This window comes from Novosphingobium sp. BL-A-41-Hi4A-0G (assembly GCF_055521735.1).
Genome location: NZ_CM145501.1, coordinates 2,873,044 through 2,982,989 on the forward strand (window position 1 = coordinate 2,873,044; position 109,946 = coordinate 2,982,989).

Annotated in this window: 114 protein-coding genes and 1 tRNA gene (2 of these 115 only partly in view); 66 read left to right on the forward strand and 49 right to left on the reverse strand. The window is 64.1% G+C overall.

Features of this window, described 5'->3' with window-relative positions; all coding sequences use genetic code 11:
• Positions 1–507, forward strand: the 3' portion of a protein-coding gene (gene istB / locus ACZ1JX_RS13860; RefSeq protein WP_086740912.1) for an IS21-like element helper ATPase IstB. The gene continues 273 nt to the left of window position 1, outside the view; only the last 507 of its 780 coding nucleotides appear in the window; the start codon falls outside the window, past its left edge; its stop codon occupies positions 505–507.
• Here istB and ACZ1JX_RS13865 read toward each other — a convergent pair.
• Entirely contained in the window at positions 496–786 is a 291-nt protein-coding gene (locus tag ACZ1JX_RS13865) for a hypothetical protein (RefSeq protein ID WP_465124103.1), read from the reverse strand. The genes istB and ACZ1JX_RS13865 overlap by 12 nt on opposite strands.
• A 342-nt stretch (positions 787–1,128) precedes the next feature.
• Between ACZ1JX_RS13865 and ACZ1JX_RS13870 the strand changes: the two genes are divergently transcribed.
• The 3 genes from ACZ1JX_RS13870 (at position 1,129) to ACZ1JX_RS13880 (ending at position 3,227) form a co-directional block, all read left to right on the forward strand.
• Complete coding sequence (locus ACZ1JX_RS13870; RefSeq protein WP_465124104.1) at positions 1,129–1,284, forward strand: NepR family anti-sigma factor; 156 nt, start codon at positions 1,129–1,131, stop codon at positions 1,282–1,284.
• Positions 1,277–1,912 carry a sigma-70 family RNA polymerase sigma factor gene (locus ACZ1JX_RS13875; RefSeq protein ID WP_465124105.1) on the forward strand — a complete coding sequence of 212 codons (636 nt, stop codon included), beginning with the start codon at positions 1,277–1,279 and terminating at the stop codon, positions 1,910–1,912. Before ACZ1JX_RS13870 ends, ACZ1JX_RS13875 begins: the two co-directional genes overlap by 8 nt.
• Before the next feature lie 151 nt (positions 1,913–2,063).
• A complete protein-coding gene (locus ACZ1JX_RS13880) occupies positions 2,064–3,227 on the forward strand; it encodes an AI-2E family transporter (protein ID WP_465124106.1) in 1,164 nt (387 codons plus the stop codon).
• On the opposite strand, the gene ACZ1JX_RS13885 is transcribed toward ACZ1JX_RS13880, so the two are convergent.
• Positions 3,215–3,829: a superoxide dismutase gene (locus tag ACZ1JX_RS13885; RefSeq protein ID WP_465124107.1), complete on the reverse strand. Its 615-nt coding sequence runs from the start codon at positions 3,827–3,829 to the stop codon at positions 3,215–3,217. The genes ACZ1JX_RS13880 and ACZ1JX_RS13885 overlap by 13 nt on opposite strands.
• A 103-nt stretch (positions 3,830–3,932) precedes the next feature.
• Entirely contained in the window at positions 3,933–5,237 is a 1,305-nt protein-coding gene (locus ACZ1JX_RS13890; protein ID WP_465124108.1) for a dicarboxylate/amino acid:cation symporter, read from the reverse strand.
• Between the two features lie 82 nt (positions 5,238–5,319).
• On the opposite strand from ACZ1JX_RS13890, the gene glmM reads away from it, so the two are divergent.
• The 3 genes from glmM to thiD are packed head-to-tail and all read left to right on the forward strand — an operon-like array spanning position 5,320 to position 7,627.
• Positions 5,320–6,657: a phosphoglucosamine mutase gene (gene glmM / locus ACZ1JX_RS13895; RefSeq protein WP_465124109.1), complete on the forward strand. Its 1,338-nt coding sequence runs from the start codon at positions 5,320–5,322 to the stop codon at positions 6,655–6,657.
• Positions 6,657–6,881 carry a DUF1272 domain-containing protein gene (locus ACZ1JX_RS13900; RefSeq protein WP_465124110.1) on the forward strand — a complete coding sequence of 75 codons (225 nt, stop codon included), beginning with the start codon at positions 6,657–6,659 and terminating at the stop codon, positions 6,879–6,881. The genes glmM and ACZ1JX_RS13900 overlap by 1 nt, the downstream gene beginning before the upstream one ends.
• Positions 6,878–7,627, forward strand: a complete 750-nt coding sequence (gene thiD, locus ACZ1JX_RS13905) for a bifunctional hydroxymethylpyrimidine kinase/phosphomethylpyrimidine kinase (protein WP_465124111.1) — start codon at positions 6,878–6,880, stop codon at positions 7,625–7,627. Before ACZ1JX_RS13900 ends, thiD begins: the two co-directional genes overlap by 4 nt.
• Here the strand turns inward: thiD and ACZ1JX_RS13910 are convergent.
• Genes ACZ1JX_RS13910 through ACZ1JX_RS13930 form a run of 5 tightly spaced genes read right to left on the reverse strand, consistent with a single transcriptional unit; the run spans position 7,612 to position 10,946 of the window.
• Entirely contained in the window at positions 7,612–8,139 is a 528-nt protein-coding gene (locus ACZ1JX_RS13910) for a GNAT family N-acetyltransferase (protein WP_465124112.1), read from the reverse strand. The two genes, thiD and ACZ1JX_RS13910, sit on opposite strands and share 16 nt — an antisense overlap.
• Positions 8,140–8,146: 7 nt before the next feature.
• Positions 8,147–9,025, reverse strand: a complete 879-nt coding sequence (locus ACZ1JX_RS13915) for an LOG family protein (protein WP_465124113.1) — start codon at positions 9,023–9,025, stop codon at positions 8,147–8,149.
• Between the two features lie 50 nt (positions 9,026–9,075).
• Positions 9,076–9,771 carry a VIT1/CCC1 transporter family protein gene (locus ACZ1JX_RS13920; RefSeq protein WP_465124114.1) on the reverse strand — a complete coding sequence of 232 codons (696 nt, stop codon included), beginning with the start codon at positions 9,769–9,771 and terminating at the stop codon, positions 9,076–9,078.
• Complete coding sequence (locus ACZ1JX_RS13925; RefSeq protein ID WP_465124115.1) at positions 9,768–10,292, reverse strand: helix-turn-helix transcriptional regulator; 525 nt, start codon at positions 10,290–10,292, stop codon at positions 9,768–9,770. Before ACZ1JX_RS13925 ends, ACZ1JX_RS13920 begins: the two co-directional genes overlap by 4 nt.
• 9 nt (positions 10,293–10,301) lie before the next feature.
• Entirely contained in the window at positions 10,302–10,946 is a 645-nt protein-coding gene (locus ACZ1JX_RS13930; protein WP_465124116.1) for a cytochrome b/b6 domain-containing protein, read from the reverse strand.
• 788 nt (positions 10,947–11,734) lie between these two features.
• Between ACZ1JX_RS13930 and ACZ1JX_RS13935 the strand changes: the two genes are divergently transcribed.
• The 12 genes from ACZ1JX_RS13935 to ACZ1JX_RS13990 all read left to right on the forward strand — a co-directional run bounded on the left by ACZ1JX_RS13935 (position 11,735) and on the right by ACZ1JX_RS13990 (position 22,180).
• A complete protein-coding gene (locus tag ACZ1JX_RS13935; protein ID WP_465124117.1) occupies positions 11,735–11,893 on the forward strand; it encodes a hypothetical protein in 159 nt (52 codons plus the stop codon).
• A 251-nt stretch (positions 11,894–12,144) separates the two neighbouring features.
• Entirely contained in the window at positions 12,145–13,398 is a 1,254-nt protein-coding gene (locus tag ACZ1JX_RS13940) for a tyrosine-type recombinase/integrase (protein WP_465124118.1), read from the forward strand.
• A gap of 90 nt (positions 13,399–13,488) precedes the next feature.
• The gene (locus ACZ1JX_RS13945; RefSeq protein ID WP_465124119.1) at positions 13,489–13,728 is read left to right on the forward strand and encodes a hypothetical protein; all 240 of its coding nucleotides are present in this window, start codon (positions 13,489–13,491) and stop codon (positions 13,726–13,728) included.
• Positions 13,729–14,009: 281 nt separating this feature from the next.
• Positions 14,010–14,378 carry a hypothetical protein gene (locus ACZ1JX_RS13950; RefSeq protein WP_465124120.1) on the forward strand — a complete coding sequence of 123 codons (369 nt, stop codon included), beginning with the start codon at positions 14,010–14,012 and terminating at the stop codon, positions 14,376–14,378.
• An 86-nt stretch (positions 14,379–14,464) separates the two neighbouring features.
• The gene (locus tag ACZ1JX_RS13955) at positions 14,465–14,647 is read left to right on the forward strand and encodes a helix-turn-helix domain-containing protein (protein ID WP_465124121.1); all 183 of its coding nucleotides are present in this window, start codon (positions 14,465–14,467) and stop codon (positions 14,645–14,647) included.
• A gap of 168 nt (positions 14,648–14,815) precedes the next feature.
• Positions 14,816–15,061 (forward strand): hypothetical protein, encoded by a 246-nt coding sequence (locus ACZ1JX_RS13960; RefSeq protein ID WP_465124122.1) that lies wholly within the window; start codon positions 14,816–14,818, stop codon positions 15,059–15,061.
• Positions 15,062–15,081: 20 nt separating this feature from the next.
• Positions 15,082–15,288 (forward strand): hypothetical protein, encoded by a 207-nt coding sequence (locus ACZ1JX_RS13965; RefSeq protein ID WP_465124123.1) that lies wholly within the window; start codon positions 15,082–15,084, stop codon positions 15,286–15,288.
• 2 nt (positions 15,289–15,290) lie between these two features.
• A complete protein-coding gene (locus ACZ1JX_RS13970; RefSeq protein ID WP_465124124.1) occupies positions 15,291–16,823 on the forward strand; it encodes an AAA family ATPase in 1,533 nt (510 codons plus the stop codon).
• A gap of 176 nt (positions 16,824–16,999) precedes the next feature.
• Positions 17,000–17,749, forward strand: a complete 750-nt coding sequence (locus ACZ1JX_RS13975) for a hypothetical protein (protein ID WP_465124125.1) — start codon at positions 17,000–17,002, stop codon at positions 17,747–17,749.
• 344 nt (positions 17,750–18,093) lie between these two features.
• Positions 18,094–20,988, forward strand: coding sequence for a hypothetical protein (locus ACZ1JX_RS13980; RefSeq protein WP_465124126.1), 2,895 nt, complete (start codon positions 18,094–18,096; stop codon positions 20,986–20,988).
• A complete protein-coding gene (locus tag ACZ1JX_RS13985) occupies positions 20,982–21,434 on the forward strand; it encodes a hypothetical protein (protein ID WP_465124127.1) in 453 nt (150 codons plus the stop codon). Before ACZ1JX_RS13980 ends, ACZ1JX_RS13985 begins: the two co-directional genes overlap by 7 nt.
• A gap of 14 nt (positions 21,435–21,448) precedes the next feature.
• A complete protein-coding gene (locus tag ACZ1JX_RS13990; RefSeq protein WP_465124128.1) occupies positions 21,449–22,180 on the forward strand; it encodes a hypothetical protein in 732 nt (243 codons plus the stop codon).
• Positions 22,181–22,508: 328 nt separating this feature from the next.
• Here ACZ1JX_RS13990 and ACZ1JX_RS13995 read toward each other — a convergent pair whose 3' ends face one another.
• Positions 22,509–22,766 (reverse strand): hypothetical protein, encoded by a 258-nt coding sequence (locus ACZ1JX_RS13995; protein WP_465124129.1) that lies wholly within the window; start codon positions 22,764–22,766, stop codon positions 22,509–22,511.
• Between the two features lie 334 nt (positions 22,767–23,100).
• Positions 23,101–23,174 (reverse strand) — tRNA-Gln (locus tag ACZ1JX_RS14000).
• Between the two features lie 159 nt (positions 23,175–23,333).
• Here ACZ1JX_RS14000 and ACZ1JX_RS14005 point away from each other — a divergent pair.
• The 3 genes from ACZ1JX_RS14005 to ACZ1JX_RS14015 all read left to right on the forward strand — a co-directional run bounded on the left by ACZ1JX_RS14005 (position 23,334) and on the right by ACZ1JX_RS14015 (position 25,865).
• A complete protein-coding gene (locus ACZ1JX_RS14005) occupies positions 23,334–24,614 on the forward strand; it encodes a Ppx/GppA phosphatase family protein (RefSeq protein ID WP_465124130.1) in 1,281 nt (426 codons plus the stop codon).
• On the forward strand, positions 24,611–25,297 hold the full coding sequence (locus ACZ1JX_RS14010; protein WP_465124131.1) for an RlmE family RNA methyltransferase: 687 nt from the start codon (positions 24,611–24,613) through the stop codon (positions 25,295–25,297). Before ACZ1JX_RS14005 ends, ACZ1JX_RS14010 begins: the two co-directional genes overlap by 4 nt.
• Positions 25,298–25,427: 130 nt before the next feature.
• Positions 25,428–25,865: a surface-adhesin E family protein gene (locus ACZ1JX_RS14015; protein WP_465124132.1), complete on the forward strand. Its 438-nt coding sequence runs from the start codon at positions 25,428–25,430 to the stop codon at positions 25,863–25,865.
• Positions 25,866–25,871: 6 nt separating this feature from the next.
• On the opposite strand, the gene ACZ1JX_RS14020 is transcribed toward ACZ1JX_RS14015, so the two are convergent.
• Positions 25,872–26,480: an NAD(P)-dependent oxidoreductase gene (locus ACZ1JX_RS14020; RefSeq protein WP_465124133.1), complete on the reverse strand. Its 609-nt coding sequence runs from the start codon at positions 26,478–26,480 to the stop codon at positions 25,872–25,874.
• A gap of 109 nt (positions 26,481–26,589) precedes the next feature.
• Between ACZ1JX_RS14020 and ACZ1JX_RS14025 the strand changes: the two genes are divergently transcribed.
• A complete protein-coding gene (locus tag ACZ1JX_RS14025; protein ID WP_465124134.1) occupies positions 26,590–26,994 on the forward strand; it encodes a winged helix-turn-helix transcriptional regulator in 405 nt (134 codons plus the stop codon).
• Here ACZ1JX_RS14025 and ACZ1JX_RS14030 read toward each other — a convergent pair.
• Both ACZ1JX_RS14030 and ACZ1JX_RS14035 read right to left on the reverse strand, forming a co-directional pair.
• Entirely contained in the window at positions 26,983–27,363 is a 381-nt protein-coding gene (locus ACZ1JX_RS14030) for a hypothetical protein (protein ID WP_465124135.1), read from the reverse strand. The two genes, ACZ1JX_RS14025 and ACZ1JX_RS14030, sit on opposite strands and share 12 nt — an antisense overlap.
• 125 nt (positions 27,364–27,488) lie before the next feature.
• Positions 27,489–28,391, reverse strand: a complete 903-nt coding sequence (locus ACZ1JX_RS14035; RefSeq protein WP_465124136.1) for a c-type cytochrome — start codon at positions 28,389–28,391, stop codon at positions 27,489–27,491.
• Positions 28,392–28,545: 154 nt separating this feature from the next.
• Between ACZ1JX_RS14035 and ACZ1JX_RS14040 the strand changes: the two genes are divergently transcribed.
• The 7 genes from ACZ1JX_RS14040 to ACZ1JX_RS14070 are packed head-to-tail and all read left to right on the forward strand — an operon-like array spanning position 28,546 to position 35,770.
• Entirely contained in the window at positions 28,546–29,439 is an 894-nt protein-coding gene (locus ACZ1JX_RS14040; protein ID WP_465124137.1) for a prephenate dehydratase, read from the forward strand.
• A 51-nt stretch (positions 29,440–29,490) separates the two neighbouring features.
• Positions 29,491–30,168, forward strand: coding sequence for a hypothetical protein (locus ACZ1JX_RS14045; RefSeq protein WP_465124138.1), 678 nt, complete (start codon positions 29,491–29,493; stop codon positions 30,166–30,168).
• Positions 30,165–31,445: a DUF4350 domain-containing protein gene (locus ACZ1JX_RS14050; protein ID WP_465124139.1), complete on the forward strand. Its 1,281-nt coding sequence runs from the start codon at positions 30,165–30,167 to the stop codon at positions 31,443–31,445. The genes ACZ1JX_RS14045 and ACZ1JX_RS14050 overlap by 4 nt, the downstream gene beginning before the upstream one ends.
• Positions 31,446–31,462: 17 nt before the next feature.
• Complete coding sequence (locus ACZ1JX_RS14055) at positions 31,463–32,419, forward strand: AAA family ATPase (protein WP_465126422.1); 957 nt, start codon at positions 31,463–31,465, stop codon at positions 32,417–32,419.
• The gene (locus tag ACZ1JX_RS14060; RefSeq protein WP_465124140.1) at positions 32,416–33,744 is read left to right on the forward strand and encodes a DUF58 domain-containing protein; all 1,329 of its coding nucleotides are present in this window, start codon (positions 32,416–32,418) and stop codon (positions 33,742–33,744) included. The genes ACZ1JX_RS14055 and ACZ1JX_RS14060 overlap by 4 nt, the downstream gene beginning before the upstream one ends.
• On the forward strand, positions 33,741–34,802 hold the full coding sequence (locus ACZ1JX_RS14065; protein ID WP_465124141.1) for a stage II sporulation protein M: 1,062 nt from the start codon (positions 33,741–33,743) through the stop codon (positions 34,800–34,802). Before ACZ1JX_RS14060 ends, ACZ1JX_RS14065 begins: the two co-directional genes overlap by 4 nt.
• Complete coding sequence (locus ACZ1JX_RS14070; protein ID WP_465124142.1) at positions 34,802–35,770, forward strand: RDD family protein; 969 nt, start codon at positions 34,802–34,804, stop codon at positions 35,768–35,770. Before ACZ1JX_RS14065 ends, ACZ1JX_RS14070 begins: the two co-directional genes overlap by 1 nt.
• Before the next feature lie 40 nt (positions 35,771–35,810).
• Here ACZ1JX_RS14070 and ACZ1JX_RS14075 read toward each other — a convergent pair whose 3' ends face one another.
• Complete coding sequence (locus tag ACZ1JX_RS14075; protein ID WP_465124143.1) at positions 35,811–36,245, reverse strand: hypothetical protein; 435 nt, start codon at positions 36,243–36,245, stop codon at positions 35,811–35,813.
• A gap of 145 nt (positions 36,246–36,390) precedes the next feature.
• Here ACZ1JX_RS14075 and ACZ1JX_RS14080 point away from each other — a divergent pair, with 145 nt between their 5' ends.
• Positions 36,391–36,858 (forward strand): GNAT family N-acetyltransferase, encoded by a 468-nt coding sequence (locus ACZ1JX_RS14080; RefSeq protein WP_465124144.1) that lies wholly within the window; start codon positions 36,391–36,393, stop codon positions 36,856–36,858.
• A gap of 51 nt (positions 36,859–36,909) precedes the next feature.
• Here ACZ1JX_RS14080 and ACZ1JX_RS14085 read toward each other — a convergent pair whose 3' ends face one another.
• Complete coding sequence (locus ACZ1JX_RS14085; protein WP_465124145.1) at positions 36,910–37,842, reverse strand: electron transfer flavoprotein subunit alpha/FixB family protein; 933 nt, start codon at positions 37,840–37,842, stop codon at positions 36,910–36,912.
• Position 37,843: 1 nt separating this feature from the next.
• Positions 37,844–38,596 carry an electron transfer flavoprotein subunit beta/FixA family protein gene (locus tag ACZ1JX_RS14090; protein WP_465124146.1) on the reverse strand — a complete coding sequence of 251 codons (753 nt, stop codon included), beginning with the start codon at positions 38,594–38,596 and terminating at the stop codon, positions 37,844–37,846.
• 223 nt (positions 38,597–38,819) lie between these two features.
• Here ACZ1JX_RS14090 and ACZ1JX_RS14095 point away from each other — a divergent pair, with 223 nt between their 5' ends.
• On the forward strand, positions 38,820–39,431 hold the full coding sequence (locus tag ACZ1JX_RS14095; protein ID WP_465124147.1) for a thioredoxin family protein: 612 nt from the start codon (positions 38,820–38,822) through the stop codon (positions 39,429–39,431).
• 76 nt (positions 39,432–39,507) lie between these two features.
• Here ACZ1JX_RS14095 and ACZ1JX_RS14100 read toward each other — a convergent pair whose 3' ends face one another.
• The 3 genes from ACZ1JX_RS14100 to ACZ1JX_RS14110 all read right to left on the reverse strand — a co-directional run bounded on the left by ACZ1JX_RS14100 (position 39,508) and on the right by ACZ1JX_RS14110 (position 44,463).
• Entirely contained in the window at positions 39,508–41,895 is a 2,388-nt protein-coding gene (locus tag ACZ1JX_RS14100; RefSeq protein ID WP_465124148.1) for a TonB-dependent receptor, read from the reverse strand.
• A gap of 389 nt (positions 41,896–42,284) precedes the next feature.
• Complete coding sequence (locus ACZ1JX_RS14105) at positions 42,285–43,340, reverse strand: sugar phosphate isomerase/epimerase family protein (RefSeq protein ID WP_465124149.1); 1,056 nt, start codon at positions 43,338–43,340, stop codon at positions 42,285–42,287.
• A 13-nt stretch (positions 43,341–43,353) separates the two neighbouring features.
• A complete protein-coding gene (locus ACZ1JX_RS14110; RefSeq protein ID WP_465124150.1) occupies positions 43,354–44,463 on the reverse strand; it encodes a Gfo/Idh/MocA family protein in 1,110 nt (369 codons plus the stop codon).
• A gap of 204 nt (positions 44,464–44,667) precedes the next feature.
• Here ACZ1JX_RS14110 and ACZ1JX_RS14115 point away from each other — a divergent pair, with 204 nt between their 5' ends.
• Positions 44,668–45,318 carry a TetR/AcrR family transcriptional regulator gene (locus tag ACZ1JX_RS14115; RefSeq protein ID WP_465124151.1) on the forward strand — a complete coding sequence of 217 codons (651 nt, stop codon included), beginning with the start codon at positions 44,668–44,670 and terminating at the stop codon, positions 45,316–45,318.
• Between the two features lie 3 nt (positions 45,319–45,321).
• Here the strand turns inward: ACZ1JX_RS14115 and galU are convergent, their stop codons facing one another.
• Positions 45,322–46,209, reverse strand: a complete 888-nt coding sequence (gene galU, locus ACZ1JX_RS14120) for a UTP--glucose-1-phosphate uridylyltransferase GalU (protein WP_465124152.1) — start codon at positions 46,207–46,209, stop codon at positions 45,322–45,324.
• A 136-nt stretch (positions 46,210–46,345) separates the two neighbouring features.
• On the opposite strand from galU, the gene murA reads away from it, so the two are divergent.
• Positions 46,346–47,629 (forward strand): UDP-N-acetylglucosamine 1-carboxyvinyltransferase, encoded by a 1,284-nt coding sequence (gene murA, locus ACZ1JX_RS14125; protein WP_465124153.1) that lies wholly within the window; start codon positions 46,346–46,348, stop codon positions 47,627–47,629.
• On the opposite strand, the gene arfB is transcribed toward murA, so the two are convergent.
• The 4 genes from arfB to pabB are packed head-to-tail and all read right to left on the reverse strand — an operon-like array spanning position 47,626 to position 51,695.
• A complete protein-coding gene (gene arfB / locus ACZ1JX_RS14130; RefSeq protein ID WP_465124154.1) occupies positions 47,626–48,039 on the reverse strand; it encodes an alternative ribosome rescue aminoacyl-tRNA hydrolase ArfB in 414 nt (137 codons plus the stop codon). The genes murA and arfB overlap by 4 nt on opposite strands.
• A 1-nt stretch (position 48,040) precedes the next feature.
• Positions 48,041–48,751 (reverse strand): RluA family pseudouridine synthase, encoded by a 711-nt coding sequence (locus tag ACZ1JX_RS14135; RefSeq protein WP_465126423.1) that lies wholly within the window; start codon positions 48,749–48,751, stop codon positions 48,041–48,043.
• A complete protein-coding gene (locus tag ACZ1JX_RS14140; protein ID WP_465124155.1) occupies positions 48,751–49,920 on the reverse strand; it encodes a pyridoxal phosphate-dependent aminotransferase in 1,170 nt (389 codons plus the stop codon). The genes ACZ1JX_RS14135 and ACZ1JX_RS14140 overlap by 1 nt, the downstream gene beginning before the upstream one ends.
• Positions 49,921–49,925: 5 nt before the next feature.
• The gene (gene pabB / locus ACZ1JX_RS14145; RefSeq protein WP_465124156.1) at positions 49,926–51,695 is read right to left on the reverse strand and encodes an aminodeoxychorismate synthase component I; all 1,770 of its coding nucleotides are present in this window, start codon (positions 51,693–51,695) and stop codon (positions 49,926–49,928) included.
• Between the two features lie 104 nt (positions 51,696–51,799).
• Between pabB and ACZ1JX_RS14150 the strand changes: the two genes are divergently transcribed.
• Together ACZ1JX_RS14150 and ACZ1JX_RS14155 are read left to right on the forward strand one after the other, a co-directional pair.
• Positions 51,800–53,374: a helicase HerA-like domain-containing protein gene (locus tag ACZ1JX_RS14150; protein ID WP_465124157.1), complete on the forward strand. Its 1,575-nt coding sequence runs from the start codon at positions 51,800–51,802 to the stop codon at positions 53,372–53,374.
• A gap of 27 nt (positions 53,375–53,401) precedes the next feature.
• Complete coding sequence (locus tag ACZ1JX_RS14155) at positions 53,402–53,743, forward strand: hypothetical protein (protein ID WP_465124158.1); 342 nt, start codon at positions 53,402–53,404, stop codon at positions 53,741–53,743.
• 291 nt (positions 53,744–54,034) lie between these two features.
• Here the strand turns inward: ACZ1JX_RS14155 and ACZ1JX_RS14160 are convergent, their stop codons facing one another.
• From ACZ1JX_RS14160 to ACZ1JX_RS14185, 6 genes are all read right to left on the reverse strand, one after another.
• Positions 54,035–56,704, reverse strand: a complete 2,670-nt coding sequence (locus ACZ1JX_RS14160) for a M1 family metallopeptidase (RefSeq protein WP_465124159.1) — start codon at positions 56,702–56,704, stop codon at positions 54,035–54,037.
• 136 nt (positions 56,705–56,840) lie between these two features.
• Complete coding sequence (locus tag ACZ1JX_RS14165) at positions 56,841–58,232, reverse strand: sensor histidine kinase (protein ID WP_465124160.1); 1,392 nt, start codon at positions 58,230–58,232, stop codon at positions 56,841–56,843.
• Between the two features lie 7 nt (positions 58,233–58,239).
• Positions 58,240–58,977 (reverse strand): response regulator, encoded by a 738-nt coding sequence (locus ACZ1JX_RS14170; protein WP_465124161.1) that lies wholly within the window; start codon positions 58,975–58,977, stop codon positions 58,240–58,242.
• Between the two features lie 6 nt (positions 58,978–58,983).
• The gene (locus tag ACZ1JX_RS14175; RefSeq protein ID WP_465124162.1) at positions 58,984–59,583 is read right to left on the reverse strand and encodes an EF-hand domain-containing protein; all 600 of its coding nucleotides are present in this window, start codon (positions 59,581–59,583) and stop codon (positions 58,984–58,986) included.
• A gap of 229 nt (positions 59,584–59,812) precedes the next feature.
• Complete coding sequence (locus ACZ1JX_RS14180) at positions 59,813–60,181, reverse strand: VOC family protein (protein ID WP_465124163.1); 369 nt, start codon at positions 60,179–60,181, stop codon at positions 59,813–59,815.
• A gap of 57 nt (positions 60,182–60,238) precedes the next feature.
• Positions 60,239–62,044 carry an aminopeptidase P family protein gene (locus ACZ1JX_RS14185; protein WP_465124164.1) on the reverse strand — a complete coding sequence of 602 codons (1,806 nt, stop codon included), beginning with the start codon at positions 62,042–62,044 and terminating at the stop codon, positions 60,239–60,241.
• Between the two features lie 56 nt (positions 62,045–62,100).
• On the opposite strand from ACZ1JX_RS14185, the gene ACZ1JX_RS14190 reads away from it, so the two are divergent.
• Both ACZ1JX_RS14190 and ACZ1JX_RS14195 read left to right on the forward strand, forming a co-directional pair.
• Positions 62,101–64,176 (forward strand): S9 family peptidase, encoded by a 2,076-nt coding sequence (locus ACZ1JX_RS14190; RefSeq protein ID WP_465124165.1) that lies wholly within the window; start codon positions 62,101–62,103, stop codon positions 64,174–64,176.
• Entirely contained in the window at positions 64,173–64,568 is a 396-nt protein-coding gene (locus ACZ1JX_RS14195; protein ID WP_465124166.1) for an acyl-CoA thioesterase, read from the forward strand. Before ACZ1JX_RS14190 ends, ACZ1JX_RS14195 begins: the two co-directional genes overlap by 4 nt.
• Here the strand turns inward: ACZ1JX_RS14195 and ACZ1JX_RS14200 are convergent.
• From ACZ1JX_RS14200 to ACZ1JX_RS14210, 3 genes are all read right to left on the reverse strand, one after another.
• Positions 64,565–66,271, reverse strand: a complete 1,707-nt coding sequence (locus ACZ1JX_RS14200) for a sensor domain-containing diguanylate cyclase (protein WP_465124167.1) — start codon at positions 66,269–66,271, stop codon at positions 64,565–64,567. The two genes, ACZ1JX_RS14195 and ACZ1JX_RS14200, sit on opposite strands and share 4 nt — an antisense overlap.
• Positions 66,272–66,389: 118 nt before the next feature.
• Complete coding sequence (locus tag ACZ1JX_RS14205; RefSeq protein ID WP_465124168.1) at positions 66,390–68,852, reverse strand: DNA translocase FtsK; 2,463 nt, start codon at positions 68,850–68,852, stop codon at positions 66,390–66,392.
• A gap of 87 nt (positions 68,853–68,939) precedes the next feature.
• Complete coding sequence (locus ACZ1JX_RS14210) at positions 68,940–69,500, reverse strand: thiamine phosphate synthase (protein ID WP_465124169.1); 561 nt, start codon at positions 69,498–69,500, stop codon at positions 68,940–68,942.
• Positions 69,501–69,522: 22 nt separating this feature from the next.
• Between ACZ1JX_RS14210 and ACZ1JX_RS14215 the strand changes: the two genes are divergently transcribed.
• Both ACZ1JX_RS14215 and ACZ1JX_RS14220 read left to right on the forward strand, forming a co-directional pair.
• Positions 69,523–70,188, forward strand: a complete 666-nt coding sequence (locus ACZ1JX_RS14215; RefSeq protein ID WP_465124170.1) for a YggS family pyridoxal phosphate-dependent enzyme — start codon at positions 69,523–69,525, stop codon at positions 70,186–70,188.
• A gap of 215 nt (positions 70,189–70,403) precedes the next feature.
• Positions 70,404–71,648: a GGDEF domain-containing protein gene (locus ACZ1JX_RS14220; RefSeq protein ID WP_465124171.1), complete on the forward strand. Its 1,245-nt coding sequence runs from the start codon at positions 70,404–70,406 to the stop codon at positions 71,646–71,648.
• 54 nt (positions 71,649–71,702) lie between these two features.
• Here the strand turns inward: ACZ1JX_RS14220 and ACZ1JX_RS14225 are convergent, their stop codons facing one another.
• Positions 71,703–74,060, reverse strand: a complete 2,358-nt coding sequence (locus ACZ1JX_RS14225) for a TonB-dependent receptor (protein ID WP_465124172.1) — start codon at positions 74,058–74,060, stop codon at positions 71,703–71,705.
• 114 nt (positions 74,061–74,174) lie between these two features.
• Positions 74,175–75,626, reverse strand: a complete 1,452-nt coding sequence (gene pyk, locus ACZ1JX_RS14230) for a pyruvate kinase (protein WP_465124173.1) — start codon at positions 75,624–75,626, stop codon at positions 74,175–74,177.
• Between the two features lie 65 nt (positions 75,627–75,691).
• On the opposite strand from pyk, the gene ACZ1JX_RS14235 reads away from it, so the two are divergent.
• The 4 genes from ACZ1JX_RS14235 (at position 75,692) to ACZ1JX_RS14250 (ending at position 77,432) form a co-directional block, all read left to right on the forward strand.
• Positions 75,692–76,009 carry a DUF1244 domain-containing protein gene (locus ACZ1JX_RS14235; protein ID WP_465124174.1) on the forward strand — a complete coding sequence of 106 codons (318 nt, stop codon included), beginning with the start codon at positions 75,692–75,694 and terminating at the stop codon, positions 76,007–76,009.
• Between the two features lie 96 nt (positions 76,010–76,105).
• On the forward strand, positions 76,106–76,342 hold the full coding sequence (locus ACZ1JX_RS14240; RefSeq protein ID WP_298282411.1) for a DUF2312 domain-containing protein: 237 nt from the start codon (positions 76,106–76,108) through the stop codon (positions 76,340–76,342).
• A 73-nt stretch (positions 76,343–76,415) separates the two neighbouring features.
• Positions 76,416–76,733, forward strand: coding sequence for a YbjQ family protein (locus ACZ1JX_RS14245; RefSeq protein ID WP_465124175.1), 318 nt, complete (start codon positions 76,416–76,418; stop codon positions 76,731–76,733).
• A 3-nt stretch (positions 76,734–76,736) separates the two neighbouring features.
• Positions 76,737–77,432: a hypothetical protein gene (locus ACZ1JX_RS14250; protein WP_465124176.1), complete on the forward strand. Its 696-nt coding sequence runs from the start codon at positions 76,737–76,739 to the stop codon at positions 77,430–77,432.
• Positions 77,433–77,435: 3 nt separating this feature from the next.
• On the opposite strand, the gene ACZ1JX_RS14255 is transcribed toward ACZ1JX_RS14250, so the two are convergent.
• Positions 77,436–78,125 (reverse strand): CPBP family glutamic-type intramembrane protease, encoded by a 690-nt coding sequence (locus tag ACZ1JX_RS14255; protein ID WP_465124177.1) that lies wholly within the window; start codon positions 78,123–78,125, stop codon positions 77,436–77,438.
• 104 nt (positions 78,126–78,229) lie between these two features.
• On the opposite strand from ACZ1JX_RS14255, the gene ACZ1JX_RS14260 reads away from it, so the two are divergent.
• The 6 genes from ACZ1JX_RS14260 (at position 78,230) to ruvB (ending at position 82,393) form a co-directional block, all read left to right on the forward strand.
• Positions 78,230–78,994 carry a YebC/PmpR family DNA-binding transcriptional regulator gene (locus tag ACZ1JX_RS14260; protein WP_465124178.1) on the forward strand — a complete coding sequence of 255 codons (765 nt, stop codon included), beginning with the start codon at positions 78,230–78,232 and terminating at the stop codon, positions 78,992–78,994.
• Positions 78,994–79,557, forward strand: a complete 564-nt coding sequence (locus tag ACZ1JX_RS14265) for a hypothetical protein (RefSeq protein WP_465124179.1) — start codon at positions 78,994–78,996, stop codon at positions 79,555–79,557. The genes ACZ1JX_RS14260 and ACZ1JX_RS14265 overlap by 1 nt, the downstream gene beginning before the upstream one ends.
• Before the next feature lie 3 nt (positions 79,558–79,560).
• Positions 79,561–79,911, forward strand: coding sequence for a DUF3147 family protein (locus ACZ1JX_RS14270; RefSeq protein WP_465124180.1), 351 nt, complete (start codon positions 79,561–79,563; stop codon positions 79,909–79,911).
• Position 79,912: 1 nt separating this feature from the next.
• Positions 79,913–80,389, forward strand: coding sequence for a crossover junction endodeoxyribonuclease RuvC (gene ruvC, locus ACZ1JX_RS14275; RefSeq protein WP_144904288.1), 477 nt, complete (start codon positions 79,913–79,915; stop codon positions 80,387–80,389).
• Positions 80,390–80,610: 221 nt separating this feature from the next.
• The gene (gene ruvA / locus ACZ1JX_RS14280) at positions 80,611–81,228 is read left to right on the forward strand and encodes a Holliday junction branch migration protein RuvA (RefSeq protein WP_465124181.1); all 618 of its coding nucleotides are present in this window, start codon (positions 80,611–80,613) and stop codon (positions 81,226–81,228) included.
• A gap of 136 nt (positions 81,229–81,364) precedes the next feature.
• The gene (ruvB, locus tag ACZ1JX_RS14285; protein ID WP_465124182.1) at positions 81,365–82,393 is read left to right on the forward strand and encodes a Holliday junction branch migration DNA helicase RuvB; all 1,029 of its coding nucleotides are present in this window, start codon (positions 81,365–81,367) and stop codon (positions 82,391–82,393) included.
• On the opposite strand, the gene ACZ1JX_RS14290 is transcribed toward ruvB, so the two are convergent.
• Together ACZ1JX_RS14290 and ACZ1JX_RS14295 are read right to left on the reverse strand one after the other, a co-directional pair.
• Entirely contained in the window at positions 82,370–82,579 is a 210-nt protein-coding gene (locus ACZ1JX_RS14290) for a helix-turn-helix transcriptional regulator (RefSeq protein WP_465124183.1), read from the reverse strand. The two genes, ruvB and ACZ1JX_RS14290, sit on opposite strands and share 24 nt — an antisense overlap.
• Positions 82,572–83,003, reverse strand: coding sequence for a hypothetical protein (locus ACZ1JX_RS14295; protein WP_465124184.1), 432 nt, complete (start codon positions 83,001–83,003; stop codon positions 82,572–82,574). The genes ACZ1JX_RS14290 and ACZ1JX_RS14295 overlap by 8 nt, the downstream gene beginning before the upstream one ends.
• A 290-nt stretch (positions 83,004–83,293) precedes the next feature.
• On the opposite strand from ACZ1JX_RS14295, the gene ACZ1JX_RS14300 reads away from it, so the two are divergent.
• On the forward strand, positions 83,294–84,298 hold the full coding sequence (locus ACZ1JX_RS14300) for a PEP-CTERM sorting domain-containing protein (RefSeq protein WP_465124185.1): 1,005 nt from the start codon (positions 83,294–83,296) through the stop codon (positions 84,296–84,298).
• A 90-nt stretch (positions 84,299–84,388) separates the two neighbouring features.
• Here ACZ1JX_RS14300 and ACZ1JX_RS14305 read toward each other — a convergent pair whose 3' ends face one another.
• The 3 genes from ACZ1JX_RS14305 to ACZ1JX_RS14315 form a co-directional block, all read right to left on the reverse strand.
• The gene (locus ACZ1JX_RS14305) at positions 84,389–84,580 is read right to left on the reverse strand and encodes a hypothetical protein (protein ID WP_465124186.1); all 192 of its coding nucleotides are present in this window, start codon (positions 84,578–84,580) and stop codon (positions 84,389–84,391) included.
• Between the two features lie 67 nt (positions 84,581–84,647).
• Entirely contained in the window at positions 84,648–84,998 is a 351-nt protein-coding gene (locus tag ACZ1JX_RS14310; protein ID WP_465124187.1) for a DUF1294 domain-containing protein, read from the reverse strand.
• The gene (locus ACZ1JX_RS14315; RefSeq protein WP_465124188.1) at positions 84,946–85,209 is read right to left on the reverse strand and encodes a hypothetical protein; all 264 of its coding nucleotides are present in this window, start codon (positions 85,207–85,209) and stop codon (positions 84,946–84,948) included. The genes ACZ1JX_RS14310 and ACZ1JX_RS14315 overlap by 53 nt, the downstream gene beginning before the upstream one ends.
• A gap of 277 nt (positions 85,210–85,486) precedes the next feature.
• Between ACZ1JX_RS14315 and ACZ1JX_RS14320 the strand changes: the two genes are divergently transcribed.
• Positions 85,487–85,852 carry an endonuclease domain-containing protein gene (locus ACZ1JX_RS14320; protein WP_465124189.1) on the forward strand — a complete coding sequence of 122 codons (366 nt, stop codon included), beginning with the start codon at positions 85,487–85,489 and terminating at the stop codon, positions 85,850–85,852.
• Positions 85,853–86,070: 218 nt separating this feature from the next.
• On the opposite strand, the gene ACZ1JX_RS14325 is transcribed toward ACZ1JX_RS14320, so the two are convergent.
• Together ACZ1JX_RS14325 and ACZ1JX_RS14330 are read right to left on the reverse strand one after the other, a co-directional pair.
• The gene (locus tag ACZ1JX_RS14325) at positions 86,071–87,060 is read right to left on the reverse strand and encodes a hypothetical protein (protein ID WP_465124190.1); all 990 of its coding nucleotides are present in this window, start codon (positions 87,058–87,060) and stop codon (positions 86,071–86,073) included.
• Positions 87,061–87,161: 101 nt separating this feature from the next.
• Positions 87,162–88,217 carry a ribonucleotide-diphosphate reductase subunit beta gene (locus ACZ1JX_RS14330; RefSeq protein WP_465124191.1) on the reverse strand — a complete coding sequence of 352 codons (1,056 nt, stop codon included), beginning with the start codon at positions 88,215–88,217 and terminating at the stop codon, positions 87,162–87,164.
• Between the two features lie 360 nt (positions 88,218–88,577).
• Between ACZ1JX_RS14330 and ACZ1JX_RS14335 the strand changes: the two genes are divergently transcribed.
• Positions 88,578–88,802 carry a DUF2171 domain-containing protein gene (locus tag ACZ1JX_RS14335; protein ID WP_465126424.1) on the forward strand — a complete coding sequence of 75 codons (225 nt, stop codon included), beginning with the start codon at positions 88,578–88,580 and terminating at the stop codon, positions 88,800–88,802.
• Between the two features lie 260 nt (positions 88,803–89,062).
• On the opposite strand, the gene ACZ1JX_RS14340 is transcribed toward ACZ1JX_RS14335, so the two are convergent.
• On the reverse strand, positions 89,063–89,524 hold the full coding sequence (locus tag ACZ1JX_RS14340; RefSeq protein ID WP_465124192.1) for a PepSY domain-containing protein: 462 nt from the start codon (positions 89,522–89,524) through the stop codon (positions 89,063–89,065).
• Positions 89,525–89,684: 160 nt separating this feature from the next.
• A complete protein-coding gene (locus ACZ1JX_RS14345) occupies positions 89,685–91,721 on the reverse strand; it encodes a ribonucleoside-diphosphate reductase subunit alpha (protein WP_465124193.1) in 2,037 nt (678 codons plus the stop codon).
• A gap of 463 nt (positions 91,722–92,184) precedes the next feature.
• Between ACZ1JX_RS14345 and ACZ1JX_RS14350 the strand changes: the two genes are divergently transcribed.
• On the forward strand, positions 92,185–92,433 hold the full coding sequence (locus ACZ1JX_RS14350) for a GlsB/YeaQ/YmgE family stress response membrane protein (protein ID WP_465124194.1): 249 nt from the start codon (positions 92,185–92,187) through the stop codon (positions 92,431–92,433).
• On the opposite strand, the gene ACZ1JX_RS14355 is transcribed toward ACZ1JX_RS14350, so the two are convergent.
• Positions 92,430–93,938, reverse strand: a complete 1,509-nt coding sequence (locus tag ACZ1JX_RS14355) for a YifB family Mg chelatase-like AAA ATPase (protein ID WP_465124195.1) — start codon at positions 93,936–93,938, stop codon at positions 92,430–92,432. The two genes, ACZ1JX_RS14350 and ACZ1JX_RS14355, sit on opposite strands and share 4 nt — an antisense overlap.
• Before the next feature lie 181 nt (positions 93,939–94,119).
• Between ACZ1JX_RS14355 and ACZ1JX_RS14360 the strand changes: the two genes are divergently transcribed.
• Positions 94,120–94,830 carry a hypothetical protein gene (locus tag ACZ1JX_RS14360; protein ID WP_465124196.1) on the forward strand — a complete coding sequence of 237 codons (711 nt, stop codon included), beginning with the start codon at positions 94,120–94,122 and terminating at the stop codon, positions 94,828–94,830.
• A 61-nt stretch (positions 94,831–94,891) separates the two neighbouring features.
• On the opposite strand, the gene polA is transcribed toward ACZ1JX_RS14360, so the two are convergent.
• On the reverse strand, positions 94,892–97,735 hold the full coding sequence (gene polA, locus ACZ1JX_RS14365) for a DNA polymerase I (protein WP_465124197.1): 2,844 nt from the start codon (positions 97,733–97,735) through the stop codon (positions 94,892–94,894).
• A gap of 55 nt (positions 97,736–97,790) precedes the next feature.
• Entirely contained in the window at positions 97,791–98,018 is a 228-nt protein-coding gene (locus ACZ1JX_RS14370; RefSeq protein ID WP_465124198.1) for a hypothetical protein, read from the reverse strand.
• Here ACZ1JX_RS14370 and ACZ1JX_RS14375 point away from each other — a divergent pair.
• The gene (locus ACZ1JX_RS14375; RefSeq protein WP_465124199.1) at positions 98,017–98,205 is read left to right on the forward strand and encodes a hypothetical protein; all 189 of its coding nucleotides are present in this window, start codon (positions 98,017–98,019) and stop codon (positions 98,203–98,205) included. The two genes, ACZ1JX_RS14370 and ACZ1JX_RS14375, sit on opposite strands and share 2 nt — an antisense overlap.
• Before the next feature lie 173 nt (positions 98,206–98,378).
• On the opposite strand, the gene ACZ1JX_RS14380 is transcribed toward ACZ1JX_RS14375, so the two are convergent.
• On the reverse strand, positions 98,379–99,347 hold the full coding sequence (locus tag ACZ1JX_RS14380) for a serine hydrolase (RefSeq protein WP_465124200.1): 969 nt from the start codon (positions 99,345–99,347) through the stop codon (positions 98,379–98,381).
• Positions 99,348–99,580: 233 nt separating this feature from the next.
• Between ACZ1JX_RS14380 and ACZ1JX_RS14385 the strand changes: the two genes are divergently transcribed.
• The 10 genes from ACZ1JX_RS14385 to ACZ1JX_RS14430 form a co-directional block, all read left to right on the forward strand.
• The gene (locus ACZ1JX_RS14385; protein ID WP_465124201.1) at positions 99,581–100,900 is read left to right on the forward strand and encodes a phosphotransferase; all 1,320 of its coding nucleotides are present in this window, start codon (positions 99,581–99,583) and stop codon (positions 100,898–100,900) included.
• Positions 100,900–102,201, forward strand: a complete 1,302-nt coding sequence (locus tag ACZ1JX_RS14390; RefSeq protein WP_465124203.1) for an acyl-CoA dehydrogenase family protein — start codon at positions 100,900–100,902, stop codon at positions 102,199–102,201. Before ACZ1JX_RS14385 ends, ACZ1JX_RS14390 begins: the two co-directional genes overlap by 1 nt.
• A 60-nt stretch (positions 102,202–102,261) precedes the next feature.
• Entirely contained in the window at positions 102,262–102,972 is a 711-nt protein-coding gene (locus ACZ1JX_RS14395) for a sterol desaturase family protein (protein ID WP_465124204.1), read from the forward strand.
• Positions 102,969–103,397 (forward strand): DUF2141 domain-containing protein, encoded by a 429-nt coding sequence (locus tag ACZ1JX_RS14400; protein ID WP_465124205.1) that lies wholly within the window; start codon positions 102,969–102,971, stop codon positions 103,395–103,397. The genes ACZ1JX_RS14395 and ACZ1JX_RS14400 overlap by 4 nt, the downstream gene beginning before the upstream one ends.
• On the forward strand, positions 103,397–104,665 hold the full coding sequence (locus tag ACZ1JX_RS14405) for an MFS transporter (RefSeq protein ID WP_465124206.1): 1,269 nt from the start codon (positions 103,397–103,399) through the stop codon (positions 104,663–104,665). The genes ACZ1JX_RS14400 and ACZ1JX_RS14405 overlap by 1 nt, the downstream gene beginning before the upstream one ends.
• Positions 104,666–104,680: 15 nt before the next feature.
• Positions 104,681–105,553 (forward strand): HpcH/HpaI aldolase/citrate lyase family protein, encoded by an 873-nt coding sequence (locus tag ACZ1JX_RS14410; RefSeq protein WP_465124207.1) that lies wholly within the window; start codon positions 104,681–104,683, stop codon positions 105,551–105,553.
• 89 nt (positions 105,554–105,642) lie between these two features.
• Positions 105,643–106,992 carry a PAS domain-containing protein gene (locus tag ACZ1JX_RS14415; protein ID WP_465126425.1) on the forward strand — a complete coding sequence of 450 codons (1,350 nt, stop codon included), beginning with the start codon at positions 105,643–105,645 and terminating at the stop codon, positions 106,990–106,992.
• Between the two features lie 57 nt (positions 106,993–107,049).
• Positions 107,050–108,006 carry an alpha/beta hydrolase gene (locus ACZ1JX_RS14420; protein WP_465124208.1) on the forward strand — a complete coding sequence of 319 codons (957 nt, stop codon included), beginning with the start codon at positions 107,050–107,052 and terminating at the stop codon, positions 108,004–108,006.
• A gap of 49 nt (positions 108,007–108,055) precedes the next feature.
• On the forward strand, positions 108,056–109,408 hold the full coding sequence (locus ACZ1JX_RS14425; protein ID WP_465126426.1) for a M48 family metalloprotease: 1,353 nt from the start codon (positions 108,056–108,058) through the stop codon (positions 109,406–109,408).
• A gap of 10 nt (positions 109,409–109,418) precedes the next feature.
• Positions 109,419–109,946, forward strand: partial view of a DsbA family protein gene (locus tag ACZ1JX_RS14430; protein WP_465124209.1) — the 5' portion only. Its footprint extends 270 nt past the window's final position; 528 of the gene's 798 nt are visible here — the first part of the coding sequence; the start codon lies at positions 109,419–109,421; its stop codon lies beyond the right edge, outside the window.

The window sequence follows — 109,946 nt, forward strand, 5'->3', positions numbered from 1 at the left end:
CAACTCCATGGTGGCGAGTTCATCGACGGCGCTGACAACGTAGTACTGATTGGCGGGCCCGGAACCGGCAAATCGCACATCGCCACTGCGCTGGGAGTTCAAGCCGTCGAACATCACCGCAGAAAAGTGCGCTTCTTTGCCACGGTCGATCTGGTCAATGCGCTCGAACAGGAAAAAGCAGCCAACAAGGCGGGGCAGATTGCCGAACGTCTGCTCAAGCTCGATCTCATCATCCTTGATGAACTGGGCTATCTGCCGTTCAGCCCATCAGGCGGAGCTTTGCTGTTCCACCTGCTCAGCAAATTGTACGAACGCACCAGCGTCGTGATCACCACTAACCTCAGCTTCAGCGAATGGGCCGAGGTATTCAGCGATGCCAAGATGACCACAGCCCTGCTGGATCGGCTAACCCATCATTGCCACATCATCGAAACTGGCAATGACAGCTTCCGGTTCAGGGCCAGCTCTGCCTCACCAAAACCACGAAAGGAAAAATCACCAGCTTGACCCAAAACCCGCTCTGCGGGACATACCATCACCCGGGTCAATTCTCGATGGAAATACCGGGTCACTTCTCAGCGGAAATCTACACTCAAGACCCGAGGCGACGGCCTGTGCGGTCTGTGCCGTAAGCGCCGCCTGCCTGCGGTCCTCGGCAGTCTCGATCGCGAAGACGCTGAGCAGTGTTACCGCCATGGTCAGCCCGAAGATGCTGACCGGCACCCCACGGGGGAAACGCTCGTACCAGCGCGGGACGAGCTTCTTCTGGGCAAGAAGCTTCTCCATCGCGTCCCAGTATTCCTTTCCCTCGCAGCCAAGCCCGGAACGCCAGGCCCGAACGAACCCGCTCCTACTGTTGCAACCTGTATCCGGCGGAAAATGCTCCGCATGTGCGAAACAGCCATTGCCGGACGACATCTCGGGAACCGACGGCGGACAATATCGTTCCACAACGAAACCACGCACCGATTGCATTTTCCGCCTCGTGAGGAAGGCTGCTCCGCAGGCTCTTCCAGGTGGCGGGACCGGTGCCGTATCAGGTACGCATCTGCCGCGCCCTTGCGGTCGTTTTTGGATTTTTCCCTGGAGGGGGAGGCGTTGTCAGAGCGAATGTCGAAAGAAAAACCGATGAATCCCGGTCAACAACGACGGAAGGGCGGCAAGCCCCGCCCGCCGGAATGGGCAGACGGGCTCAAGCGCCTCTATGATTCCGTGCTGGACGAGCCTCTCCCGGACAGCTTTTCGCAACTGCTCGACAAGCTGGACGATCCGTCCAATGGCTGATCCCGAGCCCACGGCGGCACATGCGCCAGAGGACAAGTCCCCTCGCCCTGCAGCCGATCCCGCAACCTTCAAGCGCGAGCTGACGGGCGTCATCCCTCACTTGCGCGCTTTTGCCCGCGGCCTGTGCGGCCGCCCCGATCTCGCCGATGATCTCGTTCAGGAAACCCTGCTGAAGGCCTGGGCCGCGCAGGAGCGGTTCGAGCCCGGCACGTCGATGCGCGCCTGGACTTTCGTGATCCTGCGCAACGCCTACCTCACCGACATGCGCCGCAATCGCTTCCGTGCGGACTACGACGAAACCGTGGCCGAGCGCATCCTCGTGGCGCCTGCCGCGCAGGAAGGCCCGATGCACCTCTCGGACATGCACCGCGCCCTGCTGACCCTGCCGCCCGAGCGCCGCGAAGCCCTCCTGCTGGTTGGCGCTGGTGGCTTCAGCTACGAGGAAGCCGCGCAGATCTGCGGTTGCGCCGTGGGCACGATCAAGAGCCGCGTCGGCCGCGCCCGCGCCGCACTTTCGCAGATGATCGAGAGCGGCCAGATCCCGCGCCGCAGCACCAAGGACGCGGTTGCGCACTCGGCCATCATGACCGAGCTCGAAGAAACAGTGCAGGCAGGCGGCCAGCACTGACGCAGGCAGGCGATCTTGCGAAAGGATCGTACATGCCACAGTTCCCGCACAAAACGTCGCTTGTCCCATGCCGACCCCTTGATCGGCGCGGGACATGGGTGAATGGAGAAGGGCAACTCCAGCCAGGCGCACGCCGTTGAATCACCAGTCGATGCCCGATCTGCCAAGCCTGCCCGCCGATCCGCCTGAATCGACAGACCAGCGCGCGCGGTTGCAGTCGGCCATCGTGCTGCTGCTTGGCCTCGGCCTGTTCCTGTCGCTGCCTTTCGTCCTGTCGATCGGCTCGGTGGTGTTTCTGCCGCCGGTGACTGCGATGATCTTCACCATCGTACTTTCGCCTTTGGCAGACCGGCTGACCCGCCTCGGCCTGCCGAACATGCTCGCCTCGCTGATCGCGATCCTCGCGCTGGTCGCGGTGGTGCTGCTGGCGCTGCTGCTGATCCTGCAACCGGCGTTCGTGATGGTCGATCAGGTGCCTGCGCTGGCGCGGCAGGTGGCACGACGCTTTGCCGAGTTGCGTGGCAACCTTTCATGGATCGCCGACGTCAACCGCCAGCTTGCCAGGATCACCGGGCACACCGCGCGCGAAGTCGTCGTGGCCAGCCCTTCGGTGATCGAGCAGGTCGCCTTCGCCACGCCCAGCGTGATCCTCGAAACGCTGCTGACCCTGCTAATGACGTTTTTCATGATCGAATCGCGCATCCGCATGAAGCGCCGCATCCTGCTTGACCGACACTCGTTCAACGCCTCGGTCAAGCTCGCCCGAGTGCTGCGCGACGTGCAGGAGCGCGTCGCGAGCTACATCCTGACGGTTGCGCAAGTGAACTTCGGCGTCGGCGTGCTGGTATCGCTCGGCGCATGGGGCTTCGGGATGAGCGCGCCTGTCATGTGGGGCGGCCTTGCCTTCGTGCTGAACTTCCTGCCCTATCTCGGGCCGCTGGTGATGATGGGCCTGCTCGGGCTCGTCGGGCTGGGCACGGCGTCGAGCGTGGCGGTCGGCCTGATCCCGATGCTCGCCTTCCTCGGGCTGCACGCAGTCGAATCGAACGTCGTCACGCCCTCGATTCTCGGCGCGCGCTTCACCGTCAATCCCGTCGCGATCCTGCTTTCGATCAGCTACTTCTCGTGGATCTGGGGCGTGCTCGGCGCGCTGCTATCGGTGCCGATCCTGCTGACGATCTCCGCCCTGCTCGACCATATCGGTCGCCCGAACCTTGTTGGCTTCCTGTTTGGCGAAGCCTTGTTCGAACCGGCCCGCCTGTCCGGCATGGACGAGGACGGGCCGACTGAAGAGGCTTCGACTCAGCCCGGATAAGTCCAGGTTCCATCGCGGCCGAGGTTCTCGGCGGCAAAGCTCCAGTTCAGGTGCTTGTCGATCACCGCCTTGAGATATTCGGGGCGCAGGTTCTTGTGATCGAGGTAATAGGCGTGCTCCCACAGGTCGATCACCAGCAGCGGCTTCGCATCACCCGTGGCGAAAGTCGCCGCGTCGTGTGTCTGCTCGACCGACAGTTTGCCATCGCGCTCGACCAGCCACACCCAGCCCGAGGCAAAGTGCGCCGCGCCCTGTGACGCCAGTTCCTCGCTCAGGCGGTCGAGCGAACCGAACGCACCGTCGATCGCCTCGGCAAGTTCACCAGTCGGCTCGGCTGATTCAGGCGTCAGGCTGTTCCAGTAGAACGCATGGTTCCAGCTCTGCGCGGCATTGTTGAACAGGCCCTTGTCGCCCTTGGCCTGCGCCGCTTTGATGATCTGTTCGAGGCTGGCCTCGGCAAGATCACCGCCGTCGATGGCGGCATTGGTCTTGTCGACATAGGCCTTGTGATGCTTGCCGTGATGGGTCTGCAGCGTCGTCGCCGAGATGGATGGCTCGAGTGCGGTATCGGCATAGGGCAGCGGGGGAAGGGAAATTGCCATGGGTATCAACGTCCTCAGGTAGAGATCTGCGTCGCAGACCAACGCCAAGGGGCCGGATTGGTTGCCGGATTTCCCGTTGATTTTTATGGAGTTGCAGTTGCAATCAGCGCGCGTCTTCGCCGTGCGCGCGATCCACGGCAGCGGTCACCGCAACGTCCATGGTCACGTTGCCGAGCGTGCGCATCAGATCCGGCAGAACCTCGACCGCCACCAGAATCGCCAAAGGTTCCACCGGCAGACCCATCGCAATGGAGATCGGGCCGATCGAGGTCACGAAGCTGATTGCGCCGGGCAGGCTCACCGCGCCAAGCGTGGTCAGCGTCGCCACCACGAAGCCCGCCAGCAGCATCGACGGCGTGACCGGAATGCCGAACCAGTGCGCCACGTAGATTGCAACCGCGAAGTTCATCGCAGGACCCGTGGCGCGGAACAGCGCGACCGCCAACGGCATGACAAGGTCCGAAGTCTGGTCCCGCACGCCAAGGCGGCGGCAAACGGTGAGCATCGCCGGAAGCGTCGCCAGTGAGGATTGCGTCGACAGAGCCAGCGCCTGCGCCGGAAGCACCGCCCGCGCAAACTCGCCCAGCCCCTTGCGCGCGCCGAACACGGCAACGCCATAGGCGGCAAGGAAGATCACGGTGCCCGCCGACGTCACCACCAACACATAATGCGCAAGCGCGCCGATCGCCGAAGTGCCGCTTTGCGCGGCCACCGCAAGGCTCAGGCAGAACACGCCGATGGGCGCTGCCAGCAGGACCCAGCCGATCACCACCAGCATCGCGTTGGCCACGGCCTCGAAGAACGTGGCAAGCGAGCGCCGCTGCGCATCGGCAATCCGGGTGGCGGCAAGGCCGAACACGGCGGTGAACAGGATAACCGGAAGGATCTGATCCGCCGCTGCCGATTGCAGCACGTTGGTCGGCACCAGTGATTGCAGGAACGCGCCAAAGCCGGGAACCGTTGCCTTGTCATGAATCTGCGCGACGCTGGATCGCAGCGCTTCGGCCGCGGCGCGCGGCATCGGAAACACCGACAGGATGGCCGGCACCAGCAGCGCCGCCATCGCGCTGCCGCTGGCAAGGATCGTGAAGAAGAACAGCAGCGCACGCCGCGCCAATGCTCCAGCCCTTGCCGCAGCGACTGTCTGCGCAATGCCGGTGAACAGCAGCGAGACCACCAGCGGCACGATCGTGGCGCGCAGGGCGTTCAGCCAGAGCGTGCCGATCGGCTGCGCCACCAGCAGGACCGGATCGAGCAGCGCAGGCTGGAAAAAGGCCAGCGCAAGGCCAAGGCCCAGTCCACCGACAAGCGCGGCAAAGATCCAGCCGGCGCGGATGGTGGGAATGGGTGAAGCCGCTGCTGCACCTTTGGTTTCAGGCTCTGCGCCCGTATAGTCAGTTTGGTTCATGCGCTGGTGACAATATTGGTGTACGCGGGCAATGCAACGCTGCTGCCAGAATCAAGGCAGCAATATCAACACGGGACGTTTCATGGCACGCAAGTTCTTCGGCACCGACGGTATCCGGGGCCGGACCAATGCCGGCGTTATGACTGCCGCCACCGCAATGAAGGTTGGCCAGGCCGCCGGCACCTATTTCCAGCGCGGTGACCACCGCCATCGCGTGGTGATCGGCAAGGACACCCGCCTTTCCGGCTACATGATGGAAAGCGCGATGGTCGCCGGGTTCACCTCCGTGGGCATGGACGTCGTGCTGCTTGGGCCGATGCCGACGCCTGCCGTCGCCATGCTCACCCGCTCGATGCGCGCCGATCTTGGCGTGATGATCTCGGCCAGCCACAACCCGTTCGAGGACAATGGCATCAAGCTGTTCGGCCCGGACGGCTTCAAGCTCTCGGACGACGCTGAGCTCGCCATCGAGGCCATGCTGGTGCAGGACCTTCCTCTTGCCGATGCCACGCAAGTCGGTCGCGCCCGCCGCATCGAAGATGCACGCGGCCGCTACATCCACGCGGTCAAGGCCAGCCTGCCCGACAATGTGCGCCTCGATGGTCTGCGCATCGTGATCGACTGTGCCAATGGCGCGGCCTACAACGTCACGCCTTCGGCCCTGTGGGAGCTGGGCGCGGAGGTCATCGCCATCGGCGTCGAGCCCAATGGCAAGAACATCAACCTCAATGTCGGTTCGACCCACCTCGACGCAATCAAGGCCAAGGTGCGCGAAACCCGTGCCGACATCGGCATTGCCCTCGATGGCGACGCCGACCGCCTGATCGTCGTCGACGAGAAGAGCCAGACCGTGGACGGCGACCAGATCATGGCCCTGATCGGCACGCAGCTTGCCGCACGCGGGGAACTGCGCGGCGGCGGGGTGGTGGCCACGGTCATGTCCAACCTCGGACTCGAACGCTGCCTCAATGGTCAGGGCCTGACGCTCGAACGCACCTCGGTGGGTGACCGTTATGTGCTCGAACGCATGCGCGAGGGCGGGTTCAATGTCGGCGGAGAGCAGTCGGGCCACATGATCCTGACCGACCATGCCACGACGGGCGACGGGACGGTGGCGGCGCTGCAGGTGCTTGCCGCAATGGTTGCAGGCGGAAAGCCCGCAAGCGAACTGCTGCACCAGTTCGATCCCGTGCCGCAGCTGCTCAAGAATGTCCGGTTCGCAGGTGGCAAGCCGCTCGAGCACAAGACGGTCAAGGAAGCCATCGCCGATGCCGAGGCTCGCCTTGCAGGCAGGGGTCGCCTGGTCATCCGCCCGTCGGGCACCGAGCCGGTAATCCGGGTCATGGCCGAGGGCGACGATGCGGGCGAGGTCGAAGCGGTGGTGGACCAGATCTGCAACGCCGTGTGCAAGGCTGCCTGATGCTGGAAATGCGCCCCGATTGCGAACGCTGCGGCACCGATCTCCCGGCCGAAGCCCCCGGTGCGTTCATCTGCTCGTTCGAATGCACCTTCTGCGCGGAATGTGCAGAGGGGCTGGATGATCGCTGCCCCAACTGCGGCGGCGAACTGATGGACCGGCCGACGCGGGCAAAGGCGCTCCACGCCAAGCATCCGCCCTCAGTCGAGCGCAAGTTCAAGGGATGAACGCCCCGCCGCGTATCCTCTCTATCGCAGGTTCGGACTCCGGCGGCGGCGCAGGCATCCAGGCTGACATCAAGACCATCACCATGCTCGGCGGCTATGCGATGACCGCCATCTGCGCCCTGACCGCGCAGGACACGACTGGCGTCCACGCCGTGGTGCCGGTCGATCCTGCCATGGTCGCAGCACAGATCGATGCCTGCGTGAACGACCTGGGTGTCGATGCTGTGAAGATCGGCATGCTGGGCTCACCGGAAATCGCCGCCGTGGTCGCGGACCGTCTCGAACGCCTGTCAGTGCCGATCGTGTTCGATCCGGTGATGATCGCCACAAGCGGCGCAGCGCTGGCCGATGCGGCGACGGTCGCCGCCTTCGAACGCCTGATGCGGATCGCCACGCTGACCACGCCCAACGTGCCCGAACTCGAAGCTTTGGGCGGCGACTCCGCGATGCAGGCACGCGGCATCGCGTACATCGCCAAGGGCGGCGACGCGCAGGGGCCTGATGTGATCGACCGTCTGGTCGTGCCGGGGCAGCCTGAGCGCGTCTGGACCGCCCCGCGTATCGAGACGCGCCACACTCACGGCACCGGCTGCACCATGTCGAGCGCCATCGCGACGTTCCTCGCCAGCGGCGCATCGCTCGACGAGGCGGTGGAAGACGCGCGCGAGTTCGTCCGCGCCGCCCTCCTTGCCGCGCCCGGCTTCGGCAAGGGCCATGGCCCGCTCGGCCATCAGGCGGTGCGCTGATCCCATTGCTCGCGGGTCAGCGCAAAATAGACGCTGTCACACCACTCCTCACCCACCAGCCAGGTCCGCTCCTGCCGGTGCGTCTCGGCAAAGCCAAGCCGCTCCAGCAGCTTCATCGAGGCCTTGTTGCGCGGGTCGACATCGGCCTGGATGCGCTGCAGGTTGTGAACGGCAAAGCCGCGCTCGACCACAGCGCCAACCGCCTCGCGCGCGAGGCCCTGCCCCCAGACCGCCGGATCGAGCATGTAGCCGATGTCGGGAAAGCGGTAGAAGCCCGCCTTGCCGATCACACGGCCTTCAAGTTCGACGATGAAGTCCTCGCCCTCGCACGGCTGGATTGCGGCCATATTGGTCAGCCATTCGGCCGTCTGCGCCTTGCTGTCATGCGGCGGTGTCGACCAGTACGCCATCGCACGCGGCTGGCACATGATCGCGTGCATCGCCCCGAGGTCCTCCTCGGGGCGCACGGGGCGCAGGATCAGCCGCGCAGTCCGGATCATCTTGTCAGGCACCTGGCCATCAGCAATCGAGATCGTAGAACTTGACGATGTGCGCCCAGGCCTCGTCCGCCGTCTCGACCGGCGTGAACAGCTCGAGGTCCTCGAAGTTGATCACGCCTTCCTCGGCCAGAGCCTTGAAGTTGATCACGCGGTTCCAGTAGTCGCCCCCGAACAGCAGGATCGGGATCGGCTTCATCTTGCCGGTCTGGACCAGCGTCAGCAGTTCGAAGAACTCGTCGAAGGTGCCGAACCCGCCGGGGAACACCGCCACGGCGCGGGCGCGCAGCAGGAAGTGCATCTTCCTCAGCGCAAAGTAGTGGAACTGGAACGACAGGTGCGGCGTGACGTGCGCGTTGGGCGCCTGCTCATGCGGCAGGACGATGTTGAGCCCGATGGATTCGGCGCCCGCCTCCTCAGCGCCGCGATTGGCGGCTTCCATGATCGAAGGCCCGCCGCCCGAGCAGATCACGAACTGCCGCTTGCCGTCCTCGACGATACCGCAACTGCTGGCAAGCCGGGCAAGCTTGCGCGCTTCGTCATAGTATTTCGCCTTGGCGACAAGGCTCTCGATCACCGCCTTGCGCTCGGGCGTGGTGCCTGCCGCGAGCGCTGCTTCAGCCATTTCGGGCGAGGGAATGCGCGCCGAGCCGTAGACCACCAGCGTCGATCCGATCTGCGCTTCATCCAGCAGCATTTCGGGCTTCAGCAGCTCCAACTGGAACCGCACCGGCCGCAGCTCCTCGCGCAGGAGAAAATCCGTATCGCGGAAAGCCAGCCGATAGGCCGGGTCCTGCTGCTGTGGGGTGGTCCTCGGGTGGTTCTCGACGAAACCGGCTTCCTGCTCGGCCTTGTAGAACTTGCGCTTGGTCAGCTCGTGCTGCTTTTCTTCTTCAGTCATGCTCCCTTACGTCGGGCCGGACTGCAAAAAGCGCAAGAGGCTCAGATCCCCTATGCCACCGTGGTCCCGAACAGCCGCCCAATCCCCGCAGTCATCGCCATGGCCAGAGCGCCCCAGAACACCACGCGCAGCACCGGCCTCAGCATGGCCGATCCTCCGGCCCTCGCGCCTATGGCCCCGAGCAGCGCCAGAAACAGGATCGAGCCAACGGCTTCTCCCGCCACGATCAGCGCCATCGGCAGGACCGCCGCCAGCAGCAGCGGCAGGGCAGCGCCCACCGTAAACGTCCCGGCCGAAGTTAGCCCTGCGAGTACCGGGCGGGCCGTGGTGATCTCAGTGATATGGAGCTCGTCGCGCGCATGAGTGCCGATGGCATCGTGCGCCATCATCTGCTGTGCTGCCTTGCGCGCGGTCTCCTCGTCGAGGCCGCGCTCCATGTAGATCTTCGCCAGTTCGTCGAGTTCGGCCTCCGGTCCCGCTTCCAGTTCGCCGCGTTCGCGCGCAAGGTCTGCCTGTTCGGTATCGGACTGCGAGCTGACCGAAACATACTCGCCCGCCGCCATGGACATCGCGCCTGCCACCAGCCCCGCCACGCCTGCGACAAGAATCGCCGCCCGGTCCGCTCCGGATGCGGCAACGCCAAGGATCAGGCTCGCGGTCGAGACGATGCCGTCGTTCGCCCCGAGCACGGCCGCGCGCAGCCAGCCGATCCGGGCAACGAGATGCGATTCGCGATGCGGTCTCATACGTCTGTCTCCGAAGCTTGCGTGGCGTGAAGCGCGGGATCAATCAGGTCTTCGAGGAACGCGCCTAGCAAGGCAGACTGCGAACCAACTCCCGCCTTGGCGTAGACCCGCGCGAGCTGCGCACGAACGGTCCCGCTGGCAGCGCCGCGCAGCGCCGCAATCTCGGCCACGTCGCAACCCTTGAGCGCAAACAAGGCAACGTCAGCTTCCGCAGGCGTCAGTTTCCATTCGGCAAAACGCACCCGCACCAGTTCTGCAGCCACACCACGCGCCATCGCCACCGCAGCCTCGTCCTGCCGGGCCGACAAGACCAGCGTCCGGATCTGGTAGGCTCCGATCAGGACCCCGGCGAGCAGGGCCACGACCGCCGCGCTCTCGGCGGCAAGATGCGCGCCGAAGCCTTCGGCCAGCAAGTCTCCGGCAAGGTCCAGCATGAAGAACAGCGCCGCCACGGCCTGCAGGGCCACCACCATGGTCAGGGCGGCGGCCTTGCGTTGCAATGACAGATGGCGGCGCTGCATGACTGACGATTAGCTCTGACCGGGCAGCATCGCCAGAACAACCTCGCGCCCGCTCCGCCGCGTCTCGAACACGACGCCCGCGATGTGCAGCGCGATCAGCAAGTAGAGCAAATTGACGGCCACTTCATGGATCTCGCCCAGCGGACCTTCTTCCTCGCCGCCTTCGCCACCTTCATCGCCATCATGTTCCTCAGCGTCCTCGCCCCGCTCGATCTCGGCGGACGCGGAAACGACGGTTTCAGAACGCTCATTGCGAACCTGTCCCGGCAGTCCGGCCATAGCGATTCCGCTGGCGATCACTGCGCCGAGGCAAGACCAGATCGCATAGACCATTAGCGCACCAAGCGGGTTGTGCGACCGGTGCTCGACATGTCGGCCCGACCGGATGTCCCGCAAGTGGGCCAACGCACGGCCGGGGCTTGGCGGAAAGGCGGCGAAGCGGGCCTCGGCAGGGCCAATCAACCCCCACAGCAGGCGCAGCGCTAGAATTGCCGCAAGCGCATAGCCGATCCACACATGCGTGCCGGAGCCTTCCTCAGTGAACAGCGCATTGGCAATGATCGCGGCCACCACGGACCAGTGGGTCAGCTTGACGACAGGATCCCAGCGCAGTGCCGGTCGGCTGGTGGCAGGGGTAGATGAAGGCTCGGTCACGGGACATCTCCTAGAAGATCGATGTCCGCAGAATGCTGTCGAAAGTCCCGCCTCACCATTGCCGCACCGCTTATGCAGCCTTGCATAAGCAGGCGCTTATCGCTCGCCGATCGGCATTACTACAGAGCGGCCTTGATTCGATGCACCATCGCCGTCGAGCGACGGCAAACGATCACGCTCTTCGCGGGCCTGCGGTTCGATAAGGGGCGCGGGGCATTTTCAGCGTCATGAGCGAAATCCGGCGTAGTCCATTCGGCTATTGAGAATGTCCTGAGCCTCGTCGGGAGCGATTAGCTTTGATTCCATTGACAATTACGCAAGCGATTAAGCAGGCGCCGTCTTCCGCTGGCGCGACGGCCTAAACCCAAGGAGTTTAGCCATTTTTAATAAAACTCCGGCTGCGAAGACAGCGTTCCGCCATGGGATGCTGCGATTGCCCGACTCCGATTTCCGATCGTCAGAGGGACATTGACCAGCGTCCTGCTGCACGAGCGTTGTCCGGACCCATGGTTGCAATCGTTTATCAACTATGCAGAACGATATCAGAACCGAAATGCCAAAAGCGAAGCCATGTCACTGGATCATAAAGAAAGACCCAAACTTTCGTTAGTATCAGAACTCTTCTCGTACGCTCTTGATAGCGTGCGTAGATACATCCGCTATCAAGGCGGTTGGTTTTACCTTCTGAGGATCATTCGCGCGATCATTATTCTGATCACGCCAGTAATATGCTACGCCTATATTCTCCGATCCTGACCCAGTTCGTGCACCGGACAAGAACTGGCGACATGTCGCCTGAATCGTACCCCCAGGGCGCCGCTGCGAGCAGTTGCTCGCAGCCGGAATACACCACTCGGGTCAAATGCATGATCGTCATCAGTCTGGCGGCGATCTGCTGGGGCATCCCGGTGCTGGCGCTTGTCGCAATCGACATACTGGCAAGCTGACCGCCTGTGGCGGCGTAGATCGCGCCAAACTTCGCGCCCGCGCCAGCCGATTGGCAGACGGACCATGTGAACCGCAAGTTTTCCGGAAAATGGATGCCCCGCGAGGACTATAACTAGTTTCCATCCTCGCCCAAGGGAACTCATCAAACCCCAAGAATACAGGGCCTTTGCGCGCATCTCCTTCCAACTTTCTCCATTGCATTCCATCTGAAACCAATGTTACGTGTGGGAACGAATGAGGGAACATTGGCATGGGCAAGTTGACCGTGGAGAGTGTCAGGAGCGCGAAGCCAGGGCGGCACGCCGATGGCGAAGGGCTCTATTTGCTCGTGAAGCCGACAGGGGCTCGCTCTTGGCTTTTGCGCGTGGTTTCGAACGGGAAGCGCAAGGACATAGGGTTAGGTTCGGTCGACCTCTCCCCAAAGAGCAAGAAGGGCGAGGAAGAGGCGACCAGCGCGATACCGCTCATGCTCTTGCGCTCCCTTTCTCTGAAACAGGCGAGGGAGAAGGCAGCGGCCTTGCGCAAGATTGCTCATGCCGGCCTCGATCCGATTGCAGAGCGCGATAGGGACCGCAGGCAGATCCCGACCTTTGCCGAAGCGATCGACCTCGCCCATGCCGAATTCAAGAAGGGCTGGGTTGATAAGCACGCCGCCGCATTCAAGGCATCATTGGAAACACATGTTGTCCCGCATATCGGCCGCGAGCGTGTCGACGTTATCGATCACGCAATGGTGCGCGATGCCCTCGCCTCCATCTGGACCGACAAGCCGGTCATGGCGCGCAAGGTCCGGGTGCGCATAAATCAGGTGCTCGGCTTCGCGAAGTCTAAGGGCTGGAGGAAGTCCGACCTCCCCGACGCAAAAGAAGTCCGCAAGGGCCTCGCCAAGCATGGGCGTACTGGCCACTTCGCCGCGATGCCGTTCAAGGACGTTCCCGCATTGGTGCAGGGGCTCATGAGCGAGGATGACACACCGGGCCGCCTCGCTCTGATTTTCACGATATTGACCGCCGCGCGATCGGGCGAAGTCCGCAATGCGCGTTGGGAGCAATTCGACCTTGATGCCGCGATTTGGACCCGTCCCGCCTCCATCATGAAAATGAAGGTTGAGCACGCTATTCCGCTCACGCCTGAAGCCGTCGCCGTGCTTGGAAAGGCCAAGGCGCTCGGAGACGGGAAGGGCCTCGTTTTCCCCAGCAAGGGCGGCAACGCACCCCTTTCCGACATGACCCTTACAAAGGCACTCCGAACGGCTGGACAGGCGCAAGTGACGGTGCACGGCTTCCGCTCGAGTTTCCGAGATTGGGCCGCAGAGATCATGCCGACGATTCCTCCCATGGTCGCTGAGATGGCGCTTGCCCACAGTGTCGGGACCGAAACCGAACGCGCCTATCTGAGATCCGACCTTATGGACCTTCGCCGCAAACTCATGACCGCATGGGCGGGATTTGTGACTGGCAAGCCAGCCGCGAACGTGACCCCCATCAAGGCAGCGGCCGCATGAAATCAACGGGCTTGTCCCGATGAAGCGGGAGCACGGGGCGTACCAGTCCCCGCGCTCCCTGATCACGAACCGCCACAGGAGGGCGAATCAATGACCACTCAAGCCACTACCCCGACCGTCGACACGAAAGCCAGACTCGATCGGTTGGAGCAACTCTGTGGTTATCTCGACCACATGCTTTCGGAAGCGTTCGAACGCACGGAAGAGGCTTCTCTCCTTTGCGAAGGTGAGCCCAAAGACACAGTGCAGCGCGCCGGGGCCTCGCTCGTTATCGCAATGGAGTTTCGCGAAGAGATCATCCGGCACGTCGAAGCACTGCAAGCGGCCTGACAACTACGGCGCGGCCGGGAGACCAGCCGCGACACACCTTTGGTGCACCAATGACAGACCGCGAATGGATCGCAGAGGATGATCACCTAAACCGGGAGGCCCTGCGCGCGCTCCGGAATTGGCGGGTAGATCGAGAAAGAGCACTTGCTGACCTGCTAGCGTCAGACGTACCGATACACTGGTTCGTGCGAAAGGCGATGGCGGCCGCCCTAGCTGGGAAACCCCTAATGCAAGGATCGGAATTGGCCTTTCAGGGGACAAATAAGTCTCGCAAGAGCGCCATGGCTTACGAGACGCGAAAGGAACGTTTGCGTATTGCCGATTGGGTTAAGGCGGCTCAAAGGCAATTCGGAAGTTATGAGGCCGCCGTAGAGGCAGCAGCATCAGGCGAATTTCATTGTAGCGTGAACAAGGTTAAGGATGCGATCACCTATTCTAACCATATCGACGCTTGGATAGCTTTAATGCAGACGCCAGGCACAGAATACGGCGAGTGGTCGCGCGAAGACTTGCGGGAACGGTACATTGGATTTGAAGCCACCGGTGAGACTATGCCGCCAAATCGTACATTGAAGCAGGTAGCGGCCGACGCTGCGAGCGATGCAGAACTCCTAGCCAAACTCTTCCGCGCAGCGGGTGACGACTCCTAAATCACTCATAGCGGCTTGGGACTGACTGCCCGGCGATAAGCCCTCACTTTCCATACCGGTTCAAACGCAACCGATAGGAAAGTGCCATGACCCTTGAAGTGCCCAAGCTGGCGTACAGCGTCAAAGAAGCGGTTCACGCGACCAGCCTCAAGAAGTCGACCATCTACAATTACATCAACGCCGGGAAGCTGGAAACGCGCCGCGTTGGCGGTCGCACGATCATCCCAGCCGCAAGCCTGATAAAGCTCCTGCAGGGCGAGGCGGCCTGAGCATGGCCGGCCTCGAACGACCCCGACGCGCGAAAGCCGGGGCCGCCCAACCTTGGAGCCTCGCACCGTCTACGCCTGCAGGATGGCGGGCGCAACTGATCGCCGCACGGTTCGGACTGACACTTGAGGCCGCCGCGATCGTCGCATCCCTCGCCTTGGGGGGCGCACATGGCTGACACCGAACCTTACCTTAAATTTCACACCTCGCCCGCGATCGCAGGCGGAACCGTGGAACTTCACCCGCTCGCCAACGGTACGCGCCTTGATGTTATGGGCAGGGATACAAAGGGCCGACCGCTTCGCCTCCAGACCAGGCACTACGCCACAGCAGAGGAGGCGCGGGAAGTGGCGGCATGGTGCGCCGTGGTGCTTTGCATCCCCTACAAGGACTACACCGCAGAGGCCGCCGCATGAAGGCCTTCGAACTTCCCCCAATGCGTTCCGGCGATTGGCTGGCGGTGACATTGGAGGCGCTGGAAAGCGCGGGCGTAACGGTGTGGAGCGTGACCATACGGGGCCGCTCGGGCTCGCCGTGTCGCCGTTGGTTCGGGGACCAGGCGCACGCCTTGGCATTCGCGCTCGACCAGTCGGAAACCCGCCGCCTCCCGTTCTTCGACATGCGCGAACCTGAGGCCGGCTGATTATGGCGACTATCGCGCAATTCCCGACCAGCCGCGCCGGATCCTTGCCCTCCACCGTGGAGGCCGAGGCGGCATTCCTTGGCGCCTTGCTCATCGATAATCGCACGCTCGCTGCAGCCGGGGACCTGAAGGCCGACCACTTTCAGGCGGCAATTCATGGGAGGATCTTCGAACGAACTGCCGCGCTGATCGGGAGAGGTGGCAAGGTCACACCGGTAACGCTCAAGCCCTATTTCGAAAGCGACGAAGGCCTGAAGGAACTCGGGGGCGTCTCCTACCTCGCTCGCCTCACTGGCGACGGGCAAGGGCTTCTCAATCCGGCAGACCTCGCCTTGCTGATCGTGGAGAGTGCCGAGCGCCGCCGCTTCCAAGCCGAACTGACAGCAGCACTGGAGGCCGCAGCAGATCCTGCAACGTCTCTGGCAGAGATCGCGCTACCCTCGCCGCCTTTGGCCGGTCAGACTTTCAACGCGCTAGACCTAGCGGCGCTTGCCAGCCGGGAAGCGAAGCCGACCGCTTTTGCGATCGAACGGATTGCACCTCTCGGCGAGGTGACCCTTCTTTCCGGGCCAGGCAGCGCAGGGAAGTCTCTTCTCGGGCAGCAATTTGCCACGGCCGCCGCGGCTGGCGTTCGGTGCATCGGTCTCGACGTGATTGCAGGCCCGGCAATCTATCTTTCGTGCGAGGATGACGCAGAGGCGCTGCACTGGCGCCAAGCGCACATTTGCCAGGCCCTCGGGCTCGATATGGCGAAGCTGGCGGGCCGCCTGCACCTTGTCACGCTCAGGGGCGAACTCTCGCCCGAACTCGGCACGTTTCAGCATGACGGTACGATCCGCCCGGCTGAGACTTATCGCCGCCTTGATCGGCTGATGCAGCGCACGGGCGCCCGGCTCGCCTTCCTCGACAACCTCTCGCACCTTTTCACCGGCAACGAGAACGACCGCGGCGAGGTGACGCGCTTCTCGAACTTGCTCAATCGGCTGGCATCGCAGCACGGGGCCGCGATCGTACTTTTCGGTCACACGAGCAAGGGCAACGGCTCCAGCTTCAGCGGCTCGACCGCATGGGCAAATGCAGTACGCTCGCAATGCACCCTCGCCCATGATCCGGAAACGGACTTGCGCACTCTCACAGTCACCAAGGCGAACTATGCCAGGAAGGGCGAAGCAATCACCTTCGCTTGGGCAAACTGGGCATTCGTTCGTGAGGATGACCTCCCCGCCGACAAGCGCAGCGAACATGACGAAACGGTACGCGCCGCGAACGATAACGCCTTGTTCCTCGCTTGCCTGAGGGAGCGCAACAGGCAGCGCCGCGCAGTGTCGGAACGCAGCGGGGCGAACTTCGCGCCCAAGATCTTCGCAGCCATGCCTGAGAGCCGGAAAATCGGGAAGGAACGCCTCGCCGCGGCAATGGACCGCCTCTTTCGGCTGGGCAGGATCGAACGCGCCGAACTCTGGAAAGGTGCAGATCGCAAGTGGATTCCGGGTTTGCGGGAAACGCCGAACGGGGAGTCCGCAGAAAATGGCTAAGTCATTGAAAGTATTGCGGGCAACACTGATGCGGGAAACGCAGACCCTTTGCGGGAAACACTGCCTGAAAACCGCAGAAAACCGTGCGGGAAGCGCGGGAAACGGTGCGGGAAACATATACCCCCACACCCCTATAGAGAGAAAGGGAGATACCTATAGGTCTCCCTTCTCTCTCATTGGGAGGGAATGACATGCCAAGACTCGCAGCAAAATTTGAGAGAGCGAACTTCGCCGGGCCGTACCGCGCGTTCGGGCTGAGCATCGATCGCCGATTGGAGTTGGCCGCATTGACCGCGACCGACCAGGCGGCACGGCAGGCGCTCGGCTCGATCCGCAAAGCGATGCAAGGCGCAGGGCTCGGGCGGCTGGGCAACGGGTTGAGCGCGGCAAGCGACCTAAGCAGTGGGCGCGGCATTCACCGTCGCGAAGCGGGCGGCTGGAGCGCGTCAGGCGCGGTATTCGTGCGCAGCCGCAGCGAGCGGACCCGTGGCGCGATCGAAGCATACACGGGCGGTGCTGAGATCACCCCAAAGCGCGGGCGCTGGCTTTGGATCGCAACACCGGATTTGCAGCGAGTGGCAGGCGCCAAGGGCAAACGGCAGAGAGTGACGCCGGGCAACTGGGATGCGCTCGGGCTTGATCGCCGTATCGGTCCGCTTGTGATGCTCAAATCGATCAATGGCTACCCGCTTTTGGCGGTGCAGGGCGCGGGCGTTTCACTCACCGGGGCGAAAGGCTCGGCTCGCTCCCTCAAGAAGAACGGGCAAGCCAGGCGCGGGCAAGTTCGGCGCGAGTTGCTGATTGCCTTCGTCGCGATCCCAAGAACCAGCCGCGCCGCCCGCGTCGACGTGAACGCAATTCTCAAATCAGCGCAAGCGGACCTCCCCCGCTTGTTCTCCGAAGCTTTCGAAAGGAGCGCCAAATGACGGCCCCCACATTCCCGGCATTCATCCGACTTCAGGCGCAAGGCGCCGACGAAGCCAAGGCGCAGTTTATCAAGTCCGTGAACGACCTCACGGCGGCCAGCACTGATCGCCTCGGCAAGTTCTCCACGGACGCGCAATTCGAGATGGTCAAGGCCTTCACCATGCCATCGGCGGCCAAGAACGCGCTGACTAGCGAAGTCGACCGCGTAACTATGGCGGCACTCGGAAAGCTGGAAACCTTCTCGGCATCTGCCAGGCGCAACCTCGATGCCGCTCTCAGTGGCAGGGCAACGGCAGCGGGCGGAATCGACGTTGACGTTGCAGGCGCTCGACAGGCCGCCGCAGTGGCAGAGCAGCGCGCGGCCGTGGCCCGGCAACTGGCAGACGCTACCAAGGCCGCCGCCCTCGCCGAAAGGGACTTCTCCCAGGCGACCCGCCTCTCGATCGCAGCGGCAAAGGAACTGGCCACCTCCGAGACGGCAGCGGCACAAGCGGCGCGGACCCAGGCAGACGCCGCCGAAAAACTGCAGGCCGCCATGGATCGGGCCGGCATCTCGGCAAAGGGCCTTGCCAACGCGAATGACAACGCGAAGGCGAGCGCAGCGCAATTGCGGGCCGGCAGTCAACAGTTGGGCTACCAAATCTCGGACCTCGGAACGCAGCTTGCCATGGCCGGCGCCTCAGCCAACTCAGGCAAGATGGCGCTGATGGCCTTCAGCCAGCAGACGCCGCAAATCATCCAGGCAATCGGCCTGATGCGAGGCGAGGCAAAGGGCTTTATCGGCTTCATGGGCGGCCCTTGGGGCGCGGCATTGCTCGCGGCAGGATCAATCCTCGGGCAGCTTGCACTTGCGCATTCAGAAGCAGCGGATGCGAGCGACAAGCAGAAGGGCGCAGCCGAGGACCTAACAAAAGCCCTCGATGACCTCCACGATGCCACGGTGCGCGAAAGTCGGTCGACCCAAGCGAGCATTGCCGACGACTTGGACAAAGCAAACGCTATGCGCAAACGGGCGATCGAAACCCGTAAAGCGGCCATTGCTCAACTTGAAGCGACGAAGGCAACCCTTGCGGCGACGCGCGATGGCCTGAACACCGGGCAGGCAGGTCCCGCGGCTGGCCTTGCAATGCAATCCTACATGAACCGCGCGAGCGAACTGGACGCCGAGATCGCCAAGCAAAACGTTGCGATTGCCAACGCTAACGAGATCATTCGTCTGAAGCGTGGCGCGCAGATCCGGCAGAACGTGGCGGAATCCTTCGACCCTACCGCAGCGGCGACCGGGGCATACGAACGGACGCTCGATCGGCTCAATCGGCAGTTGCAGGAAGGTAAGATTTCTGAATCTGAGTACCGAAACGAACTGACCCGCGCGACGGAAACCCGCAACGCCGCGACCGAAGCAGCGCGCAAAAGCAGCAAGGCGACCGGGGATCACACCCGCGCGACGAAAGAACAGAAGGAAGTCACCAACGCTCTGGAGCGCGCTTTCTATTCGGGGATCAAGGCGGCCGAAGCTTTCAACAATGAGATAGGCAAGGCCCTTGGCGCCCAAGTCGACAAGGATACGGGCCGGTATTGGGAGGGCGTTGCAGAGCGCCAGGCCGAAGCGCTGGGCAAGCTTACGGCAGCCGCACAGGCGCAAGCGGACTGGAATACGGAACTGGCCGACACGCTTCGCCTTCTCGACCAGATGGGCGGCGCGGGCTCGACCCTTGGCAATCTCGGCCGCATTCTCGGCACCCTGTCAGGCGGGAACCTCGGCGGGCTTCCCGGCCGGGCGGGCATCCTCGGGCAGGCTTTCGGCAGTGTGACGTGGCACTCGGTCGACAGCAACGGGAACCGCATGGTGCATCAGTTGGGCGACGAATTCTCCCGCGTGCTCGACAAAACGTTCGGCGAAAAGGGGACCTTCGCCAAGATGCTGAAGGGCGCCGGCATCGGTACGGCAGTCGGCGGCATCGCATACGGCAACAACACTGGGGCCATCACCGGGGCAGGCATCGGCGGCGCGCTCGGGGAGGCGACGTTCAAGAAGCTGGCTCCCAAGCTTTTCAAGAAGCTCGGCGACTTCGCGGGCCCGTTGGGCTCGATCATGGGCGGCCTTCTCGGGGGCGCTCTGGGCTCAGTTTTCAGCAAGGTCTCGAAAGGATATGCGGTTGTCACGAACGGGGGCGTAAGCGCAGGCGGAAACAACGGCGACTTAACCGCAAGCTCCCGCACAAGCGGAACCGGCATACAGGCGGCGCTTGCTAACATTGCGGACCAGTTGGGCGGCTCAATCGGGGACTATGCCGTCAGCATCGGCAAGCGCTCGAGCGGCTGGATACGCGTTTCGGCTTCTGGATCGTCGGCAGTTGCGGACAAGTCCTTTGCCAAGCGTGGCGGCTCCGACTTGCTTTACAACGGCAAGGACGAAGCCGAAGCGATGCGCGTTGCCTTGCTCAACGCTCTGCAGGATGGAGCGATCAAAGGCATTCGCGAGGGAGCGCAACGCTTGCTCAAGGCGGGCGGTGACATTGACACGGCACTCCGCAAGGCCCTGTCCTTCGAAGGCGTTTTCCGTAGCCTGAAAGAGATCAAGGACCCGGTGGGCTCGGCGATTGATGCGCTCAATCTCGAGTTTGGCCGCCTCATCGACATCTTCAAGGAAGCGGGCGCCTCCTCCGCCGAGTACGCGGAACTTGAAGAACTCTACGGGATCAAGCGCAAGGACGCCGTGGAACAGGCCAATTCCCGCATTCTCAGCAGCCTCAAGGGCCTCAAGGACTATCTCACTACCGGAAGCGACTTCTACAGCCTCCGCGACCGCCAGGCGCAGGCCCTTGCGATCTACAACCCGTTGGCCGACCGCGTGAAGGCAGGGGATGCAACTGCATTCGACGCGTTCTCGCAGGCCGCGCAGACGCTCCTTGAGATCGAACGGCAGATTTCCGGCTCGACCGGGGCATTCTTCGCACGGGCCGACGAGATCCAAGCCCTGACCGACCAGGCGATTGCAGGCAAGCAGTCCGTGGCCGACGCCGCCGCCGCAAGCGATAGCCCATTTTCTCAATTGGCCTCGCAGCAACAGGCGACCGTTTCCGCGATCGACAGCCAGACCGAAGCGCTCCTTGCGGCCCTCGGAGGGATCAACGCGAACCTTGTGGCCTCGCTCAAGCAGCAAATTGCGGCATCGGGGCAGAGCAATGCCGCCAGCGATTACACCGGGCTCCTTGCCGCGCGTGGCTATTGGTGACGCACCCTCATTCGTGCCCGAACTCCAAGAACGAAGGACAAAATATGTTGAAAGAGCAACTGAAGGCAAAAGGCCTGACCCGGCTGGGCGGTGTCCTGATGACGGTGGCCGAAGCGAAGAAGGCAGGTCCCCTTATGGCCGCCGCGCGCCAGAAGCGGGCAGCAAGGCCGACCACTCGCGCCGCCGTCACGAGCAACAAGCCGCGCAACCGCGTACAGATCGTTGCAGAAGCAGTGCAGCGTGACCGGGCATTGCAGGGAAAGGCCGAGCAGGCCCTTTTCATGCTCGCCGACCCGGCATTCGCGAACGTGACCGGCGCGGGGATCGTGAAGGCCCTCAAGGCAGGTGTGACCGCTTCGCCGCCGACCGTAGCAGCGACAGAACCGGCCGAAAAAGCGCGCGACCCGTGGGCAAGCGTGATTGCTCGAATGCACAACAAGAATTGAAGGAGCTAACCAGCATGACCGCAATCTATGATCGAACCGCAAAGGCCCTCGCCGTGCTCGACTTCTCGGACGAGAACCAGGCGCTCGCCGAATGCACGGCTGAAGGGGACCGCCTCGGCCTCGCCATGCGCAAAGCCGAAGGGCGTATTACCGAACTGGCCGGGCAGCTTTCCGCCCTCCTGCAGGACCGGATGGCCGAGAAGCGGGCCGCCGTGGCCGTCGCCGACGCACTGCTAGGCGAGGCCGACGCCAGCGAGGCAACCGCTAACCTTGTCAGGGAGCGCGACTTGCGCGAGGAACTGGGCGCCCTTCGTGCGGGGCTTCGCGAACTGCAGGAACGGGCGCGGGAAGCCGACGAAGAAGCGGCGAGGCTGAAGAGCGCGGCGCAGGAGAAACTAGGCCCGATTCTTCGTCCTGCCCTTGATGCAATCATGGCCGACGCTCGCGCCGCCGCGGACACGATCGCGCAGGCCTTCGCCGCCTGTAGCGCAATCACCTCGGCATCACGCCTATTCGGCTCGGAGCGACAAGTGACGGGCGATGCACTGGCAAGGCTGATGGCCTCAGGCCTGATCGATCGGCGCAACGTCATCCCGACGCCGGACAGCATCGCGGAAATGCTTTCGCCGCTTCGCGCCATGGGGCCGGCAGTGGCTTGCAGCGTTCCGACCTTTGCCAGTGTGCCCGAAGATACCTCAGCCTATGCGCTGATGGCGGGCATCGCCGCGCGTAAGGCGGTAGGCTGATCGAATAGAGCGCGGGCGGGATTTCCTTTCCCCCGTCATGCGCTCGGGGGGCGACTAGGCCAAAAAGTCGCCCCTCTACCCTCTAGGCTCTCGGACGTGCCCTCCGGGGGCCTTTTTGGTGCCCTGCAAAGTCAAACTTGAAACTGAAGCATTGCCAGAAATCGGGGGGCCGAGCGATTTTTGCGGTTCCCAAGCGCTTTGGGTCCGAAGATCCCGCAGGTAGGACCCGCGTTTTGCCCTCGACCATCCCCGCCGTGCCAGCCACAGGGCCGCACAGAGGCAAGGCTGGGCTTTGACGGAGGCGGATGACCTCGACAGGCTGATGCGCTCAGCGGCTCTCAGGCTCGGCCACGCGATAGGTGCAAGCGCAGAGCGCAGGCCACGGGCAGCCATCGATCGGAGACATGATCGCATCGCCAGGCGCGCACCGACTGCCAAGGTACGGGCGGGCCGCATTGCAGGCCGGGATGAGCGGGCCAATGTTGATGAACTCTGCGACCGCGCCAGCCTTCTCGACCTCGGCAAGGCAGCGCCTCACATGGTCCTGATGGATTCGCACAATCTCTTGCTCGGATAGCTCTCGCATCCTGCCTCCTATCGAATCCCGTCTCAGCAAGCATAGGCCACCATGAGGCAGCGGGGCTAGGCGCAGCACGTTCGCCCCCTCGAACTCAAACTGCAACTGCAGATCGACGCGCGCTTTCGTGTTTTCAGAAACCGCAGATTTGTGCGGGCTACAGCCTGATTTCAGCCGCCGAGACTCCAAGCAGCTAGACCGGAATGTGTGCGCTTCGATTTACGGGCTCGCAGTTCGGGCACGATCCCCCCCGATTGCAGGGCAATGTGGGAGCCAATGAGGGAACGGCACGAGAGGTGTTGCAGGAAAATCCCTGCAAAACATATCGTTAGCGCTGATGTGATGGATGCCCCGCGAGGATTCGAACCTCGATAGACGGAATCAGAATCCGTAGTCTTACCATTAGACGACGGGGCAACGTGAGGCGCGCAACTAGGGGGCGGGCAAGCGTTAGTCAAGCGGGTCTATCGGCATTTTTGGGCGCTGGCCTTGCGGGCAGGGCGCGGCATCGCTAGCATTAGGGGCAAGTACCCGGCAGCATCAGGCAGCGCGGGAAAACATAAGCGAATAAGAGTCATGGCGGGTTCCATTCCGCCGGCAAACGGGCAAGACGCGCGCCAGAACGGCAAGACGGCAGGCAGCAAGAAGGGGCAAAGGAAGAAGCCCCGCAGGCCACGCGGCAAAGCCGGGAACAGTGTCCCGCCCAAGATCGCCGGCACGACCAGTCCGCCCGCAACACGCGGCAGCGGCACGCAGGAGGCAGTCGTCAAGGCGGTGCCGGAAGTGGCACCCGGTCCGGCTGCGCCTCAACTGCACGAACGGTCTTCGGGCTGGCAAAGGCCGCTTCCCCACCATCGTCAGGCCTATGCCGCGATCGACCTTGGCACCAACAACTGCCGACTGCTGATCGCGCGGCCCTCGGGCGAGCACTTCGTGGTGATCGATGCCTTCAGCCGCGTCGTCCGCCTCGGTGAGGGCCTTGCCCAGACAGGGCGTCTTTCGGACGAGGCGATGGACCGCGCACTCGCCGCACTCCACGTCTGCGCCGACAAACTGCGCAAGCGCAACGTCCACCTCGCCCGCTCGGTCGCCACCGAAGCCTGCCGCCGCGCCAGCAACGGCCAGGCCTTCATCGACCGCGTGCGCGACGAGACCGGCATCCGCCTCAACATCATCACCGCGCAGGAAGAGGCACGCCTTGCCGTGCTCGGCTGCCACATCCTGCTCGAACAGGGCACCGGCCCCGCGATGATCTTCGACATCGGCGGCGGATCGACCGAGATGGTGCTGGTCGAAACCGGCGAGACCGTGCCGCGCATACTCGACTGGCAATCGGTGCCCTGGGGCGTCGTCTCGCTGACCGAGAGCATCGGCGCGATTGCCGACGATCCCGATGCGCGCGCAGTCGCCTATGCCGAAATGCGCCGCCGGGTGGACGAAGGCTTTGCCGACTTTGCCGAACGCGTCAGCCCGATGCGCCATATCCGCCGCGAGGAAGGCCACATCCGCCTGCTCGGCACCAGCGGCACGGTAACCACGCTTGCCAGCCTCCACCTCGAACTGCCGCAGTATGACCGTCGCGCGGTCGACGGCCTTGTCGTGCCGGCCGATTCGATGCGCGGCATCAGTCGCCGTCTTTCGACCATGACTCCGGCCGAGCGCATCGCCCTGCCCTGCATCGGGCGAGAGCGCTCCGATCTGGTGGTAGCCGGCTGCGCGATCCTCGAATCGATTCTCGACATCTGGCCGGCCGAACGGCTCGGAATTGCCGATCGCGGCATCCGCGAAGGCATCCTGCGCAGCCTCATGGCCACCGGGCCCGACCCGCGCAGCCCCAAACGAACGGAAGCAGCATGAGCCGCTCAGGAAAGAACCCCAACGAGCGGCTCAAGACCGCCAAGGGCCGCAGCGCCTCGTCGGTGCGCTGGCTCTCGCGCCAGCTCAACGATCCCTACGTCAAGCAGGCCCGGGCCGAAGGCTGGCGCAGCCGCGCGGCGTTCAAGCTGATCGACCTCGACGAGAAGTTCGGACTGCTCAAAGGCGCAAAGCGCGTCGTCGACCTCGGCATTGCGCCGGGCGGCTGGAGTCAGGTGGTGCGCAAGAAGGCGCCCGCAGCCGCCGTGGTCGGGATCGACCTGCTGCCGACCGACCCGATCGAGGGCGTGACCATCTTCGAGATGGACTTCATGGCCGACGAGGCTCCGCAGGCCCTGACCGATGCGCTCGACGGCCCGCCCGATCTCGTCATCTCCGACATGGCCGCCAACACCGTCGGCCACAAGCAGACTGACCACTTGCGCACGATGGGCCTGGTCGAAACAGCCGTGGATTTCGCGATCCAGACGCTGGCACCGGGCGGGGCCTTCGTCGCTAAGGTCTTTGCTGGCGGCACCGATGGCGAACTGCTGACGATCCTCAAGAAGAACTTCACCACCGTGAAGCACGCCAAGCCGCCGTCGAGCCGCAAGGATTCGTCAGAATGGTACGTGATCGCGCAAGGCTTCAAAGCCCGCGCGGACGAGTACGCGCAAGATTCATGAGACGCGCTGAGCCCGCGTTAACCGCCGACTGACGGGCTGTCGCATCGCGGGACTCAGGAAAAACCCCTAACTGGCGCAGTGGCGCGGCGTGGTTATCAGGGCGTTAACCGACGCATCCCGGAGCCACCCGATGACCCCAGTCCGCAACCTGCTGCTCCCGCTCGCGCTCCTCGGCTTCTCCGGCGAGGTGGCCACGGCTGGAGAGGCAAGAGGATGGTCTGCCGACTGGAAGGTCATCGGCGTGGCGCAGGACCGCACGCAAGTGCTGGTCCGCCCCGAATCGGTGCGCGAGCTTGCCCCTGAAAGCGGCCGCGCCTTCCCGGTCCGGCAGGTCTGGGCGGGCTTTGATTTCAGCGATGCCTCGGCTCTCGACAGCGGTCGCAAGGTGATCCTGTTCCGCTACGATTGCGCCCATCGCCGCGTGCTCATCGCTGCCGCCACCGACTATGCGCCCGATGGTACCGTGCTCGCCCGCAATGCCGTTTCAGCGGATCGGGCCGACCAGTATGAGCCGGTCGAGCCCGAAACGCTGAACGCCGCGATCATGGCCGAGGCCTGCCCCGCCTGACCGCAATCAGTACGCTGCGGTAAACCGCGCGCGCGGGTGGCGGTGCTGCTCGAGCTCGTCGACCATCGCGATGGCATAGTCGGCAAAACTGATCCGGCTTTCGCCCTTCTCGTCCACCACCAGCTGATCGGTGCCAAGCCGGAACTTGCCGGTGCGCGGGCCGACCTCGATGAAGGCGGCGGGCGAAAAGAAGGTCCAGTCGATCTCGCTCTCCTCGCGCAGGTCCTTGAGGAAAACGATACCGCCAAGGATCGCGGGCTTCCATTCCTCGGGAAGCTGCATTGCGTCGAAAAGGATCTTGCCGGGAGCGACCTCAAGGCTTGCTGCCCCGCCCGTCACCAGCAGGCGCGGCACGCCAGCGGCCTTGAGCGCCGAGAGCAACGTCGCGGCGCTCACATCGAAGTGCAGCGCGCTGATCACCGCATCGACGCCGCGGATCAGCCCGGCCAGCGCCTGCGGATCGGCAGCATCGCCCGCCACTGCGGTCACGCCGCTCGCTGCCGCAATGGCCTCCGGCTTGCGCGCAATGGCAAGAACCTCATGCCCACGACGGGCAAGTTCGGCAGTGATTTCCGATCCGGCGCGACCGCTGGCTCCAAGCACGGCAACTTTCATCGGCTTACTCCTGTATCGTGATCGATGGGGTGGTTTCCAATGGATACCAGGTGCGCTATCGTCACGACCCATGCAAGAAGGCACGATTTCCATACCAGGTCACCGCGAAGTGACTGCTCCCGGCGAGGGGACTGGTCGCGCCAGGCCACGCGGCGATGTCTATGCCGCCAATTGCCCGACCCGGCAGCTGCTGGACCGAGTTGCCGACAAATGGAGCGCGCTGATCCTGCTGCTGCTTTCGCGCGAGGACTTGCGCTTCAATGCGCTCAAGCGCCGAATCGAAGGCGTGAGCCAGAAGATGCTGAGCCAGACCCTGCGCTCGCTGGAGCGCGATGGCCTCGTCAGCCGAAGCGTCGAGCCCACCGTGCCGGTGACAGTGACATATGCGATCACACCCTTGGGACGCGGCCTCGTCGGCGCGCTTTCGAGTATGATCGAATGGGCCGAGACCTGCATGATCGAGGTTTCGGCTGCGCAACGCGCCTATGACCTCAAGCAGGAATCAACGCGCTGAAGCACCTCGCGTAGCGTTCCAGTTGAACAGGAAGTTGCGCTGCTCGGCCCAGGTCTGGCCTTCCACCCAGTCGCCGACAAGACACGCTGCGGTGTGATAGGGGCCGAGCCCGTCCGTCGTGCGGAAGCTCACGCACGTCCGCCCACGATCGGTCTTCCACCGCCCGGCCAGAATCTCGCTTTCATAGAAGCTGCCTTTGACCGTCCCGTCCACCTGCAGCTCGAGCACCATCGGCTTGAGGTAGGGCTCGTCGGACTTTGCCGAGAGATCGACGATCCACGCCCCCTGAATGGCAGCGGGAGGTTCTGCAGCACTGACAGGCGCGACAGAAAGCATGAGCAACAGGATTGCGGCAACAGAGCGGAGCATCGGCGATCTCCCAAAGTCCGAATCCTGCGCCCGACGGGACACTCCCGCAACCGGCACCAAAGACACGAACAAGGCGCCCGGATCGCTCCGGACGCCCTTTCAGATTCAAGCCGAGATCGAGAAGCTTACTTCTTCGACTTCAGGTAGGCGATCACATCGGCACGCTGCTGGGCGTCCGAGATGCCCGCGAAGGTCATCTTGGTACCCTGCGCGAACTTGGCCGGGCCTGCGAGCCATGCGTCAAGCGTCGCATCGTCCCAGTTTCCGCCCTTGCCCTTGAGCGCGTCGGAGAAGGCATAACCGCCACGGTCACCGGCAACGGCTTCGCCATAGACACCGAACAGGTTCGGGCCGATGCCGTTGGCGCCGCCCTGATCGATGGTGTGGCAAGCCTTGCACTTCGCAAAGATCGCCTCGCCCTTGGCGGCATCGCCGACGAGCGCCACAGTCGCGCCAGCAGCAGGCGCGGCACCGGCAGCCGGGACGGCTTCGGGCGCGGGCAGCGGCAGGTTCGAGCCGAGCGAGTTGAGATAGAGAATGACGTTGGCGCGGTCTTCGCCCTTGGGCAGGCCAGCGAACGACATCTTGGTACCCGCGGCGAAGGCCTTGGGGTTCTTCAGCCACTCATTAAGCGTGGCAAAGTCCCAGTTTCCGCCGTGTCCAGCCAGATCGGCCGAGTAGGCAAAACCTGCCGCATGCTTGCCAACCGGCTTGCCGACGATACCGTAAAGGTTCGGACCAATGCCGTTGGCTCCGCCCTGTTCGGCAGTGTGGCAGGCCTTGCACTTGGCAAAGACAGCCTCGCCCTTGGCGACGTCACCGGCCGCGAGCAGATTCGCCAGCGGAAGTTCGGCAGCGGCGCCACCTTCGGCACCTTCCTCGACGACGCCCTCGATCGCGTAGCCCATCGTTTCCGGACGGTGTTCCTTATCGGCAAGGAAGTAGTGCGCCGAAAGGCTGGAAAGCCCCAGAGCCACGATGCCCCCGAACAAGGTCCACCCGGCGATGGTATTGAAACGATCGTCCATTTACGAGCCCCATTGGCGCACGCCGACACCTTGCCGACACCCGCGCGAGTTGGGGGACCCTCTAGTCAGCGCCATGCCGCAGCGCAAGATGGTTTGACTCGCAAATTCGAACTCGCTTGCCCGAAAGGACAGAGCGGCTTAACGCCCGCGCGTCATGCAAAGCTATCCCGCCCCCGCCCTCGCCCTTGTCGAGCAGATGGCCGCCGCCGCAGCCGCAGATCCGGCGCGCGCGGTTTCGTTCCAGGGCGCACCCGGCGCAAACTCGCATCGCGCAGCGCTCGAGGCCCTGCCAGACTGCCTGCCGCTGCCCTGTTTCTCGTTCGAGGACGCGCTCGATGCGGTCAAGGAAGGCCGTGCAGGACAGGCGATCATCCCGATCGAAAACTCGCAGCACGGGCGCGTGGCGGACATCCACTTTCTCCTGCCCGAAAGCGGGCTGTCGATCGTCGGCGAACATTTCCTCGAGATCCACGCCAGCCTGATGGCGCTGGGCGACGGTCCCTTCACCGCCGCCTACAGCCACCCGCAGGCGCTCGGCCAGTCGCGCTTCTACCTGCGTGACCGGGGCATCGTGCCGATGAGCTATGCAGACACTGCCGGCGCTGCAGCCTATGTCGCAGAACTTGGCGACCCGACCGTGGCCGCGCTCGCCCCGCGCATCGCCGCCGAACTCTATGGCCTCAAGGTCATCGAGGACAACGTCGAGGACGCGCACGACAACACCACCCGATTCGTCATCCTGTCGAAGACCCCGCGCGATCCGGCAACGATCACTGGTCCTGCAATGACCACCTTCGTTTTCGAAGTGCGCAACATCCCTGCCGCGCTCTACAAGGCGCTGGGCGGATTTGCGACGAACGGCGTAAACATGACCAAGCTCGAAAGCTACCAGCGTGGCGCGAGCTTCTCTGCGACCGAGTTCTATGCCGACATCGTCGGGGCCCCCGGAGAGCGCGCGGTCGATCTCGCTTTCGAGGAACTGGGCTTTTTTGCCAAGGACCTGCGCATGCTCGGCACCTACCCGATGGAACGCATCCGCGGCGGCTGATCGGATACAGTTGCGCTTGCCCGTGGGCCAGCGCCGTGCAACGTTCGCCAGGTGACGGCACCCGGGGCGGCAGTATCGGCAAAGAGCGACGCGGCAGCGGCAGAGGCCGCATGGCGAACGGTGCGCGATTCGGCTGACATCCAGTTCGCCCCCGTCCCGCCCGATCCACCCCCTGTCACCCCGGAATGGCTGAAGGCGTTTGGTCGCTTTCTCGAATGGCTGTTTTCGCCGCTTGGACGCCTTCTCGGCAGCGGATGGAGCGTGATCGAGATGGTCATGCTCGTCAGTGCCATCATCGGAGGCATCTGGATCGTATGGGCCCTGCTCTGGCCGCTCTGGCGCGATCGCAAAAGCAAGCCGCGAATCGCAGAGCCGGAATGGACGCCACAGCGCGAGGAAGCGCTGGCCCTTCTCGAAGACGCTGACCGGCTCGCCGCGCAAGGCCTCTTCGGCGAAGCCGCGCACCTCCTGCTCCAGCGCAGCATCGGCCAGATCGCTCGCGTCCGGCCAGACTGGCTCAGCCCGTCGAGCACCGCGCGCGAGATCGGCATGATTCGCGCCCTGCCAACCGAAGCCCGCAGCGCGTTCGGCACGATTTCCGCGCTGGTCGAACGCGCCCGCTATGCGCTCAGCCCCTTGGGCGCCGAAGACTGGTCCACCGCGCGCGAGGCCTATTCACGCTTTGCCCTGCAACAGCTGCCGACCGGGACGGCAGGTGCCGCCGCATGAGCGCGGCCCCGGCTCCCTTCTTGCGCGGCACGATCATCGGCATGCTGCTGACAGGCGCCCTCGCCTTCGTCGCGCTGCTCTGGTTTCTCGGCAACGGCACCGGCGGCAGCGGCAACAACGGCGGCGCGCATGTCGGCGGGCAGGGGCTCAACGGCTATGCCGGGCTCGCCCGCATGCTCGAAGCCGAAGGGCTTGACGTCCAGCGCCAGCGCAATCGCCGCACGCTCGAAACCGCGCCGGGATTGCTGATCCTGACGCCGCCTGCCGATGCGGACGGCAAGGAGATCGCCAAGGTCGTCGAGGCCCATCGCTATCTTGGCCCGACCATCGTCGTCGCGCCCAAATGGTTCGCGATGGGAGCGAGCTCGAACAAGGCCAAGCGCGGCTGGGTGCAGCTGATATCCACGCAAGGCCCCGAATGGCGGGGCTTTGCCGACAATGTCGCCGTCGCCATCGGCAAGGAGGATGGCCCTGCCGCTGGCGGCTGGAAGCTTGGCGAACGACGCGGCCCCCTGCCCGATGACCGGCAGGTCGAATCCGGCTCGGGCAAGGGACTTGTCCCGATCGTCACCGCAGGCGATGGCCGCATCCTTGCCGCATGGCTCGATGACGACGGCTACTACCCCGCACTCAACCAGCTGGCAGGCGTGGACCCGGACTACGGCGGCGAGGACGAAGAGATCTACCCGGTCGTCCTCGTCTTCGAACCAGACCTGCTCGACAACTGGGGCCTTGCCGACAATGCGACGGCTCTTCTCGCGCGCGATCTGGTGAAGGCCGCTGCCGACGACGACAGCATGTCGATAGTCTTCGACATGACTTTCAACGGCTTCGGCGCGAGCCGCAACCTGCTCACCCTCGCGTTCGAACCACCGTTCCTCGCTGCCACGATCTGCCTGCTGCTGGGGGCCCTTGCGGTCGCATGGCGCGCGTTCAACCGCTTCGGCCCGGCGCTGGCGCACGCGCAGGAAATCGCGATGGGCAAGGCCGCACTGGTCGCCAATGCCGCAGGCCTGATCCGCCGCGCCGGTCGCATCCATCTCGCCGCCGCGCCCTATGCCGATGCAACGCGCGATCGCATCGCGCTGGCGCTCGGCCTGCCGCGCGGGCTTTCGCCGCAAGAGATCGAACACCTGATCGACCAGACGCTGCAGCGCCGGGGCATCGAAGGCCCCGCCTTCTCCACCGCTGCACGGCATTTGCGCGATGCCCGCAAGCCGCACGAACTGACCAGGCGGGCACTGGTCCTGCAACAAATAGAAAGGCACCTGAAGTGACCGCTGAGACACCGCACATGACTTTGGCCGATCTCGGCACGCTGGCAGGCGCGATCCGCGCCGAAGTGGGCAAGGCCGTGGTCGGACAGGATGAGGTGCTCGACCATCTCCTCGTCGCGCTCTTTGCCGGTGGCCACGTCCTGCTCGAAGGCCCGCCCGGAACCGCCAAGACCTTCCTCGCGCAAAGCTTCGCAGCTGCCTTGGGCCTCGATTTCGGGCGCATCCAGTTCACGCCCGACCTCATGCCTGGCGACATTCTCGGCTCCAACCTGTTCAACTTCCAGACCAGCCAGTTCACCCTGACGCGCGGGCCGATCTTCCACGAACTGCTGCTGGCCGACGAGATCAACCGCACCCCGCCCAAGACGCAGGCCGCCCTGCTCGAAGCCATGCAGGAACGCCGCGTGACACTGGACGGCGAAGCGCACGCCCTGTCCGACCGGTTCATGGTCGTCGCCACGCAGAACCCGATCGAAAGCCAGGGCGTCTATCCCCTGCCCGAAGCCCAGCTTGACCGCTTCCTGTTCAAGCTGCTGGTGTCCTACCCCTCGGCAGAGGAGGAAACCCGCATCGTCACCCGCTATGGCGAAGGACGCGGCGCGCCAAAGCCCGCCGAGCTTGGTATCGTGGCCGTGGCCGACGAGGTCCAGCTCGAGGCAGCGCAAGTCGCCGTCGCCTCGGTGACCATGGCCGAATCCGTGGTCGACTATGTCGTCCGCCTGATCCGCGCGACGCGGGAAAGCGGCGATCTCGTCGTCGGTGCCAGCCCGCGCGCCGCCGTGCTGCTGGCAGGGTCCGCCCGCGCCCGCGCCGCGCTCGACGGGCGCAACTACGTGATCCCCGACGACGTCAAGGCCCTCGCCACCGCCGTCCTGCGCCACCGCCTGATGCTCAGCCCAGCGGCCGAGATTGAGGGCAAGCAGGTCGAAGCCATCGTCGCCGCTCTGGTCGAAGGCACGGAAGCGCCCCGTTGAGCAGGCCCGCCGCCCTCCTGCCCTCTGGCCGCGCGGTGCTGATCATCGCAGGCCTCGCGCCGCTTGCACTGGTCCTAGCCGCCGCCGCGCCCGGCGCGTGGATCGCAGCCCCGGCGATCGGCGGCGCATTGCTGGTGCTGGTCGTGCTCGACGGGTTGTTCGCCGGATCGCTGGCGGACCTGCGCGTGATCAATCCGGCCGATACCGAAGTCGGCGAACCATCGCAGATCACCGTTCTTGCCGACCTTTCCCGCACCTCTTCACGCGCAAGACCCGAAGCCGCGCTTGAATGCGATCCGCGCCTCGCCCCCGGCGGACGCATCGCGTTGCCCTTGGCTTTCAACGAAGGCGCATGGAGCGGCACCGCCGACATCACCCCGACCCGTCGCGGCACCGGCGCGCTTTCGCGCGTCTGGCTGCGCTGGAACGGCCCGCTCGGCCTCGCCCATCGCCAGGTGACCCGCGCGCTCGATTCCGAAGTGCGGGTCTGGCCGAACATCGCTCCGGTGCGCAGCCCCGCGCTGCAGATCTTCCTGCGCGATGCCCAGTTCGGCCTGATCGCCCGCCGCATCCGGGGTGAAGGCACCGATTTCGAAGCGCTCGCCGAATACGAACCCGGCATGGACCGCCGCCGGATCGACTGGAAAAGCTCCGCCCGCCACGCCCGCCTCTTCGCCAAGGAATACGAGGTCGAGCGCAACAACCAGATCGTCTTCGCGTTCGATTGCGGCCAGTCTATGTGCGAGCCGATCGAGGGCCTGCCACGGATCGACCGCGCGGTCACCGCCGCGCTCACCACCGCCTATGTCGCATTGAAGGCACAGGATCGCGTCGCCCTGTTCGGCTTTGCCGCAAGGCCCGAAGTCGCCACGCCCTTCGTCACCGACAGCCGCGATGTCGCGCGCCTCCAGCGCGCCGCCGCCGGGCTGGACTACCACCCCGGCGAACCCAACTTCACCCTCGCCCTGTCCACCCTCGCCGCCCGCCTGCAGCGCCGCTCGCTGATCGTGCTGTTCTCGGATTTCACCGATCCGACCAGCGCCGAACTCATGGTCGAGAACGTCGGCAGGCTGGTCGAAAAGCACCTCGTCCTCTTCGTGGTGATGACCGATGCCGAACTTGCCGCCATCGCCACCGCACCGGTCACAGACGTGCAGTCCGTCGCCGAAGCCGTCACCGCCACAGGCCTCACCCGACAGCGCGCCCTTGTGCTCCAACGCCTGCGCCATCTCGGCGTGCGCGTGCTCGAGGCGCGGCATGATCAGATCGGCACCCGGCTGCTCGACGCCTACCTTGCGATCAAGCGCGAGGGGAGGATCGGATGAACGCTGTAACCACTGGCATTGCTCAACGCATCGGTGGCTGGTTCACCAAGCCGTCCGAGCAGGCCGTGGCCGCAGAACAGGCTGCCCTGCGCTCCGACCGCTTCCGGCTTGAACGCGAGGGTGATTGGAAGCGCCTCGAATCCACCGTCAAGGCCATGGAAGCAGGCCGCACCCGCCGCGTTTCGGACGAGGACCTGCTTGCGCTTCCCGCGCTCTACCGCACCGCCGCGTCGAGCCTTGCCATCGCGCGCGAAACCTCGCTCGATGCCGCTCTGGTCGCCTATCTCGAAGCGCTGACCCAGCGCGCGTGGTTCCTCGTCTATGGCCCGCGTGCCTCGCTGTGGTCGTGGCTGCGCGGCTTTCTCGGCGGCGGCTGGAGCGCGAGCGTGCGCGGCCTTGGCAGCGACATCCTGATCGCGCTCGCCCTGATGGTCGCGGGCACGGTGGTCGGATGGTTGCTCGTCGCCTCGAACCCCGAATGGTACTATTCGCTCGTCCCCGGCGGCGATGTGCGCGTACCCGGGGCAAGTCGCGAGGTGCTGCACGGCACGCTGTTCGGCAATCAGGACCAGGACGGCATGAGCGTGTTCGCTGCCGAACTGTTCAGCAACAACGCGCAAGTCTCGATCCTGTGCTTCGCGCTGGGCTTCGCCTTCGGCCTGCCGACAATGCTGCTGCTGATCCACAACACCGCACTGCTGGGCGCGATGCTGTGGCTCTATCACGGACAGGGCCTGCTGCTCGATTTCGTCGGCTGGCTGGCGATCCACGGCACGACCGAGCTTTTCGCGATCCTGCTCGCGGGCGCGGCGGGCATTCACATCGGCCGCGCGATGGCCTTCCCTGGCAATGCCTCGGTAGTTGACGCGGCAGCGACCGCGGGGCGGCGCGCGGCGCAAGTGATGACCGGGGTCGTGCTGATGCTGGTCGTCGCGGCGGTGCTCGAAGGCTTTGCCCGCCAGCTCGTCGATTCCACGCCCTCGCGGCTGACGGTGGGCGGGTTCATGCTGGTCCTGTGGACCGGATACTTCTTCGCGTTCCGTCGGGGGCCACGCTGATGGCCTGGAAGCCACCTTGGCGGCGCAAGGACAACGTCAGCCCTGCCAACAGGGCCAAGGCGCATGAAGAGCGCCGCCGGCGCATCGTCATAACCCCTGAAGGCGTGCCCATCCCGTTCACCCTCGCCTCGCGCGGGGCCCGCGCCGGGGCGCTGTTCCTTGACCTTGCGATGATCGTCGGCGCGATGATCGGCGCAACGCTGATCCTGTCGCGCATTGCGCAAGGAGCGGGCATCAATCTCAACGACAGCAACTCGCCCGCAGGCCGCGCGGTGCAGGCATTGTCGGTGCTGTGGATCATCATGCTGTTCCTCTTCCGCAACGCCTGGTTCCTGTTCTTCGAGCTGGGCCCGCGTGGCGCTACGCCGGGCAAGCGCATCACCGGCATCCGCATCGCCGCACGGGCGCGCGGCAAGGATGGCGGCAGGCTCACCACCGAAGCGGTGATCGCCCGCAATCTGATGCGCGACATCGAACTGTTCATGCCGCTGATCTTCATTATCGTCGCCAGCGTCGAGGGCGGCGATGCCGAGTTGGCGGCGTGGGCGGGACTCGTCTGGTTCCTGCTCTTCGCGCTGTTCCCCTTCTTCAACCGCGACCGCCTGCGCTGCGGCGATCTGATCGCCGGAACCTGGGTAGTCGAAGCGCCCAAGCGCAAGCTCGAACAGGCGCTTTCCGTGGGCGACGGTGCGAAAGGTATCTCGGCAGAAACCGGCGCGCAGTACCGCTTCGGCGATGCCGATCTTGCCGTCTATGGCGAGTTCGAACTGCAGGTCCTCGAACGCGTGCTGCGCGAGAACCGGGAAGACGCGTTGCGCGATGTCGCCCGCACGATCTGCGCCAAGATCGGCTGGGACGCGGGCGCGGGCGACGAGCGCGCGTTCCTCGAAGCCTACTACGCCCAACTGCGCGCCCGCCTCGAAACCGGCATGCGCTTCGGCAAGCGCAAGGCCGACAAGCACGCGTGAGCGTAGCCCCCGGCACGAGGCCGGAGGCTCTCGCACCTTTTCAGTTACGCCATTTCCATGACCGCAGCAGCATGGACCCCATGACCTTGCGGTATTTGGCCCGCTCGCCCGAACTGGCCTGCATCTGGGCGGCGGTTGTCGCCATATAGGCGTTGTAGGCCTTTTCGCGCGCCTCTTCCTGCGCCGGATCGGCGAACTTGGCGAATCGGGTGATCAGGAAGAAGTCCGGCTCGCCCGGGCGCTTGTTCTCGTTGCTCTGGATCTCGTAGCCGGTGATCCAGCCCTGCTTCACGGCGAAGTCCTGGCCTTTCCGCCACATTCCGGCGAGGTGATTGGCATATTCGAGATCATGCCCGTCATCGACCGAGATCATTGAAACGGTGACATAATCTCCCGGCACGACAGGATATTCCTGTGCGGCAAGTGGCGTCGCAAAGCCGAGCGCGAGCGCCGGCAGGATCATCAGCTTTTTCATGACATTCTCCCCTGTACCGCTCGCGCCGATGATCGGCGGGAGCGCGTATGCCTGGGCGGGGCGACCCTTTCTCAGCTCGTCTCAAGCCTTGCGAGACTGCGCCCGTTCGTGCTCAGGAGTCAAACGTTCCCTATGGAGGCAGGGCATGGCCGAAATCACGATCATCGAGGACGATCTTTCCGGCGAGGCGATCCGCGGCCTCGTCGCGATCCATCTTGCTGGAATGCATGCCAATTCTCCCGCCTGCAAGGTTCACGCACTGCCCGTGGAGAAGCTGCGCGAGCCCGGCGTGACTTTCTACTCGGCATGGGTTGGCGAGGCGCTGGCAGGGATGGGCGCGATCCGCGAACTTGACGCGACGCATGGCGAGTTGAAGTCCATGCGCGTCGCAAGTGATTGGTTGGGAAAGAAAATCGGCGAAGCCCTGCTGCTTCACCTGATCGGCGTCGCGCGACAACGGGGATATCGCAGGGTCAGCCTCGAAACCGGACAGGGCCCTGCCTTCGAACCCGCGCTAGGCCTCTATCGCAAGCACGGCTTCGTCAACTGCGAAGCCTTCGCCGACTACGTGCTGGACGACTTCAGCCAGTGCCTGACGCTGGAACTTGATTAACCCATATGGAGTGTTTCCCCGGGGAAACACTCCAACATGGCATTGTGCGGATTACAGCTTCCCGGTGAGTTCCGGGACCAGCGTGAACAGGTCGCCGACGAGGCCGATGTCTGCGACCTGGAAGATCGGGGCGTCCTCGTCCTTGTTGATGGCGATGATGGTCTTGGAGTCCTTCATGCCAGCGAGGTGCTGGATCGCGCCCGAGATGCCGACCGCGATGTAGACTTCGGGCGCCACGATCTTGCCGGTCTGGCCGACCTGGTAGTCGTTGGGCACGTAGCCTGCGTCGACCGCGGCGCGTGATGCGCCGATGCCGGCGTTCAGCTTGTCGGCCAGCGGGGTGATGACCTGCTCGAAGGTTGCAGCGTCCTTCAGCGCGCGGCCGCCCGAGACGATGATCTTGGCGCTGGTCAGTTCCGGGCGCTCGCTCTTGGCGATCTCGGCGCTGACGAAAGTGCTGAGGCCGCTGTCGGCGGTGGCTGCGACGGCTTCGACGCTGGCAGAGCCGCCGGTGGGGGCCGCCTTCGCAAAGGCGGTGCCGCGCACGGTGATGACCAGCTTGGCATCGCTCGATTCGACCGTGGCGATGGCGTTGCCGGCGTAGATCGGACGGGTGAAGGTCCTGGGGCCCTCCACCGAGAGGATGTCCGAGATCTGCATCACGTCGAGCAGCGCGGCAACGCGCGGGGCGACGTTCTTGCCGGTGGTCGTGGCGGGCGCGACGAAGGCGTCGAAGTTCGCCATCAGGCCCGCGACGAGCGGGGCGACGTTTTCCGCCAGTGCGTTGGCAAGCGCGGCGTCATCGGCCTTGAGCACCTTGGCGACGCCTGCGATCTGCGCGGCGGCACTTGCGGCACCGTCGCAGTTGGCCCCTGCGACCAGCGCGGTCACTTCGCCCAACTGCGATGCGGCGGTCACCGCGGCAAGGGTGGCGTCCTTGACCGAGGCATTGTCGTGTTCGACGAGAACGAGAACATTGGCCATGTCAGGCTACTCCCATTTCCTTGAGCTTGGCGACCAGCGTGTCGACATCGGGCACCTTGATGCCGGCCGAGCGCACCGGCGGTTCGGAGACCTTGAGCGTCTTGAGGCGCGGGGCGATGTCCACGCCGTAGTCGGCGGGGGTCTTGTTCGCCAGCGGCTTGGACTTGGCCTTCATGATGTTGGGCAAGCTTGCATAGCGCGGCTCGTTCAGGCGCAGGTCGGTGGTGACGACCGCGGGCAGAGCGAGGCGAACGGTCTGCAGACCGCCGTCGATCTCGCGCTTGACGACGACCGCGTCGCCCTCGACCGCAACTTCGTTGGCGAACGTGCCCTGCGGACGGCCGAGCAGCGCGGCGACCATCTGGCCGACCTGATTGCTGTCATCGTCGATCGCCTGCTTGCCGGTGATGATCAGGGCGGGCTGCTCTTCATCGGCAATCCCCTTGATGATCTTGGCGACGGCCAGCGGCTCGACCTCGGTGCCGTCGTCAACCTGCACCAGCACCGCCCGGTCCGCGCCCATGGCCAGCGCCGTGCGCAACGTTTCTTGGCTCTTGGCAACGCCCACCGACACCGCCACGATCTCGGTCACCACGCCCTTTTCCTTCAGGCGAATGGCTTCCTCGACCGCGATCTCGTCGAACGGGTTCATGCTCATCTTCACGTTCGCAAGATCAACACCCGTGCCGTCCGCCTTCACTCGCGGCTTCACGTTGTAGTCAATCACCCGCTTCACGCAGACCAGGGCTTTCATGTCGCTTTGCTCCTGCGATAGTCATTGCCAGATGCATGCCGCACCTATCAGCCGCCGCGATGGCTTGGTTTGGCAGGCCTGTCCACGGTAAATTTGCAAAGGTGCAAAGCTGATCTTTGCAGTTTGGTCCTGTGGTGTGCGCCTGTGAGGTCCGCACAGTAGCGATGGATTTGCGCCGCAGCTTCCTGTAAAAGAATATACATTCTAATAATGGAGGCCGAGGATGCTGAGACTGTCGCGTCAACTGGACTATGGAAAGCCCGCGCCCGCATTCGCGCTGCCGGATGTGACAGGAACGATCCGTCGGCTCGAGGACTTTGCCGACAAACCCGCGCTGCTGGTGGCGTTCATCTGCAACCATTGCCCGTTCGTGCTGCACGTCCTCGACGGCTTCATCGACTTTGCGCGCGAGTACGAGGCGAAGGGGCTGCAAGTAGTGGCGATCTCGTCGAACTGGCCCGACGATTTTCCCGAAGACGACTATCCGCACATGCAGAAACTGGCCACGGAGAAGGCCTTTCCGTTCCCTTATCTGCATGACGAGTCACAGGACGTGGCGCTGGCGTATAACGCGATCTGCACGCCCGACTTCTTCCTCTACGACCAGAGCCGCCTGCTCTATTACGCAGGCCAGTTCGACGCGAGCCGGCCGAAGATCAACCGCCCGCCCGTGCCCGGCCTCCCGCCCTTGCGCACCGACCTTCCGGTTACCGGCGAGGACATGCGCCGCGCGGTGGATGCGCTTCTGGCAGGAGAGCCCGCACCGCAGCCGCAACACCCGAGCGCAGGGTGCAGCATCAAGTGGCGGCCGGGCAAGGACCCTTCGTGGGGCTGAGCCCACAGCGATGGCAGGCAACAAAAAAGGGGAGCGGCAAGCCGCTCCCCTTTCTCTTTTGCGACCCTGCGTGGACTTAGAAGTCTACTGCAAGGCGGACGCCGTAGGTGCGCGGCGCGCCGAACTGCCAGTTGAACACGTCGTCGAACGGTCCGGCAGAGATGAAGCTGCCGTAAGTCAGAGGACGTTCATTCTCGATGTTCTTGGCAAAGGCCGTGATCGAGAAGCGGCCATTCTCGGGCTTATATTCAAGGCTCAGATCGGTCTGAGTGAATGCCTTCTGCTGGCCGTCGCGATAGTTGTAGAAATCGGTGAAGTACGAGCTCTTGAAAGTGGTGTTGGCGCTTGCCCGCAGCGTACCCGATTCGCCGAAGTCGAACGTGTGATCGTAACCTGCAGTAATCACCCATTCAGGCGAGAACGGCGGACGATTGCCTGCAAAGTTCGGCTGCTGCACGCCGGGCGTTACGGGATCGAGATCGCCGATGCCATTGAGAGCACCGGTGGTGTCGAACACGTTGAACTGGGCAAGCAGCTCCTTGTACTCGGCGTTGAGGTAGTTCACCGAAGCATGGAACCGGTCGTTATCGCTCAATGCGAAGTCGGCCGAAGCCTCAAGACCCCAAATTCTGGCCTTGCCGGCGTTGAAGGTCTGGCCGCCAACCGCAGTGTCGAGAAGGACCGAGACCTGAAGGTCCTTGTAGTCGTAGTAGAAGCCACCGAGGTTGAACTGGTGCTGGCCGCGATCACCGAAGCTCTGCTTCCAGCCCAGTTCATAGGCCGTGTTGGATTCAGGCTTGTAATCGCCAACCGAGTCAAAGCCACCGCCCTTGAAGCCCGTTGATGCCTTCGCGAAGATCAGGGTGTCGCTGTTGGGCTTGTAATTCAGCCCTACGAGCCAGGTCACCTTGTCTTCGTTGATCGACAGCGGGAAGACGGTCTTGAAGCGGAGGTCTGCGAAGTTCCTGCGAGCAGGCTGGGCACCGAACAGCAACGGGTCGGGCGGGCCAGCACCGAACGGGCCCGCGTTACGGTAGAGTGCGTCACGCGAGTTTTCGGTATAGCGAAGGCCACCGACAGCGGTCAGCGTTTCGCCAAGCGGCACTTCGACCTGACCGAACGCAGACTTGCTTTCGCTCGTGATATCGCGGCCGAAGTAAGAAAGCGTGACGACGTTGGGACCGAAGGTCGTCGCGAAGCTGCTTTCCGAGTTCACGGTTTCCTTGAAGTAGAAGCCGCCGACCTGATACGTGATTCCGCCGGCAACGCCATTGAAACGAAGCTCGTGGCTCTGCGTGCTCGTCTGCTGATTCCAGCCGAACGAGCGGTAGTTGACGGGCAGCGTGATCACCTGACCTGGCGTGCCCTCGAACTTGCGATAGCCGCCAATGTAGCTGATCGTCAGCGCATCACTGACCTCATAGGCCAGACGGCCGCGCAGTGCGTAAGTGTCCTGCGACAGCTTGCCCAGACCGAAGGCCGGTGCGGCATACTCGCCACGATTGAAAGTGGAGAGGAAGTTCGTCTGGTTCGGGACGCACAGAACCTGGCCAAGTGCGGCGTATGCCGGAGCGACCTGCGAGAAGCCGGGAGCGCTGCTGCAGTTGTTGCCCGTCGGGCCGTTGCCGGGGGCGTTGAGATCCGCAGCAGCGAAGGCCTGCGGGGTGAATTCACGCTTCGCGTACTCGCCAGCGAAGTAAACGGTCAGCCCGTCAGTGGGCTCGAGCTGGATCGAAGCGCGACCACCGTAGGACTTGTTGTCGTCAGACCGGCCACCGGCAAAGGCCGGGAAGTTGAAACCGCGCAAGTTGAACGCACCCCGCGCGGGGTGCTTCACATAGCCGTCGTGCTCGTCATAGAAACCTGCAACGCGGATTCCACCTATGTCGCCCAGCGGCACAGTCACGCCGCCGTCGAGACGAACGGCGTTGTAATTGCCGTAGCTCGCCGAAGCATTGGCCGCGAATTCCTTGCCCGGCTTGCGGGTAATGAAGTTGATCGCACCGCCGGTCGAGTTGCGGCCGTAGAGCGTACCTTGCGGGCCGCGCAGCACTTCTACGCGGTCAAGATCGAACAGCGCGATGCTGAGCGCTTGCGGGCGGTTCATGTACTCGCCGTCGATGTTCACGACAACCGAAGTGTCCTGCGCTTCATCGTTCGAATTGGTGCCGACGCCGCGGACGGTGATCTTGATCGTGCCCTGATCCTGGTTGAGCTGGACGGCAGGTGCGATCTTGCCGATGTCGTTCATGTTCGAGAAGCCGGCCTGCTGCAGCTGCTCCGCAGAGACGACGTTGATGGCAATCGGAACGTCATTGACGTTCTGCGCGCGATTCTGCGCGGTCACGATGATGACGTTGGGATCGGCTTCTTCCGCAGCCCTTTCCTGCGCGTGCGCGGGCAAAGCAAAGGCCAGCGCGCAGGCGCTAGCCAACAGGGTGCGGGTGTAAAGTGTCTTGGGCATGGTCTTCGTTTCCTCCCCAGGTGGCGCCACGTTGGGCGTGCAGGTTCTCTACCAGATTAGAATTTTAAAAACTAGAACCTAAATTCTATTGATTGCGGGCCGGGCTCACTTGGCGACCGCCCGTGTCCAGGTTGCAACGATTGCGTGCGTTCTTGATGCATCCCGTGCATCAAGTAAAATCACAACTATTTCCAGTGCCATAGCCAGAGGCTTTGGATTCCCCGAAGCATTCCGTCATGATCCGGAAATGCTAGCGCCACCCAGCAGATACAGAAAGCAAATTGCTTTCATGGTTTTTGATCAATTTTGTTGATTGAACTTTGGGCCAACAAACAAGGGCGCCAATGGCAGTGCCACTAGCGCCCGTTAGTCTTGCCGGAAGGGAAGCTTCAGCCGATGCCCATCAGCCTTGCATTGAGCGCCCGGTCAGCACCGCCGGCCGCGAAGTCGTCAAACGCGTGCTCGGTCACCCTGATGATGTGACGGTCGATGAACGGGGCGCCTTCGGCCGCACCGACTTCAGGATGCTTGAGGGCGCATTCCCATTCGAGCACGGCCCAACCGGCATAGTCGTTTGCCGCCATCTTGCTGAAGATACCGGGGAAATCGACCTGCCCATCGCCGAGCGAGCGGAACCGGCCGGGGCGATCGACCCACGACTGGTAGCCGCCGTAAACACCCGAGCGACCATTGGGGCGGAACTCGGCATCCTTCACATGGAAGCACTTGATGCGCTCGTGATAGATGTCGATGAAAGTGAGATAGTCGAGCTGCTGCAGCACGAAGTGGCTGGGATCGTAGAGGATGTTGGCGCGCGGGTGATTGCCGACGCGCTCCAGGAACATCTCGAAGGTCACGCCGTCGTGGAGGTCCTCGCCGGGATGGATCTCGTAGGCGACATCGACGCCATTCTCGTCGAACACGTCGAGAATCGGCTTCCAGCGGCGGGCGAGTTCGTCGAAGGCATCTTCCACGAGGCCTGCCGGACGCGCGGGCCAAGGGTAGAAGTAGGGCCAGGCGAAGGCACCGGAGAACGATGCGTGCGCCGTGAGGCCGAAGTTGCTGCTGGCCTTGGCGGCGTACTTCAGCTGCTGCACCGCCCATGCCTGCCGGGCGGCGGGATTGCCGTGGACCGACTCGGGGGCAAAGCCATCAAACTGCGCATCGAAGGCCGGATGCACGGCCACGAGCTGGCCTTGCAGGTGGGTCGAGAGTTCGGTGATCTCCAGCCCCTTGTCGGCGAGCAGGCCCTTGAGCTCGTCGCAATAGGTCTGGCTGGTGGCGGCCTTTTCGAGATCGAACAGGCGTCCGTCCCAGCTGGGGATCTGGATGCCCTTGTAGCCGAGGCCTGCCACCCAGTCGGCGATCGTCTCGAGGCTGTTGAACGGGGCATTGTCGCCAGCGAACTGGGCAAGGAAGATGCCCGGGCCCTTGATGGTCTTCATTGCGCAATGCTCCTCAAAGCTTGACCCAGCCCGCGTTGTCGCGGCTGGCGGAAACGGCGGTGTCGATGAAGGTCATGCCGCGCACGCCCTCGGCAATGCCGGGGAGCAGCGGTGCGGCATCGCCGCGCACCAGCATGGCGAAATCGCGATAGAGATTGGCAAAGGCTTCAAGATAGCCTTCGGGATGGCCGCCCGGCGTGCGCGTGCGCGAGGTGGCGTCGCTGCCGAGCACGCCGGTGCCCGAGCGGACCAGCGTGCAGGTGCCATCGAGCCGGTTGATGGTGAGGGTGTTTGGCTCTTCCTGCTTCCAGGTGACGCCGCCCTTGTCGCCATAGGCGCGGATGCGCAGGCCATTGAGTTCGCCCACTTCGATCTGGCTGGCGAGAAGTACGCCGCGCGCCCCGTTTTCGAAGCGCAGCAGGATCGAGCAGTCATCGTCGAGCAGGCGGCCGGGAACAACTGCGCCCAGATCGGCAAGCAGTTCGGTCACGCGCAGGCCGGTGACGAATTCGGCAAGCTGGAAGGCATGGACGCCAATATCGCCGATGCATCCGCCCAATCCTGCCTTCGCAGGGTCCACGCGCCATTCGGCCTGCTTGCCGACCGCTTCGCCTGCGAGCCAGCCTTGTGGGTACTCGACGACGACCTTGCGCACTGTGCCGATCTCGCCAGCCGCGATCCGGGCACGCGCCTCGCGCACCAGGGGATAGCCGGAATACGTGTAAGTCACGCCAAACGGCTTGCCTGCTGCGGCGACGAGGCCTGCCAGTTCGTGCGCCTCGGCCAACGTTGCCGTGAGCGGCTTGTCGGTGATTACCGGCAGACCGGCGGCGAGGGCGGCGCGCGCCGACGGCAGGTGGTTGTGGTTTGGCGTGACGATCGAGACGAAGTCGATGCCGTCGGCACGGCTCTGCTCGGCAGCGAACATCGCGTCGAGCGAGGGATAGGCGCGGGCCGGATCGATGCGGTAACTTTCGCCTGCCGCTGCGCTGCGGGCGGCGTCGCTTGAGAAGACGCCGGCGACCAGTTCGATTTCGCGATCAAGCTCTGCAGCGAAACGATGCACGGGGCCGATGAACGCTCCGGGGCCTCCGCCGATCATTCCCATCCTCAAGCGTCGCATCCATCTCTCCCTGACGTGTCATCGGGCCAACCTGCCCGGACATCATTAGAAACTTCATTCTATTTTGTAATCTGGCCGGGTCAAGAGAGTGGATCATTTAGCCATCGCGTTCTACCGCAATTCGTGCAAAGTAAGACCCATGCATTCTAGTATTGATGTTTCAAGGATTGACGGCAGATAATGGCTCGAGGCGGCGAAACGCAGGTGGAAGAACCCGGACTCGCGGTGGAAACCGTCAGCCGCAAGCCCCAGCAGGGCCGCAGCAAGGCCTCGCTCGAGCGGATGCTTGTCGCTGCGCGCGAACTGATGCTGGAACGCGGCAGCGAGGATTTCACGCTGCAGGACGTGAACCAGCGCGGCAACGTCTCGATCGGCTCGATCTACCTGCGCTTCCAAAGCAAGGAGAACCTCGTCCGTGCCGTGATTGCACGCGCGCTGGAAGACCTTGCCCAGACCGAAGAGGCGATGGTGCAGGAAGTGCTTTCGCAATCGCCCACGCTTGACGAGTTCATGCCGCGCTATGTGGCAGGCTATGCCGAAGTGCTGCGCGTCAACGCGCCATTGCTGCGCCTCGCAATGGAGCGCGCCTCATTCGATCCGCTGGTATCAAAGCCCGGCAAGGACCACGCCCTGCGCGCCACCGAGCGCGGCATGCAGGCGATGCTGCAATACCGCGCCGACTTTGGCGGGAGCGATCACGAGACCAAGGCCAATTCGGCGTACAAGGTCGTCTTCGCCACGATGGCGCGGCAGCTGAGCCTCGGCTCCTCGGGCGAGGCGGCGCACGACTACGACTGGGAAGTGCTCAAGCGCGAACTTGGCCGGATGTGCCTCGCCTACCTGCGCGCACCCTGACTGTCAGGATTCAAGCAGCCGCTTCATGATCGCGCGGACTTCTTCCGCCATGTCCGGGCGTTCGAGTGCCAGAGACAGCGTCGCCTCGACAAAGCCGGTCTTGCTCCCGCAGTCGAAGCGGCGTCCGGCGAAGGTCACCGCGTGGAACGGCTGCAGGCCGATCATCCGCGCCATCGCATCGGTCAGCTGGATCTCGCCACCTGCACCCTTTTCCTGACTTTCCAGCGTGCGCATCACTTCAGGCTGAAGAATGTAGCGGCCGGAGATGATCAGGTTCGACGGGGCATCCTCGCGCCTGGGCTTCTCGACCAGTCCGGTAACTTCGGTCAGCGTATCGGATACACGCGCGCCCGGTGCGATCACGCCGTAGCTCGACACTTCCTCTTCCGGCACTTCGAGCACTGAGATGAGGTTGCCGCCGACTTCGTTGTAGGCATCGACCATCTGCTTCATGCAGCCGGGAGAGCCGACCATCATCTCGTCGGGCAGAAAGATGGCGAAGGGCTCATCGCCGACCACGGCCCGCGCGCACCAGATCGCATGGCCAAGACCCATCGGCACCTGCTGGCGCACGGTAACGAGGTTGCCCGGGAGAATGCGCGTGGCGTCAAGCACTTCGAGGTGCTTGCCGCGATCTTCCATCGTCCGTTCGAGTTCGTAGGCGGTGTCGAAATGCTCGACGATCGCCGTCTTCCCGCGACCGGTCACGAAGATGAGCTGCTCGATGCCGGCCTCGCGCGCTTCGTCGACCGCATACTGGATCAGCGGGCGGTCGATGATCGGCAACATTTCCTTGGGGATGGCCTTGGTGGCGGGAAGAAAGCGGGTGCCAAGCCCTGCAACCGGGAAAACGGCCTTGCGGATCGGCTTTTGTGCCACGTTCAAACTCATTTGCCTGCGGTATCCGTGATTTGTTGCACCCTCATGATGCACTGCACAATTACTTAGGTTGAATGTCAAGCACGTGGCACAACGTTAACGTATGCCCCAAGCTTGCACAGGCCCGCAAACCGGTTAAACGGCAGCGATGGACAAGATCATTATCCGCGGCGGCAAGCGCCTTTCGGGAACGGTACCGGTCTCCGGTGCAAAGAATTCGGCACTCACCCTGCTGCCATGCGCGCTGCTGACCGACGAGCCGGTGACACTGCGCAACCTGCCGCGCCTGGCTGACATCGACGGTTTCCAGCACCTGATGAACCAGTTCGGCGTCTCGACCTCGATCGCGGGCGCACGGCCGGAAGACTTCGGCCGCGTGATGACGCTGCAGGCCACGCGCCTGACCTCGTCGGTCGCGCCATACGATCTCGTGCGCAAGATGCGCGCCTCGATCCTCGTGCTCGGCCCGATGCTGGCGCGTGCGGGCGAGGCCACGGTTTCGCTCCCCGGCGGCTGCGCCATCGGCAATCGTCCGATCGATCTGCACCTGAAGGCGCTGGAAGCACTCGGTGCGCAGATCGAACTGGCAGCCGGTTACGTGCGCGCGATTGCGCCTGACGGCGGCCTTCCCGGCGGGCGCTATTCCTTCCCCGTCGTGTCCGTGGGCGCGACCGAGAATGCGCTGATGACCGCTGTGCTGTGCAAGGGCAAGTCCACCCTGCACAACGCTGCGCGCGAGCCGGAGATCGTCGATCTTTGCAACCTGCTCGTCGCCATGGGCGCGCAGATCGAAGGTATCGGCACGTCGGATCTGACGATCCATGGCGTCGACCGCCTGCACGGCGCGACCTACATGGTCATGCCTGACCGTATCGAGGCGGGCTCCTATGCCTGTGCCGCGGCGATCACCGGGGGCGAGGTCATGCTGCAGGGTGCGCGCATCGAGGAGATGGAAGCGACGGTGCAGGCGCTGCGCGATGCAGGCGTGCACGTGGAACCGCGCAAGGGTGGCATCTTCGTGGCGGCTGAAGGGCCGCTCAAGCCCGTGACGCTTTCGACCGCGCCCTACCCCGGCTTTGCCACCGACATGCAGGCGCAGCTGATGGCGATGCTGTGCCTTGCCAAGGGATCGTCGGTGCTGACCGAGACGATCTTCGAGAACCGCTACATGCACGTGCCCGAACTCAACCGCATGGGCGCGCGGATCGAGACCAAGGGCCGCACCGCCGTGGTCCATGGCGTTGAAAAGCTGACCGGCGCCGAAGTGATGGCGACCGACCTTCGCGCCTCGATGAGCCTGGTGATCGCCGGCCTTGCTGCCGAGGGCGAGACGCAGGTGCACCGCCTGTACCACCTCGACCGCGGCTATGAGCGTCTCGAAGAGAAGCTGTCATTGCTCGGCGCGGAAATCGAGCGGGTCGGCGGGGACTAATCCAGCCGCACCTTGCCGCGCCCTGCCTTTACCGCGCCTCTGATCTTCTTGCCTGCCAGCCGCTCGGTCTTGCCGACGCGGTTGAGGCGGGTCTTGGCGCGCTTTTGCGGCAGGTTGCAGGCCTCGCGCAGCAGTTCGGACAGGCGCTTCCTTGCGTCTTCGCGGTTCTGTTCCTGCGTGCGGTAGCTGCGCGCGGTCAGGACGATTTCGCCCTTGGCGGTCATCTTGCTGCCCGCAAGGGTCTTGAGGCGGTGGAAGATCTCCGGCGGCAGGCGCAGCATGAAGACGTCGAGCCGCAGCTGGACTGCCGTGGCCACCTTGTTGACGTTCTGACCGCCCGGCCCCGCCGATGCGATGAAGCTTTCTTCGACCAGCGTCAGCGCATGGGCGACGAGAGCATCGGGCGACATTTCAGGCCCCAGTGTCAGGTCGTTCGGCGGCAGGCTGATCGCCGTCTGTCTGTTCAGCCACTGGCAGTTCGAAAGCAAAGGCAGCGAAATCGAGCGGCATCGGCGAGTAGGCGTCAATCGGCTCCTTGCCTTCGCGCATGACCTTCAGTTCCGAAGCGTGGAGCATCGTGCGCCAGGCGACCTTGCCGTCACCATAGACCGGATCGCCGACGAGGGCATGGCCCAACCCGGCCAGCGCATGAATGCGGATCTGGTGGGTGCGGCCGGTCTCGGGGCGGAATTCCACCAGCGTCATGCCGGGCTTGCGCGACAGGACTTTCCAGTGGGTGACCGAAGGCTTGCCCTTCTTCGCCGGGATCATCCGCCAGCCCTTTTCGGCCGAGCTGATCTTCGAAAGCGCAAGGTCGATAGTGCCGCTCTCGCCCTGAACTTCACCGGCGACGATGCCGAGATAGACTTTCTCCACCTCGCGCGCCTCGAACGCGGCGGCAAAACGCTTGAGCGCCTTGGGATTGCGGGCGAGCAGCAGGCAGCCCGAGGTGTCCTGATCGAGACGGTGGACGGGATGCGGTTCGCGCTGGAAACCGAAGCGCAGGGCATCGAGGTGGTCCTCAAGGCACGGGCCGCCTGCGCGTGGACGGTCGAGCGGCAGGCCCGCAGGCTTGTCGATGACCAGGGCTTCGCCGTCTTCGAACAGGATGGAAAAATCGATCACGCTACGGCCTTTGCTATACGCCGGAGCGCTTCTTCGAGTTTGGATTCATCAGCGGCAAAGCTGATACGGAAGCCGTCCTTGCCGCCAAATGCGGAAGCCGGAACAACCGCCACGCCGCTTTCCAGCAGGTGCAGGCACAGCGCCTCGTCATCCCCGAAGCGCGCCATCAGCGGGGCGGCATCGACCATGCAGTAGAATGCGCCATCGGGGATCGGGGTGGAGAGGCCGGGGATCGCGTTGATCGCCGAGCAGACCATGTCACGCCGCGCGCGGAAGCGTTCGCGCCAGTCGAGCAGGAATTCCTGCGGGCCTTCAAAGGCGGCGACAGCGGCGGCCTGGGAGATCGAGGCGGGGTTGCCCGAGGAGTGCGACTGCAGCCGTCCCATCGCGCCGATCAGCCATGCCGGGCCTGCCGAGACGCCGATGCGGAAGCCGGTCATGGCGTGGCTCTTGGACACACCGGAAACGGTCAGGATTCGGTCGGCCAAGTCCGGGCATTCGACTGCGAGCGTGGCGTGGAGGCCTTCGCCAAAACGCAGCGGAGCGTAGATGTCATCGCTCATCACCAGCACGCGCGGGTGGCGGCGCAGGACTTCACCCAACGCGGGCAGTTCATCAGCCGGGTAGGTCGCGCCAGTCGGATTGCCGGGGCTGTTGAGCAGGAGCCAGCGGGTGGCGGGGGTAATGGCTGCTTCAAGCTGGGCGGACGTGATGCGGAAGCCGCCTGCAGCCGTGGTTGGCAGGTCCACCACTTCGGCGCCTGCAAAGCGCACGATTTCAGGGTAGCTGACCCACCATGGGCTCGGGATCAGCACCTCGTCACCAGGGTCCAGCGTGGCGAGCAGGGCATGGAAGATCGCCTGCTTGCCGCCCGCGCTGACGATCACCTGAGACGGCGGCACCGTGATGCCAAGATCGCGCTTGAAGTGCAGCGCGGCGGCCTCGCGCAAACGCTGCGTGCCGACGACAGCGGTGTATTTGGTATCGCCTGCGTCGAGCGCGTCCTTCGCGGCCTGCACCACGTGCGCAGGGGTGGCGAAGTCGGGTTCGCCCACCGAGAGCGAAATCACATCACGCCCTTCGGCGCGAAGCTGGATGGCGCGGTCGGTGATGGCGGTGGTGCGCGAAGGCGCGATCCGCGCGAGGGCTTTCGAAAGCTGGGTCATGGGGTTCAGGAGCCGAGCAGGCGCGCGGGGATGAGGCCGCGCAGGGCATTGCCGACGAGGAAGCCGCCCGCCAGATCTTCGAGTGTCAGGTCCGCCTCGACCGCGCGGCCCGCCTCGAGCAGCGAGCGGCGCAATACGCCCGGCAGCAAGCCGAGATCGGCGCGCGGGGTGAGCAGCTTGCCGTCGCGCTCGACGAACAGGTTGGTGAACGTGCCTTCGGTGAGCAAGCCATCATCGCGCAGGAACAACGCCTCGCCCGCGCCCGCCTGCTTCGCGGCGGCAAGGCCTGCTTCGTAGAAGCCACGGTCGGTGGTCTTGTGGCGCAGGCGCCAATCGCCGTCCGAAACCGGCAGTGGAAGGACGGCGCAGGTCAGGCTTTCCAGCGGTGCGGGCATGGCGCTGGCGTCCAGCGCGTGGGCGCCGCCCTTCGAGGCGACGAGACGCACTTTTGCGGGCGCTTCCAGATCGAAGCACAGCGCGTGGATGGCATTGCGCACGGCGTGGCGATCAAAGCTGAAGCCCAGCGCCAGCGCGCTCGCCTTCATCCGTTCAAGATGCAGTTCGAGCAGTTCGATGCCCTTGGCGGGATCGAAGGCCATCGTCTCGATCAGATCGGCGTGCCCGGCAGACAAGCGCAAGAAATTCCCCTTCACCACGCATTCGCGCCATTCGCCGATCATCTCGGAATCGGCAACCACCGCCGAGCCCACGCCCATCACGGCGCGGCCATCGGGCGACAGGCGTACGGTGCGGATTGCCACATTGAACGCGGCATCGCCAGAGGGGTCGATGCGTCCTATCGAGCCGCAATAAGCCCCGCGCGCATCACGCTCTGCCTGATGGATGATCTCCATCGCGCGGATCTTGGGCGCGCCGGTGATCGAGCCGCAGGGGAAGATCGCGCGGAGCAGGCTGCGGACGTCCTGGCCTGAATCCAACTCTGCCCTAACTGTCGTGACCATCTGGTGAACTGTGGGGTATGTCTCGATGGCAAACGGGGACTCGACGCGCACCGAACCGGGGCGCGAGACGCGCGAGAGGTCGTTGCGCATGAGGTCGACGATCATCAGGTTCTCGGCGCGGTCTTTCACGCTCGCGGAGAGGTCCGCCTTGAAGCGCGCGTCCTCTTCCGGCGTGGCGCCGCGCGGGGCCGTGCCCTTCATCGGGCGCACCCGTGCCTCCCCGCCAGAGAGCTTGAAGAACAGTTCGGGCGAGAACGAGAGGTGCCAATGCGCGCCGTCCCAGATCACGCCGCCGTACCCTGCGCGGGCATCGCGGCGGACATCGGCATAAATTGCCAGCGGATCGCCGTCCCACGTTCCGGCGAGCGGGAAAGTGAGGTTTGCCTGATAGATGTCGCCCGCGCGGATGGCTTCCTGTACGAGGTTGAAGGCGCGGGCATAGCCGCCGGAAGAGATCGCCGCGCCCATCGGGCCGAGTCTGCCGGAGCCTGTGGCGGTATTCGCCAGCCAGCGTTCGACCTCGGCGCTGGCCATGCGGGTGACCTTGCCGAACCTTGCAAACCACACCAGCGGTCCGGCTGCGCCGGTGCGTTCCGCCGCAAGCTTGGCAAGGCGGGGTTCGAGGGCGAGGCCTGCTTCATAGGCAAGGTAGCCTGCCCAGTGGCCCGGCGTCGCGGCGATCTGCGCAAGCGCCGCTTCCACTTCGTCTGCACGGCGCGCGACGACGAGTTCGAGCACGTCCTCATAGAGGCGCGCATCGCTGGCGCCTTGGTCGCGGGCATCGTCGAGCAGGATGAAGGGGGCGCGGGTCATGGCTTTCCGGCGCGCTCTAGCCGTTCCCCGCTCCGGATGCAAAAACCCCTCGCAAGGCCGCGTGGGCCGTCCTAGTCTTGGGCCAAATCGATGGGGTGCTGTGCATGGACGATATCTACCTTGGCCTTGGTTCCAACGGCGAACGGCAGGTGCTGCGCCTTGGCCGCGCCAACCGCCACGGGCTGATCGCGGGTGCGACCGGGACCGGCAAGACGGTGACGCTGCAGGGCATTGCCGAACAGTTCTCCGCGCGCGGCGTACCCGTGTTCATGGCCGACGTGAAAGGCGACCTTGCGGGCATCGCCATGCCGGGCAGCCCGACCTTCAAGCACGCCGCTTCGCTGGAATCGCGCGCCAAGGAACTGGGCATCGAGGACTATGCCTATTCCGACAATCCGGCGGTGTTCTGGGATCTTTATGGCGAGAGCGGCCACCCGATCCGCACCACGATTTCGGAGATGGGCCCGCTGCTGCTGTCACGGCTGATGGGCCTCAATGAAACGCAGGAAGGCGTGCTCAACATCGCGTTCCGCTATGCCGATGACAACGCGCTGCTGCTGATCGACCTGCCCGATCTGCAATCGGTGCTGATGGCCTGCGCCGAGAATGCCAGCGGGCTTTCGGGCAAGTACGGCAACGTCTCCAAGGCCAGCGTCGGCACGATCCAGCGGCAATTGCTGGCGTTCGAAAGCCAGGGCGCGGACCGCTTCTTCGGCGAACCGGCGTTCGAGGTGAACGATTTTCTGAAGGTGGACGATCAGGGCCGCGGCATGGTCAACGTGCTCGCCGCCGACAAGCTGATGCAGAGCCCCAAGCTCTATGCCACGTTCCTGCTGTGGCTGCTCTCCGAACTGTTTGAGGCGCTGCCTGAAGTGGGCGATCCGGAAAAGCCGTGCCTGGTGTTCTTCTTCGATGAAGCGCACCTGCTGTTCGAGGACGCGCCCGACGCGCTGATGGACAAGGTGGAGCAGGTGGTGCGCCTGATCCGATCCAAGGGCGTGGGCGTCTATTTCATCTCGCAGAACCCGATCGACATTCCGGAGAAGATCGCGGGCCAGCTGGGCAACCGCGTGCAGCACGCGCTGCGCGCCTTCACGCCGCGTGACCAGAAGGCGATCCGCGCGGCGGCCGAGACCTTCCGCATCAACAAGGATCTCGATGTCGAGACGGTCATCACCGAACTGAAAGTGGGCGAAGCGCTGGTCTCGACGCTGAACGAGGATGGCTCGCCCTCGGTCGTGCAGCGCACCCTGATCGCTCCGCCGCGCTCGCGCCTCGGGCCGCTCAGCCCAAAGGAACGCGCGGTGATCCAGTCGGTCAGCCCGTTCGATGGCAAGTACGATACGGCAGTGAACCGCGAATCCGCCGCCGAAGTGCTGGCACAGAAAGCTGCAGATGCAGCGGCGGCGGCGCAGCAGGTGGAGGAGCAGGGCGAAGAAGCGCAGCGCGCATCGCCGCGCCGGACCACGACGATGTGGGAGCGCGCAGGGAAAGCTGCGGCGGGCGCAGTTGCCTCATCCGCAGGCGCGGTGATCGCGGCCAGCATCACCGGCAAGAAATCGCGCGCGGCGCCGGTGGCTTCGGGTGTCACGGCGATGGTGGGCTCGATCGCCACCTCGATCGGCGGCGAAGCGCTGGGCCGCTTCGCGCGGGGGATTTTGGGTGGGTTGTTGCGGTAGGGCTTGGATTGCGTGGACAATTCCGTGTTGGCCGAGTTGGAAGCTATCCGCCACTTTGCGATGAAAGCAGACTCTCCGGACACGACGCCATTGCGGACATGGCACAATTGCGTCATTCCCTACAATATGATCCATTCACGCTTCGCTAGATGGTTTAATCGTGATGCCAGCTTTACTTTCAGGCTTATTGTTGGCTTTGTGAGCACTGCGTGGCTTGCGACACTGATTGACTGGATTTTTGACCTAGGCTGGGGTTGGGAAAGACGAAATCTGATTGCCGCACCGATAATTCTAGGTGTCGCGGTCTTTGTCCGTCTCTGGCATCACTTACTGAACAAGCTATTTGATCGACCTCCGCGAGAACCGTGAAGTCCGCTCCCCACCCCAAAGCAGTCAACATGCTCCCAGCATTGAGGACCCAAAACCCGTCGTCCCGGATTTGATCCGAGACTTGGCGGTTCTTCATCGGCGCTTGGTTGCGAGGAGAAGCCAAGCCCTCTTTCGAGCACGGGGCGACTGTTAGATTGTTTGGAAGTTGCCCGCACTGCCTCCCATTCGTCATTGCGAGCCGCCGAAGGCGGAGAAGCAATCCAGTGCGGTTCAAGCGACTCTGGATTGCTTCGTCGGCTTCGCCTCCTCGCAATGACGAGGGGTAGACCCTTATTTCCCCTTCGCGTTCTGCCAGTCGGTCAGGCCCTTGATGAACTGCGGGCGGGTGCGGGCCTTTTCGGTCAGCATTCCGATCACGCGGTCCACCGGGCGGGCGGCTTCGGCGGGGACCGTTGCCTTGAACGCCTTGAGCTTCTCGATCATCGCCGGATCGTTCGATTGCCCGCCAAGGCCGGCAATGAAGGTCACGCGGCTCTGCGCATCGACCAGCGATTCGATCTTGGCGCGGTTGGCCAGCGCAAAGTCGTAGGTTTCGTCAGAATGCAGGCCTGCCGAGGCGACGATCATTGCCGCGCTGGTAGTCTTGCCCGGCGCATCGGTCAGTGCAAGCTCACGCGCCGCCTTGGCGAGCGAGGCGTCGGCGGGGCGGCCCAGCAGGGTGTAGAGGAACTGGCGTTCCACCGCGCTGTTGCTGGCCGCAGCCATGGCCTTGATCGCGTCCCAGTCCGCCTTGGTGGCGTTGCGGGCGACGATGTTGAGCCAGGTCGTCTTGAGCGGGCCGTCCAAGGCCTTGGGGTTGCTGGCGAGCATGGCGAAGCGGCGGCGCGCTTCGGCCACGACGTCGGCATCGCCCATCGTGCCGAAGCCCGCGATCAGCGTCGAGCGCAGGTCGGCATCGCGCAGCGGCTCACCGGCCTTAGGCTCGAAGCCCAGCGCCATGAGGCGCGGCTTGTAGGTGCCGGCAACCTTGCCGTAGAGCTTCTTCTGCGCTGCCGGGTCCTTGTCGAGCACGCGCCACGCGCCGACGAAATCGCCGAACGCATTGCCGAGCACGACCGGGTTGGCATTGCCGGGGATCGCCGCCAGCAGATCGAACGCCGGACCATAGGGCTGGTAGCCGCTGGCCGAGAGCGCGAGGTTGTCGGCAATCAGGCCCATCTGGTCGACCGGCTGCAGGCTCGGCATGGCCTTCTTCAGCGAGCTGAGCATCTGCGGGGTGTAGAGCGAGCGGTAGTAGCCGAGCTGACCGGCATTGATCACGATCGGACCGCAGCCGTTCACGGTGACAGTGGCCTTCCCGCCATCGAGGATCGTGCGCACCGGCTCACCTGAACCTGCCGAGACGATCAGCGGCACCTTCCACTGCTGTGGCTTGGCGGCGACTTCTGCCTGACGGTCGACGCTGAACTCGCTCTGTTCGAGGTTCAGCGTGGCGACGCCCTTCTTGCAGGTCATGCCCGAAACCTTGACCAGCGGAATGCCGGGCTTGGTGGTGAAATCGGTGGCGATGGCGGTGAGGCCGGGCGCGCCAGCCTTTTCGATCGCCTGCCACAGGTCCTTCGAGCGGGTGTTGCCGAACTTGTGATCGCGCATGTAGGCGCGCAAACCATCACGCCACACCGTCTCGCCTGCGAAGGATTCGAGCATCGAGATAACCGCTTCGCCCTTCTGGTAGGTGATCGCGTCAAAGGCCTGGTTGGTCTCGTCGACGGTCTTGATCTCCTGCACGATCGGGTGCGTGGTCTTGAAGCCATCAAGCCCCATCGCCGCATCGCGCCCGTTGACGCGCTCGAGCAGCGGGAACCAGTCGGGGTGGAAGTGTGCGGTGGCCTTGGTTTCCATCCAGCTGGCAAAGCCTTCGTTCAGCCAGAGGTCTTCCCACCAAGCCATCGTCACGAGGTTGCCGAACCACTGGTGCGCCACTTCGTGGGCCTGCGTGGTGACGATGTTCTGGCGGGCTGCAGCGCTGGTGATGGCCGGATCGTTGAGCAGGATGCGCTCGAACGTGAGGATCGCGCCCCAGTTTTCCATCGCCGAGAAGAACTGCGACTGGCCGGGAGCGGCAACGTTGTCGAGCTTGGGCAGCGGATAGGGCTGGCCGAAGTAATCGGAGTAGTAGGGGATCAGCGGGGCCAGCTCGTCGAGCGCGAAGCGGGCCTGCTCGCTGCTCCCCTTGGGCGCGACGATACCGGCCTGGACGCCGGGCATCGCCTCCTTGCTCATGCGCTCCCAATCTCCGAGGCTGAAGAACAGGAGATAGGACGACATCTTCGGGCTGGTGCCGAATGTCACGCGCTTCATGCCACCGGCCAACGGTTCTTCCTTGGCCACCGGCATGTTGCTGATCGCCATTTGCGAGGCGGGGACGACGGCGGAAAGATCGAAGGTCGCCTTGTAGATCGGCTCGTCGAACATCGGGGCGAAACGGCGGGCATCGGGCGCTTCGAACTGCGTGAACAGGCCGCGCACGTCTTTGCCGGTGACCTTGTCAGGGTAATCGAGCGCGAAGAGGCCGTTGGCCTGCGTGTTGATGATCCCGGAATAGCTGGTGTCGAGGCGGTACTTGCCGGGCTTGAGCGGAGCGGCGGCGGTGAAGGTCGCTGTCTGGCTCTTCTCGTCCATCGTCACGGTGACTGGCATCGCGGTGCCGCCTTCGGGCGTGAGCGTGGCGGTGGCAATCTTGAGGTCTAGCGCGTGGAGCGTAAGGGCCGGGGCCGCTTCGGTGACTTCAAGATCGACCGACGAGGTGCCGGTGAAGGTCAGCGCCTTGGCATCGGGCGTGATCGCGATGGTGTAGTGCGAGGGATGCGCGACGCGGGGCAGATCGGTGTGGACGCCAGCGGCAGCGGAAGGATTGAGCGGCGCCTGCTGGGCAATGGCTGACGGGGCGGCAATGGCAATCGAAAGCGCAAGTGCCGAAACAAATGAAATGGTACGCATGCCGACTGTGACTCCCCGGCGCAATGAAGATTGGTTGCACTAGCAACCGGTCGTCGCTCGCGCGACTCCTTTCGACGAACGGCATTGCCTCGCCGACCAATGTCGGTTGACTAATGCCCTTGGAATGAGTGCTCGCTTAACCGAGCGGGAGCCGCAAGGTGGCCTCAAGGCCGGTGATCTGGCCATCGCCACCGCGCCGGTTGGCCAGCGTCAGCGTGCCGCCGTGCTGGTCGGCAATGGCTCGGGCGAGCGTGAGACCGAGTCCGGTCCCGCCGGTGCCGCTGTTGCGCGAGGCATCGAGCCGGGTGAACGGCTCCATCATACGGGCGATCTCGTGCTCGGGAATGCCGGGGCCATCGTCTTCGATGCGCAGAACGGCGGTGCGACCTTCCTTGGCAAGTGTGACGCGTGCCCGTTCGCCATAGCGCAAGGCGTTGGAGACAAGGTTGCGCAAGGCGCGGCGCATCCACGTGGCGCGAACCGGCAGGACGACGCGGTCGGTATCGCCCAGTTCCACGGGCTCGCCCATGTCCTCGAACTCCCCGATGACGTCGGCGACGAGTGCGGAAAGTTCGGTTGGCTCCACAGGGTCCGACGGGCGACCGACGCGGGCGAGCGAGAGGATGTCGTCGAGCGAGCGGTTGATGTCCTCGATCGTTGCGGCCATGCGACCACGCTCGACATCGTCCTCGACCGCCTCAATGCGGACGCGCAGGGCGGCGAGCGGCGTTTTCAGGTCATGCCCGATCGCGCCGAGCATCACGTCCTTTTCATCGAGCATCGCGGCAATGCGCGCTTCCATCGCATTGTGCGCGACGATCAGACCCTGGATGTCTTCGGGCCCGTCTGGCTGAAGCTGGCCATCGAGCGCGCGGTTGCCGGCAAAATCCTCCACGCGGCGGGTGAGCGCCTTGAGCGGCCGCGCCATGCGGCGCAGGATCAGCGCCATCGCGCCGACCAGCACGAAATAGAGCACAATGGTCTGGCCGACCAACGGGGCCAGCACGCGCAACTCGCCGCCTTCGGAAAAGACGCGGGTCGAGAGCCATTGCCCGGATGACTGGCGCACCGAGGCAATGACCAGGCGTGGCATCGGCTCTCGGGAGATGGCGGCCAGTTCGCGGCGGTGTCGCTGCATGAATTGCAGGCTGGGCCGGTCAGTGAGCGGATTGCGCTCGAAGACGACCACTTCGGCTGCATCGAAGCCTTGCGCGGCCAGGACTTCGGCCAGTTCACGTTCAACGCGCGGCAGACGGGCTTCGCCTGTGCGTTGGGGCAGAGTCTGGGTACGTTCGAGCCGGAACGGCGGGGGCACGCGATCTTCATCGTCGCGATGCCTGCGCCTGGTTTCAGACATCGGGCCCAGCAGGCGGAAAGCAGCCGAGCTGACCATGCCGGATTCGCGCCGATGGCTCTGCTCCTTCCAGATCAGCACAGCCGAGATCGTCTGCGCAACCAGCAGCGCCAGCGCGATGGCGAGGAGGACCTGACCCTGAAGGCTGCGCGGCCAGAGGCGGAGCGTTCTCACTTTGGGGTCATGCTTCTTCAGGCATGGGCGCACGCTTGCGCACTTCGGCGGCGAGCATGTAGCCCCCGCCCCACACCGTCTGGATCAGCTGCGGATTGCGGCTGTCGACCTCGACCTTGCGGCGCAGGCGCGAGATCTGGTTGTCGACCGCGCGATCGAACAGGTGCGCCTCGCGGCCCTGCACCATGTCGAGCAGGCGATCACGATCGAGCACCTGCCGGGGATGGTCGAGGAAGGCCAGGAGCAGGCGGAATTCGGCCGACGAAATGGCCACGTTGGCGCCTTCGCGGTCGATCAGGCGGCGCTTCAATGGATCGAGGCGCCAGCCTTCGAACTCGTAGATCACCGCGTCGGACACTTCGCTCGACTGCTTGGTGGCGCGGCGCAGGACCGAGCGGATGCGAGCGACCAGTTCGCGCGGGTCGAAGGGCTTTACCACGTAGTCGTCGGCACCGATTTCCAACCCGACGATTCGATCGGTCGATTCGCCCTTGGCGGTGATGAAGATGACCGGCAGGCGCTTGGCCTCGACCAGATGGCGGCAGAGCGACAAGCCGTCCTCGCCCGGCATCATGATGTCGAGCAGGACGAGGTCGCAGCCTGCCTCCAACAGGCGGCTGCGGGCTTCGGCAGCGGTGGCGGCCTGGGTCACGACAAACCCCTGCCGGACGAGGTAGTCCGCCAGGGGTTCGCGCAGCGCAGGTTCGTCATCGACCAGGAGCAGTCGGATCGGCGCTTCGTTCATCGTGGATCAGTTTGCCGGAGGGGGCGGCGGAGGTCCATCACCCATCGCGCCATGCCCTGTGTGCGGGCCCTTCATCTTGCCCATCATCGCTTTCATTGCAGCGCGACGCTCTTCAGGCGTGATCTTGCCGTCCTTGTTGGCGTCGGCCATGTCGAAGTGCGCCTTCACGCCAGCGTCGAACTCGGCGCGGGTGACGGTGCCATCCTTGTTGGCATCGGCCATCATCGCCATGTGGCCGCCCATCATTCCGCCGTGGCCGCGGCCGCCGTGTCGACCCTTGCGGTCACCGTCGGGGCCTTCATGACCTTTCATCTGCTGGTGATGCGCGATGAATTCGTCGCGGCTGATCGAGCCGTTCTTGTCGGTGTCGATCTCGGCGAACTTCTCTGCCCACTTGGCGCTGCGATCAGCCTGATCGAGCTTGCCGTCCTTGTTGACATCGAGCTTGGCCCACATCTGGTCGGACTTGGCCTTGGCTTCGGTCCAGGTAATGGTCTTGTCGCCATCGGCGTCCATCTTCTGTGCGAAGGCGGGCGTTGCGGCATAGAGCGCCAGCGAGGCCGTTGCCGTCACAGCGGCGAGCGCTGCAATCTGGAATTTCTTCATCGTGGTGCTCCGTAAGCAGGAGAGAGGGAGGAGACTGCGGCCACCGGCACTTCGGCAAGGAGAGGGGGAGGGAAGACCTTGCCCAGGGGGGACTGAACACCGGCGACCGCAGTTCCTATGACACCTATCTAGGCGCACCTTGTCGCGGGACTATGCCGCGCAGGCAGGTTTATTGTCGCAATTTGTCGCGTGAGGCGGCCTGCGTTCATCCCGACGCAAACCCGCGCCATCAGCCCATCACGAAAGCGTTGAGCTTGTTGCCATCGGGATCGCGGAAATAGGCGGCGTAGAATCCGCCACCGCGCAGGCCCGGCGCGCCTTCATCGCTGCCGCCGTTAGCAAGCGCGATCGCGTGGAGCCGGTCCACCTGCTCATTGTCCTTCGCCTCGAGCGCGACCATCACGCCATTGCCGACGGTTGCGGGCTGACCATCGAACGGAGCCATCGCGCCGATGCCGGCCCCGCCGCCCGGAGCGCCCCATGCGATGCCGGTCTCGAACTCCATCATCCGACCGACGCCCATTTCCGCAGCGATGGCGTCATAGAACTTGGCCGCGCGGGCGAGATCGTTGGTTCCGACGGTGACGTATCCGATCATGGCACTGCTCCTTGTCTGCGATTCGATGTAGAGAACAATACGTGAACATAGACTCTCTCACAAGGGCGAGCAGGCAGCCTCAAGCCATGCCAGATCGTCGCCGGACAGTTGCGGCGCGAGGACTTCGCGGACCTTTGCGTGATAGGCATCGAGCCAAGCGCGCTCCTCGCCCGAGAGCAGCGCCACGTCGATGAGATCGCGCGCGATGGGGGCGAATGTGAGCGTTTCAAAGCCGTAGAATTCGCCTTCAGCCCCGGCGATGTCGCGCTGTTCCACCAGCACGAGGTTTTCGATGCGGATGCCGTATTCGCCGGTCTTGTAATAGCCCGGCTCGTTCGAGAGGATCATCCCCGGCATGAGCGGCTGGCCGGTGCCCGCCTGCCCGCCACTGGCCTTGGCGATACGCTGCGGGCCTTCGTGGACGGCAAGGAAGCTGCCGACGCCGTGGCCGGTGCCGTGCGCGTAGTCGAGGCCCGCCGCCCACAGGAACTGGCGGGCGAAACTATCGAGCTGGCTGCCTGCGGTGCCCTTGGGGAACACGGCGCGCGCCAAGGCGATGTGGCCCTTGAGCACGCGGGTGAAGCGGTCCTTGACCTCTGCATGGGGGGCATCGGGGCCGACCCAGACCGTGCGGGTGATGTCGGTGGTGCCATCGACGTACTGCCCGCCCGAATCGACCAGATAGACGCTGTTGGGTTCGAGCGTGCGGCTGGTTTCCTCGCTGACGCGGTAGTGCACGACAGCCCCGTTCGGCCCCGCGCCCGAGATCGTGTCGAACGACAGATCCTTGAGCAGCCCGCCCTCGGCGCGGAAGGCCTGAAGGCGATCAGCGGCAGACAGTTCGGTGACGCTGCCCTTGGGTGCTTCGACCTCGACCCAGCGCAGGAAGCGGGCGATGGCGGCACCATCGCGCGCCTGCGCGGCGCGATGACCGGCTTGCTCGGCGGCGTTCTTGATCGCCTTGGGCAGGACGACCGGGTCGATGACTTCAACGACTTGCGCGCCTGCGCCTTCGAGCGCCTGAAATATTGCGGCAACGGCGCGTTCGGGATCTGCGGCAACCTTCTTGCCTCTGAGCGCCTGAAGCGCGGGCACGAAAGCCTCGCGCGGCTGGACGCGCACGGCGTTGCCGAGATGTGCGGTAAGGTCTGGCGTCACCTTCTCGGGTGCGATGAACAGGTCTGCCGTGCCATCGGCATTTGCGATCACGAACGACAACGCAACCGGCGTGCGGTCCACGTCGGCGCCGCGGATATTGAGCAGCCATGCGACGGAATCGAGCGCGGTGATGACGGCGGCGTCCAGCCCTTGCGAGGTGAGCCATTCGGCAACTTCCGCACGCTTCTCGGTCGCGGACTTGCCTGCGTGTTCGGTCGCGTGAGGGACAGCCACGGCGAGTGAAGGCGCGGGCTGGTCCTGCCATACCGCGTCAACCGGATTGCTGGCCACGGCCACCAGCGTTGCGCCACGGGCTTCCAGCGCCTTTGCCACGCCTTGTGCCCAGCCCTTTGCATGGAGCCAGGCATCGTAGCCGATCCGCGCGCCTTGCGGGGCGTGGCTGCCAAGCCATTCGGCCACGCTGGTCTGCGGCACAGACTGGTACGACCACAGCTTGCCGTCCACCTGATCGCGCACCTGCAGGGTATAGCGCCCGTCGACGAAGATCGCGGCTTCATTGGCCAGCACAACTGCCGTGCCTGCCGAACCGCCAAAGCCGGTGAGCCATTCCAGCCGCTGGGCATAGGCGCCGACATATTCGCTCATGTGCTCGTCGGAAATGGGGATGACGAAGCCGTCGAGGCCGTCCTTGGCCAGCTGCTTGCGCAAGGCGTCAAGACGGGCTTCATGTGTCTGCATCAGCATGGGATAAGTCCTGAATGAAGGCGGCCCGCCTTGCGGGCATCATGCGCACAACATAGATGCGGGGGATGAGCATTGCCACACCTCCTGTCGCCGCCAAGAAGCCGCACAGCTTTTCGCACCATGGCCTGACCGTCACCGACGATTACGCATGGCTGCGCGATCCGGGCTATCCGGAGGTGAAGGACAAGGAGGTCCTTGCCCATCTCGAGGCGGAAAACGCCTGGTTCGAGAGCCGCATGGCCGAGCGCCAGCCGGTGATCAATGCGCTGTTCAAGGAAATGCGCGGCCGCATCAAGGAGGCTGACAAGTCGGTCCCGCAGAAGGATGGCGATTTCCTCTACTGGATCGAGTTCGAGGAAGGCGCCGAATACAAGAAGTGGTGGCGCCGCCCGGTCGGCGCGCCCGACGATGGCAGCGCGGACGAGCTGATCCTTGACGAAGTCGCGCTGGCCGAGGGCAAGGAATACTTCCGGTTGGGCGCGATTGCCGTATCGAAGGACGGCACCAAGCTGGCGTGGTCGGTGGACGACAATGGCTCGGAGCGCTTCACCGCGCGGATCAAGGTGATTGCCACCGGCGAAGTCCTGCCCGACGAGATTCCGGGCACGCTGTCCGGCCTGATCTGGGTGAAGGACGATACCGGCCTCGTCTACAGCCTCGCCAACGAAAACTGGCGGACCGACAACGCGCGGCTGCACTGGATCGGCCAGCCGCTGGAGAACGACGTCGAACTCTACCACGAGGATGACGAAGGCTTCCGCGTCGGCGCGTCGCTTTCGGCCAACGAGAAGTGGCTGATCATCTCGACCGGCGACCATGAGACTGGCGAAGTGCGGCTGGTGCCAACCGATGATCCGCTGGCAGAACCGCTGCTGGTCAAGCCGCGCCAGAAGGGCGTTGAGTACGACGTCGATGAGCGTGACGGCGTGCTCTACATCCACGCCAACGACACCCACGAGAATTTCCGCCTAGCAACGGCGCCATTGTCCAGCCCCGGCGATTGGACCACGTTGATCGAAGGCACCGACGACTTCTACCTCACCGGCTTCGACCTGTTCCGCAATTTCTACGTGACCGAAGGCCGGGTGCGCGGGTTGGACCGGATCGAGGTGCGCTATTACGACGATCCTTCGCGCGTAGAGCCGATCGAGTTTCCCGAAGAGAGCTACGAAGCTTCGCTTGGCGACAATCCCGAATGGGACATGAGCGTGCTGCGGGTGGGCTATGAGTCGATGGTCAGCCCTGCTTCGTCATATGATTACGACGTTGCCACGCGCAGCCTCAAGCTGCTCAAGGTGCAGGAAATCCCGAGCGGTTATGACGCTTCGCTCTATGAAACCGCGCGTCTTGAAATCGCCGCGCGCGATGGCACGATGGTGCCGGTCAGCGTGGTCTGGAGGAAGGATCGCGCACCCGGCGGACCGCTGCATCTTTATGGCTACGGCGCCTATGGCATCGCCATCGGACCCGGCTTCTCGACAACGCGGCTCAGCCTTGTCGATCGCGGCTTTGCCTATGCCATCGCGCATATCCGCGGCGGCGACGACCTTGGCCGCGCCTGGTACAAGGCGGGCAAGCTCGAGGCGCGGACCAACACCTTCAACGACTTCGTGGATGTCGCCAAGGGCCTGATCGAGCGCGGATTCACGGCTCCGGGCAAGATCAGCATCTCGGGCGGTTCGGCCGGTGGCGAACTGATGGGCGCGGTGATCAATTCCAACCCTGAGCTTTGGGGCGCGGTCGTGGCGCATGTGCCGTTCGTCGACGTGCTCAACACCATGCTCGACGAGGAACTGCCGCTCACTCCCGGCGAGTGGCCCGAATGGGGCAATCCTATCGAGGACAAGGCGGCGTTCGAGCTGATCCGGTCCTATTCGCCCTATGATCAGGTTAGTCCCCAAGCCTACCCGCCGCTGATGGTGACCGCAGGGCTGAACGATCCGCGCGTGACCTACTGGGAACCTGCCAAGTGGGTGGCTCGTCTGCGCGAGGTGAAGACCGACGGCAACGAGCTGATCCTCAAGACCAACATGGGCGCAGGCCACGGCGGCAAGTCGGGCAGGTTCGAGAGCTTGAAGGAAACGGCGGAGGAGTTCGCGTTCATCCTGTGGCAACTGGGGGTGGACGCTTGAGCAACCGCCACACCCTGACCTTCACAGCAGGCCCCGAGCACATCGACGAGTTGGGCCACGTCAACAATGCGGTGTGGGTGAACTGGATTCAGGACATTGCCACCGCGCACTGGTCTGCAGTGGCCTCGCCAGAACACCAGGACGCATACGTCTGGGTCGTGACGCGGCATGAGATCGACTATCGCGGCAACATCGTGTCTGGAGAGAGCGTGACTGCCGAGACTTTCATTCCGGAACCACCCACCGGCGCGCGATTCGACCGGCGGGTGGACTTCCGCAACGCTGCGGGCAAGGTCATCGTCAGCGCCAAGACCACCTGGGCGATCATCGACCGTGCCTCGGGCCGCATCCTGCGCGTTCCCAAGGACGTGGCCGCGCCGTTCCTGCCTTAGGCGATTTCGCGTCCGGCAGGTTCAAAGCCTGTCACTTTCTCGCGCATCGTCCGGTTCCGGCCGAGGCGCTTGGCTTCGTAAAGCAACTGGTCGCAGCGGGCGTAGAGCGAGGCGAAGTCGATCTGCAGGTTTCCGCGGGTATCGTGCTCGACCAGCCCCATGCTCGCCGTGACAATGTGTTCGAGGCCCGGGACTTCGGCGGTGATGCGGGTGGTGATCGCCCTGCGGCAACGCTCTGCGCGGGCCGCGGCATCGACCCCGCGCAGCAGGAGCAGGAACTCCTCGCCTCCCATGCGGATGGCCTTGGTGTCGCGATCGTCGGTCAGGGCCCCGGCGGCTGCACGCAGGACAATGTCGCCGGTGGAATGGCCGTGGGTATCGTTGACCACCTTGAAATGATCGAGATCTATCACCGCCATGGTGCGGAATCCGCGTTCGAACAGGTTCTCAAAGCGCTTTTCGATCGTCCGCCGGTTGCGCAGGCCGGTCAGCGGATCGCGGTCGGCCACGCCTTCGAGTTCGAGCGCGCGCGCGGTGGCGCGGTCGCGCTCCTGGCGCACCGCAACGAAGCGATTGACGATGCCGAGCGCGGTCACCAGCACTTCGAGCGCCAGTGCCAGCTGGTACAGCTCGATGGCTTCGGTCGGATGCAGACCGGGCACGAGGTAGGCGATGATCCGCCACGAGCCGATGGCCATGATCGGCGTCCATGCCACGATCTGAAGCCCCACGAACCTGCTGCCGCGACGCCTTGCATCCCAGAGCATCGTCGCCAGCACGATGATCACTGCCCCGATCGAGATGTGCATCGCAGGGGCAGACCACGACCGCACGGCTTCTGCCGGAATCGAACACACGATGCCGACAGCCCAGACTGCCGGCCCGGTCCGCGTGGCCAGACGGCGCAGGCGGTGTGACAGCGCATCGGCCTCGATGAACGTTGCCGCAAACATCGGGGCCGCTCCGGCCATTGTCGAGAAGGCTATGTTGGAGGCCTGCCATTCCCACAGGGCATGAAAGCCGAACATGACATGGAAGAAGCCGGTGGCAAAAGCCGCCTGCACCAGCATCGATGCCACCATCACGAGATGCCAGATGACGTAGCGTTCAGGCAGGACCGAATAGAAGGCGGTGTTTATCAGGAGTGGCACGAGCAGCATCCCGCAGATCGCCGCCATCGCCACGATCCTTTGCAAGGGCCAGCCGCTGCCTTCGGGAAACGGATCGAGCCGCATCTCGCTGAGCGTGGTCTTGCTCCAAGGACGGACTACGCGCACTGCGACCGCGCGGGTATCGGACGTTACGCCCGGCACAGGCACAACCATGTAGGGACCTGTCGCCAGGTGGTGGACGTCCGCTGGCCACGACGAAAACCATCGGGCCTTCCCGTTGGCTTCGATCACCCCCACGTCGATGCGTTCGAAATTGCCCGTATGCGTGACGACGCTTTGCGGCAGGACACGACCTTCGGCCTGCCCCAGTTCGAAACGGACGAGCACGGCGTCGGTCGAGAGGCTCCAGCCACCGTTGTCGCAGCGCCAGCGTTCAGGCCGGGCATCGACGTCGGCCCACCTTTCGCCCACCGCTGCATCGGCGTGGCACATGCGCTCGGGACGAACGTTCTGCGCCCCTGCCGTCACTGGCAATGCGCCAGCAAACAGCAGGACGAAGAGGCACAGCCAACGTCCGATCCCACCAGTCATGCTGCACAAGCTAGACGAGCAAGCTTAGGAGCCCGTTAATTGCCAGCAACAAACAGCCTGAAGTTTCCCTGAGAATGGAATTGCGAATTGTTCACCCGGGTAAGGTCCGCGTGAACAATCACAAGACGTTACCGTCCTTGTCGCGATAGATCTCCCGACGGCCGACATGGTTGGCCGGCCCTACCAGACCATCGGCTTCCATCCGCTCGATCCACTTCGATGCGGTATTGTAGCCGACGCCCATCTGGCGCTGGATCCAGCTGGCCGAAGCCTTCTGGCTTTCGAACACCAGCTGGCACACCTGGCGGTACTTGCGGTCTTCCGGGTTGTCCGAGGCACTGTCGATATCGTCGAAGCCGAAACCGCCATCCTCGGGCTCTTCGGTGACCGAATCGACGTAGTCCGGGCTGCCCTGCCCGCGCCAGTGATCGGCGACCTTCTCGACTTCCTCGTCCGAAACGAATGGGCCGTGGACGCGCTTTATCGGGTCGGTGTTCGGCTTGTAGAGCATGTCGCCCTTGCCCAGCAGCTGCTCTGCGCCCTGTTCGCCAAGGATCGTGCGGCTGTCGATGCGGCTGGTCACGGCAAACGAGATGCGCGTCGGCAGGTTGGCCTTGATCACGCCGGTGATGACGTCGACCGACGGGCGCTGCGTGGCCATGATCAGGTGGATGCCTGCCGCGCGGCTCTTCTGCGAAAGGCGCTGGATCAGGACTTCGATCTCCTTGCCGACGGTGACCATGAGGTCGGCCAGCTCATCGACGATGACCACGATCTGCGGCAGCACTTCGTAATCGAGCTGCTGTTCCTCGAACAGTTCCTCGCCCGTATCGGGATCAAAGCCGACCTGGATGCGGCGGCCGAGCGGCTTGCCCTTGGCTTGCGCCGCGCGGACTTTCTCGTTGAAGCCCGAGATGTTGCGCACGCCGATCGAGGACATCTGGCGATAGCGCCGCTCCATTTCCTCGACCGCCCACTTGAGCGCACGCACCGCCTTCGACGGCTCGGTCACCACCGGCGAGAGCAGGTGCGGGATGTCGTCGTAGGACTTGAGTTCGAGCACCTTGGGATCGACGAGGATCATGCGGCACTGCGCGGGCGTCAGGCGGTAGAGCAGCGAGAGCAGGATGCAGTTGAGCCCGACCGACTTGCCCGAGCCGGTGGTGCCCGCAACCAGCAGGTGCGGCATCGTGGCAAGGTCAGCCACGATAGGCTCGCCCGAGATATCCTTGCCCAGAATGATCGGCAGCAGCGCCTTGGAACTGACGAACTTTTCGCAGGCAACAAGCTCGCGGAAGCCAACCATGTCGCGGATCGCGTTGGGCAATTCGATGCCCATGACGGTGCGGCCGGGAATGGCCGAGACGCGCGCCGAAATCGCGCTCATGTTGCGGGCGATGTCGTCGGCAAGGCCGATCACGCGGCTGGCCTTGATGCCTGGCGCCGGTTCCAGTTCGTACATCGTGACCACCGGACCCGTGCGCACGGCAGTGATCTCGCCCTTCACGTTGAAATCGTCGAGCACGTTTTCGAGCAGGCGCGCGTTGCGTTCGAGCGCCAGCTTGTCGATCTTCTGCACCGAGCCTGCCGGCGCTTCGACCAGCAGGTCGATCGAGGGCAATTCGTACTTGTTGTCGAACAGATCGCCCTGTCGTGCCTTGGGCGGAGCTGCGGCAACCGTCGGCGTACGCGTGGGATCGCTGATCTCGGTAGGCTTGCGCTGCGCCAGCACGTCCTCGAGGTCGATGCTGTCGGCAGCGGCGCGCGCTTCCTTGTCGCGGCGGTCCTTGCGGGGCGAGGGAGCAGGCGTTTCGTCCTCGGCATCCTCGTCGCCGTCAATGTCCTGCGGCGCGCGGCGGAGGAACGGCGGCAGCGTGAGCATCTGCGCCCAGTCGAAAGCAAAGACCCTTGCCGCAAGGGCCAGCCCTCCGACCAGTGCAACGAGGCCGAGCGGCACGCTGATCCACTGCGGGGCAATTTGCGGAACGAGCCTTGCAAGCGCGTTGATCGCTGCGGCACCAAGAAGCCCTGAAAGGCCCCCCGGGCCTGCCGGCAGGCGGCTTGCCGTACTCGAAGCCCAGAGCGCAAGTGCCGTGCCGATCAGCGCCATGGCCAGCAGCAGGACAAGCGCTGGACGCCACCAGCGCGGTGCGGGCACCGCCTCGCCGTCCTCGTCTTCCTCGTCGATGTCGATCAGGTCGCTCTCGGCTTCCCACATGCGCCGCGCGAACACCCACATCAGCGGGAGCAGCAAGGCACCGGGCAAACCGAACAGCATCAGCACCTTGTCAGAGGCCCATGCTCCGGCCAGCCCCATCCAGTTCTCCACCGGGCTGCCCGAAGCGGTGCTGCCGGAAGGATCGGTCTGGGTATAGCTGACAAGCGCGAGCGCGAGGAACAGCAGCGCGGCGGCCATGATTCCGCCGCCGAGCAGTTCGAGACTGCGGCGCAGCGAACGGCGCAGGACCGCACGCCAGTCTGCCCCGCGCAGGCCGGAGCTGCGCTTTCCGGGCGCGCGCGATCCAGCGTCCCGCACGCTGGCGGTCCGCCCTTTCGCGGTGTTTGCTGCCCGGCTTGCCATGTCTTTGCCTAATCCCTGCCCTTGCCGAACACATCATGCGCCCGAACGGGACTCACCGTCAAGAATCCCGACAGGAATTGCGACCAATCAAGGCGTTACGGCAAGCCCATCGATCGCAGCCCAACCGTGCACCGGCAATCGCGCGGCCCGCGCCGCTGTCATCCCGCCCAGCGCGATCACCGGAAGCGGTGAGCGTCGGGCCAACAGCAGAAATTTGACCGCGCCCAGCACCGGCGCTCCGGGGTGCGATCGCGTCGGGAACACTGGCGAAAGCAGGATCGCATGCGCCCCTGCCCTGACCGCCGCTCCGATCTCGGCCAGCGAATGCGCGGTGGCCAGCCGCAAGCCGCTCTGCCCTGCGACCGCGCGGGGTGATCCATAGACGCCGTCAAGGCCCCAGCTTCGCGGCACCCGTGCACCGATCACGGCGACCCCGCGCCTTTGTGCCAGCATTCGCAAAGTCACGAACCGAGCGCGCCGAGCCGGGCCGGCAAGATGATAATGCCGGAACGCCAGCGCATCGCCGCCCCCCATCCGCGACAGGGCGCGCTCAAGGCCTGCGTCATTGCGCGCATCGCTTAGCAATACGCGTCGCGGCAAATCCCTTGCGGTGGTCTGGGCCCTTGCGATGGTCTGGCGCTTTCCCATCGCCGCGCTATAGCACCGCGCCATGGAACAGGCAGTACCCTCATCACCGCTCGAACAGGTCCGCGCCAGCATCGCCAAGGCCGCCCGCATTGCCGGACGCAATGCCGAGGACGTGACGCTGGTCGCCGTATCCAAGACCAAGCCCGCCGAGGCAATCCTCGCTCTGATTGCGCAAGGGCAGCGTGTGTTCGGCGAGAATCGGGTGCAGGAGGTGCAGGACAAGTGGCCCGCAATCCGCGCCGCGTATCCCGATGTCGAATTGCACCTCGTCGGCCAGCTGCAGTCGAACAAGGCCGAGGACGCCATCGCACTGTTTGACTGCATCCACTCGGTTGATCGCCCCAGCCTCGTCACAGCATTGGGCAAGGCGCAGGACAAGCTGGGACGCAAGGTGCCCTGCTTCGTACAGGTCAACATCGGCAACGAGGAGCAGAAGGGTGGCTGCGCCGTGGCAGACCTTCCCGCCTTGCTGGCGCAGGCGCGCGAAGCCGGCCTCGACGTCATCGGACTGATGTGCGTGCCACCCGCCGGGATCGAGGCCGCACCATTCTTCGCGCTGCTCGACAAGCTGGCGGACGACAACGGCCTTGCCGCCCTGTCAATGGGCATGAGCGACGATTTCGAGACTGCGGTGCAGCTTGGCGCGACCCATGTCCGGGTCGGATCGGCATTGTTCGGCGCCCGCTGACGGCGCAGCACGTCGGCAGGTCAACGTGGGCGCCGCTGGCACCTTATGGTTAGCGAAGGATCACCGCATCCTTGCGCAATGCGTCGGGTTGGGACTTTACCAGGCTGCAGAACGTCTTGCGTAACCTGCGTCGATTGCAGGCGGAGCAGCGCGTGGACCAGGCTTCCAGATTTGCAGATGACAGCGCCCAGGAATACTCGATAGTACCAAGGCGCGTGATCTATCTCGTTCTCGTGCTTCTGCACCTCATCGGAATCGCGCTGGCCGCCGTTCACAATCTGATCGACAATGACTTTGGCGATCCCATGCTCAATGTCTTGCTGGCAGTACTTTGTGCTGCAGCACTGACGCAATTGGGCCTTCGTAGCGTCGCCCTGCGCGAGTTTCGTCAGAAGGCGGCAGACCACGAAAGCACTGTACGGGCACGCTGGCAGACCGACGAGCTCTTCAGCATGACAGACATGCTGCAGGCAGCGGAAACCTACGACGATGCTGGTGCGGTGCTCATGGCCACTGCAAAGCGCTTGCTGCCCGAGCACGGCGTTGCGCTCTACGTTTTCAACAACTCGCGCGATCGGCTCGATCTGACCCGATCATGGGACCTGCCTGAGGGCTATGATCCGCTGCCCGCACTTTCGCCTGCGAACTGCTGGGCTCTCAAACGCGGCAAGACCCACGTGAACGTGCCTTCCATCAACGGACTGTGCTGTGCCCATCATGCAGGCACAGTGGCGACGGTGGAAATTCCAATGATGGCATGCGGACAACTTCACGGTCTGTTGATCCTCGCAAGGGACGAGGCAGAGAAGGAGGCCGACGCGGAGTCCAAGGTCCATAATGTGAGCCGTCTCGGCCGAGCGCTGGCCGACTCCATGTCGCTCGCCCTTTCGAACATTGCCCTGCGCGAGAAGCTGCGCACGCAGTCGCTGCGCGATCCGTTGACCGGGCTCTACAACCGGCGCTACATGGAGGATGCACTCGAACGCTTCGTCTCGCTTGGGTCGCGCTCAGGGGCGAGCACGGCCGTGATCATGCTGGACCTCGACAACTTCAAGAAGCTCAACGACGAGCACGGCCATGCCAAGGGCGATGCGGTGCTGCGTGACGTCGCCGCCCAGATTGTCGGCTGCCTGCGCCCGACCGACGTCGTCTGCCGCTATGGCGGGGAAGAACTGGTCGCGATCCTGCCGGACTGCTCGCTGGAGGACGTGCTGGAGAAGGCAGAGATCTTGCGCCAGCGCATCGAATCCCTGAGCGCCAGCCACGAATGTGCGATTTCGGCATCGCTCGGCGTGGCCACCATCCCCGAAACGGCAACGTCGGCAACCGACATCGTGCCGATTGCCGACGCTGCACTCTATGCCGCCAAGAAAGCGGGCAAGAACTGCATTGTCGCCGCCGAGAAGCGCGCCGGACGCGAGGCTCCGAGGCTGGCCGCGATCAAGACCAAGCAGAACTGATGCGCGACTGACAGCGACGCTGCGCAATTCCTGAACCGCGCAGCGTCCTCCTCATCAGAAGTTGGCGTTCAGTTCCACACCGAGGACGCGGCCGCGCGTGAGTGGCGAGAACGTGCCGACGGCGGGATTCTCGGCGAACGGGCGGTTCACTCCGGTCGACAGAGGTCCGCCGAACACCGGGATCTGCGCAGCGCCACTACCGATCTGCGTATCACCACCATGCTGCACCTGATCGAGCAGGTTGCGGCCATAGAGCGTGAAAGTGAGCCCGCCGGTATTGTAGCTGATCGAGGCGTCGAGGTTGTTGGCAGACGCGATCCAGCCGAAGTTGTTGTCGGTATAGGCAAAGCGATCGCGGAACTGCCAGTTGGCGCGCGCCAGAATGCTGGAATCCTCGCCGGTGGGGAAATCGAGCACCGCGCCCGCACCATAGGTCCACTTCGGCAAGCGCGGCAGAGCCAGCGCACGGTCGGCGGCATTGACGGCACCGTCGCTCGAAAGATCGAAAAGCACCTTGGTGTAGCGTCCGTCGATGTAGCCGAAGTTGGCCGTGAGCAGCAGATGCTTGTTCACGGCAAAACGCCCCTCACCCTCGATACCGTCGATCCGGGCATCGGCGGTGTTGAAGATCGACTGCGCCACGCCCGCTGCCGAACCCTCGTTCACTTCGCGCTGCATGTTGCCCACCTCGGTGCGGAAGGCGGCAAGGTTGACCGTCAGCTTGCGGTCGGGCGTGCGGTACTTCACGCCGATTTCGTAGCTGTCGACCTGCTCCTCGTCGAAGGCGTAGTTGGGGTTGGGTCCACCCACGCCGGCCAGCAGTTCGAACGCGCGCGCGTTGGTGATGCGGAAGTTGTAGCCGCCGGAACGGAACGCCCGCGACCAGCTGCCATAGACCTGCGCATCGCCGTTGAACTTGTACTGGAAGCCCAGTTTCGGCCCCCAGTTCTCCCAGGTGCGCTTGTCCGTGAAGCCGTTGTTTTCGGCCGGCAGCGCGCCGGGAATCGCGGTGTTGCGCCCGGACGTGGCACAGGTGCCCGCAATGACCGAACAATTCGCCCGCGGGCGGATATAGGTGACTGCCACATCCTTTGTTTCGCGCGACCAGCGCAGGCCGGCGGTCAGAGTCAGTTTCTCGGTCACGTCGTAGTCACCGGCTGCGAAGAGTCCGAGCACGTCGTGGTCCTGCCTGCCGCCACCGATGCTCGGGCCCAGCGGGCTGATGAAGGAAGGGAACCGGCGCACTTCATCATAGCCGAGATTCTGCTGGAACCAGAAGCCGCCCGTGGTCAGATCAAGATCACCCAGGCGCACGTTGTAGCGCAGCTCGTTCGAATACTGCCGCTGGTTGAAGGCTGATTCCGAATGGAAACGGAACACTGGCAAGGCGTCGATGTCTCCGCTTGTGGAAGACTTGAAATCGCGGAAGCCGAAGATGTTGGTCAGCTGGCCGTCGCCGATGTCGATCTCGGTCTTGTGCGTGGCGAACCATGCCTCATTGCGATAGAATCCGCGGTTGTCGACCGAGAAGTCGAAGGTATCGCGCTTGAACCGGGCACGGTTCTGCGCGGCAGGGCCATCGCCGTCGCTGGTGAAGTATTCGACCTTTGCGACCATCCGGATGGCTTCGGTCGGCAGGAATTCCAGCGCACCGCGCACGATCTCGGTATTGGCCTTGCCGAAGTTGCTGCCATCGAACTGGTTGCGGAAATAGCCTTGGTCGTTGTTGACGTATCCGGCGATCTTGAAGTTGAGCTTGTCCTTGATCAGCGGACCCGAAACCACTGCCTGCGCGGCAAAGTTGCCCGACCCCCTGCCGGAATCGACCGGTCCTTCGTAGAAAACCCGGAAATTGCCGCGGAAATCCGAGGTCGGATCACCCGTATTGACCAGCACCGCGCCGCCCGTGGTGTTGCGGCCATAGAGAATGCCCTGCGGCCCGCGGGCAACTTCGACCGAGCCGAGATCGAACACGTCGAACACCAGACCGCTGTTCACCCCGATGTAGACGCCATCGACAAAGACGCCGACGGTGGGATCGATCGAGGGGATCGAGCTGTTCACGCCGAGGCCGCGGATCGAGAAGTTGGCCGTACCGCGCGACGTGCCGATCTGATCGAGCGAGACGTTGGGCGCACTGAATGTCAGGGTTTGCAGGTCGCGGACCTGCAGCGTCTGCAAGGTCTGGGCATTGAAGGCCGTGATCGCCATCGGCACCGCCTGGACGTTCTCGACGTCCATCTTCTTGGTGGCCGTGACGATGATGTCTGCGTTGAGCGCATCGATAGCCGACTGCTCCTGCCCTTCCGTAGCTTCCTGCGCAAGGGCAACCCCCGCGCCCGAGGCGACGAGCGCGAGCGCACTGAGCCCGCCGGAGATTGCACGGACGGCCCTCTTTGAAGTGATTGGCATTCACAGCTCCCGATTATGTTGTGGAGCCGTAAATGCCTGCTGCTCACCAGCATTCAACCTGTTTTCAAGTGAGCAATTAAATCTTACACGTCATGTGGCATATTTGCATAAATGTCAGCTGTGTTGATCCAGCTCGTTGCCGGTCAACGTCACGACATGAAGCAGGTTCGTAGCCCCCGGCGTTCCGAACGGAACACCTGCCAGCGCGACCAGTCGCGAGCCTGCCTTGCCGAAGCCATGGCGCAGGGCCATGCGCTTGCCCTTGCCGATCATTTCCTCGAAACTGCCGATGTCCTTGGTGCTGACAGCATGGGCACCCCACAGCAGGCCGACCTTGCGGGCAGTCTTCTGCGAGGGGGTGAGCACCAGCATCGGCACGCCGGGACGTTCGCGCGCCACGCGGCGGGCGGTGGAGCCCGAGCCGGTGAATACGATGATGCCGGCGATCGGCAGGGTGTTGGCGATGCTCGCAGCGGCTTGTGCGAGAGCATCGGCGGTCGTCGGGTCGGGCAGGGTCTCGATGAAGTGGACGCGCGCGCCATATCCGGGATCGGCTTCGACTTGCGCGGCGATGCGATGCATGATCGTCACCGCCTCTTCCGGCCAGGCACCGGCAGCGGTTTCGGCCGAAAGCATGACCGCATCGGCGCCGTCATAGACCGCGTTGGCGACGTCGGACACTTCGGCGCGCGTCGGCGTCGGCGCCTCGATCATCGATTCCAGCATCTGCGTGGCAACGACGACTGGCTTGCCCTGGCGACGCGCGCTTTCGACGATGCGCTTCTGCAGCGGTGGCACTTCCTCGGGGTTCAGCTCGACGCCCAGATCGCCGCGCGCGACCATGATGCCGTCCGAAAGCTCGATGATCTCTTCCAGCCGCGAGATCGCCGCAGGCTTTTCGATCTTGGCCATGAGCGAGCCATATCCGCCCATCAGGCGGCGTGCCTCGGCCACGTCCTCGGGGCGCTGCACGAACGACAGCGCGATCCAGTCCGCGCCTTGCTCTACCGCGAACGACAGGTCGCGCCGGTCCTTCTCGGTCAGCGCCGGCACCGGCACCACGGCATCGGGCACGTTCACGCCCTTGCGATCCGAGATCACACCGCCGACTTCAGCCGAGCACAGGATCTCGTTCATGTCCGCCCGGATCACGCGCAGGCGCAGCTTGCCGTCGTCGATCAGCAGGCGCTGGCCCTTCTGCAGCACCCCGAACAGTTCGGGATGCGGCAGGCAGACGCGGGTTTCGTCGCCCGGCTCGGGATTGCGGTCGAGCGTGAAGTGGCCCGAGTGGTGGATCACCGCGCGGCCTTCCTTGAACTGGCCGACACGCAGCTTCGGTCCCTGAAGGTCGCACAGGATCGTGATCGGGCGGTTCATCTTCTTTTCGAGCGCGCGAATGTTCGCGATCGTCTCGGCGTGGATCGCATGCTCGCCATGGCTCATGTTCACGCGGAAGGCATCGGCGCCTGCGCGGAAGAGCTTTTCGAGCATTTCCGGCTCGCGGCTGGCGGGGCCGACCGTGGCGAGAATCTTTACCTTGCGTTCGCGAGGATCGAGCTTGGCCACGGCTTAGGTACTCCTTATGAAACTTGCGCGATGCGCTATGGCCCATGCCATTTCAAAACCCAAGGATGTTTACAGTGGATACGAATGCAATCGATGCGCTGCCCGATTCCGTAGCGGCTGCCGCCTTCCGCCGCCTCGTGAAGCACCTCCAGCATCGCCACGATGCCCAGAACATCGACCTGATGGGGCTTTCGGGATTCTGCCGCAACTGCCTTGCCGACTGGATCATCGAAGGCGGCTTCGAAGGCGACAAGGCCGCCGCACGCGAAGTGATCCACGGCCTGCCAGCTGCCGAATGGAAGGCCCGCTACCAGACGGAAGCGACGCCCGAGCAGCTCGCGCGCATGGCTGAGAGCGTCAAGAAGAACGCCCCCGGTCACTGACCGCAACTATCCACAGCCCCGTCTTTGCCCGAATCCCGCGCCGCCGCTATCAGCGCGGCCAACCGATTCACGCAATCCTACCCGGAGACTTTCCCGATGGCCGAAACCGCCGATGACCGCCTGCGCCTCCTGATCGAGCGCATCGAACGCCTCGAAGAGGAAAAGAAGGGCATCGGCGACGACATCAAGGACGTCTACAGCGAAGCCAAGTCCACCGGCTACGACGCCAAGATCATGCGCCAGATCGTCCGCCTGCGTAAGATGAAGCCCGACGACCGTCGCGAGATGGAAGCCGTGCTTGAAACCTACAAGAACGCTCTCGGCATCGACTGATGCCTGCGGCCGAAGGTTAACTGGACGACTGCCGACAAGCTGCTAGCCTCGCTCATGCAACAGGGAGGCCAGCATGCTCGTATCCACCACCAGCCTGATCGAAGGTCGGCCCGTCCAGCGCTATCTCGGCGTTGTGACCGGCGAAGTCATCCTCGGCGCGAACATCGTACGCGACATATTCGCATCGATCACCGACATCTTCGGAGGCCGCTCCGGCAAGTACGAGGAAGTCCTGTCGCGCGGCCGTGAACAGGCGCTGCAGGAACTCGAAGCCAAGGCACATGCGCTCGGCGCAAACGCCGTGATCGGGGTCGACTTCGACTATGAAACCATCGGTGCCCGCGGCTCGATGCTGATGGTCAGCGTCAGCGGAACCGCCGTGGTGCTCTGAGCGATGTTCTTGCGCAACGTGGTCGGCGCGCTACGCGGCGGCCTTGGAATGTGGCGGCATCCAGCAGTCTGGGTCGCGCTGTTCCTTCTGGTCATCGGCATGATCGCGCGAGTCCGCACGAGCCTCGCCTTCATGCCGGGTCTGGGCGGGGGTCAGTTTGAAGCGGTGTTCCCGTTTCTGGCGGGGATGGCAGTCCACCTTGTGTTCCTTGCTGGCGCGATCGTCCTGATCTCGTCGCTGACCGGCAGCGACGGGCTCAGGCAAGAGCCGCAATGGGGCGCGGCCGGAGGGATATTGCTGCTCGGGATTTTCGCTGAGATTGCCTTCGTCATTGTCCTTGGCACGACGTTGCGTCGCGCGGCTATCGGGCCGCCCTGGCCCGAAATGGTCGGATTCGCGGGAGATGCCGTGATCATGCCGGCCTACGTCCTGATGTTCGCCCGCCTTAATGGCGACGGGATCACCGGCATCAGCGAGGCGCTACGGGCGACGTATGTGGTCTTGGCGGCGCTGATCATAATTGCGCTGGGCACCGTATTGCAGACCATCACACCGAAGGCCGACGTCTCGATGGGGCTCGTTCCCTTGCTACCCTCCTTCACCGTCACCGCTGCGGTGACGACCATGCAATTGCTGATCGCCTGCTCGGTCAGCCGCGCCATGACCGGTGCCAGCCCGCCCGGACACGCATTCCTCTAAGTATCAGCCCCCGAGCAATGCCGCGGTCAGCATGATCGCATTAGAGGCGATGTGGTTGAGGATCGATCCGGCAAGGCCGATCCGCACGCGCATGTGCCCGAACATCACGCCCGACCAGAACTGCGGCAGGACCATCGGCACCGCCAGCAGGCTGATCGAGGGATAGTTGAACAGGTGCATCGCGGCGAAGACGGCTGTCGTAAGATAGAACAGTGCCGGGAACGCCCGCACGAACCCGGCCGGTACGTCCGTTCGCTTCCGCAATCGCCACCAGACGATCGCTGCCACGACGACTGTCGCCAGCAGGATGCCACCGCCGACCAGAGGCTTGCCCCGGCCCAGTGCGACAAAAAGGGCCAGCCCAGCCACGACCACGGCCATGAGCCAGAGTGCACGCCGTGTCCCGCTCATCCAGCCGCGAAAGAACAACTCCTCCAGCACCGGCCCGAGCAGGACCGCCCCGCCCCATAGCGCCAGCGGTCCCAGCCCTTCGAAGGCGTCGGGCGAGGGCAGGGCGAAGGCTTTCTGCCACGCGAGCATGATCGGCATGACGACGAAGCCGAGCAACAGTATCTGGAATACCGTCAGCACCAGCCAGCGAGAGATCGCGCCATCGGCTTGAAATCCCGATGCCTGCATCGGTGCGGGTCGGCGTAGAAAGGCAAGGAGTTCGGCAAGGAGGTCACGGATCATGGGGCCATTGATGCCCGCAAAATCCTGACCGCGCCACACCGATTGCCGGAATGCCCTGTCTCGGCTAGGGGCACATCAGACTCAGACCCGCAAGAAGACGGACCATGGCAGGCCATTCCAAATTCAAGAACATCATGCACCGCAAGGGCGCGCAGGACAAAAAGCGCTCTGCACAGTTTTCCAAGCTCAGCCGCGAAATCACCGTGGCTGCCAAGATGGGCCTGCCCGATCCGGACATGAACCCGCGCCTGCGCGCCGCTGTCAACGCGGCCAAGGCGCAGTCGATGCCGAAGGACAACATCGCCCGCGCCATCGACAAGGCGTCGAAGGGCGAAGGCGATAACTACGAGGAAGTGCGCTACGAAGGCTACGGCCCGGGCGGCGTGGCGATCATCGTCGAGGCGCTGACCGACAACCGCAACCGCACCGCGACCAACGTGCGCACTGCCTTTGCCAAGAACGGCGGCAACCTCGGCGCCTCTGGCGCGGTGAGCCACGGCTTCGAACGCCTCGGCCTGATCGAATACCCCGGCAAGGTCGGTGACGAGGAAAAGGTCCTCGAAGCCGCCATCGAAGCCGGAGCAGACGACGTCGAATCCGATGCTGGCGACGGGGACGAGAACCCCGGCAGCCACCAGATTTGGGTCGCGATCGAGAACCTCCACGAAGTCGCCCGCGAACTCGAAAAGACCCTCGGCGAAGCCGAAGGCGTCAAGCTCGCCTGGCGCCCGAACCTGAAGACCGAAGTCTCGGCAGACGACGCCGCCACGCTGCTCAAGCTGATCGACGTGCTTGACGATGACGACGACGTGCAGACCGTCTGGGGCAACTACGAGATCCCCGACGAAGTGATGGAAAAGCTGGGCTGATGCACAAGGCGGCGGCAGCCTTGCGCTTTGCCGCCGCACTTGCCGTGCTGCTCGCAACCCACGGGTCGGTGGCGGAGCCTGCACGCCCTGGCCTCGCACCGCCCGCCAGTCTCTGCGCTGGCGCCGAACGGGTGGTTTACTCCTGCCGGTTCGGGGCAAAACTCGGCAGCGTCTGCCTTGGCCGCAACGCGCTCCGCTATCGCTACGGCAGGCCGGGCAAGCCAGAGATCGAAGTCAGCAGCACGCCGGACTGGAGCAACATCCACACCGGCGGCAATCGCAGTCAGGGCGGCCTGAACCAGGACTACATCCGCATCACCAACGGCAAGACGCATTACGTCGTCCATGTCGATGAAACCGGTTCGCTGAACGAAAACCCCGGTCGCAGGTCTTCCGGCATCGAAGTGCTTCAGGGAGACGCCGAACCCGCCACGATTGCCAGCCTTTCCTGCCCGTCGCGCACGGGCTTCAGCACGGACGCATGGCTCGCCCTCAACCGGTCAGCCCCCGAGGCTTGGGAGGGCGCGGAAGTGCCCGGCGGCCCCTTCGAGATGATCTACTGAGCGATGATGCCATTAGCCATCAAGGCCGTGCTTTCAGGACTCCTGATCGCGCTGATCTCCGAGATCGGGCGCAAGCTCCCCACCGTCGGGGCCCTTATCGCATCGCTGCCCCTCGTCTCGGTGCTCGGGATGGTGTTCCTGTGGAACGCCCGCCCCGATGCCGAGAACATGGCGATCCATGCCGAGGCGACCTTCTGGTACGTGCTGCCGAGCCTGCCGATGTTCCTGCTGATCCCCGTACTGCTGCGCCATGGCGTGTCCTTCTGGATAGCGCTTGTCGCAGGCTGCTTGCTGACGGTGCTGCTTTACCTTGCGATGATGCAACTGGCCCCGCGTTTCGGACTGAAGCTCTGACATGATCATCCTCGGGATTGACCCCGGCCTCACTGTGACCGGTTGGGGCGTCATCGCCAAGTCAGGCAGTCGCCTCAGCCACGTCGCCAACGGCCAGATCCGCACCGACAACAAGGCGACCATGGCAGAGCGCCTTGTCGAACTCGATTCCGCGCTTGCCGCCGTGATCGATATCTACAAGCCCGATAGCGGCGCGGTCGAAGAGATCTTCGTCAACGTCAATCCGCAGTCGACGCTGAAGCTTGGGCAGGCGCGTGGCGTCGCCATGGTCGCCGTGGCGCGCTCGGGCATCCCGGTGGCCGAATACCCCACCAAGGTCATCAAGAAGGCGCTGGTCGGCACGGGCGGCGCGGAAAAGCAGCAGGTCCAGCACATGCTCAAGATCCTGCTCCCGGGCGTGCACCTTGCAGGCGAAGACGCCGCCGATGCCCTCGCCGTGGCGATCACCCACGGCAACATGCTCGGCAGCCATCGCTGACCCCAAGCTGACGCCCGCCTCCTTTCCCGCGTCATCCCGCATCCCCCGTCACCCCGGCGAATGCCGGGGCCCATGACCTCACTGCATGCCCGAAACCCACGACTTTCGCACACCCGAGAAGCAATGGGTCCCGGCCTTCGCCGGGACGACATAGTCTATGGAAAGCTCGCGGCCATTCGCCCGCTTGCCCGTTCCCGAGTTCCCTGCCATAGGAACAAACCATGATCGCCAAGCTGACAGGCATTCTCGATGACACCGGGCCCGATTGGGCCGTGATCGACGTGAACGGCGTCGGCTATCTCGTGCAGTGCTCTGCCAAGACGCTGACCCACCTAGGCATCCGGGGCGACAAGGTGGTCGTCCACACCGAAATGCAGGTGAGCGAGACCGACCAGCGCCTGATCGGCTTCACCAGCGCCGGGGAACGCGCCTGGTTCCGCCTGCTGACGGCGGTGCAGGGCGTCGGCAGCAAGGTGGCGCTGGCCATTCTTTCGGCCCTCTCGATCGAAGAACTCCAACGCGCCTGCGCCCACGGAGACAGCGCCATGGTCGCCCGCGCCAACGGCGTCGGCCCAAAGCTCGCCAGCCGCATCGTCAACGAGCTGAAGGACAAGGCCGGCGGCCTCGCAGGCTACGCCTCTCCAGTCGGCATGGGCAACGGTGAAGTATTCTCCCCGCCTCCCGGCAACGCCAGCGCGGATGCGGTTTCGGCATTGCAGAACCTTGGCTTCAAACCTGCGGTGGCAAGCTCCGCCGTGGCCGCTGCGGTGAAGGAACTGGGCGAGGATGCGGGGCTGAACGATCTGGTGAGGGTGGCGCTGAAAAGGGCGGCGGGGTGAAACGCATGTTGCTACTCGGCTCGCTTGCGGGCGGCTTGGCGCTCATTTGGCATTTTGGAAGTGCTGAGGTTGCCATCGACAGTTGCCTCGATGCCGGCGGGTCCTGGGATTACGCCGCACAGAATTGCCAGGACAGATGACCGATAACCCCCTCCTCTCCCCCGCTTCGCAGATCGAGGATCAGGATGCCGCGCTGCGGCCCAAGACGCTGGCCGAGTTCGTCGGGCAGGCGGCGGCCAAGGACAACCTGCAGGTGTTCATCGAAAGCGCCAAGATGCGGCGCGAGGCGATGGATCATGTGCTATTCTTCGGCCCGCCGGGCCTTGGCAAGACCACGCTCGCGCAGATCATCGCGCGCGAACTCGGCGTCAATTTCCGCGCCACTTCCGGTCCGGTCATCGCCAAGGCGGGCGATCTGGCGGCGCTGCTGACCAATCTCGAGCACGGTGACGTCCTGTTCATCGACGAGATCCACCGTCTCAATCCCGTGGTCGAGGAAGTGCTCTATCCGGCGATGGAAGACCGCGCGCTCGACCTCATTATCGGCGAAGGCCCCTCGGCGCGGTCTGTGCGGATTGACCTGCCACCTTTCACCCTGATCGGCGCGACCACGCGGCAAGGCTTGCTGCAGACCCCGCTGCGCGACCGTTTCGGCATTCCGGTGCGTCTGCAGTTCTACTCGGTCGAGGAACTCGAACGCGTCGTCGCGCGCGGGGCTTCGCTGATGGGCATCGGCATCGACAAGGGCGGCGCCACCGAAATCGCCCGCCGCTCGCGCGGCACCCCCCGCGTCGCCGGACGCCTGTTGCGCCGCGTGCGCGATTTTGCGCAAGTGGCAGGCGCCGAGAAGATCACGCAAGGGATTGCCGACAATGCCCTGACCCGGCTCGAGGTAGACAAGATCGGCCTCGACCTGCAGGACCGCCGTTACCTGACGATGATTGCCGACATCTACAAGGGCGGCCCGGTTGGCGTCGAAACGCTGGCCGCAGGCCTGTCCGAACCGCGCGACACGATCGAAGAAGTGATCGAGCCTTACCTGATCCAGCTCGGCATGATCGCCCGCACGGCGCGGGGGCGGTGCCTGAATGATCGGGGGTGGCAGCACCTTGGTCTTACCCCGCCAACCGGGTCCACACCCTCACTCTTCGACCAGCCGGAATAGCTCCTCGACCGGTTTGCCGAGAGCTGCCGCGAGCTTCAGCGCGATGACCGTGGAGGGGATGAACACCTCGTTCTCGACCGTGTTGATGGTCTTGCGCGATACCCCGATTGCCTCGGCGAGTTGCCCCTGAGTCCAGCCTTTGCCTTCGCGAGTTGCCTTGAGGTTATTGGTGAGTCTCTCAGGCAAGCGCGTCACGCTCCAGCCGGACGAAGCGCATGGTTGCGACGAACATTCCTGCGAGAATGACCATGCGCAAGGCAAAGACCGAAGGCATTGCGGTGAGCGAGGCGACAACTGCTCCGACAATCGCGGTCGCCATGGCTGCGGAAAAACCCCATTCCATCGCCTCGGCCCGGTTCGCCCGCGTAACTTCATCGTTCGAAAGACGCCGCGCCACCGGGTCGCGCAGCCACATGCCGCCAGTGCGCAGGATCAGCAGCATGACCAGCGCCAGCGCGAGCCAGGCGAAATGGCCGACGTATTCGACGGTGCGCTGCGGCATGTCGACAGGGGGGCGCGCGGACTGGGCGGCGAAGATGATCATCACCGCCGTCATCACGCGTACGCGCCGCGCGCTGAGGCGATCGGCGGCTTCGGCAGAATCGGACATCGCTTGGCACTCCCTGATGATATGTAACTTCAAGGTTACATGTAACCCAAGGGTTACTTACCGTCAACTCCAGCCTTCATCCCACCGCCCGGTTCGGTCCCATTCTGGCACAGAGTTAACCGCAGCTCGGCTGCGGTCCCGTTTTCGGGCAGATTCAAGGCTTGGAAGACGGTTAACGCCATTGCTCCTGCGTTGCCCATCTGCGTTCTTCGACAGGTAAGGAAGGGTCAGCAGAGCATTAACCTGCGTCTGATAGCCCTCCGCCTGGAACGAGAACGAAAGCAACGATCATGTCGGTTCGGATGGCATTGGCAAAACTGGCAGCGGCGGCCGCAGGCGGCGCGATGCTCGGCGGCGGTGCGGTGCACGTGTCGGAAGCCCCTTCCAAGGGCGAGATCCACCACGTGAAGCCGGTCAAGGTCAAGACGACCAAGCCTGCCAAGCGCATTGCCCAGCGCCCGGCCAAGCGCGTCGTTCACCGTGCGCGCCGCGTGGTGACGACGACCACGACCAAGACCTGCGAACCCGCACCGCAGATGGCGATGGTGCCCGTGCCCTACATGCCGCCCATGCCCCCGCAGCCCACTGGATCGACCGGTGGCGGCGTGCCGGTGGTGATCGGCGGCGGCGGCATCGGCGGGTTCGGCGGCGGTTTCTTCGGCGGGTTCTTCGGTGGCAGCAGCGGCGGTGGCGGCAGCGTCGTCGTGTCCTCCACCAGCACCGGCTCCTCCTCCACCTCGGGTGGTTCGACGTCCTCGTCGACCTCGGGCGGCTCGACCTCGACCAGTTCGGGTGGCATCACCAGCTCGACCACCACCGGTGGCGTCTCCACTTCGACCGGCGGCGTTTCCACCTCGACCTCGACTTCCTCGGGCAACGTCAGCACCTCGAGCGGCTCGGTCAGCACCTCGTCGGGCAATGTCAGCACCAGCTCGGGCAACGTCTCGACCTCAAGCGGGAACGTCAGCACCTCTTCAGGCAACGTCAGCACGAGTTCGTCGACCTCGTCGTCCACGTCCTCGGGCAACGTTGCCTCGAGCTCGTCGACGTCATCCTCGACATCGAGCAGCACCAGCAGCTCGACCTCTTCGTCAACCTCTTCGTCAACCTCATCTTCGACCTCGTCCTCCACCTCGACGTCGAGCGGCGCGACCACCAGCTCGAACGGCGGCACGACCACGTCGTCGACCAGCAGCGGCACCGAAGTGCCCGAGCCTTCGATGGTTATCCTGTTCGGCGCGGCCGCAGCGGCTCTGGTCGCGCGTCGCCGTTACGGGAAGCAGGCTTCAGCCTGAGCGAAGTTCTCTCCCCGCTACGGCGGGTGACGGGAGGGGCGGCATCCGGGGGGAAGCCGCCCTTTTTTGCGTGGCAAAGCGAGGGGAGTGCTAGTCGCAGCCGCCATCGCCGCCATCGCCGCAATCGCCGCTGCCGGCATCGGTGGCCCACCACATTCCGCCCGCACTGTCACCGGATTCGCGACGGCTTTCGCGCGCCGGTCCCTGTGGCTTGAGCGCGAGCAGCGCCAGCCCCAGCACGAGAACAACGATTGCCACGAAACCCCAGAACAGCGCCGGCATAAGCTGATCCTCCCAGTCCGGCGGAAAGATTGCGCGCAATGGCAGGCCTCGTCAAACGGCGATTGCGTCAGTGCTGGAGCATCCCGCCCGCATACCAGCCGAGCGCGCCGCCCAGCCCCACGATCTGGAGAAAAGCGATCGTCCAAAGCTGGCCGACAAAGGGCTGCTTGCGCGTCTTGTGCCGGAACAGGCGTCGGGCAAGGAATGCACCCGGCGTGCCGCCCAGGAAGGCGCCCATCAGCAGGCTGGATTCGGGCGTGCGCCAGGTGCCACGCAGTGCGGCGCGCTTGTCGAACCAGAACGCGGTGAAGGTGTGGAGGTTGACCAGCGCGAGCCAGGCACCCGCCATCGTCGGCAGCGGCAGATCAGCCAGCGCTTGCGGCACGATCGACCATATCCATGAAATCGCGCGCCGCATCGCGATCCGCCGCTTCCTTGAACGCCACGTCAAGATCTGGGGCGCTGCCCAGCATGTGCAGCAAGGTCCACAACCCGAACCTGCGCGCGCGGTCCTTCTCCAGCCCGAAATCCACCAGCATCCGCTCGATCCCGGCTTCGAGCACGGCGGGCGTGGTGGCGGCAAGATCGTCGGTGCCGAAATAGCGGCGGAGCTGGTCGTCTAGTTCCATTTGGCGGCGTTAAGGGAGCGGTGGGGTCGGTGCAAGGTTCTGGCGTTGCGCTTGAACGGTCCGGCTGTCGCCGGATGCCCACCCCCAACCCCTCCCGCCTGCGGGAGGGGGGCCAGAAGGCAACGAGTGCAGCTTGAAACGATGGATCCCTTTTCTTCCCCCCTCCCGCAAGCGGGAGGGGCCGGGGGTGGGCATTCGCCGAACAGGCGAACAAAAACCCACCATTCCCGCATCATCTCCCATTGCCGCCAAGCCCACTCGCGCCACCCTGCCGAAGATGCGAGAATTCAAACCCCGCAACACCGACCGCGCCCGCACCCTGCGACGCGAGGCGACGCCGATGGAGCGGCTGCTCTGGCGCTATCTTTCAGGCGGAGCGCTGGGCGCGAAGTTCAGCCGCCAGATGCCGGTGGGGCCGTACTTCGCCGATTTCCTGTGCCGGGAACTGATGATCGTGGTCGAGTTGGACGGTCACAGCCACGACCTGCGCCTTGCCCACGATGCGGCGCGGGACCGATTCATGGGCGACGCTGGCTACAAGGTCCTGCGCTTCACCAACGCCGATGTGCGCGAAAATGTGGAAGGCGTGGCCACCGCGATCAGGCTTGCCATCGAAGCGTGCCGCCAGGACCGGTCCAGCTGACGCCGGATGCCCACCCCCAACCCCTCTCGCTCATCCTGAGCCTGTCGAAGGGGGGAGGGGGGCAAGAGGCTGCACAAGGGGGTGAGGTTGGTGCGGCAACGATGGTCAGCCACCTGTCCGAAAGAGCGCCCCACCACCCGCACAAACAAGACCCCCTTCTTCCCCCCTCCCGCAAGCGGGAGGGGCCGGGGGTGGGCATCAATCATTCGCGACTGAGACTAAAGGAATCTACCGATAGCATTCGCAGTTACGCCAGAGAAAACCCCGACAATAAATGCCGTAATTACGGCAACAGAGATAAAGCCAAATATACGTGACCTTCTTCGTATGGTTTCTTCTATTTCCCTCTTTCGCTTCAAATCACCTGAGGTGATTAGCAGATAAGTTGTCGGCTGAATTTTGGCGACCGCGTCCAAAACCCAACGGACGAAAAATTTTGATAGACCGAGAGTCAAGATTGCAATCATCACTGCAAGAGTCACGATTGAAATAATCTTCTCAGAGCCATCAAAATCGACGCCTATGATTGGGAAGATAGCTGCCGAGGAAAGCACATACGGAATGGAACCGCGTGAAAATTTTACGAACTTTGGTATCGCCTTCAGGATATAAGAAGGATGCCTTTTTGTAAGTGTATCAACCCATTCATCGATTGCCATCCGAAGACTGCGCGATATAACATAATCTGAATACTCTATAACAGACAGGATGTTTTTTCCAGCGACGCCGTCATCAAAGAATCCTGCCTGCTCAGGATCTTTGTCATGAAAGAAATCCTGATCTAGAAGTATAAATACCTTGAATTTCTGCGGAATATTCTTTTCTACTTTGAATTCCGTCGCTGGACAGATTACAAAATCAAAATCAATGGCAATACTTTTTGTTGGACTTCCCTTGTGTTCCACATTTATATCGGAAAACTTAGATAAATCAGACAAGTTCTCGGATGAGTCATGTCTAAAATTTATCGAAATTTCTGTTTTCTGTGCAGTTGGCGATAAAGGGACAATAGCTTGTTCAAGCCTACGCACAAGATCTACTATGTGAGACTTTTCAATTTCAAAAGAACCGGAATACAGTCTTCTATTTGTTTCAGTTTTTTTACTAAGGTGGTAGTATATGGCCTGCCAGGCAGCAGGCGGCAATCTCTCCGCAGAGAAAACGATACTATTATTAGGCTCGTTATGCGCTGCCGAAACTTGTGTCATAAAGCTTTGAACTCATCATCTACATCTTGGGCACTGGGGAGGGGGGGAGTAAACATAATGCACGCCCGCCCCCCTTTTTTACTTGTTCAACTCCGCCAAAATCACTCCGCCGCGATCCCCGCAGCGCCGAACATATCGACATCCACCTCAACCGGCGCTTCGGCATTCGCGGCCGACTTGGCGCTGCGCCGCTTGTCGAAGCTCGACCATACCGTGTTCCAGTCACCCTTGGTCGCCGCCTTCGAGTATTCCGTGGCGCGGGTTTCGAAGAAGTTGGCGTGTTCGACGCCGTTGAGCAGCGGGGCGAGCCAGGGGAGGGGGTGGTCTTCGATCATGTAGATCGCGGGCAGGCCGAGCTGGCTGAGGCGCCAGTCGGCGATGTAGCGGATGTAGCGCTTGATTTCCTTGGCGCTCATGCCCGGGACCGGGCCCTGTTCGAAGGCGAGATCGATGAAGGCGTCTTCGAGGCGCACCGTCTTCTGGCAGCAATCGATGATGTCTTCCTTCACCGCCTTGGTCAGGCAACCGCGTTCCTTGACGAAGGCGTGGAACAGGCGGGTGATGCCTTCGCAGTGGAGCGATTCATCACGGACCGACCATGAGACGATCTGGCCCATGCCCTTCATCTTGTTGAAGCGCGGGAAGTTCATCAGCATGGCGAACGAGGCGAAGAGCTGCAGCCCTTCGGTGAAGCCGCCGAACATCGCGAGCGTGCGGGCGATGTCCTCGTCGTTGTCGACGCCGAAGGTCTGCAGGTAATCGTGCTTGGCCTTCAGCTCCTCGTATTCGAGGAACATGCCGTATTCGCTTTCAGGCATGCCGATGGTGTCAAGCAGGTGCGAATAGGCGGCGATGTGCACCGTCTCCATGTTGGAGAAGGCGGCGAGCATCATCTTGACCTCGGTCGGCTTGAACACGCGGCCGTACTGTTCGTGGTAGCAGTTCTGCACTTCCACGTCGGCCTGGGTGAAGAAGCGGAAGATCTGCGTCAGCAGGTTGCGCTCATGGTCCGAGATCTTCTGCGCCCAGTCGCGGCAATCCTCGCCCAGCGGCACTTCTTCCGGCATCCAGTGGATCTGCTGCTGGCGCTTCCAGAACTCGTAGGCCCAAGGGTATTCGAAGGGCTTGTAGGTGTTGCGGGCTTCAAGAAGGGGCATGGGCGGTGTCCTGTGCTGATTCTGTCAATGTAGGGTCTGTCAGGGTCTGGCGAAAGCGCGCGGGGGGCCTCTGCCGGGGATAGTGGCGGCGTTTTCCACGCCTAAGAATCGTGTCCTTTGGGGCAGGAACGCTCGGGCTGGCGATGCGGGCCGTCGCACTGGCGCGAAGGGCCGCCAGACACCGGAACGGGCGGGGCTGCGGACGGTTGGATTGAAAGCGGCGGGCGAGAGACCTTGCCCGCTCAAAGCCAATGAATTCGCAGGAGAATTGCCATGGGCGAATATGAACCGAACGACTCGCGCAACGTGACCGGTGCTGATGCGGGCAGCCGCGACTGGTCCTCGCAGATTCAGGAGCACATGGAAGTGATCGGCGCTGACGGCACCCATGTCGGCACCGTCGATCACATGGACGGCCACCGCATCAAGCTCACCCGGCGCGAGAATGACGCCGGGCATGAGGGCGGAACCCATTCGGGTCACCACCATTATCTCTCCAGCGGACTGATCGCCGAAGTGGAGGGCGACAAGGTGCGCCTTTCGGCCAACGGCGATGTTGCCTGGGGCATGCTCGAGGAAGAATAAGTCCGGCAAGGCAGCGAGGGGCTCTCGCCGTCCGGCTGCGGACTGCAAGAACGTCCCGCCCCCTTCGGGACCAGGTCGCACATTGCGGCCGGAGAGCGCCTCGCTGAAAAGCGGGGCGTTTTTCTGTTCTGTAAGGTGCGCCTTCCGCATCCGCGGAAGGCTTGCGGCACCGGCCCGCTCCCCCGGCCCGGCCACCCAGAGCATACCTGCGAGGTAGCCGGGCCGGGGGAGCGAGCCGGCGCCGCAAAAATTCGAGTGAATTACTTCCAGAACCAGCCGGGCTTGAGGCTGCGGTCCTTGCGGTTCTTCCACATGGAGAAGTACATCCACAGGCCCGAGATGCTGAAGAACATCAGCGCCAGACCGGTCATCAGCGAGATCGCCGTTCCGACAGGGCCGAATTCCTCGCCCGAGTGCAGATGGTGGAACCAGCCGACCAGCGACTTCATCCCGCCCGGAGGTGCCTTGGGGCGGCACATCATGGTTTCGGGGCAGACGAAGCCCTGCGGAACCGGCGGTGGCCCGGCCTGTTCGCCTGCTGGCCAGAGCGCGGTCACGTGGCTGGCGACGCCCGTGAAGGCCATCCAGATCATGAAGACCCCGAAAAACACCGTGATCCAGCGGTGCCACTTGCGCATGTAACGGACCCCTTTGATAATGCGAATTGATCGCAAGATTAGACAAAACCGCCTTAGCGGGCCTGCCTGGGATCGTGCAAGCACAAGTCTTGTCGCGGATTGTCGCAAGTCTGCGCCAGCCGCAAAGTGTCGCGGGATGTAACAAGGCGCTGCTTTCCGGCAGCCGCCTGGACGTCTCGGGACGTGCTTTGGCTGCCGGACGTGGCATGAGCGCTCTCAGGCGTCCAAGGTCACTGGACTGCCATTACTGGCAGGCCAGGCATTCCTCGTAGTCGGTCTCGCCGGCTGACAGCTCGATCTTGGGCGCTTCGGCGGTGTTGTCCGCCTCGACGCCGCCGGCAAAGCCTGCGCGCTGGACCGACTTCGAGCGGAGGTAGTAGAGCGACTTGATGCCCTTCTCCCATGCCTGGAAGTGCAGCATCATCAGGTCCCACTTGTCGACGTCGGCCGGGATGTAGAGGTTCAGCGACTGGGCCTGGTCGATATAGGGCGTGCGGTCTGCCGCGAATTCGAGCAGCCAGCGCTGATCGATCTCGAAGCTGGTCTTGTAGACGGCCTTTTCCTCTGGCGAGAGGAAATCGAGGTGCTGGATCGAGCCGCCGTGTTCGAGGATCGAGTTCCACACATTGGTGGAATCCTTGCTCTTTCCGGCCAGCAGCTTCTGCAGATAGGGGTTCTTGACCACGAACGAGCCCGAGAGGGTCTTGTGCGTGTAGATGTTGGCCGGAATCGGCTCGATGCAGGCAGACGTGCCGCCGCAGATGATCGAGATCGATGCGGTAGGGGCAATCGCCATCTTGCAGCTGAAGCGCTGCATCACGCCCATGTCGGCCGCATCGGGGCACGGTCCGCGCTCCTGCGCCAGCACCAGCGAAGCCTCGTCGGCCTTGGCGGCGATGTGCTTGAACATCTTGAGGTTCCACGCCTTGGCCATCGCGCTTTCAAAGGCGATGCCCTTGAGCTGGAGGAAGGAGTGGAAGCCCATCACGCCCATGCCGACCGAACGCTCGCGCATGGCCGAATACTTGGCGCGGGCCATCTCGTCGGGCGCGCGGTCGATGTAGTCCTGCAGCACGTTGTCGAGGAAGCGCAGCACGTCCTCGATGAAGCGCTTGTCCGCGTTCCACTCGTCCCAGGTTTCGAGATTGAGCGAGGACAGGCAGCACACCGCAGTGCGATCGTTGCCGAGGTGGTCGCGGCCCGTCGGCAGGGTGATTTCAGAGCAGAGGTTCGAGGTCGAGACCTTGAGGCCCAGATCGCGGTGATGCTTGGGCATCATGCGGTTCACCGTGTCGTTGAACACGATGTAGGGCTCACCCGTGGCGAGGCGGGTTTCGACCAGCTTCTGGAACAGCGAGCGCGCATCGACCGTGGCGCGGACGGAGCCGTCCTTGGGGCTGCGCAGGTGGAATTCCGAACCATCGCGCACGGCTTCCATGAACTCGTCGGTCAGCAGCACGCCGTGGTGGAGGTTGAGCGCCTTGCGGTTGAAGTCGCCCGAAGGCTTGCGGATTTCGAGGAACTCCTCGATTTCCGGGTGGCTGACGTCAAGATAGCAGGCAGCCGAACCACGGCGCAGCGAGCCCTGGCTGATCGCCAGCGTGAGCGAATCCATCACGCGCACGAAAGGAATGATGCCGCTGGTCTTGCCGTTGAGGCCGACGCTCTCGCCGATGCCACGGACCTTGCCCCAATAGGTGCCGATGCCGCCGCCGCGCGAGGCGAGCCAGACGTTCTCGTTCCAGGTGGCGACGATGCCTTCGAGGCTGTCATCCACCGAGTTCAGGTAGCACGAGATCGGCAGACCACGCCCGGTGCCGCCGTTCGACAGGACCGGCGTTGCCGGCATGAACCACAGCTTCGAGATGTAGTCGTAAAGACGCTGGGCGTGGTCCTGATCATCGGCATAGGCATCGGCCACGCGGGCGAACAGGTCCTGATACTTCTCGCCCGGCAGGAGATAGCGGTCGTCCAGCGTGTCCTTGCCGAAATCGGTGAGGAGCGCATCGCGGGAATCGTCGGTGACGATGGTGAAACGGCGCGGATTGACCTTCTTGGAATCGCTGACCGGCGCAGCCGCGACGGCCGCTGCCGCAACGCTTGCCGCCATGCCTGCCACGAGAGCCTCGCTGCCCGCGTCCTTGCTGTTCATGTCCACTGCCTTCGCCTCACCGGCAGATGCCGGGGCGCCTGCAAGCGCCAGTTCGTCCTGCGCAACCACGGAGCCGTCTCCAGTCCTGAAATCCACGTCGCAACCCCCGTTCGCAGGCCCGACAACCATGAGGGCCGGGCCTAAATCCACACTCGAATCGGGCGATATCCCGATCCTACAGGAGACGGAACGAAAGTGGAACGACAATGTCCCGCAACGCTCTGCCCCGAAAACGCCTGATCACGGCCTTGATGCCCTGAGCGCAGGCAAAGCGTTGCCAATGCGCGCAAAACACGCCCAAACGCTCTAAACTAGGTTTAGAGGTCCCCCTGAAGCCCGACCACAACCTATAGTGCCTCAACCGGAATCAGACACAAGAGGGTAAACGTCCGGACTAGGACTCGATTCGTCGCACGCCCGATTCGCTTCGTCGCTCGAAATGCCATGCTGCAGTGCAGCGACGCGTGGGAAGAGCGGCACTTCAAGTGGCAAATGACGTTCGTCGAAATATTTTTCACGCAGCTCAGCAAATTGTGGACAAGAACCGGTCAACCGCCACCATATGTGGTGTCCACAGGAATGGAGTGCGCGTGTGCTGAATCTTGTCTCGATCGTGTTCACCGGTCTGGTCGTCGGCGTGCTGGCGCGGTTCTTCTATCCTGGTGCCGTGGACATCGGCCTGCTCAAGACAATCCTGCTCGGAGTGGGCGGTGCGCTGGTTGCGGGCGTGTTCGCCAGCTGGAAATCGGGCGGTACGTTCGGCGAGGGCGTCAATCGGGCCGGGTGCCTTGCATCGGTGGTGGGGGCGATGCTGCTGATCTTCCTCGGGCGGAATCTTTAAGCACGACGCGCGACCCGCCGGTAGCTGAGTGCTTCGGCTACGTGAATGCGGCCCACCGTCTCCACGCCTGCCAGATCGGCGATGGTGCGGGCGACGCGCAACATGCGGGTATAGCCGCGCGCGGAAAGGCGCATCGCTTCGGCGGCTTGGGCCAGCAGCTTGCGACCCGGCTCGTCCGGCGTGGCGTGAGCGTCGAGCAGATCCCCATTCAGTTCGGCGTTGCTGCGCATGCCTGTACCTTCGAGGCGGGCTGTCTGCACCGCTCTTGCCCGCTCCACGCGCGCGGCCACCTGATCCGAACCTTCAGCGGGCGGCGGCAGGGCAAGATCTGCGGCTGACACGGGGTCGACTTCGACGTGGAGGTCTATGCGATCGAGCAGGGGACCTGAGACCTTTGACTGGTAATCCGCAGCACAGCGCGGGGCCCGGCTGCAGCCGAGCGCGGGATCGCCAAGATGTCCGCAGCGGCAAGGGTTCATCGCGGCAATCAGCTGGACCCGCGCCGGGAAGGTGACATGGGCATTGGCGCGGGCCACGGTGACCTCGCCGGTTTCGAGAGGCTGGCGCAGGGAATCAAGCACCACGCGCTGGAATTCGGGCAGTTCATCGAGGAACAGCACGCCGAGATGGGCAAGGCTGACCTCCCCGGGACGGACCTTCAGCCCGCCACCCGTCAGCGCCGCCATCGAGGCGGAGTGATGGGGCGCGCGGAAAGGACGGGCCCGGCTGATCCGCCCGTCCTCAAGCGTGCCCGCGACCGAGGCGACCATCGAGACTTCGAGCGCCTCTGCCGGAGTCAGTTCGGGCAGGATGCCGGGAAGGCACGAGGCCAGCAGCGACTTTCCGGCACCTGGAGGACCTGACATCAGCAGGTTGTGCGAGCCAGCCGCAGCAATCTCCAGCGCGCGCTTGGCGGTTTCCTGCCCCTTCACCTGTTTGAGATCGGCCATGCGGCGGGGCGGGTCTGCCACGCCCTGTGTGGGCTGCGGCAGGCGGCTGGTGCCCTTGAGGTGGTTGAGCAGGCCGATCAGGTCAGGCGCGGCGATCACGTCGATACCGCTCGCCCAGCGCGCCTCGGGCCCTTGCGCAGCCGGGCAGATCAGGCCCTTGTCCTCGCCACTGGCGTGCAATGCCGCCAGCAACACGCCGGGCGACGGCAGCACCCGGCCGTCGAGTGCCAGTTCGCCCACCGCCACGTAATCGGCGATCTGTTCGAGATCGACCACGCCCATGGCTGCCAGCAGCGCGAGCGCAATCGGCAGGTCATAGTGCGAGCCTTCCTTGGGCAGGTCCGCCGGGGAGAGGTTCACGGTGATCCGCTTGGGCGGCAGGGCAAGGCCGAGCGCGGAGAGCGCAGAGGACACCCGTTCGCGGCTTTCGCCCACGGCCTTGTCCGGCAGGCCGACGACGCGAAACGCGGGGAGGCCGGGGGCGACCTGGCACTGCACTTCCACCGCGCGCGCCTCGAGCCCGAGATAGGCAACCGTCGATACCAGCGCGACCATGCATCCTCCTGCCCGATAAGGGACAATACGGATCGTAGCGCCTTCGGGCGGGTCTTGGGGCCGGGATGCTGCCATTTCCGAGGCATCCCGGGCGGAACCGCTCTACAGAAAACACGGTGAACCGAATTTAACCCCGTTCCTTGGCAATTCGGCAATCCGGTCGGGCGGAAAGCTTAAGACTATGCTGCGCCGCCTCGCCTTGCCTGCACTCTGCGCGCTGCTCGTGTGCCAGCCTGTGCTGGCGCGCGAGGTCTCCACGCGGTCATGGGTCGAGAACGGCGTCACCTGGACCGAGACGACGGTCGTTGAAGTCGAGGAGCCGGGATCGGAGCGCCTTGTCGGCCCCGCTCTCACCCCTGCCCTCGCTGATGTGAAGGGCGTGGCGAGCTTCGGGCCGTTCGAGGTGCTCGACGGCAATCGCGCGGCGCTGGTGGCCGAGACCGACAGCTATTCCCCCACCGACTTCCAGAAGATGCTGCGCGCCTTTCCCGGCATCCGCGTGCTGGAAATGCCCGATTGCCCCGGCACGGTCGACGATTTCGCGAATCTGCGCCTTGGCCGGATGATCCGCGCGCAGGGCATCGCCACGCATGTGCCCGACCACGGATCGGTGCGCTCAGGTGCGGTCGAACTGTTTCTGGCAGGCGCGAGCCGCAGCGCCGCTCCTGACGCCGAATTCATGGTCCATTCGTGGATCGACGAGGACGGGCACGAACCCGACGACTTTGCAGCCTCTGCCCCGGTCAACCGTGCCTATCTCGACTACTATCGCGAGATGGGACTGGCGGCGGACAAGGCAGCGGCGTTCTATGCGCTGACCAACTCGGTGCCGAACGAGCAGGTCCTGACGCTTGGTACTGACGATCTGGCGCGGTACGCGGCGCTGAACTGATCGGCTGTCGCCGATGCCCACCCCTAGCCCCTCCCGCTTGCGGGAGGGGAGAAAGATGGGCCTAGTGCGCCGCGCCCCATGACAGGCCGGTGCCGATTTCCACGCCCAGCGGCACGGTGAGCTTGACCGCTGGTTCTGCCGCCGTCGCCATCACCCGCTCGATCACAGGCTTTGCCGCAGCCACGTCTGCCTCGGGCAGTTCAAACACCAGTTCGTCGTGCACCTGCAGCAGCATCTTCACGTGGCCCAGCCCCACTTCGGTCAGAGCGGGCATCATGCGGGCCATCGCCCGCTTGATGATGTCGGCACTGGTACCCTGGATCGGCGCGTTGATCGCGGCGCGCTCGCTGCCTTGGCGCTCGGCCTGGTTCTTGGAGTTGATGCGCGGGAACCACGTCTTGCGGCCGAACAGCGTCTGCGAATAGCCGCACTCACGCACGCTCTCGAGCGTCTCGTGGATGTAGCGCTGGATGCCGGGGAAGCGTTCGAAGTAGCGGTCGATCATCGCCTGAGCCTCGTCCGCACTGACGCCGAGACGTCCGCCAAGGCCCCAACGGCTGATGCCGTAGAGGATGGCGAAGTTGATCGTCTTGGCGCGGCCGCGCGTATCGCGGTCCACCGTGCCGAACATCTCCATCGCAGTGCGCGCGTGGATGTCTTCGCCAGCAGCGAAAGCCTCCTTGAGCGCCGGGACATCGGCCATGTGCGCGGCGAGGCGCAGCTCGATCTGGCTGTAGTCGGCGGCAAGCAGCACGTTTCCGGGCTCTGCCACGAAAGCATCGCGAATCTGGCGCCCGATCTCGGTGCGGATCGGGATGTTCTGGAGATTCGGCTCGTTGGACGAGAGGCGTCCGGTCTGTGCCCCGACAAGGCTGTAGCTGGTGTGGACGCGCCCGGTATCGGGGTTGATCGCGGCCTGCAGTGCATCGGTGTAGGTCGATTTCAGCTTGGACAGCTGGCGCCATTCCAGCACCAGCGTGGCGACTTCGGCCCCTTGCGCGGCAAGGCCTTCGAGCACCGACTGGTCTGTCGAATACTGGCCGGTCTTGCCCTTCTTGCCGCCCTTGTAGCCAAGCTTGTCGAACAGCACTTCGCCAAGCTGCTTGGGACTGCCGATGGTAAATGCCATGCCCGCCGCTTCGTGGATCACGCCTTCGAGGCGGGCGATCTGGGTGGCGAATTCGGACGAGAGCCCCGCAAGGCGCTCGCGATCGACCTTGATGCCGTTGCGCTCCATCATCGCGACGACGGGCACGAGCGGCCGATCAACCTTCTGATAGATGCGCATGCCGCCCTCCTCCACCAGCCGGGGCTGGAACAGGCGGTGGAGGCGCCAGGTCACGTCAGCGTCTTCGGCGGCATAGCGCGTGGCATCCGCCAGTGGCACTTCGGCGAAGGAAATCGCCTTCTTGCCCGTGCCGCAAAGGTCCTTGAACTTCATCGTGGTGTGCAGCAGGTGCCGTTCGGACAATTCGTCCATGCCGTGCCCGGCAAGGCCCACTTCGCCCCGGCCCGCATCGAGGCAGAAGCTCATCACCATGGTATCGTCGATGGGCGCGACCATGATGCCATGTCGGGCAAGGATGTTGAGGTCGTACTTGATGTTCTGGCCGACCTTGAGCACCGCATCGCTTTCCAGCAGCGGCTTCAGCGCGGCAAGCGCTTCGGCGCGATCCACCTGCACCGGCTTTTCCGCGAACATGTCCTGCCCGCCGTGTCCGAGCGGAATGTAGCAGGCATCGTTGGGGCCAAGCGCAAGGCTTACGCCGACCAGATCGGCGCGCATCGCATCAAGCGCGCTTGTTTCGGTGTCGACCGCCACAACCCGCGCGGCAAAGGCACGCGCGATCCACTGCTGGAGCTCGCCGATCGACTGTATGCAGGCATAAGTCGAGAGATCGGGCGCGGGCCACGTGGGCAGTGGCTGGCGATTGCCGTCCTGCGTCGTGGCGGGGGCCGCCGCCTTGTTCTCGGGCTTGGCGGGATTGAGCTGCGTCTTCGGACCCGGGCTGCCCTTGCCGTCATCGAGGCGGCGCAGAAGGCTGGTGAAGCCATGCTCTTCGAGGAAGGCTGCCAATGGTTCGCGGGGAATCTGGCCAAGCGCGAAGTCTTCGATCGGGATCGGCAGCGGGCAGTCTTCCTTGAGCTGGACCAGCACGCGCGAGAGACGCGCCATGTCCGCCTGCTCGATCAGGCTTTCGCGCAGCTTGCCCGGCTTCATCGTCGGCGCGGCGGCAAGGGCTGATTCGAGATCTCCGTGTTCCTGAATCAGCTTCGTCGCGGTCTTTGGGCCGATGCCGCGGATTCCGGGCACGTTGTCGACCGAATCACCCATCAGGGCGAGGACGTCGCCGACCTTCTCGGGCGGGACGCCGAACTTCTCGACCACTTCGGGCACATCGATGCGCAGGTTCTTCATCGTGTCGAGCATATCTACGCAGCCGCCGCCTGTGCCGCACTTGCCGACAAGCTGCATCAGGTCCTTGTCGGACGAGACGATCGTGACGTCCCAGCCGCGCAGCGTGGCGGCGCGGGCGTAGGAGGCGATGAGATCGTCAGCCTCGAGGGCGTCTTCCTCGATGCAGGCGAGGCTGAACGCCCGTGTCGCATCGCGGATCAGCGGGAACTGCGGGACCAGGTCCTCGGGCGGCGGGGGACGGTTGGCCTTGTACTGGTCGTAAAGATCGTTGCGGAACGAGGTACCGGCCTTGTCGAGAATCACCGCGAGGTGCGTCGGGCCATCGGCCTTGTGCAGATCCTCTGCCAGTTTCCACAGCATCGTCGTGTAGCCGTAGACTGCTCCGACGGGCGTTCCCGCCGGATTCGTCAGGGGCGGCAGGCGATGGTAGGCGCGGAAGATGTAGGCCGACCCGTCGACCAGATAGAGATGCTGCTTTTCGTCCATCGGAAGGTGTTAGCAGGGCCGGAGGGCTGCGTCATGGGGGTTGCAGGAGGAACTCTCAGCAACGTTCCGACGTATGCGCAGGTCGGCTCAACGCACGGAAATCCGGCAAAAAAAAGGCATAGCGGGCCGCACAGGACGCAGCCTGCGACAGAATGCTTACGTCTTGTGCTTGCAACGCGATGAATTGCCGATTAATTGGGTCGCGAAGTCTACCGGCTGAGTAGGCTTTGCGGCGGGCTGCTTGCCCGGCGCTGTTCACTTCAATCCAGGGATTGTAACGCATGCGCAAGCTCATCCTCGCCGCTGTCGCCGGCACCGCCTTCGCTCTCGCTGGCTGCTCGGAAAAGCCGGCTGCTGAAGCCACCGAAGCTGCTGTTGAAGCAACCGACGCTGCAACCGACGTCGCTGCTGACGCTTCGGGCACCGCTTCGGAAGCCGCCGCTGACGCGAGCGAAGCTGCTTCGATGTAATTCCCGCCCGCAAGGGCAGGTTACACGAGATAGAGGGGGCGTGGTCTTCGGACCGCGCCCCTTTCGCTTTTCTGGCCTTGTGATGACGACGTAGCGCCAGAACGCGTCCCACGCATGACAACGCCTTCGAGGGAGACGTTCCCTGCGTCAGTTACCCCAACTTGGGAAATGCATCAGCGGCGGCGGACAAGGTCCTGCGTGCTCTTGGCAAGCGGCGCGCTGTAACCGTCATAGATCGTGCGCATCATCCGCGCGATGAGACCGGCATGGGCGGCATGCCCTTCAGGCCCGGTGACGAAGAACACTACCGCAAGATGACGCCCGTCGGGCAGGCGAACGATGCCCACATCGTCAGTCACTCCGGCGAGCGTGCCAGTCTTGTGCGCAACCAGCGTACCTTCGGGGAGGCCCGCCCGGATGCGGTTCTTGCCGGTGCTGGTCCGGGTCATCGTATCGAGCAGGACGGCACGGCTTTCGGGGCTCAGGGCACCGCCCCTGTCGATTGCAGAGAGCAGCGCGAGCATGGCGCGCGGCGTGCTCGACGTCTTCACGTCGATCACGCGAGCCGGATCTACCCTGCCATCGTCGCGGACCAGCGTGGCCATGGTGTGATCCAGCCGCTGACCGACGATCCCCTTGGCCGAAAGCCAGCGGTTGACCTTCTCATACCCGCCGACTGCATGGATCAGCCCGTCGGTCGCCTCGTTGTGGCTGCGCGTGATCATCAGTTCCATCAGGCTCTGCGCTGTCATCACGCTGCCTGAACGGAGTGGTGCCTCCGCGCTCCGCGCTCCCGTTTCCCGCACCGGGATCATCATCGGAAACTGCTGGTCGAGCCGGAACGTGCCCTTTTCAACCTGATCAAGGAACGTGGCGGCAACTGCCACCTTGGCCGTGCTGGCCATGGGGAACGGCATGTCCGCATTCACGAAGATCTGTCCGCCCCCGTCGAGATCCATCGCGGCAACGCCGATGCGGCCGCGCCCTTCGGCGGCGATGGCTGCGACCTGCTGCTGGATCGCGAGATCGCGCTGGTCCTGCTGGGTCAGCGTCGCCCGGCTCTGCACCGCAGGGACGGTAGCGACGAGCGCGGGAGCTGCGACCATGAGTGCAGCGATGATTCTAGCGGTGCGGAACTTCATGCCCTTGCTGTACCCCGACCCCGGTTTATCCGTCTTTAACGTAAGTAACGCATTGCGAATCGTTGGCAAAGTGCCTTTCCGAGCACCTCGGCGCGCCTGATGCGCAGGTTGGCGCAATGTCGGGAACCGGATTGAGACCCGCATGTTCGCCCTGCCGATTCGCGCTGGACTTTAATCGATCGGTTAAGGATAGTGTCTTCAACCGGCGCCGTGACGCCGGAGCTGGAGATGCAATGGAAGGGCTGCTTGAAGCCGTCATGGCGCGCGCAGGCGTGGTGGGTCCGATCAGCGGACTGCAGCGGCTGTCGGGCGGCGCCAACATGGAATCGTGGGTGTTCGGCTGTGGCGATGCGCGTTTCGTCCTGCGCCGCGCACCTTCGGCGGAATGGATCGCGGGGCGAGCGCTGAACATGGCGGGCGAGGCCGAACTGATCCGCCGTGCCCATGCCGCAGGCGTCCGCGCACCCGAAGTCGTGGCCGAACTTGCAGCCGAAGACGCCTTGGGCATCGGCTTCATCATGCGCTGCCTGCCGGGCACAGCCGATCCTGAAGTGGCCCTCACCTCCCCTCCGGACCTTGCAAACGATCTCGCAAAGGCGATGGCAGGCATTCACGCGCTCGATCCCGCTGGGCTGGAATTCCTGCCGCGCCTGCTCCCCGCCGATGGCGTGGAGGGGCTGGCACAGCAGTTTGCGGATGCTGGCGGGGACCGGCCGGTCATCTCACTCGGTCTCGCCTGGCTGCGCGCCAACCTTCCCCCGCCCGCTCCACTGGTAGTGGTCCACGGCGATTTCCGCATCGGCAATCTCATGGTCGAGAACGGGCGCCTTTCGGGCGTGCTCGACTGGGAGCTGGCACACCTTGGCGATGGCCACGAAGACCTCGCTTATGGCTGCATGACCGTCTGGCGCTTCGGTCGGCTGGACAAACAGGGCTTCGGCCTGACCGATGTCACCAGTCTCGCCCGTGCCTATGAGTCTGCAGGTGGCGAGCCGTTCGACGCGGCCCGGTTCCGCTTCTGGCTGGTCTATCGCACCGTGTGGTGGGCGCTGGGTTGTCTGGCGATGGGCCGGTCCTGGCGCGAAGGCACCGACAGGTCGCTCGAACGCGTGGTCGTGGCACGCCGCTGCGCCGAACAGGAGCTCGACCTCCTGCTACTGCTGGAAAGCGAAGCGCCGGAAGTGGAGCGGGACAGGCCATTGCCAACCCCTGACCCTGTCCCGAACGCGGGCAATGGCGAACCTTCAGCAGCTGAAATTCTCACCGCGGTCTCCGAATGGCTTGCCGCAACGGTGAAAGAGAAGCTGGCCGGGCGCGAGCGCTGGGAACTCGCGGTCGCACAGAATGCGCTGGGCATCGTCCGTCGTGAACTCGCAGTTCGTGCCAATCCTGCAGACAAGGCGATTGCCGATGACCTGCTGGCAGGGCGCAAGTCGCTCGCCACCCCCGGCCTGCTCGCCACCTTGCGCACCCGCGTGCTTTCCACGCTCACGGCCGACATGCCCAAGTACCCGGCGCTTGCCGCCGCAGCCAAGCTCTGGGAGCACCACTGATGGACTTCGATCTTCCCGCCGATCTCGTCGCCTACCTTGCCGAACTCGATGCCTTCATCGAGGCCGAGATCAAGCCGCTCGAGCAGGCGGGCGACAACATCCGCTTCTTCGACCACCGCCGCGAATGGGCGCGCACCGATTTCGACAACGGGGGCCTGCCCCGCCACGAATGGGAGGCGCTGCTGGTCGAGGCGACCCGCCTCGCCGATGCCGCCGGACACTGGCGCTTCTCAGCGCCCAAGAAGTACGGCGGCAAGGACGGCCAGAACCTGTGGATGGCCGTGATCCGCGAGCATTTTGCCGCCAAGGGCCTTGGCCTGCACAACGACCTACAGAACGAGCATTCGATCGTCGGCAACTTTCCGTTCGTGAACATGTTCGAGCATTTCGGCACGGCTGAACAGCAGCAAGAATTCATCAACGGCGGCTTTGCCCGCACCCGCCGCACCGCCTTCGGCCTGACCGAGCCGAACCACGGCTCGGATGCCACCCACATGGAAACCCGCGCCGTGCCCGAGACTCGCGATGGCGTGCCCGGCTGGCGTATCGATGGCGAGAAGATGTGGACCACCGGCATGCACGTGGCGACCCACTGCGCCACCTTCGCCCGCACCAGTGGCGAGAACGGCGATGCACGCGGGATCACCTGCTTCCTCGTGCCCAATCCCACCGAAGGTCTTGTCATCGAGGAATACCTGTGGACCTTCAACATGCCGACCGACCATCCCCGCGTGTCGTTCACCAATGTCTGGGTGCCTGAATCCGCAATCCTCGGTCCCATCGGCGGCGGCCTCGCCATCGCGCAGAGCTTCGTGCACCAGAATCGCATCCGGCAGGCGGCGTCATCGCTTGGTGCGGCGACCTTCTGCGTCGAGGAATCGGTGCGTTATGCGCGCGAGCGCAAGCCGTTCGGCGAGGAGTTGGCCCGCAATCAGGCAATTCAGTTTCCGCTGGTGGAACTCGCCACCCAGTGCGAGATGCTGCGCCTGCTGATCCGCAAGACCGCCTGGGCGATGGACCAGCTCGAAGCCGAAGAGGGCGGGCACAAGCGGATCGAGCGCGAACTGTCCGACAAGGTCTCGATGTGCAACTACTGGGCGAATCGGCTGGTCTGCGAAGCGGCAGACCGCGCGATGCAGGTCCACGGCGGCATCGGCTATTCGCGGCACAAGCCGTTCGAACACATCTACCGCCACCACCGCCGCTACCGCATCACCGAGGGCGCGGAGGAAATCCAGATGCGCAAGGTGGGCGCGTTCCTGTTCGGCTACCTCGGACCGCGCAAGGGCCAGTTCGGTTAAAGGGGCGCTGCCCCAAGGCAGGGCTGTCCTCGCCTGCCAAAGCTTGGCATAGCAGCCGCGATGAACAGCGTCCTTGCCTCGGCGATTGCCATGACCGTGATCGTCGCGGTGCGCTACCTGATCACCAGCGGCCTGTTCGCATGGGCCACGCACAAGGTCCGCCCCGGCCACTACACCGGGCTGGAGCGCCAGATTCGCTCGGAAATCACATGGAGCCTTGCCACGGCGGCCATCTATGGCGTGCCCGCCGGCGTCGTCGCGTGGGGCTGGCAGCAGCGCGGCTGGACCCGGATCTACACCGATCCGCAAAGCTATCCGCTGTGGTGGATGCCGGTCTCGCTGCTGCTCTACCTGCTGATCCATGACACATGGTTCTACTGGACCCACCGCTGGATGCACCGCCCGGTGGTGTTCCGGCACATCCACGCGATTCACCACGCCAGCCGCCCGCCAACAGCATGGGCGGCGATGAACTTCCACCCCATCGAGGCGGCCATCGTCTCGTTGCTGATCCCTGCGCTGGTTTTCGTCATCCCGATCCATGCCGGGATGCTGGGGCTGGTTCTGCTGGTGATGACGGTGATGGGCGTGACCAATCACATGGGCTGGGAGATGTTCCCCGGCTGGCTTGTTCATTCCCGGGCAGGGAACTGGCTGATAACGGCAAGCCACCACCATCGCCATCACGAGCAATATCGCTGCAACTACGGTCTCTACTTTCGCCACTGGGACCGGCTGTGCGGCACAGACAAGGGACTGTCCGCACCATGAAGCGCTCCTCCATCCTGTTGGCCCTGCTGCTTGCAGGCAATGCTCCAGCGCCGACCACGATCACCGTGGACCTGACCGGACTTCGCAACACCAAGGGCATGGTCTGGCTGTGCATGAGCGCCAACCCCAAGCTCTTTCCCGAAGGCTGCGACAAGGACCCCAATCGCCGCACCGCATCGATGAAAGCGGACCAGCCCGGCCCGCTGGTGATCCGCGATGTCATGCCGGGGCGCTACGCCATCGTTCTCCTCCATGACGAGAACGGGAACAAGAAGATGGACAAGACGCTGTTCCTGCCAAAGGAAGGCTTCGGCTTCTCGCGCGATGCACCGGTCCGGATGTCGGCGCCCAAGTTCGAAGCGGCAGCCTTTGACGTCACCGGCGGCGCGCCCGTTCGCATGAAGATGAAAGTCCGATACCTGTAGTGCCAGAAGCGCAAGTCCCACCGGAAACCAAGCCTTCAGGGAGCGCACTCGCGCCATTCCGCTATCCCACCTTCCGCGCGATCTGGACCGCGAACCTGTTCTCGAACATCGGTTCGATGATCCAGTCGGTCGGTGCGGCCTGGCTGATGACCGAGCTTACACGGTCGCATGTGCTCGTTGCGCTGGTGCAGGCATCGGCCACGATTTCCATCCTGCTGCTGGGGATGTTCGCCGGCGCGATTGCCGACAATTACGACCGCCGCCGCGTGATGCTCGCCGCGCAAAGCGGGATGCTCGTCGTCTCGGCCGCGCTCGCGGTCCTGTCCTATACCGGCAACATCGGTCCATTGTCGCTTCTGGTGCTGACGCTCATGGTGGGCATGGGCACCGCGCTCAACGGCCCCGCGTGGCAGGCCTCGGTGCGCCTGCAGGTGGACCGGGCCGACTTGCCACAGGCGATCTCGCTCAACGCCATTTCGTTCAACCTTGCCCGCAGCGTTGGACCGGCACTTGGCGGCATTCTCATCTCGTTGTGGAGCACGAGCCTTGCCTTCGCATTTAATGCGGTCAGCTACGTCGGGATGATCGTGGTGCTGGCACGTTGGCGTCCGGAATCGCTTCCGCCGATGCGCGAGCCGATGATGGCTGCGATTGGACGCGGCATCCGCTTCTGTGCAGCCTCCTTGCCAATCCGCAAGGTGCTGCTGCGCGGTTTTGCCATCGGCTTCGGCGCAGCTGGCCTGCAGGCTCTGATGCCGAGCATCGCGCGCGACGTGCTGAAGGGCAGCGAACTGGACTACGGGCTGATGCTCGGCGGCTTCGGCATCGGCTCGATCGTGACGGCGCTGTGGATTTCCAAGGTGCGCCGGCGGCTTGGGAGCGAAGCGGTGGTGACGGCAGCAACCGTCATCTTCGCCGCGGCGCTGCTGCTGATGGCCTCTGCGACCAGCGTGCCTGTGGCAGTTGGCGCAGCCTTCATCGGCGGGATGGGCTGGGCCAGCGCGATGACCAGCCTCAACGTCGCGATGCAGTTGCGCAGCCCTGAAGACATCCTTGGCCGCTGTCTCTCGATCTATCAGGCTGTGACCTTCGGCGGCATGGCGCTAGGCGCCTGGGCATGGGGCAGCGTGGCAGACTTGTCCTCGCTGACGACCGCGCTGCACTTTGCGGCAGGCTGGCTGGTCCTGTCTCTTGCCATGCATTTTTTTGCGCCTATGCCGACGCGCGAGGAAGGGCGGCTCGATGCCGTCCCCGATGCCAGACGCTGATAGCCGGAGCCCACGATGACCGACGCCCGCCCCCTGCGCTCGCTGCTCTACATGCCCGCGAGCAACCCGCGCGCCATCGCCAAGGCGCGCAGCCTCGATTGCGATGCGGTGGCGCTCGATCTGGAAGATGCGGTTGCGCCAGAAGCAAAGGCCGATGCGCGCGCCGCACTGGTCGCGGAGGCACAAGCCGGAGGGTTCGGCCACCGCAGGCTGATTGCCCGGATCAATGCCCTGTCGACACCGTGGGGGCACGACGATCTGACCGCCCTTGCCTCAGCCCCGGTCGAAGCGATCCTTGCGCCGAAAGTCGATGACGCAGGCGATGTCGAGGCACTGTCGCATGCCATGGACGCTGCAGGCTTTTCCGCAGACGTGGCGCTGTGGGTGATGATCGAAACGCCGCGCGCGGTGCTGGCGCTTGAACGCATTGCGGCTTGTGCAGGTCGCACCCGGCTGGCGGGCTTCGTGCTCGGCCTCAACGATCTGGCCAAGGACAGCGGCATTGCCCAGCTACCGGGGCGTGGAGCGTTCCTTCCCGTGCTGACCATTGCCGTCCTCGCCGCACGCGCGCACGGCCTCGTCATCCTTGATGGCGTCTGCAACGCGATCGACGACACGGCCCGGCTCGAAGCGGAGTGCGAGCAGGCGCGCGATTCGGGGTTTGATGGCAAGACCCTCATTCACCCCGCGCAACTTGAACCCTGCAATCGCATTTTCGCACCGACCGCCACCGATGTCGCCGAAGCGGAGGCAATTGTCGCGGCCTTTGCCGATCCTGCCAACGCAGGCCGTGGCGCCTTGCGCCTGAACGGAAAAATGGTGGAACTTCTGCATCTTGCGCAAGCCGAAAAGCTGCTTGCCACGGCAGCTGCCATCGCTGCCCGGTAACCTGCCGCAAGCCGCATTGGCGCAACTTAAGCACTTCTTCACAAAGTTGCGCCAGACCAGTTCCCGACAAATGGGATCTGGTGAGCGTGATGGATACTTTGCGTGGAATTGACCGTGACAGCGTCGAGGCGGAACTCGATCTGGCCGGATTCGAAGACGACGCGACCAGCGAAGCGCCGCCCCCGGTTGTCGGCCAGGACGAGCGCCGCATGCAGGTGCGCGCCTACAACTACTGGGCAGGCCTGCTGGGCGACAATTCGTTCCCGCCGGTCGCCTCGCTGCTGGCAGGCCACTACCCGGACTTCGCCGACAATCTGGTGCTGCTGCACTTCGACGAAGGCATCGATGATCCCGCGATCACGTTCCTTGGCACGAAACTGGGCGAAGAATGCGGCACCGAAAGCTCGATCGAGCGGCTGAGCCAGGTTCCGGGGCGCTCGCTGCTCTCGCGCATCACCGACCACTACATGCAGATCATCGCCAATCAGGCGCCGATCGGGTTCGAGGCCGAATTCGTCAACCAGCACGGCCGCACGATTCTCTATCGCGGCATCCTGCTGCCGTTCTCCTCGGATGGGTCGAAGATCGACTACATCATGGGCGCGATCAACTGGAAGGAACTGGCCGATCAGGCGACGACCGACGAGCTTCTGCTGGAAATCGGTCAGGCGCTCGACACGGCCCCGATCAAGCAGCAACCCCGCCGCCCGCTGATCGCACCCAGCGACGCCTGGGCCGATGGCCCTGCCGCGCTTGATCTCGATGCCTTCCCCGAACCCGCCTTCGGGCTCGACGAAGACATCTTCCCGCTGCCTCCGGCCGAAGACACGCAGGAACCCGAATCGCTGGCCGACTGGCTGGTATCGGCGCGCGAGATGGCGCTTGTCGCCAATTCCAGCGAGGACCGCACCCGCAGCGCGCTCTACGCCGCCATCGGCCGGGCATGGGACTTCGCGCTGGCCGCGCAGGGCGAGCCGGAAGAGTTTGCCGAACTGCTCGAGGACGCAGGCCTGACCATGCAGGAACGCGCACCGATGACCCCGGTCGTCAAGCTCGTGTTCGGCGCAGACTACGACAAGACCCGCCTCACCGAATACGCCACCGCCCTGACCCATGCCCAGCGGATCGGCCTCGCCCGCGGCGAACTGGGCCAGTACCTGTCCGAAGCACCCGGCGGCCTCAAGGGCGTGATCAATGCCGAGCGCCGCCTGCGCCGCGAGGAAGCCGGCAAGGCTCTGGCCAAACGCGGGCCCGAGGCCCTGACCGAATCGCTGCGCGCCCTGCCTTCGCGCAAGGTCAGCGAGATTGCGCCGCCCGAGGGCGTGGAATTCGCCCTGGTCCTTGTGCGGCGTCTGGAAAATGGCGAAGTGGTAGCGCTCGGTGACCTGGCCGACGATGCCGCCTTGTTCGAGCGCGCCGCACGCCACCTTATCGGCTAGCGCATATGCCCCTGCGACCGCTTTGCGACATAGCGGTTGCCTGCTAGCCCTTGCCGCATGACAAGCACGACGAAGGGCAAGTGGCGCATGGGTTGGATCGGCTGGACGGCGACATGCCTCGTCCTGCTAGGGCTCGTCGGGTATTTTGCCTTCCGACATGCCCTGGAGAACAACGCTGTCGCCGTGCTCGACGGGGCCGACAGGCTGCTCAATGGCGGCGATGGTGCGATCCAGCTCGTGGCGCAGGCCCAGTTTGGCAACGACCCGGCGCAAAAGCTCGAAATGTTCGTGCCGCAGGGCACCAAGGGCACCTTGCCGATCGTCATGTTCGTCCACGGCGGCGGATGGTCGAGCGGCGATCCCCACGACTACCGCTTCATCGCCCGCACTCTCTGCGCGCGCGGCTATGCCGTGGTGCTCGCTGGTTACCGGCTCTACCCGCAGGCGAAGTATCCCGCGATGCTCGAAGACGGTGCCGCCGCAGTACGCTGGGTGCACGACAATGCGGCCAGGTTCCATGGCGATCCGGCAAGGCTTGCCCTGATGGGCCACTCTGCCGGGGCCTATAACGTGGTCATGCTCTCGCTCGACCCGCAGTGGTTCAAGGCCGTCGGCCTCGAGACGAGCATCATTCGCGGCACGGTCTCGCTGGCAGGCCCGTTCGATTTCCTGCCGTTCGATACTCCCGCCACGATCCACAGCTTCGGCGATGCGCCTGATCCGTCGATGACCCAGCCGGTCAACTTCGCCCATGCCGGTGCGCCACCGCTGCTGCTCGTCACCGGGGATGCCGACACGCGAGTCAAGCCGCGCAACTCCAAGGCCCTTGCGCGGCGGATGACCGAAGCCGGAGCGCCGACGCAGCCGGTCCTGCTCGATGGCGTCAGCCACGAGATGATAATCATGATGTTCGCCCGCCCCTTCACGCGCGACACCCGCGCGCTCGACGCAGTGCTGCCATTCCTCACGAAGGTGACGGCACCTTCAGTTGCGGTTCAGGCGCAGGGCGGATAGTCCCGCCATCGTGACGCGCAAACGCTCTGCCCCATTCCTGACGACGTTCCTGAGCCGCCTTGTCGCGGCGTTCGTGGCGCTGTCGCTGTGCCTGCAGCCGGCCACCGCGCAATCGGTGCTGCGTGATGCCGAGACCGAAGCGCTGTTCCGCGATGCCTCGGCCCCGATCTTCAAGGCGGCGGGCTTCAATCCCAATGCGGTTGACCTGATCCTGCTCAACGACGGCTCGATCAACGCCTTCGTCGCGGGCGGACAGGCGATCTACATCCATTCGGGACTCATCGGCGCGGCCGACAACGTGAACGAGCTGCAGGGCGTGATCGCCCACGAACTCGGCCACATCACCGGCGGCCACGTCATCCGCTTCGACGAAGGCCTCAAGCCCGCAACCGGCATCACCGTGCTTTCGCTGCTGCTCGGCGGATTGGCTGCCGCAGCGGGATCGCCCGACGCGGCGCTTGGCGTGTTCATGGCCGGGCAGCAGGCAGCACTGGGCAAGTTCCTCGCTTTCAGCCGCGCGCAGGAAAGCTCGGCCGACGCGGCGGGCGCGCAGTTCCTGTCCAAGGCCGGCATTTCCGGGCGCGGCTCGATCGAATTCTTCAAGAAGCTGCAGAATCAGGAATTCCGCTACGGCTTCAGCCGTCGCAGCAATCCCGATGCGGAGTTCTACAGCACCCACCCGATGACCGCAGACCGCCTGACCACGCTGCAGGACACCTACGAGAAGGACCCGGCGTGGAACACCCCGCCGCCTGCGGAGCTGCAGGCCCGGTTCCTGCGGGTAAAGGCCAAGCTCTATGGCTATCTGGCCGAGCCGCAAGACACGCTGCGCGCCTATCCCGAATACTTGACCGACGTTCCCGCGCGCTACGCCCGGGCCTATGCCTTCCACAAGGAAGCCTTCGTCGACAAGGCTTTGGACGAGACCAAGGCGCTTATCGCCAACGATCCTGCCAACCCCTACTTCCTTGAACTGGAAGGGCAGATCCTGCTGGAATCGGGTCGCCCCGCCGAAGCGGTCGAGCCGCTGCGCAAGGCGACGCAGATGACCAACAACGAGCCGCTGATCGCCACCACTTTCGGCCATGCCCTGATCGCCACAGAGGACAAGGACAACTTTGCCGAGGCCGAGAAGGTGCTCAAGACCTCGGTCGCGCGCGACAAGGACAACCCGTTCACATGGTACCAGCTCGGCGTGGTCTACGAGGCCAAGGGCGACATCCCCCGCGCACGGCTTGCCAGCGCCGAGCAGCAGCTGATGAACATGCAACTGGGCGAGGCCGTGCGAAGTGCCGAAGCAGCCGAAAGCGCCTTGCCCAAGGGCACGCCCGACTGGCTCCGCGCGCAGGACATTGCGATGTCGGCCCGCGCGATGATGGAACGCCAGAAGAAATCGCGCTAGGCACCACACAATGTCAGAGACCCAACCCCGCCGCCTCGGTGCATTTGCCGCCGTAGCCCTGCTTTTCGCCGCAGGAGGCGCAGCTCTGGGCTGGTGGTACGAGCACCGCTCGATCGCTGCCACGCAAAGCGAGGACGCCCAGCTTGAAGCCTCGCTCGCCAGCGCCGGGATCGATGGCAAGGAACGCGCCGCCATCGAAGGGCTGGTGCGCTCCTACATTCTCGAACACCCCGAAGTCCTGCCCGAAGCGATGGAACGCCTGCAGGAGCGGGAAGCCTCGGCCCGCATCGCTCCGATGCGCGGCGCGCTCGAAACGCCATTCCCCGGCGCGGTCCTCGGCAACCCGAACGGCAAGGTCACGCTGGTCGAATTCACCGATTTTGCCTGCACTTATTGCCGCCAGAGCGTGAAGGCGCTCGATGGCCTGATCGCGAAGAATCCCGATCTGCGCGTCGTCGTGCGAGAACTGCCGATCATCGCGCCCGAAAGCGCGCCCGCCGCGCGCATGGCCCTCGCCGCCGCCGCGCAAGGGCGGTAC

Excerpts from the sequence above, each read along its gene's own strand:
- ACZ1JX_RS13865 (WP_465124103.1), bottom strand. The coding sequence starts at position 786 with ATGGAGAAGCTTCTTGCCCAGAAGAAGCTCGTCCCGCGCTGGTACGAG.
- ACZ1JX_RS13870 (WP_465124104.1), top strand. The coding sequence starts at position 1,129 with ATGAATCCCGGTCAACAACGACGGAAGGGCGGCAAGCCCCGCCCGCCG.
- ACZ1JX_RS13875 (WP_465124105.1), top strand. The coding sequence starts at position 1,277 with ATGGCTGATCCCGAGCCCACGGCGGCACATGCGCCAGAGGACAAGTCC.
- ACZ1JX_RS13880 (WP_465124106.1), top strand. The coding sequence starts at position 2,064 with ATGCCCGATCTGCCAAGCCTGCCCGCCGATCCGCCTGAATCGACAGAC.
- ACZ1JX_RS13885 (WP_465124107.1), bottom strand. The coding sequence starts at position 3,829 with ATGGCAATTTCCCTTCCCCCGCTGCCCTATGCCGATACCGCACTCGAG.
- ACZ1JX_RS13890 (WP_465124108.1), bottom strand. The coding sequence starts at position 5,237 with ATGAACCAAACTGACTATACGGGCGCAGAGCCTGAAACCAAAGGTGCA.
- glmM (WP_465124109.1), top strand. The coding sequence starts at position 5,320 with ATGGCACGCAAGTTCTTCGGCACCGACGGTATCCGGGGCCGGACCAAT.
- ACZ1JX_RS13900 (WP_465124110.1), top strand. The coding sequence starts at position 6,657 with ATGCTGGAAATGCGCCCCGATTGCGAACGCTGCGGCACCGATCTCCCG.
- thiD (WP_465124111.1), top strand. The coding sequence starts at position 6,878 with ATGAACGCCCCGCCGCGTATCCTCTCTATCGCAGGTTCGGACTCCGGC.
- ACZ1JX_RS13915 (WP_465124113.1), bottom strand. The coding sequence starts at position 9,025 with ATGACTGAAGAAGAAAAGCAGCACGAGCTGACCAAGCGCAAGTTCTAC.
- ACZ1JX_RS13920 (WP_465124114.1), bottom strand. The coding sequence starts at position 9,771 with ATGAGACCGCATCGCGAATCGCATCTCGTTGCCCGGATCGGCTGGCTG.
- ACZ1JX_RS13925 (WP_465124115.1), bottom strand. The coding sequence starts at position 10,292 with ATGCAGCGCCGCCATCTGTCATTGCAACGCAAGGCCGCCGCCCTGACC.
- ACZ1JX_RS13935 (WP_465124117.1), top strand. The coding sequence starts at position 11,735 with ATGTCGCCTGAATCGTACCCCCAGGGCGCCGCTGCGAGCAGTTGCTCG.
- ACZ1JX_RS13940 (WP_465124118.1), top strand. The coding sequence starts at position 12,145 with ATGGGCAAGTTGACCGTGGAGAGTGTCAGGAGCGCGAAGCCAGGGCGG.
- ACZ1JX_RS13945 (WP_465124119.1), top strand. The coding sequence starts at position 13,489 with ATGACCACTCAAGCCACTACCCCGACCGTCGACACGAAAGCCAGACTC.
- ACZ1JX_RS13950 (WP_465124120.1), top strand. The coding sequence starts at position 14,010 with ATGGCTTACGAGACGCGAAAGGAACGTTTGCGTATTGCCGATTGGGTT.
- ACZ1JX_RS13955 (WP_465124121.1), top strand. The coding sequence starts at position 14,465 with ATGACCCTTGAAGTGCCCAAGCTGGCGTACAGCGTCAAAGAAGCGGTT.
- ACZ1JX_RS13960 (WP_465124122.1), top strand. The coding sequence starts at position 14,816 with ATGGCTGACACCGAACCTTACCTTAAATTTCACACCTCGCCCGCGATC.
- ACZ1JX_RS13965 (WP_465124123.1), top strand. The coding sequence starts at position 15,082 with ATGCGTTCCGGCGATTGGCTGGCGGTGACATTGGAGGCGCTGGAAAGC.
- ACZ1JX_RS13970 (WP_465124124.1), top strand. The coding sequence starts at position 15,291 with ATGGCGACTATCGCGCAATTCCCGACCAGCCGCGCCGGATCCTTGCCC.
- ACZ1JX_RS13990 (WP_465124128.1), top strand. The coding sequence starts at position 21,449 with ATGACCGCAATCTATGATCGAACCGCAAAGGCCCTCGCCGTGCTCGAC.
- ACZ1JX_RS13995 (WP_465124129.1), bottom strand. The coding sequence starts at position 22,766 with ATGCGAGAGCTATCCGAGCAAGAGATTGTGCGAATCCATCAGGACCAT.
- ACZ1JX_RS14005 (WP_465124130.1), top strand. The coding sequence starts at position 23,334 with ATGGCGGGTTCCATTCCGCCGGCAAACGGGCAAGACGCGCGCCAGAAC.
- ACZ1JX_RS14010 (WP_465124131.1), top strand. The coding sequence starts at position 24,611 with ATGAGCCGCTCAGGAAAGAACCCCAACGAGCGGCTCAAGACCGCCAAG.
- ACZ1JX_RS14015 (WP_465124132.1), top strand. The coding sequence starts at position 25,428 with ATGACCCCAGTCCGCAACCTGCTGCTCCCGCTCGCGCTCCTCGGCTTC.
- ACZ1JX_RS14020 (WP_465124133.1), bottom strand. The coding sequence starts at position 26,480 with ATGAAAGTTGCCGTGCTTGGAGCCAGCGGTCGCGCCGGATCGGAAATC.
- ACZ1JX_RS14030 (WP_465124135.1), bottom strand. The coding sequence starts at position 27,363 with ATGCTCCGCTCTGTTGCCGCAATCCTGTTGCTCATGCTTTCTGTCGCG.
- ACZ1JX_RS14035 (WP_465124136.1), bottom strand. The coding sequence starts at position 28,391 with ATGGACGATCGTTTCAATACCATCGCCGGGTGGACCTTGTTCGGGGGC.
- ACZ1JX_RS14040 (WP_465124137.1), top strand. The coding sequence starts at position 28,546 with ATGCAAAGCTATCCCGCCCCCGCCCTCGCCCTTGTCGAGCAGATGGCC.
- ACZ1JX_RS14050 (WP_465124139.1), top strand. The coding sequence starts at position 30,165 with ATGAGCGCGGCCCCGGCTCCCTTCTTGCGCGGCACGATCATCGGCATG.
- ACZ1JX_RS14055 (WP_465126422.1), top strand. The coding sequence starts at position 31,463 with ATGACTTTGGCCGATCTCGGCACGCTGGCAGGCGCGATCCGCGCCGAA.
- ACZ1JX_RS14065 (WP_465124141.1), top strand. The coding sequence starts at position 33,741 with ATGAACGCTGTAACCACTGGCATTGCTCAACGCATCGGTGGCTGGTTC.
- ACZ1JX_RS14070 (WP_465124142.1), top strand. The coding sequence starts at position 34,802 with ATGGCCTGGAAGCCACCTTGGCGGCGCAAGGACAACGTCAGCCCTGCC.
- ACZ1JX_RS14075 (WP_465124143.1), bottom strand. The coding sequence starts at position 36,245 with ATGAAAAAGCTGATGATCCTGCCGGCGCTCGCGCTCGGCTTTGCGACG.
- ACZ1JX_RS14080 (WP_465124144.1), top strand. The coding sequence starts at position 36,391 with ATGGCCGAAATCACGATCATCGAGGACGATCTTTCCGGCGAGGCGATC.
- ACZ1JX_RS14085 (WP_465124145.1), bottom strand. The coding sequence starts at position 37,842 with ATGGCCAATGTTCTCGTTCTCGTCGAACACGACAATGCCTCGGTCAAG.
- ACZ1JX_RS14090 (WP_465124146.1), bottom strand. The coding sequence starts at position 38,596 with ATGAAAGCCCTGGTCTGCGTGAAGCGGGTGATTGACTACAACGTGAAG.
- ACZ1JX_RS14095 (WP_465124147.1), top strand. The coding sequence starts at position 38,820 with ATGCTGAGACTGTCGCGTCAACTGGACTATGGAAAGCCCGCGCCCGCA.
- ACZ1JX_RS14100 (WP_465124148.1), bottom strand. The coding sequence starts at position 41,895 with ATGCCCAAGACACTTTACACCCGCACCCTGTTGGCTAGCGCCTGCGCG.
- ACZ1JX_RS14105 (WP_465124149.1), bottom strand. The coding sequence starts at position 43,340 with ATGAAGACCATCAAGGGCCCGGGCATCTTCCTTGCCCAGTTCGCTGGC.
- ACZ1JX_RS14110 (WP_465124150.1), bottom strand. The coding sequence starts at position 44,463 with ATGCGACGCTTGAGGATGGGAATGATCGGCGGAGGCCCCGGAGCGTTC.
- galU (WP_465124152.1), bottom strand. The coding sequence starts at position 46,209 with ATGAGTTTGAACGTGGCACAAAAGCCGATCCGCAAGGCCGTTTTCCCG.
- murA (WP_465124153.1), top strand. The coding sequence starts at position 46,346 with ATGGACAAGATCATTATCCGCGGCGGCAAGCGCCTTTCGGGAACGGTA.
- arfB (WP_465124154.1), bottom strand. The coding sequence starts at position 48,039 with ATGTCGCCCGATGCTCTCGTCGCCCATGCGCTGACGCTGGTCGAAGAA.
- ACZ1JX_RS14140 (WP_465124155.1), bottom strand. The coding sequence starts at position 49,920 with ATGACCCAGCTTTCGAAAGCCCTCGCGCGGATCGCGCCTTCGCGCACC.
- pabB (WP_465124156.1), bottom strand. The coding sequence starts at position 51,695 with ATGACCCGCGCCCCCTTCATCCTGCTCGACGATGCCCGCGACCAAGGC.
- ACZ1JX_RS14150 (WP_465124157.1), top strand. The coding sequence starts at position 51,800 with ATGGACGATATCTACCTTGGCCTTGGTTCCAACGGCGAACGGCAGGTG.
- ACZ1JX_RS14160 (WP_465124159.1), bottom strand. The coding sequence starts at position 56,704 with ATGCGTACCATTTCATTTGTTTCGGCACTTGCGCTTTCGATTGCCATT.
- ACZ1JX_RS14170 (WP_465124161.1), bottom strand. The coding sequence starts at position 58,977 with ATGAACGAAGCGCCGATCCGACTGCTCCTGGTCGATGACGAACCTGCG.
- ACZ1JX_RS14175 (WP_465124162.1), bottom strand. The coding sequence starts at position 59,583 with ATGAAGAAATTCCAGATTGCAGCGCTCGCCGCTGTGACGGCAACGGCC.
- ACZ1JX_RS14180 (WP_465124163.1), bottom strand. The coding sequence starts at position 60,181 with ATGATCGGATACGTCACCGTCGGAACCAACGATCTCGCCCGCGCGGCC.
- ACZ1JX_RS14185 (WP_465124164.1), bottom strand. The coding sequence starts at position 62,044 with ATGCTGATGCAGACACATGAAGCCCGTCTTGACGCCTTGCGCAAGCAG.
- ACZ1JX_RS14190 (WP_465124165.1), top strand. The coding sequence starts at position 62,101 with ATGCGGGGGATGAGCATTGCCACACCTCCTGTCGCCGCCAAGAAGCCG.
- ACZ1JX_RS14200 (WP_465124167.1), bottom strand. The coding sequence starts at position 66,271 with ATGACTGGTGGGATCGGACGTTGGCTGTGCCTCTTCGTCCTGCTGTTT.
- ACZ1JX_RS14205 (WP_465124168.1), bottom strand. The coding sequence starts at position 68,852 with ATGGCAAGCCGGGCAGCAAACACCGCGAAAGGGCGGACCGCCAGCGTG.
- ACZ1JX_RS14210 (WP_465124169.1), bottom strand. The coding sequence starts at position 69,500 with ATGGGAAAGCGCCAGACCATCGCAAGGGCCCAGACCACCGCAAGGGAT.
- ACZ1JX_RS14215 (WP_465124170.1), top strand. The coding sequence starts at position 69,523 with ATGGAACAGGCAGTACCCTCATCACCGCTCGAACAGGTCCGCGCCAGC.
- ACZ1JX_RS14225 (WP_465124172.1), bottom strand. The coding sequence starts at position 74,060 with ATGCCAATCACTTCAAAGAGGGCCGTCCGTGCAATCTCCGGCGGGCTC.
- ACZ1JX_RS14235 (WP_465124174.1), top strand. The coding sequence starts at position 75,692 with ATGTTTACAGTGGATACGAATGCAATCGATGCGCTGCCCGATTCCGTA.
- ACZ1JX_RS14240 (WP_298282411.1), top strand. The coding sequence starts at position 76,106 with ATGGCCGAAACCGCCGATGACCGCCTGCGCCTCCTGATCGAGCGCATC.
- ACZ1JX_RS14245 (WP_465124175.1), top strand. The coding sequence starts at position 76,416 with ATGCTCGTATCCACCACCAGCCTGATCGAAGGTCGGCCCGTCCAGCGC.
- ACZ1JX_RS14250 (WP_465124176.1), top strand. The coding sequence starts at position 76,737 with ATGTTCTTGCGCAACGTGGTCGGCGCGCTACGCGGCGGCCTTGGAATG.
- ACZ1JX_RS14255 (WP_465124177.1), bottom strand. The coding sequence starts at position 78,125 with ATGATCCGTGACCTCCTTGCCGAACTCCTTGCCTTTCTACGCCGACCC.
- ACZ1JX_RS14260 (WP_465124178.1), top strand. The coding sequence starts at position 78,230 with ATGGCAGGCCATTCCAAATTCAAGAACATCATGCACCGCAAGGGCGCG.
- ACZ1JX_RS14265 (WP_465124179.1), top strand. The coding sequence starts at position 78,994 with ATGCACAAGGCGGCGGCAGCCTTGCGCTTTGCCGCCGCACTTGCCGTG.
- ACZ1JX_RS14270 (WP_465124180.1), top strand. The coding sequence starts at position 79,561 with ATGATGCCATTAGCCATCAAGGCCGTGCTTTCAGGACTCCTGATCGCG.
- ruvC (WP_144904288.1), top strand. The coding sequence starts at position 79,913 with ATGATCATCCTCGGGATTGACCCCGGCCTCACTGTGACCGGTTGGGGC.
- ruvA (WP_465124181.1), top strand. The coding sequence starts at position 80,611 with ATGATCGCCAAGCTGACAGGCATTCTCGATGACACCGGGCCCGATTGG.
- ruvB (WP_465124182.1), top strand. The coding sequence starts at position 81,365 with ATGACCGATAACCCCCTCCTCTCCCCCGCTTCGCAGATCGAGGATCAG.
- ACZ1JX_RS14295 (WP_465124184.1), bottom strand. The coding sequence starts at position 83,003 with ATGTCCGATTCTGCCGAAGCCGCCGATCGCCTCAGCGCGCGGCGCGTA.
- ACZ1JX_RS14300 (WP_465124185.1), top strand. The coding sequence starts at position 83,294 with ATGTCGGTTCGGATGGCATTGGCAAAACTGGCAGCGGCGGCCGCAGGC.
- ACZ1JX_RS14305 (WP_465124186.1), bottom strand. The coding sequence starts at position 84,580 with ATGCCGGCGCTGTTCTGGGGTTTCGTGGCAATCGTTGTTCTCGTGCTG.
- ACZ1JX_RS14310 (WP_465124187.1), bottom strand. The coding sequence starts at position 84,998 with ATGCGGCGCGCGATTTCATGGATATGGTCGATCGTGCCGCAAGCGCTG.
- ACZ1JX_RS14315 (WP_465124188.1), bottom strand. The coding sequence starts at position 85,209 with ATGGAACTAGACGACCAGCTCCGCCGCTATTTCGGCACCGACGATCTT.
- ACZ1JX_RS14320 (WP_465124189.1), top strand. The coding sequence starts at position 85,487 with ATGCGAGAATTCAAACCCCGCAACACCGACCGCGCCCGCACCCTGCGA.
- ACZ1JX_RS14325 (WP_465124190.1), bottom strand. The coding sequence starts at position 87,060 with ATGACACAAGTTTCGGCAGCGCATAACGAGCCTAATAATAGTATCGTT.
- ACZ1JX_RS14330 (WP_465124191.1), bottom strand. The coding sequence starts at position 88,217 with ATGCCCCTTCTTGAAGCCCGCAACACCTACAAGCCCTTCGAATACCCT.
- ACZ1JX_RS14335 (WP_465126424.1), top strand. The coding sequence starts at position 88,578 with ATGGAAGTGATCGGCGCTGACGGCACCCATGTCGGCACCGTCGATCAC.
- ACZ1JX_RS14345 (WP_465124193.1), bottom strand. The coding sequence starts at position 91,721 with ATGGTTGTCGGGCCTGCGAACGGGGGTTGCGACGTGGATTTCAGGACT.
- ACZ1JX_RS14355 (WP_465124195.1), bottom strand. The coding sequence starts at position 93,938 with ATGGTCGCGCTGGTATCGACGGTTGCCTATCTCGGGCTCGAGGCGCGC.
- ACZ1JX_RS14360 (WP_465124196.1), top strand. The coding sequence starts at position 94,120 with ATGCTGCGCCGCCTCGCCTTGCCTGCACTCTGCGCGCTGCTCGTGTGC.
- polA (WP_465124197.1), bottom strand. The coding sequence starts at position 97,735 with ATGGACGAAAAGCAGCATCTCTATCTGGTCGACGGGTCGGCCTACATC.
- ACZ1JX_RS14375 (WP_465124199.1), top strand. The coding sequence starts at position 98,017 with ATGCGCAAGCTCATCCTCGCCGCTGTCGCCGGCACCGCCTTCGCTCTC.
- ACZ1JX_RS14370 (WP_465124198.1), bottom strand. The coding sequence starts at position 98,018 with ATGCGTTACAATCCCTGGATTGAAGTGAACAGCGCCGGGCAAGCAGCC.
- ACZ1JX_RS14380 (WP_465124200.1), bottom strand. The coding sequence starts at position 99,347 with ATGAAGTTCCGCACCGCTAGAATCATCGCTGCACTCATGGTCGCAGCT.
- ACZ1JX_RS14385 (WP_465124201.1), top strand. The coding sequence starts at position 99,581 with ATGGAAGGGCTGCTTGAAGCCGTCATGGCGCGCGCAGGCGTGGTGGGT.
- ACZ1JX_RS14390 (WP_465124203.1), top strand. The coding sequence starts at position 100,900 with ATGGACTTCGATCTTCCCGCCGATCTCGTCGCCTACCTTGCCGAACTC.
- ACZ1JX_RS14395 (WP_465124204.1), top strand. The coding sequence starts at position 102,262 with ATGAACAGCGTCCTTGCCTCGGCGATTGCCATGACCGTGATCGTCGCG.
- ACZ1JX_RS14400 (WP_465124205.1), top strand. The coding sequence starts at position 102,969 with ATGAAGCGCTCCTCCATCCTGTTGGCCCTGCTGCTTGCAGGCAATGCT.
- ACZ1JX_RS14410 (WP_465124207.1), top strand. The coding sequence starts at position 104,681 with ATGACCGACGCCCGCCCCCTGCGCTCGCTGCTCTACATGCCCGCGAGC.
- ACZ1JX_RS14415 (WP_465126425.1), top strand. The coding sequence starts at position 105,643 with ATGGATACTTTGCGTGGAATTGACCGTGACAGCGTCGAGGCGGAACTC.
- ACZ1JX_RS14420 (WP_465124208.1), top strand. The coding sequence starts at position 107,050 with ATGACAAGCACGACGAAGGGCAAGTGGCGCATGGGTTGGATCGGCTGG.